Origin of the sequence: Buttiauxella warmboldiae (assembly GCF_003818135.1) — a bacterium.
Lineage (GTDB): Bacteria > Pseudomonadota > Gammaproteobacteria > Enterobacterales > Enterobacteriaceae > Buttiauxella > Buttiauxella warmboldiae.
The window spans coordinates 1-115,027 of sequence record NZ_RPOH01000025.1 but is presented as its reverse complement, the minus strand read 5'-3'; the positions used below and the strand labels follow the sequence as shown (position 1 = coordinate 115,027).

At 53.4% G+C, this 115,027-nt stretch carries 102 protein-coding genes; 44 read left to right on the top strand and 58 right to left on the bottom strand.

From position 1 onward, the window contains the following. Positions 1 to 53: 53 nt before the first annotated feature. The 7 genes from EHN07_RS07795 to cmoM form a co-directional block, all read right to left on the bottom strand. Positions 54 to 701, bottom strand: coding sequence for an MBL fold metallo-hydrolase (locus EHN07_RS07795; protein ID WP_124023607.1), 648 nt, complete (start codon positions 699 to 701; stop codon positions 54 to 56). Positions 702 to 741: 40 nt separating this feature from the next. Continuing rightward, positions 742 to 1,290 carry a peptidoglycan L,D-endopeptidase MepK gene (gene mepK, locus EHN07_RS07790; protein ID WP_124023606.1) on the bottom strand — a complete coding sequence of 183 codons (549 nt, stop codon included), beginning with the start codon at positions 1,288 to 1,290 and terminating at the stop codon, positions 742 to 744. A gap of 180 nt (positions 1,291 to 1,470) precedes the next feature. After that, positions 1,471 to 3,351 carry a L,D-transpeptidase gene (ldtD, locus tag EHN07_RS07785; protein WP_124023605.1) on the bottom strand — a complete coding sequence of 627 codons (1,881 nt, stop codon included), beginning with the start codon at positions 3,349 to 3,351 and terminating at the stop codon, positions 1,471 to 1,473. 163 nt (positions 3,352 to 3,514) lie between these two features. After that, complete coding sequence (mukB, locus tag EHN07_RS07780; RefSeq protein ID WP_124023604.1) at positions 3,515 to 7,960, bottom strand: chromosome partition protein MukB; 4,446 nt, start codon at positions 7,958 to 7,960, stop codon at positions 3,515 to 3,517. Beyond that, the gene (gene mukE, locus EHN07_RS07775) at positions 7,957 to 8,673 is read right to left on the bottom strand and encodes a chromosome partition protein MukE (RefSeq protein ID WP_124023603.1); all 717 of its coding nucleotides are present in this window, start codon (positions 8,671 to 8,673) and stop codon (positions 7,957 to 7,959) included. The genes mukB and mukE overlap by 4 nt, the downstream gene beginning before the upstream one ends. Continuing rightward, a complete protein-coding gene (mukF, locus tag EHN07_RS07770) occupies positions 8,654 to 9,976 on the bottom strand; it encodes a chromosome partition protein MukF (RefSeq protein ID WP_124023602.1) in 1,323 nt (440 codons plus the stop codon). Before mukF ends, mukE begins: the two co-directional genes overlap by 20 nt. Continuing rightward, complete coding sequence (gene cmoM / locus EHN07_RS07765; RefSeq protein ID WP_124023601.1) at positions 9,969 to 10,757, bottom strand: tRNA uridine 5-oxyacetic acid(34) methyltransferase CmoM; 789 nt, start codon at positions 10,755 to 10,757, stop codon at positions 9,969 to 9,971. The genes mukF and cmoM overlap by 8 nt, the downstream gene beginning before the upstream one ends. A 133-nt stretch (positions 10,758 to 10,890) precedes the next feature. Here cmoM and elyC point away from each other — a divergent pair, with 133 nt between their 5' ends. After that, complete coding sequence (gene elyC, locus EHN07_RS07760; protein ID WP_124023600.1) at positions 10,891 to 11,667, top strand: envelope biogenesis factor ElyC; 777 nt, start codon at positions 10,891 to 10,893, stop codon at positions 11,665 to 11,667. Here the strand turns inward: elyC and EHN07_RS07755 are convergent. The 12 genes from EHN07_RS07755 to EHN07_RS07700 all read right to left on the bottom strand — a co-directional run bounded on the left by EHN07_RS07755 (position 11,647) and on the right by EHN07_RS07700 (position 25,555). Continuing rightward, positions 11,647 to 12,540 carry a YcbJ family phosphotransferase gene (locus EHN07_RS07755; protein WP_124023599.1) on the bottom strand — a complete coding sequence of 298 codons (894 nt, stop codon included), beginning with the start codon at positions 12,538 to 12,540 and terminating at the stop codon, positions 11,647 to 11,649. The two genes, elyC and EHN07_RS07755, sit on opposite strands and share 21 nt — an antisense overlap. 112 nt (positions 12,541 to 12,652) lie before the next feature. After that, a complete protein-coding gene (gene kdsB, locus EHN07_RS07750) occupies positions 12,653 to 13,399 on the bottom strand; it encodes a 3-deoxy-manno-octulosonate cytidylyltransferase (RefSeq protein WP_124023598.1) in 747 nt (248 codons plus the stop codon). Then, positions 13,396 to 13,578: a protein YcaR gene (gene ycaR, locus EHN07_RS07745; RefSeq protein WP_124023597.1), complete on the bottom strand. Its 183-nt coding sequence runs from the start codon at positions 13,576 to 13,578 to the stop codon at positions 13,396 to 13,398. Before ycaR ends, kdsB begins: the two co-directional genes overlap by 4 nt. A 254-nt stretch (positions 13,579 to 13,832) precedes the next feature. Beyond that, a complete protein-coding gene (gene lpxK / locus EHN07_RS07740; protein ID WP_124023596.1) occupies positions 13,833 to 14,816 on the bottom strand; it encodes a tetraacyldisaccharide 4'-kinase in 984 nt (327 codons plus the stop codon). Then, entirely contained in the window at positions 14,813 to 16,561 is a 1,749-nt protein-coding gene (gene msbA, locus EHN07_RS07735) for a lipid A ABC transporter ATP-binding protein/permease MsbA (protein WP_124023595.1), read from the bottom strand. The genes lpxK and msbA overlap by 4 nt, the downstream gene beginning before the upstream one ends. A gap of 37 nt (positions 16,562 to 16,598) precedes the next feature. Next, positions 16,599 to 18,866 (bottom strand): ComEC family protein, encoded by a 2,268-nt coding sequence (locus EHN07_RS07730; protein WP_279630489.1) that lies wholly within the window; start codon positions 18,864 to 18,866, stop codon positions 16,599 to 16,601. 203 nt (positions 18,867 to 19,069) lie between these two features. Then, complete coding sequence (gene ihfB / locus EHN07_RS07725) at positions 19,070 to 19,357, bottom strand: integration host factor subunit beta (RefSeq protein WP_034494322.1); 288 nt, start codon at positions 19,355 to 19,357, stop codon at positions 19,070 to 19,072. An 88-nt stretch (positions 19,358 to 19,445) separates the two neighbouring features. Further along, positions 19,446 to 21,122 carry a 30S ribosomal protein S1 gene (rpsA, locus tag EHN07_RS07720; protein ID WP_124023594.1) on the bottom strand — a complete coding sequence of 559 codons (1,677 nt, stop codon included), beginning with the start codon at positions 21,120 to 21,122 and terminating at the stop codon, positions 19,446 to 19,448. A 195-nt stretch (positions 21,123 to 21,317) separates the two neighbouring features. Continuing rightward, on the bottom strand, positions 21,318 to 22,004 hold the full coding sequence (gene cmk / locus EHN07_RS07715; RefSeq protein ID WP_124023593.1) for a (d)CMP kinase: 687 nt from the start codon (positions 22,002 to 22,004) through the stop codon (positions 21,318 to 21,320). A gap of 249 nt (positions 22,005 to 22,253) precedes the next feature. Then, positions 22,254 to 23,537, bottom strand: coding sequence for a 3-phosphoshikimate 1-carboxyvinyltransferase (gene aroA / locus EHN07_RS07710; protein ID WP_124023612.1), 1,284 nt, complete (start codon positions 23,535 to 23,537; stop codon positions 22,254 to 22,256). A 79-nt stretch (positions 23,538 to 23,616) separates the two neighbouring features. Further along, a complete protein-coding gene (serC, locus tag EHN07_RS07705) occupies positions 23,617 to 24,702 on the bottom strand; it encodes a 3-phosphoserine/phosphohydroxythreonine transaminase (protein WP_124023592.1) in 1,086 nt (361 codons plus the stop codon). Positions 24,703 to 24,862: 160 nt separating this feature from the next. Next, a complete protein-coding gene (locus EHN07_RS07700; protein ID WP_124023591.1) occupies positions 24,863 to 25,555 on the bottom strand; it encodes a DUF421 domain-containing protein in 693 nt (230 codons plus the stop codon). 138 nt (positions 25,556 to 25,693) lie between these two features. On the opposite strand from EHN07_RS07700, the gene ycaO reads away from it, so the two are divergent. The 4 genes from ycaO to pflA all read left to right on the top strand — a co-directional run bounded on the left by ycaO (position 25,694) and on the right by pflA (position 31,991). Continuing rightward, a complete protein-coding gene (ycaO, locus tag EHN07_RS07695) occupies positions 25,694 to 27,451 on the top strand; it encodes a 30S ribosomal protein S12 methylthiotransferase accessory factor YcaO (protein ID WP_124023590.1) in 1,758 nt (585 codons plus the stop codon). Positions 27,452 to 27,857: 406 nt separating this feature from the next. Then, a complete protein-coding gene (gene focA / locus EHN07_RS07690) occupies positions 27,858 to 28,715 on the top strand; it encodes a formate transporter FocA (protein ID WP_124023589.1) in 858 nt (285 codons plus the stop codon). A 53-nt stretch (positions 28,716 to 28,768) separates the two neighbouring features. After that, the gene (gene pflB / locus EHN07_RS07685) at positions 28,769 to 31,051 is read left to right on the top strand and encodes a formate C-acetyltransferase (protein ID WP_124023588.1); all 2,283 of its coding nucleotides are present in this window, start codon (positions 28,769 to 28,771) and stop codon (positions 31,049 to 31,051) included. Positions 31,052 to 31,250: 199 nt separating this feature from the next. After that, entirely contained in the window at positions 31,251 to 31,991 is a 741-nt protein-coding gene (pflA, locus tag EHN07_RS07680; protein WP_124023587.1) for a pyruvate formate lyase 1-activating protein, read from the top strand. A gap of 50 nt (positions 31,992 to 32,041) precedes the next feature. On the opposite strand, the gene EHN07_RS07675 is transcribed toward pflA, so the two are convergent. The 9 genes from EHN07_RS07675 to lrp all read right to left on the bottom strand — a co-directional run bounded on the left by EHN07_RS07675 (position 32,042) and on the right by lrp (position 45,694). Further along, positions 32,042 to 33,190 carry an MFS transporter gene (locus EHN07_RS07675; RefSeq protein ID WP_124023586.1) on the bottom strand — a complete coding sequence of 383 codons (1,149 nt, stop codon included), beginning with the start codon at positions 33,188 to 33,190 and terminating at the stop codon, positions 32,042 to 32,044. Positions 33,191 to 33,481: 291 nt separating this feature from the next. Further along, positions 33,482 to 34,342, bottom strand: coding sequence for a DmsC/YnfH family molybdoenzyme membrane anchor subunit (locus EHN07_RS07670; RefSeq protein ID WP_124023585.1), 861 nt, complete (start codon positions 34,340 to 34,342; stop codon positions 33,482 to 33,484). 1 nt (position 34,343) lies between these two features. Further along, entirely contained in the window at positions 34,344 to 34,961 is a 618-nt protein-coding gene (locus EHN07_RS07665; protein ID WP_124023584.1) for a DMSO/selenate family reductase complex B subunit, read from the bottom strand. A 10-nt stretch (positions 34,962 to 34,971) separates the two neighbouring features. Then, on the bottom strand, positions 34,972 to 37,416 hold the full coding sequence (gene dmsA, locus EHN07_RS07660; RefSeq protein ID WP_124023583.1) for a dimethylsulfoxide reductase subunit A: 2,445 nt from the start codon (positions 37,414 to 37,416) through the stop codon (positions 34,972 to 34,974). 364 nt (positions 37,417 to 37,780) lie between these two features. Continuing rightward, positions 37,781 to 39,073, bottom strand: coding sequence for a serine--tRNA ligase (serS, locus tag EHN07_RS07655; RefSeq protein ID WP_124023582.1), 1,293 nt, complete (start codon positions 39,071 to 39,073; stop codon positions 37,781 to 37,783). Positions 39,074 to 39,167: 94 nt separating this feature from the next. Continuing rightward, on the bottom strand, positions 39,168 to 40,511 hold the full coding sequence (locus tag EHN07_RS07650) for a replication-associated recombination protein A (protein ID WP_124023581.1): 1,344 nt from the start codon (positions 40,509 to 40,511) through the stop codon (positions 39,168 to 39,170). Between the two features lie 8 nt (positions 40,512 to 40,519). Then, positions 40,520 to 41,131 (bottom strand): outer membrane lipoprotein periplasmic chaperone LolA, encoded by a 612-nt coding sequence (lolA, locus tag EHN07_RS07645; protein WP_124023580.1) that lies wholly within the window; start codon positions 41,129 to 41,131, stop codon positions 40,520 to 40,522. Between the two features lie 163 nt (positions 41,132 to 41,294). Continuing rightward, positions 41,295 to 45,077, bottom strand: coding sequence for a DNA translocase FtsK 4TM domain-containing protein (locus EHN07_RS07640; protein WP_124023579.1), 3,783 nt, complete (start codon positions 45,075 to 45,077; stop codon positions 41,295 to 41,297). Between the two features lie 122 nt (positions 45,078 to 45,199). After that, positions 45,200 to 45,694 (bottom strand): leucine-responsive transcriptional regulator Lrp, encoded by a 495-nt coding sequence (lrp, locus tag EHN07_RS07635; RefSeq protein WP_124023578.1) that lies wholly within the window; start codon positions 45,692 to 45,694, stop codon positions 45,200 to 45,202. 265 nt (positions 45,695 to 45,959) lie between these two features. Between lrp and EHN07_RS20470 the strand changes: the two genes are divergently transcribed. From EHN07_RS20470 to infA, 6 genes are all read left to right on the top strand, one after another. Beyond that, entirely contained in the window at positions 45,960 to 46,100 is a 141-nt protein-coding gene (locus tag EHN07_RS20470) for a hypothetical protein (RefSeq protein WP_167467295.1), read from the top strand. An 84-nt stretch (positions 46,101 to 46,184) separates the two neighbouring features. Then, positions 46,185 to 47,153, top strand: coding sequence for a thioredoxin-disulfide reductase (gene trxB / locus EHN07_RS07630; protein ID WP_124023577.1), 969 nt, complete (start codon positions 46,185 to 46,187; stop codon positions 47,151 to 47,153). Positions 47,154 to 47,283: 130 nt separating this feature from the next. Beyond that, positions 47,284 to 49,050 (top strand): heme ABC transporter permease/ATP-binding protein CydD, encoded by a 1,767-nt coding sequence (gene cydD, locus EHN07_RS07625; protein WP_124023576.1) that lies wholly within the window; start codon positions 47,284 to 47,286, stop codon positions 49,048 to 49,050. Then, positions 49,050 to 50,771, top strand: coding sequence for a heme ABC transporter ATP-binding protein/permease CydC (gene cydC, locus EHN07_RS07620; RefSeq protein WP_124023575.1), 1,722 nt, complete (start codon positions 49,050 to 49,052; stop codon positions 50,769 to 50,771). Before cydD ends, cydC begins: the two co-directional genes overlap by 1 nt. 54 nt (positions 50,772 to 50,825) lie before the next feature. Beyond that, positions 50,826 to 51,518 (top strand): leucyl/phenylalanyl-tRNA--protein transferase, encoded by a 693-nt coding sequence (gene aat, locus EHN07_RS07615; RefSeq protein ID WP_124023574.1) that lies wholly within the window; start codon positions 50,826 to 50,828, stop codon positions 51,516 to 51,518. Between the two features lie 291 nt (positions 51,519 to 51,809). Continuing rightward, entirely contained in the window at positions 51,810 to 52,028 is a 219-nt protein-coding gene (gene infA / locus EHN07_RS07605; protein ID WP_002211347.1) for a translation initiation factor IF-1, read from the top strand. A gap of 106 nt (positions 52,029 to 52,134) precedes the next feature. On the opposite strand, the gene clpA is transcribed toward infA, so the two are convergent. Continuing rightward, complete coding sequence (clpA, locus tag EHN07_RS07600) at positions 52,135 to 54,408, bottom strand: ATP-dependent Clp protease ATP-binding subunit ClpA (RefSeq protein ID WP_124023573.1); 2,274 nt, start codon at positions 54,406 to 54,408, stop codon at positions 52,135 to 52,137. 27 nt (positions 54,409 to 54,435) lie between these two features. Next, positions 54,436 to 54,756: an ATP-dependent Clp protease adapter ClpS gene (gene clpS, locus EHN07_RS07595; RefSeq protein ID WP_124023572.1), complete on the bottom strand. Its 321-nt coding sequence runs from the start codon at positions 54,754 to 54,756 to the stop codon at positions 54,436 to 54,438. 322 nt (positions 54,757 to 55,078) lie between these two features. Between clpS and cspD the strand changes: the two genes are divergently transcribed. Continuing rightward, positions 55,079 to 55,303 (top strand): cold shock-like protein CspD, encoded by a 225-nt coding sequence (gene cspD, locus EHN07_RS07590; RefSeq protein WP_034456407.1) that lies wholly within the window; start codon positions 55,079 to 55,081, stop codon positions 55,301 to 55,303. Between the two features lie 88 nt (positions 55,304 to 55,391). Here the strand turns inward: cspD and macB are convergent, their stop codons facing one another. Then, the gene (gene macB, locus EHN07_RS07585; protein WP_124023571.1) at positions 55,392 to 57,338 is read right to left on the bottom strand and encodes a macrolide ABC transporter ATP-binding protein/permease MacB; all 1,947 of its coding nucleotides are present in this window, start codon (positions 57,336 to 57,338) and stop codon (positions 55,392 to 55,394) included. Further along, positions 57,335 to 58,450: a macrolide transporter subunit MacA gene (macA, locus tag EHN07_RS07580; protein WP_124023570.1), complete on the bottom strand. Its 1,116-nt coding sequence runs from the start codon at positions 58,448 to 58,450 to the stop codon at positions 57,335 to 57,337. The genes macB and macA overlap by 4 nt, the downstream gene beginning before the upstream one ends. 140 nt (positions 58,451 to 58,590) lie before the next feature. Here macA and EHN07_RS07575 point away from each other — a divergent pair, with 140 nt between their 5' ends. Beyond that, positions 58,591 to 59,538 (top strand): VirK/YbjX family protein, encoded by a 948-nt coding sequence (locus tag EHN07_RS07575; protein WP_124023569.1) that lies wholly within the window; start codon positions 58,591 to 58,593, stop codon positions 59,536 to 59,538. 13 nt (positions 59,539 to 59,551) lie between these two features. Here the strand turns inward: EHN07_RS07575 and EHN07_RS07570 are convergent, their stop codons facing one another. Then, on the bottom strand, positions 59,552 to 61,207 hold the full coding sequence (locus tag EHN07_RS07570; protein ID WP_124023568.1) for an ATP-dependent endonuclease: 1,656 nt from the start codon (positions 61,205 to 61,207) through the stop codon (positions 59,552 to 59,554). Positions 61,208 to 61,669: 462 nt separating this feature from the next. On the opposite strand from EHN07_RS07570, the gene aqpZ reads away from it, so the two are divergent. From aqpZ to EHN07_RS07535, 7 genes are all read left to right on the top strand, one after another. Next, a complete protein-coding gene (gene aqpZ / locus EHN07_RS07565; protein WP_124023567.1) occupies positions 61,670 to 62,365 on the top strand; it encodes an aquaporin Z in 696 nt (231 codons plus the stop codon). Positions 62,366 to 62,538: 173 nt separating this feature from the next. Continuing rightward, positions 62,539 to 63,438 carry a LysO family transporter gene (locus EHN07_RS07560; RefSeq protein ID WP_124023566.1) on the top strand — a complete coding sequence of 300 codons (900 nt, stop codon included), beginning with the start codon at positions 62,539 to 62,541 and terminating at the stop codon, positions 63,436 to 63,438. 143 nt (positions 63,439 to 63,581) lie between these two features. Beyond that, positions 63,582 to 65,234 carry a hydroxylamine reductase gene (gene hcp, locus EHN07_RS07555; RefSeq protein WP_124023565.1) on the top strand — a complete coding sequence of 551 codons (1,653 nt, stop codon included), beginning with the start codon at positions 63,582 to 63,584 and terminating at the stop codon, positions 65,232 to 65,234. A gap of 9 nt (positions 65,235 to 65,243) precedes the next feature. Next, entirely contained in the window at positions 65,244 to 66,212 is a 969-nt protein-coding gene (hcr, locus tag EHN07_RS07550; protein WP_124023564.1) for an NADH oxidoreductase, read from the top strand. A gap of 199 nt (positions 66,213 to 66,411) precedes the next feature. Continuing rightward, positions 66,412 to 67,413 (top strand): low-specificity L-threonine aldolase, encoded by a 1,002-nt coding sequence (gene ltaE, locus EHN07_RS07545; protein ID WP_124023563.1) that lies wholly within the window; start codon positions 66,412 to 66,414, stop codon positions 67,411 to 67,413. A gap of 17 nt (positions 67,414 to 67,430) precedes the next feature. Then, positions 67,431 to 68,879, top strand: a complete 1,449-nt coding sequence (locus EHN07_RS07540) for an SDR family oxidoreductase (RefSeq protein ID WP_124023562.1) — start codon at positions 67,431 to 67,433, stop codon at positions 68,877 to 68,879. A 92-nt stretch (positions 68,880 to 68,971) separates the two neighbouring features. Continuing rightward, positions 68,972 to 69,979 carry an NAD-dependent epimerase/dehydratase family protein gene (locus EHN07_RS07535; protein ID WP_124023611.1) on the top strand — a complete coding sequence of 336 codons (1,008 nt, stop codon included), beginning with the start codon at positions 68,972 to 68,974 and terminating at the stop codon, positions 69,977 to 69,979. On the opposite strand, the gene EHN07_RS07530 is transcribed toward EHN07_RS07535, so the two are convergent. Then, complete coding sequence (locus EHN07_RS07530; RefSeq protein WP_124023561.1) at positions 69,980 to 70,810, bottom strand: N-acetylmuramoyl-L-alanine amidase; 831 nt, start codon at positions 70,808 to 70,810, stop codon at positions 69,980 to 69,982. Then, on the bottom strand, positions 70,807 to 71,130 hold the full coding sequence (locus EHN07_RS07525; RefSeq protein WP_124023560.1) for a heavy metal-binding domain-containing protein: 324 nt from the start codon (positions 71,128 to 71,130) through the stop codon (positions 70,807 to 70,809). The genes EHN07_RS07530 and EHN07_RS07525 overlap by 4 nt, the downstream gene beginning before the upstream one ends. Positions 71,131 to 71,237: 107 nt before the next feature. On the opposite strand from EHN07_RS07525, the gene EHN07_RS07520 reads away from it, so the two are divergent. The 6 genes from EHN07_RS07520 to artJ all read left to right on the top strand — a co-directional run bounded on the left by EHN07_RS07520 (position 71,238) and on the right by artJ (position 75,739). After that, positions 71,238 to 71,765: a lipoprotein gene (locus EHN07_RS07520; RefSeq protein ID WP_124023559.1), complete on the top strand. Its 528-nt coding sequence runs from the start codon at positions 71,238 to 71,240 to the stop codon at positions 71,763 to 71,765. Between the two features lie 210 nt (positions 71,766 to 71,975). Next, on the top strand, positions 71,976 to 72,704 hold the full coding sequence (gene artP, locus EHN07_RS07515; RefSeq protein ID WP_124023558.1) for an arginine ABC transporter ATP-binding protein ArtP: 729 nt from the start codon (positions 71,976 to 71,978) through the stop codon (positions 72,702 to 72,704). A gap of 20 nt (positions 72,705 to 72,724) precedes the next feature. Next, the gene (artI, locus tag EHN07_RS07510; protein ID WP_124023557.1) at positions 72,725 to 73,456 is read left to right on the top strand and encodes an arginine ABC transporter substrate-binding protein ArtI; all 732 of its coding nucleotides are present in this window, start codon (positions 72,725 to 72,727) and stop codon (positions 73,454 to 73,456) included. Positions 73,457 to 73,461: 5 nt separating this feature from the next. Then, on the top strand, positions 73,462 to 74,178 hold the full coding sequence (gene artQ / locus EHN07_RS07505) for an arginine ABC transporter permease ArtQ (protein WP_124023556.1): 717 nt from the start codon (positions 73,462 to 73,464) through the stop codon (positions 74,176 to 74,178). After that, positions 74,178 to 74,846, top strand: coding sequence for an arginine ABC transporter permease ArtM (gene artM, locus EHN07_RS07500; protein ID WP_124023555.1), 669 nt, complete (start codon positions 74,178 to 74,180; stop codon positions 74,844 to 74,846). Before artQ ends, artM begins: the two co-directional genes overlap by 1 nt. Before the next feature lie 161 nt (positions 74,847 to 75,007). Further along, positions 75,008 to 75,739, top strand: a complete 732-nt coding sequence (artJ, locus tag EHN07_RS07495; RefSeq protein WP_124023554.1) for an arginine ABC transporter substrate-binding protein ArtJ — start codon at positions 75,008 to 75,010, stop codon at positions 75,737 to 75,739. Positions 75,740 to 75,967: 228 nt separating this feature from the next. Here artJ and rlmC read toward each other — a convergent pair whose 3' ends face one another. The 10 genes from rlmC to EHN07_RS07445 all read right to left on the bottom strand — a co-directional run bounded on the left by rlmC (position 75,968) and on the right by EHN07_RS07445 (position 84,862). After that, entirely contained in the window at positions 75,968 to 77,095 is a 1,128-nt protein-coding gene (gene rlmC / locus EHN07_RS07490; RefSeq protein ID WP_124023553.1) for a 23S rRNA (uracil(747)-C(5))-methyltransferase RlmC, read from the bottom strand. Between the two features lie 44 nt (positions 77,096 to 77,139). Beyond that, positions 77,140 to 77,607 (bottom strand): YbjO family protein, encoded by a 468-nt coding sequence (locus tag EHN07_RS07485; RefSeq protein WP_124023610.1) that lies wholly within the window; start codon positions 77,605 to 77,607, stop codon positions 77,140 to 77,142. 78 nt (positions 77,608 to 77,685) lie between these two features. After that, positions 77,686 to 78,531, bottom strand: coding sequence for a putrescine ABC transporter permease PotI (potI, locus tag EHN07_RS07480; RefSeq protein WP_124023552.1), 846 nt, complete (start codon positions 78,529 to 78,531; stop codon positions 77,686 to 77,688). Beyond that, the gene (potH, locus tag EHN07_RS07475) at positions 78,528 to 79,481 is read right to left on the bottom strand and encodes a putrescine ABC transporter permease PotH (RefSeq protein ID WP_124023551.1); all 954 of its coding nucleotides are present in this window, start codon (positions 79,479 to 79,481) and stop codon (positions 78,528 to 78,530) included. Before potH ends, potI begins: the two co-directional genes overlap by 4 nt. Positions 79,482 to 79,490: 9 nt before the next feature. Further along, a complete protein-coding gene (gene potG / locus EHN07_RS07470; protein ID WP_124023550.1) occupies positions 79,491 to 80,624 on the bottom strand; it encodes a putrescine ABC transporter ATP-binding subunit PotG in 1,134 nt (377 codons plus the stop codon). A gap of 156 nt (positions 80,625 to 80,780) precedes the next feature. After that, complete coding sequence (potF, locus tag EHN07_RS07465; RefSeq protein WP_124023549.1) at positions 80,781 to 81,893, bottom strand: spermidine/putrescine ABC transporter substrate-binding protein PotF; 1,113 nt, start codon at positions 81,891 to 81,893, stop codon at positions 80,781 to 80,783. A gap of 379 nt (positions 81,894 to 82,272) precedes the next feature. After that, positions 82,273 to 82,752, bottom strand: coding sequence for a YbjN domain-containing protein (locus tag EHN07_RS07460; protein WP_124023548.1), 480 nt, complete (start codon positions 82,750 to 82,752; stop codon positions 82,273 to 82,275). 105 nt (positions 82,753 to 82,857) lie between these two features. Then, positions 82,858 to 83,760 (bottom strand): 30S ribosomal protein S6--L-glutamate ligase, encoded by a 903-nt coding sequence (gene rimK / locus EHN07_RS07455; RefSeq protein ID WP_124023547.1) that lies wholly within the window; start codon positions 83,758 to 83,760, stop codon positions 82,858 to 82,860. A 96-nt stretch (positions 83,761 to 83,856) separates the two neighbouring features. After that, positions 83,857 to 84,579 carry an oxygen-insensitive NADPH nitroreductase gene (gene nfsA / locus EHN07_RS07450; protein WP_124023546.1) on the bottom strand — a complete coding sequence of 241 codons (723 nt, stop codon included), beginning with the start codon at positions 84,577 to 84,579 and terminating at the stop codon, positions 83,857 to 83,859. Beyond that, complete coding sequence (locus EHN07_RS07445) at positions 84,563 to 84,862, bottom strand: YbjC family protein (RefSeq protein WP_124023545.1); 300 nt, start codon at positions 84,860 to 84,862, stop codon at positions 84,563 to 84,565. Before EHN07_RS07445 ends, nfsA begins: the two co-directional genes overlap by 17 nt. A 180-nt stretch (positions 84,863 to 85,042) precedes the next feature. On the opposite strand from EHN07_RS07445, the gene EHN07_RS07440 reads away from it, so the two are divergent. Next, the gene (locus tag EHN07_RS07440) at positions 85,043 to 85,315 is read left to right on the top strand and encodes a GrxA family glutaredoxin (protein ID WP_034456459.1); all 273 of its coding nucleotides are present in this window, start codon (positions 85,043 to 85,045) and stop codon (positions 85,313 to 85,315) included. 49 nt (positions 85,316 to 85,364) lie between these two features. Here EHN07_RS07440 and EHN07_RS07435 read toward each other — a convergent pair whose 3' ends face one another. Continuing rightward, a complete protein-coding gene (locus EHN07_RS07435; RefSeq protein ID WP_124023544.1) occupies positions 85,365 to 85,730 on the bottom strand; it encodes an inner membrane protein YbjM in 366 nt (121 codons plus the stop codon). Positions 85,731 to 86,032: 302 nt separating this feature from the next. Between EHN07_RS07435 and EHN07_RS07430 the strand changes: the two genes are divergently transcribed. Next, positions 86,033 to 87,715, top strand: a complete 1,683-nt coding sequence (locus EHN07_RS07430) for an aspartate:alanine antiporter (RefSeq protein ID WP_124023543.1) — start codon at positions 86,033 to 86,035, stop codon at positions 87,713 to 87,715. A 400-nt stretch (positions 87,716 to 88,115) separates the two neighbouring features. Here EHN07_RS07430 and EHN07_RS07415 read toward each other — a convergent pair whose 3' ends face one another. The 3 genes from EHN07_RS07415 to EHN07_RS07405 form a co-directional block, all read right to left on the bottom strand. Then, entirely contained in the window at positions 88,116 to 88,904 is a 789-nt protein-coding gene (locus EHN07_RS07415; protein ID WP_124023541.1) for a hypothetical protein, read from the bottom strand. Between the two features lie 9 nt (positions 88,905 to 88,913). After that, positions 88,914 to 89,108 (bottom strand): hypothetical protein, encoded by a 195-nt coding sequence (locus EHN07_RS07410; RefSeq protein WP_124023540.1) that lies wholly within the window; start codon positions 89,106 to 89,108, stop codon positions 88,914 to 88,916. 455 nt (positions 89,109 to 89,563) lie between these two features. Next, entirely contained in the window at positions 89,564 to 90,109 is a 546-nt protein-coding gene (locus EHN07_RS07405; RefSeq protein WP_124023539.1) for a TetR/AcrR family transcriptional regulator, read from the bottom strand. A gap of 106 nt (positions 90,110 to 90,215) precedes the next feature. Between EHN07_RS07405 and EHN07_RS07400 the strand changes: the two genes are divergently transcribed. After that, the gene (locus EHN07_RS07400; RefSeq protein WP_124023538.1) at positions 90,216 to 91,439 is read left to right on the top strand and encodes an MFS transporter; all 1,224 of its coding nucleotides are present in this window, start codon (positions 90,216 to 90,218) and stop codon (positions 91,437 to 91,439) included. Beyond that, a complete protein-coding gene (locus EHN07_RS07395; RefSeq protein ID WP_124023537.1) occupies positions 91,436 to 92,251 on the top strand; it encodes a Cof-type HAD-IIB family hydrolase in 816 nt (271 codons plus the stop codon). Before EHN07_RS07400 ends, EHN07_RS07395 begins: the two co-directional genes overlap by 4 nt. Positions 92,252 to 92,352: 101 nt before the next feature. On the opposite strand, the gene mntR is transcribed toward EHN07_RS07395, so the two are convergent. Continuing rightward, positions 92,353 to 92,823: a manganese-binding transcriptional regulator MntR gene (gene mntR / locus EHN07_RS07390; RefSeq protein ID WP_124023536.1), complete on the bottom strand. Its 471-nt coding sequence runs from the start codon at positions 92,821 to 92,823 to the stop codon at positions 92,353 to 92,355. Between the two features lie 189 nt (positions 92,824 to 93,012). Between mntR and mntS the strand changes: the two genes are divergently transcribed. Next, on the top strand, positions 93,013 to 93,141 hold the full coding sequence (mntS, locus tag EHN07_RS07385; RefSeq protein ID WP_124023535.1) for a manganase accumulation protein MntS: 129 nt from the start codon (positions 93,013 to 93,015) through the stop codon (positions 93,139 to 93,141). A 315-nt stretch (positions 93,142 to 93,456) separates the two neighbouring features. Next, the gene (locus tag EHN07_RS07380; protein ID WP_124023534.1) at positions 93,457 to 95,043 is read left to right on the top strand and encodes a phosphoethanolamine transferase family protein; all 1,587 of its coding nucleotides are present in this window, start codon (positions 93,457 to 93,459) and stop codon (positions 95,041 to 95,043) included. Between the two features lie 108 nt (positions 95,044 to 95,151). Here EHN07_RS07380 and ompX read toward each other — a convergent pair whose 3' ends face one another. Continuing rightward, a complete protein-coding gene (gene ompX / locus EHN07_RS07375; RefSeq protein WP_124023533.1) occupies positions 95,152 to 95,652 on the bottom strand; it encodes an outer membrane protein OmpX in 501 nt (166 codons plus the stop codon). Positions 95,653 to 96,019: 367 nt separating this feature from the next. Between ompX and rhtA the strand changes: the two genes are divergently transcribed. The 6 genes from rhtA to ybiO all read left to right on the top strand — a co-directional run bounded on the left by rhtA (position 96,020) and on the right by ybiO (position 102,677). Beyond that, entirely contained in the window at positions 96,020 to 96,907 is an 888-nt protein-coding gene (rhtA, locus tag EHN07_RS07370; RefSeq protein WP_124023532.1) for a threonine/homoserine exporter RhtA, read from the top strand. Positions 96,908 to 97,210: 303 nt separating this feature from the next. Next, positions 97,211 to 97,714 carry a DNA starvation/stationary phase protection protein Dps gene (dps, locus tag EHN07_RS07365; RefSeq protein WP_124023531.1) on the top strand — a complete coding sequence of 168 codons (504 nt, stop codon included), beginning with the start codon at positions 97,211 to 97,213 and terminating at the stop codon, positions 97,712 to 97,714. A 362-nt stretch (positions 97,715 to 98,076) separates the two neighbouring features. Beyond that, positions 98,077 to 98,823: a glutamine ABC transporter substrate-binding protein GlnH gene (gene glnH, locus EHN07_RS07360; protein WP_124023530.1), complete on the top strand. Its 747-nt coding sequence runs from the start codon at positions 98,077 to 98,079 to the stop codon at positions 98,821 to 98,823. A gap of 91 nt (positions 98,824 to 98,914) precedes the next feature. Then, positions 98,915 to 99,574, top strand: a complete 660-nt coding sequence (gene glnP, locus EHN07_RS07355; RefSeq protein ID WP_034456474.1) for a glutamine ABC transporter permease GlnP — start codon at positions 98,915 to 98,917, stop codon at positions 99,572 to 99,574. Then, positions 99,571 to 100,293: a glutamine ABC transporter ATP-binding protein GlnQ gene (glnQ, locus tag EHN07_RS07350; protein WP_124023529.1), complete on the top strand. Its 723-nt coding sequence runs from the start codon at positions 99,571 to 99,573 to the stop codon at positions 100,291 to 100,293. Before glnP ends, glnQ begins: the two co-directional genes overlap by 4 nt. A gap of 134 nt (positions 100,294 to 100,427) precedes the next feature. Continuing rightward, the gene (gene ybiO / locus EHN07_RS07345) at positions 100,428 to 102,677 is read left to right on the top strand and encodes a mechanosensitive channel protein (RefSeq protein WP_124023528.1); all 2,250 of its coding nucleotides are present in this window, start codon (positions 100,428 to 100,430) and stop codon (positions 102,675 to 102,677) included. Here ybiO and rlmF read toward each other — a convergent pair whose 3' ends face one another. Beyond that, a complete protein-coding gene (rlmF, locus tag EHN07_RS07340) occupies positions 102,678 to 103,619 on the bottom strand; it encodes a 23S rRNA (adenine(1618)-N(6))-methyltransferase RlmF (RefSeq protein WP_124023527.1) in 942 nt (313 codons plus the stop codon). A 154-nt stretch (positions 103,620 to 103,773) separates the two neighbouring features. Here rlmF and EHN07_RS07335 point away from each other — a divergent pair, with 154 nt between their 5' ends. From EHN07_RS07335 to ybiJ, 3 genes are all read left to right on the top strand, one after another. Next, positions 103,774 to 104,397 (top strand): flavin reductase family protein, encoded by a 624-nt coding sequence (locus EHN07_RS07335; protein WP_124023526.1) that lies wholly within the window; start codon positions 103,774 to 103,776, stop codon positions 104,395 to 104,397. Positions 104,398 to 104,576: 179 nt separating this feature from the next. Next, positions 104,577 to 104,837, top strand: a complete 261-nt coding sequence (mcbA, locus tag EHN07_RS07330; protein WP_124023609.1) for a DUF1471 family periplasmic protein McbA — start codon at positions 104,577 to 104,579, stop codon at positions 104,835 to 104,837. Positions 104,838 to 105,213: 376 nt separating this feature from the next. Further along, entirely contained in the window at positions 105,214 to 105,474 is a 261-nt protein-coding gene (ybiJ, locus tag EHN07_RS07325; RefSeq protein WP_124023525.1) for a DUF1471 family protein YbiJ, read from the top strand. 112 nt (positions 105,475 to 105,586) lie between these two features. Here ybiJ and ybiB read toward each other — a convergent pair whose 3' ends face one another. Further along, positions 105,587 to 106,555, bottom strand: coding sequence for a DNA-binding protein YbiB (gene ybiB, locus EHN07_RS07320; protein ID WP_124023524.1), 969 nt, complete (start codon positions 106,553 to 106,555; stop codon positions 105,587 to 105,589). 14 nt (positions 106,556 to 106,569) lie between these two features. Further along, positions 106,570 to 108,729, bottom strand: coding sequence for an ATP-dependent DNA helicase DinG (gene dinG / locus EHN07_RS07315; RefSeq protein ID WP_124023608.1), 2,160 nt, complete (start codon positions 108,727 to 108,729; stop codon positions 106,570 to 106,572). Between the two features lie 165 nt (positions 108,730 to 108,894). On the opposite strand from dinG, the gene EHN07_RS07310 reads away from it, so the two are divergent. The 3 genes from EHN07_RS07310 to EHN07_RS20645 all read left to right on the top strand — a co-directional run bounded on the left by EHN07_RS07310 (position 108,895) and on the right by EHN07_RS20645 (position 111,083). Further along, complete coding sequence (locus EHN07_RS07310) at positions 108,895 to 110,016, top strand: ribosomal protein uL16 3-hydroxylase (protein WP_124023523.1); 1,122 nt, start codon at positions 108,895 to 108,897, stop codon at positions 110,014 to 110,016. Positions 110,017 to 110,086: 70 nt separating this feature from the next. Continuing rightward, the gene (locus tag EHN07_RS07305; protein ID WP_124023522.1) at positions 110,087 to 110,842 is read left to right on the top strand and encodes a MerR family transcriptional regulator; all 756 of its coding nucleotides are present in this window, start codon (positions 110,087 to 110,089) and stop codon (positions 110,840 to 110,842) included. A gap of 133 nt (positions 110,843 to 110,975) precedes the next feature. Further along, entirely contained in the window at positions 110,976 to 111,083 is a 108-nt protein-coding gene (locus EHN07_RS20645; protein ID WP_244202376.1) for a hypothetical protein, read from the top strand. Here EHN07_RS20645 and EHN07_RS07300 read toward each other — a convergent pair. Genes EHN07_RS07300 through osmF form a run of 4 tightly spaced genes read right to left on the bottom strand, consistent with a single transcriptional unit; the run spans position 111,064 to position 114,833 of the window. Then, positions 111,064 to 111,795 (bottom strand): ABC transporter permease, encoded by a 732-nt coding sequence (locus EHN07_RS07300; protein ID WP_124023521.1) that lies wholly within the window; start codon positions 111,793 to 111,795, stop codon positions 111,064 to 111,066. The genes EHN07_RS20645 and EHN07_RS07300 overlap by 20 nt on opposite strands. Then, positions 111,779 to 112,738 carry an ABC transporter ATP-binding protein gene (locus EHN07_RS07295; RefSeq protein WP_124023520.1) on the bottom strand — a complete coding sequence of 320 codons (960 nt, stop codon included), beginning with the start codon at positions 112,736 to 112,738 and terminating at the stop codon, positions 111,779 to 111,781. The genes EHN07_RS07300 and EHN07_RS07295 overlap by 17 nt, the downstream gene beginning before the upstream one ends. Continuing rightward, positions 112,735 to 113,892 carry an ABC transporter permease gene (locus EHN07_RS07290; protein ID WP_124023519.1) on the bottom strand — a complete coding sequence of 386 codons (1,158 nt, stop codon included), beginning with the start codon at positions 113,890 to 113,892 and terminating at the stop codon, positions 112,735 to 112,737. Before EHN07_RS07290 ends, EHN07_RS07295 begins: the two co-directional genes overlap by 4 nt. Before the next feature lie 29 nt (positions 113,893 to 113,921). Next, positions 113,922 to 114,833, bottom strand: a complete 912-nt coding sequence (gene osmF / locus EHN07_RS07285) for a glycine betaine ABC transporter substrate-binding protein OsmF (RefSeq protein ID WP_124023518.1) — start codon at positions 114,831 to 114,833, stop codon at positions 113,922 to 113,924. Between the last annotated feature and the right edge of the window lie 194 nt (positions 114,834 to 115,027).

Sequence of the window (115,027 nt, the reverse complement as noted above, 5' to 3'; positions counted from 1 at the left end):
TTTCCTTCTTTGTCAGCAAGAATAAAGCCGCTTATCTAAGCGGCTTTATTCTTTTACCAGACCGGTAATTCGTCTTGCAGGAAGGGATTATGCAGGCGTTCGTAACCGAGGGTGGATAATGGCCCGTGACCGGGAATAAACGTCACATCATCGCCCAGCGGCAGCAGCTTACGCTTAATGGAGTCGATTAGCACCGCGTGATCGCCACGCGGGAAATCGCTACGCCCTACTCCGCCTTTGAAAATCACATCACCGGAAATCAGAAGCTGGGAGCGAGCGTCAAAGAAAACCACGTGGCCAGGCGTGTGGCCCGGGCAGTGCAGCACCTGTAAAGTCACATTGCCAACCGCTACCGTCTCGCCATCATTAAGCCAGCGAGCGGGCGTCAGCGGCAAACACTCTTCCATACCAAACATCTGGCTTTGGGCCGGTAAACCCTGCAGCCAGAATTCATCTTCTTTTTCCGGCCCAACTACAGGAACACCATAGTGTTCAGCCAGTTCAGCTGCCGCCCCAACGTGATCCAGATGACCATGCGTAAGCAGGATTTGCGTGAGTTTCACGCCTTTCGCCGCAACCTGCTGTTTGATCTTTTCGGCTTCACCGCCGGGATCGACCAATGCTGCCTGTTGCGTGACTTCGCACCAAATCAGCGAACAGTTTTGGCCGAATGCGGTAACCGGGATAATGTGATAGTTCATGAGGCTCCAATACCGGCAACGCTCGCCGGATTCCGTTGTTTTACCAGTGCCTTAGCGGCCCGGTATCAATATGCACAAAGTTGCTGCGTGGGTAATATCCTACACCACCTGCGCGCATAGATAATGCTGCTTTGCGTACATTGCTTAACGAAATCCCTTCAATATGGAAATCCATGGCCTGGCCTTTGGTGTGGTAGCTCTTTTTTGCCACTCCCTTGCCGTGAGCGCGTAGCCCATTGTTGGTGACCAGCGAGCGGTAGCCTGACACCAGCTGCACGGGTTTGTTGGTGCCTAACAAACTCTGCAGGCGGTACAGCTGGTCAAAGAGTTTAGGGTCGATGGATTTGATTTTATTCGCGCGATAATCACGGAAGAAATGGTTAAGCCTTGCTAATTCATCCTGAATATAGCCTTTACCATCAAAAAATTCAGCTTTCAGTGACTCCCCCGTATGCAGGTTATTAAGAGTCAGAATGCGCGGGCGTGGTGTTGAAAGCGTGGCCAACGCTTGCGATGGAAGCAGAGCGGCACCTAAAGCCACGCCACCCAACGCCAGCAGCCTGCGGCGGTTTGCGTCAAATTTGTCCATGATGTCCAGGTCTACAGATAAACGGTCGAATAATATGCACTTCGGGCGCACTGCTGCGCACCTTAACTGCCTAAGCTTAGTGAGTCAAGACGCGCTGAACCCCGGTAAATCCGGGCCCTGTAGCGGGCCCGGATGGCTTACGCAATGATTACGACCGCTAATTCATTAGAATTACTGCATTTAGCGCATCAATAATTCCGCTTTTGCCAGGATTTGTGCGCCAGATCGCGCGGTGAGATCGTAATTGTAAATATCTGTACGATATTGTGTGCGCCCGTCCGCACCGACAAACGCAGTCAAATAGTACAGATTGACCGGGATACTCTGGCGGATGTTGACGTATTTGGTGCTGCCGTCTTTAAGCTGGCTCGAAATCCGTGCGTCGTTCCAGCCCGCATCCTGTAACAGCATATTTGCCAGCTCAGAGGCTTTATTGACGCGTACGCAGCCTGAACTCAGCGCTCGCGCCTCTTTCTGAAACAGATTATGGTTTGGAGTGTCATGCAAATAGATGGCGTCAGAACTTGGCATATTAAATTTGTAACGCCCTAACGAGTTCTGCGAACCGGGTTTTTGCTGGAAGCGGAAGGGTAAATTGCTGGCGGTGATGGTGCCCCAATCGACACGCCACGGGTCAATGGCTTCCGCATTATTGATCCAGCCGCGCAATACGCTATAGCCGTGTCTGTCGAGATAGCCCGGGTCCTGACGAACTTTTGGCAGAATATCCTGCCGCGCCAGCGTCGAGGGCACATTCCACGGCGGGTTAACCACCACATTATTCAGCGCGCTACTCATCATCGGCGTTTTGCGATCCGGGCGGCCGACAATCACCCGCGACGCCAACACTTCACTACCGTTAAGGTAATAGCTCAGTGAATAGTCAGGGATGTTAACCATAATGCCGGTATCCAGTTTTTTTGGCAGTAGCCGCAAACGTTGAATGTTCAGCGCCACCAGCGAGGCTCGCTGCTGCGGCGTCACGTTTAGCCAGTCTCGCGTGAGCTTCCCAACCGCTCCGTCAACCCCCAGCCCCTGCCATTTCTGAAAACGCTTCACCCCTGCTACCAGCTCTTTGCTGTAGGTGCTGCGAACCGCAGGAGCCGCTTCCTGTTTGTTATCGGCGACGGCATCTGGAAGCCGGTGCGCACTCTGCTCGCCGTCTAACTGGATCGCAGACGGGCTGACAACCGCCGCGATGTCGGAAACACCTGAGCGTTCAGTTAGAGGGATCGCCGGTTCAGCTTGCAACATACCGTTACGCGCCAGTATTTCACGCAGCGCGGGAACATCGTTGCTCCACTGGCCTGGACGCAGGGTTTCACTATCGGTGAGCTGCGGCCACGGGCGCGAGTCACTCAGTAGATGCACCAGCGACTGATGCAGCTTAGCGTATTGCGGGTGCTGAGGGGCGAGGGTGGCAACAAAGCTGGCCAGGGTTCCCCGATCGACCGCCACCTGCCACTGGTTAATCACCGAAATGGGCGGAGTTTGCAGCCTGTAAGGCTTAGTGCTGTACAGCCAGCGGTTGCCTTGCGTAGGTATGCCATAAACAAATTGCAGATAGCCCATCATCGCGTCGGACAACACGACGTCCCGCGCAAGGCCGGTGACTGACGGATCGGTAAGCAGTTCAACCCAGGTGGTGAATTGTGGCTGGATGCCTGAAATAGCCAGTTCGGCGAGCTGCTGCTGGAAAGCTTTCACCGCATCGCGGTTTTCCCACAGCGGTTTCATTTCGCGTGCCGCATAAAATGCCGCCAGCGCATTGAGGTATATCGGCGTGTAACCGGCAGGCAGATGCGCAACCAGCTGTGAGCGACTTTGTGCGGCAGACATGCCTGTTAAATCAAGGGGTAAAACCCCCACCATCGCGGCCGTTGCGGCTGACTGTGGCAGCGGCTGGCCTGCTGAGCTGGCAGGTTCAATGCTCACCGCAGAGCTATCAGAAGGGACCAGCGCAGGCTCATCGGCCTGCGCCATAAACAGTGGCGCGAAACTGAGTACCAGCCCGCAGGCCAGCGCTGACAGTCGAAAACCGTGCAATTTTGTTAGCAACATCCCTTGCCCCTCTGTTTATCACTTATTACTTCACCCAGCTTTATCATTGGGTTCAACAATCAGTATATAAACAGCGAATAGTATTTGCCTGTATAAATGTAAATAAAATTAACGATTAAGGTGTGGCAGAAAAGAAAACGCGGGCCGTAGCCCGCGAGTTTTATTACGCATCTATGGCGCCAGCCACAGGTTCGGGCAGCGGGGGGGCAAAGCCCCTGAGCCCCACGACGTGGACGTGTTCGTGGTTGTGCACCACCTTACGTACCAGCTTATAAGTGGTGCCTTTTTCCGGGCTGATGTTCTCAGGTGCGGCAATGATCAGCTGCATTTCAAGTCGTTCGCACAGCTCAAACAGCGTGGCAATTGACTTCGCATCCAGTCGCGCGGCCTCATCAAGGAACAGCAGACGACATGGGGAGATATCTTTACCGCGCAGGCGGCGTGACTCTTCTTCCCAGCTTTGTACCACCATCACCAGAATCGACATCCCGGTACCGATAGCCTCACCGGTGGACAACGCGCCGCTTTCCGCGCGTAGCCAGCCGTCTGAACCACGGTTAACTTCCACTTCCATTTCCAGGTAGTTACGGTAATCGAGCAGCTCTTCACCGATGGTTTGCGGCGTACGCTGGCCCATATCAATTTGCGGATTCAGGCGTTGATACAGCTTCGCTAATGCCTCTGAGAAACTCAGGCGGCTGCTGTTAAACAGATCCTGATGTTGCTCATGCTGCTCTGACAGCACGTTGAGCAAGGTGGCGTGGGTTTCACGCACGTTCACATTCAGGCGCACGCTGTTCACCTGGCCGAAGGAGACGCTTTGCAGCCCCTGGTTTAGCATCCGAATGCGGTTCTGCTCACGCTGAATGGTCTTGCGGATAATATTCGCCGCGCTGCGTGAACTGATCGCCAGTTTTTGCTCGCGCGAGGTCAGCTCTTCGGTCAGGCGGCTCAGTTCAATCTCCATCTGTTCGATGGCTTCAACTGGGTCGTCAGTACGGATGATATCCTGGCGGATACGCTCGCGAAGATGCTGGTAGACAGCCACAAAGAACTGAATTTTACGTTCAGGGCGCTTTGGATCTTCCGACATGCGCAGCACATCGCGCAGGTGTTCGTTATCCGCCACCGCCAGACGCAGCGCCCCCAACGCTTTATCCGAAATAGAACGCAGCTCGTCGCCGGTGACATAGGCCAGCTCGCGCCGATGCAGACGGCGCTCAACGCCATTGTCTTTCACCATGCGCATCACGGCACACCAGCCCGCTTTGGCTACCACAACCTGCTCACGCATTTCAAAATAGCTGCGTTCCAGCTGTTTGAGCTTACGCGTCAGGTTGCTCATTTCCGCTTCACACAGGGTCAGCGCTTTTTCGAGCTGATTGCGGCGCGAACGGTTGTTGCTCAGCGCAGTATGCAGTTCGTCACGCCGCGCACGCGCCCGCTCTTCCGCGCCGGTATCCGCACGAACGCCGATATCCTGTAGCTCTTTATGCAGATCGGTTAACAGCTCTTTTTTGGTATCGAAGGAGCTTTTCAGCGATGCCATTAGCTGGCTGAACTGGCTTAGCTGCTGGGCATGGCTACGCAGCGCTTCACGTGAACGCGTACGTTCGGCTTCAGCCTGTTCAAGACGACGGCGTAATTTCTCGTTTAAATCGCTGTTGCCATCCAACATGGCAGCTGAATCTGAGTAGCCGAAGTGCGCCCGGCGCTGCACCACTTCGGTCAGGGCAAACGCCTGCTGACGCGCATCGCGCTGCACCTGCTGTGCGTACTGATAATCTTCTTTTAGCTGCTCGAACTGCTCAGGGTCGCTTTGCAGCACCGACGCCACAGCTTCGAGTTTCGCCAGCGGGTTACCAAACTGCTGCAGGAAACGCGCCGCTTCTTGCGCTTCATCCAGACGCTCACGGATTTCATCACAGCGGTCAGCCAGTGTTTCATCATTTAACAAACTAATGCGCGGCAACAGGCGGTTAAGTTGATCAACGCCTTCTTTTGCCCGATCGTATTGCTGGCGCTGCTGCTGATTGTCGTTTTCATGGCTGTTGATAGCACGTTCAACTTCACCACGGCGGGTGTTTAGCTGACGAATTTCCGCTTCCGGATCGTCGTCAAATGCCACGCCCAAATGCTGGCCGATGAAGCGGCTGAATGACTGGTGCAAACGCTGAGATTTCTGAACATCAAATGACAACGTTGCGAAACGTTCCGCCAGTGTTTCACGCTCTGCATGCAGCTTTTCGAGACGATTTTCACGGGCCGCGCGACCAAACAATGGCAGCTGAGGCAAACGCGAATAGCGCCACTGGCGTTCTGCCGTTTTCACCAGCACCGCGGCATTCAGCTCTTCAACGGTGAAAACGCTGTCATCGAAGGAAGCCGGGTCCCCTTCAATTAAGTACAAGTCTTCCGGGCAATCTTCGAGGTTATCGAGTTGATCGCGCACTAACGATAAATCTGGCACCACAATGGCGTGACGCGATGGGCCATACAACGCAGAGAAGTACGGTGCGTCGTCGAGGCTGATATCGTCATAAATTTCTGACAGCAGTACGCCGCCAAAGCGTTCAGCCAGGGCATTTAAACGTGGGTCTTCAGCGCCACCGGGTTGGCTCAGACGTTCGATTTCTTCATCGATGGCACGCTTACGGGCGCCGACTTCATCACGTTCAACGGTGACTTCACGCTCGCGCTCAAGCAGCTGCTGCATATATTCAGTAACTTGCTGACTGCTCTCAAACTGCTCATGGCTTTGCTCGCAAAGCTGAGTCAAGCTGGTTTGCGCTGCCAGCCAAATCGGTGCGCGCTGTTGCAGGCGTTTAATACGCGCCTGAATTTGCTCTTGTTCCTGACGCAAGTTGGCACGCTGGTCGCTGGCATCAGAAACGCGTTGCTGCAAGGTTTCGATACGCTCAGAAAGTTCGTCGTGCAGCACTTCCAGATCTTCGGGATCGAAGTGTTTGCCCTGACGTTTGCAGAACTCAGCCAGCAGACGCTCGGCTTCCTGCTGCTCGCGCAGACGCTGCTCAAGTTCGTTAAGACGCGCACGCAGCGGCTGAACCTGTTCCATCAGATGCCGCTGATTATTGCTGTCACGCAGTAATTCACGCGCAACGTTCCAGGCATCGCTACGACTCACCGGACCATTGATTGCCGTCACCAGTTGATAAGCATGCTCAAACTGGCTGTGCGCCGTTTGCGCCACGCTCATTTTCTGCTCAAGATTAAGCAGGTTTTCAGTACTTTCCTGCTCTTTAGCCTGGAAGGTTTCCAGCCACTCTTCCGCACTTTCAGCGGTTAAATCTGGCAGATGGCACAGTGAACGTGCACGCTCGAGCGCCTGCAACGCTTGCTGGTATTGAATCGCGCGAGTTTGCTGCACGTCGAGTGCTTGCTGGTAATCGGCAAGCTGGCTTTTCAGCTCATCCACTTCCAGCTCAGCGGCTTCGGCGCGAACTTCATTCTCTTCTTGCTGCTCAGCGGCTTCGGCAACAATTTCATTCTGCTCTTCGAGGCGCATTTGCAGTTCGTCGAGGTCGGCTTCATAGCGCTCGATTTTTTCCTGCTGGCGAATCGCCGTTTGCACCAGGTTCAGGTGGTCACTGGCCGCCTGGTAATCCGTTTCCAGATCCCCTTCTGCGCCGCTGTGTTCCGCCAGCTCACGCGCCATCTCAACGTGCTTGTATTGCTCCGCAGCCAGCTGTTTACGGCTGGTCAATAGTTCACGACGCAGTTCGAGCGCTTTATCCAGATGGATGCGACGCTCGTTGGCATGGCGCATGTAATCCGCCGCCACATAGTTAGTGGCTTCAGAAATCAGGTGCTTAAACAGGTCACGGTCGGACTGCGTGACGCGAATCGCTTCCAGCGTCATGCGGTTTTCGCGCAGCGCCGCTTCCATATCCTGGAAAGCTTTACGCACGCCGCCGTTTTCTGGCAGCAGATAGTCGCGCAGTGAACGCGTAATGGCGCTGGAGATCCCGCCGTACAGCGAGGCTTCGATCAGGCGATAGTACTTGCTACGATCCGAGGCGCTACGCAGGCGACGCGCAATAATGCCCAGATCGAACATCAGCGAATGGTAATCCGTAATCGAGTTGAACTGCTTAAACTGCACCCCTTCGATGGTTTCAACTTTATCTTTCAGCTCCTGCAGGCTCAGTACCCGAGCCTGGCGCTCGTTAAGCGTTTCAGTCAGCAGCTGAGTTGGCTGAATCGACGTTGGCAACCCCTGAATGGCAAAGGGTTTGATATCGACTTTACGATCGCGGCCGGCAACCTGTTGCAGGCGCACCCCCACCACCACACGCTGATGGCGTGAGTTCATCACATCCAGCAAAGAGTAGCAGACGCCCGCTTTTAATTTACCGTGCAGACCTTTGTCGCGGGAGCCCGATGTCGCCCCCGCTTCGGTGGTGTTACGGAAGTGCAGCAGCGTCAAATCCGGGATTAGCGCGGTGACAAATGCCGCCATGGTGGTCGATTTACCGGCCCCGTTACCGCCGGAAAGCGTGGTAACCAGTTCGTCTAAGTCAAAAGTACGCGCGAAGAAACCGTTCCAGTTAATCAGCGTTAGCGAGCGAAACTTACCGCGTTCAATCATTCCTGTTCATCCTCCGCGTTATCCTGAGCAGTTTGCGCCTCTTCTGTTTCATCATTGAGCTGCAAACGAGTTTCCACCGGCATCGCTTCACCATCGCGGATCATGCGCAGCTGCGCTTCGCGCGCGTCGTCACCGGCACGCACGTCGGCACCAAAGCGGAATACGGATTCGGTAATGCGGAATTTGCTGCTGTCGTGGCCCATAAACCAGATCATCCCCAGACGGCGCAGGCGCGTCAGGGAGGCACGAACTTTTTCCTGCAGCTTTTGGCGGTCCAGGTCGGAACCGGTAGAACGGTTGTTCACCAGCTTCAGCAGCTTGCTTTCATCGGCCAGCGTCAACAGCTCATCGTAGAGTTCTGCCTGGGTGAAAATACCTTCATTCGCCAGGCGTTCCGGGCTGAGGTAAAGGTAACAGAGAATTTTACCCACCATCATATCCAGTTCAGATAACACAGAACGCGGAATGAGCGTGGTGGAGCGCGGACGCAAATAGAAGAACCCTTCCGGCGCGCGAATCAGCTCCACGTTATAGCGGGTGTAAAACTCTTCCAGCTCATCCTGGAAATCCATCAGATAAGCATGGTTATCCAGCTCATCAAGCCCGACGTGCCTTCCGGCGCGTAGCTGGCTATCGAGCGCCGGGAATAACGGATTGACCAACGCCTGTGCCAGTTTGACCGGCATCACTTTTTCAATATTTGTTGATGACATGCGCCTGTACCTTGGCTCCGTAATCGTTAATTGCCTGCCACTGCGGCGGCAAGCCAGTAAAATCTGCTTCAGCCACACCCAGACGTACCGCCTGGTCGACTACAATTCTCGCCACATCGAAATGGCGCGCGCGCGGGTATTGCGCCAGATAGTCACGCATCACGACCCCCAAATCCAACGGCACCTGCCTGGTTTTATAAACCTGCAGTGCCGCCTCAATCATGGCGGCGAGCTGTTCGCGGATTTCATTAAACTCCTCGAACTCCAGATCGGTTGGCAGCTCGCCCATCACCTCTTCATCACGCAGCGTTAATTCTTCGTCGCGCATATCGAGCAGACGATCGGCGTTAGCGTAGCTCAGCGCCCACGGCGCATCGAAATAGTTCTGTACCGAGACGCGCAAACGCTGGGCAAAGACGCGATTTTTATCCATATCAATGGCGGTACGAATGAATTTATGGACGTGGCGATCGTAGCCAATCCACAGGTCAATCGCCTGCTGGCCCCAGCTGACGATACGGTCGAGTTTGCTTTGCAGATCGAATACCAGGCGGTCGACAAAGTGCAAATCGTCACGCCCGAGAATCGCATCCTGAATGCGCAGCAGGTTAGCCTGAAGTTTGTCGCCCGCCGCTTCCAGGGTGTCCTGCAGTTCACGCAGCGTGCCGGAAGTTTCGGACAGCAGCATTTCACAGCTGGAAATAGCCGCGCGCCAGTCTTTGTTTAATAGCTGGGCGATATCGTCTTTAACCTGCAGCTGTTGCTCATCCATAATGCGCTGGGTGAGATCGATGCTGTCAAAAATCTCCGCCACCGAGTATTTCAGCGGTGCAAAGACGTTGCGATGCCAGTGAAACTCATCGCCGCCTTCATCTGCCGAATCGGCGGCGCGCTTCAGTTCCCCTGCCACAATCGACAGCTGCATGGACAAACGCAGCGTGGAAAACTCCCGCTGGCGGATGTAGTAATCGGTAATGCCAATGCCGAGCGGCGTGAGGCGATAAATCGCATTGCCTTCGTTGATTTCGCTGACAAAACGGTTAATCAGACGCTGGCGCACCATATCATTGATGGCGTTATTGGCACGAACGTTAATGGTTTCGCTGGTTTGCTCGAAACCGTCACTGACGTGACGGAAAGCATCAATCAGCTCGCCTTCACTCATTTCACCGTCTAATCGCTCACCGTTTAAGGTGGCGATCGCCAGCAGGAACGTCAGGCGCTCTGTCGGCAGTGACAGTGAATAATCATTTTTCCTGGCCCAGGCAACCAGTTCCGGCACTGTCTGGGAAACATCACTCATAATTTTTCCTTGGCTCAAGCGGCTTGATAGCTGTCACGTGGATGTAGCGGCCAAGGCTCACAAAAGGTTCCTGGCGGCAATAGCGCGTTTCCAGCTCAAGCAAATCGTCAAAACCATCGCGCTGTTTGTGCTTATCGCGCAAGTAATCGTGGAACACTCGCACCCCGGTTTTCCCGGTTATCTGCCAGCCAATTTGCTCCAGCCAGTGATAAACCTGTTCTGGCTGCAGCGGATTGTCGGGCGAAAGCGTTTTACGTTTATTCTTTTTCATGCCCTGAAGCACATATTCGAAGTTACCGACAAACATGTTTCTCATCAGCAAGCCGTTAGCATTGTAGAACATCAGGGATAAAGCTCCGCCGGGGGCAAGGTTTTCCCACAGCGTTTTAAGCACCGCTTGCGGGTCAACGACCCATTCCAGCACCGCGTGGAACAATATCAGATCAACCGGCTTTTCCAAATGTTGGCCAATATCCTGGGCGCAGGAATGTACAAAATGCATGTTGTCGCTCACACCTTTCTCGCAGGCCAAAGCCTGCGCGCGGGCAATCATCTCAGCTGAGACATCACAAAGCAGGACTTCATGCCCCCGCTCAGCAACACCGCACGCAGTTTGCCCTTCGCCGCCGCCGGCATCCAGTACGCGGATTTTTTCAGGCAGGGTAGCCAGCAGTGCGTCAAGATCTTGCCACAGGATAGCCTGGCGGAGCTGGCCTTTGGTTGTACCGTAGATATTGCGTGAAAACTTCTCAGCAATGTCGTCAAAATTGCGGTCACGCACGGGTACGGCTCCATGGGGAAAAGGATCTTCTCAGAAAGGGGGTATTTTGGCACAGCCGCGCCAGGAATGAACCCGTCTGGTGTAATATCATCCGCGTTTACCTGCTGTATGGCTAAAAAAGGAGCCAACATAGATGCTTTTTATCCTGAAAAAATTTATCGGTGGGCTGCTACTGCCCTTACCTTTTTTATTATTGATGATGGGCGTGGCGCTTGGCTTACTGTGGTTCACCCGCTGGCAAAAAAGTGCCAAAGCGCTATTAAGCTTGAGCTGGTTAGTTTTGCTGCTGCTTAGCCTACAGCCGGTCGCCGATAAAATGCTTAAACCTGTTGAAAATAGTTACCCGACCTGGCACGGCCGCGAGAAAGTGGACTACATCGTGGTTTTAGGCGGCGGCTATACGTGGAACCCAAAATGGGCGCCGAGTTCCAATCTTATCAATAATAGTTTGCCCCGCCTGACCGAAGGCGTGCGTTTATGGCAGGCAAATCCTGGTTCGACGCTAATTTTCACGGGGGCACGAGCGATGACCAATCCGGTGAGTACCGCAGAAGCCGGGGCGCGTGTTGCGGAGAGCTTAGGCGTGCCTCGCTCCCAAATCGTCACGCTGGATGAACCAAAAGATACCGAAGAAGAAGCGGCGGCAGTGGCGAAAGCCATCGGGCAACAGCCATTCTTATTAGTGACTTCCGCTTCCCATCTACCACGGGCGATGATTTTCTTCCGCAATGCCGGTTTGCACCCTATTCCTGCACCAGCTAACCAACTGGCCATTGAATCACCGCTGAATCCCTGGGAGCGCATCATTCCATCACCGGTCTGGTTGATGCACAGCGAGCGCGTCAGTTACGAAATGCTTGGCCGCTTCTGGCAGTGGCTGAAAGGGCCGTCAGGCGATCCAGGGAAGTAAGTTTTTCGCCGCCATATCAAAGGCGGGTCGATTCAACCGGCCCGTCTGTAACAGCTGCGCTACCCCATCCCAAAGCACATACAGCCAGCGCCGCCACAGGAAGGACTCCGCAACCGGCGCGCGTTGCAGGTAATGCCACAACAGGCTTTCCGACTGCCCCGCTTCATACAAGCGAAAAATGTCATATTCACGCGGGGCCCAAAGCGTCATGCCAGGATTGAGCATCGCCAGCAGCTGATCGCTGCGCGCATCTTTCAACATGCTGCTGAGGGTAAAGTTGCCGTGCACCAGCACACAGTTGTCGTTAAAGTCTTCGAACAGGCGCGGCAAACATTCCCGGCTGCGAAACAGAATGCGCCTGTCCTGCATGGTCAGGCCACTGTTGGGATATTGATTGACGGTGGCCCACAGCGTTTCGACGCGCTGCCGATACCATGACGGCCAGATATTTTCCTGGGTACTGTCGACATTCCCGACGCAGCCCCGACTGTCAACGCGATGCCAGCCGAGGAGCCCTTCAACAATTTGATCTTTAAGATGCTCCCAACGATCGGGAGTTCGGGTTGGGGCCTCCACCGGAACGCCGCGCAGGCGCTCCATTAACAGCACATCCGGCCCTGGCGTATCATCATGAGTGACCACCCCATAGACCACCGGCATACGCACCGTACCGTAGCGTGCCAGCATCGAGATTTTCCACGCGAGCTGTGCGGCGATCCCCGGCGTGCTGAAACTTTTCGCCAGCAACGACATCGCCTTTCCGTCGCTGTCATACAGCGACCATAAAGCGCTGTTTGGCTGTTCATTGATGCACTCAATCCGGCTTAGTCTTTCACCCAGCAGATGGCTCAACTCCTTACGTAGCAATTCCATGGCTCATTACCCCTTGTAACACTGGTGTTTTAATAATGAGCCTGCGGATGCGGGATGTCATCTCCTGAGATCAATATGCCGGTTTTTTACGCTAAACGTGGGCAGCTGACGCTTAAAGCATCGCCTGGCGCACGCGCTGCAAATCTTCTGGCGTATCCACGCCAATACTCGGGATCTCTTTCGCGACGGCGACATGGATTTTTTCACCGTTCCACAATACGCGCAGCTGTTCGAGCATTTCGATTTGCTCAAGCTGGCTTGGCTCCCAGGTCACGTAACGACGGATAAAACCGGCGCGATAGCCGTAGATGCCGATGTGGCGTAAAAGCGAATCGCCAATCTTTTCACGCGACTGTGCAAAGCGGTCCCTGTCCCATGGAATGGTCGCACGGGAGAAATAGAGCGCGTACCCCTGCGCATCCATCACCACTTTGACGGCATTTGGGTTAAATGCCTCTTCGGCAGAGTCGATGGGCACCGCCAGCGTCGCCATGCCCGCCTGGCTGTTTGCCAGATTGCGGGCGACCTGGCTGATGATAGCCGGTGGGATCATCGGCTCATCGCCCTGCACGTTGACGATCACGGTATCATCGCTAAAACCACATTTTTCGATAACTTCCGCAAGGCGCTCAGTACCGGACTGGTGATCGGCTCGGGTCATACAAACTTCACCGCCAGCCGCTTCCACCGCACGCGCCACGTCTTCATGGTCGGTTGCCACAATAATGCGTTCAGCGCCCGATTCACGCGCGCGTTCCATTACGTGCACCACCATCGGTTTACCATTGATATCTTTAAGCGGTTTGCCCGGTAAGCGCGTTGAGGCGTAGCGAGCAGGAATTATGGCCACAAAACTCATGGATTTTTCTCGTCAGATGTCAGGACTCGGGCTTCGCTCTCCAGCAGCACGGGGATCCCCTCGCGCAGAGGAAACGCCAGATGGTCAGGTTTGCAGATAAGCTCCTGCTTTTCCTGATTAAAATAGAGCTTGCCGTGACAAACCGGGCAAGCGATGATTTCAAGTAATCGATGATCCATGGTTACTCCAGAATGGCTGCCATCAAAGGCAGGAGGATAACATAACTCGCGCATTCGCCGGGCTAATTTCCCCGCCATCCTCTCATGATGAGGCTGGCTGGACGGAAATATTTCCGGGGCGAATCAAGGCTGCATCCTGCCACTTTTGCGGGTAGTGACCTAAGCGGCTAAACAGAACAAGATAGACGCGACGGGCAACAATATTAATAGTGTCGATTTGCAGCAGCGAGTTTTAAGCAGTAAACCCGATCCCTTTATCGCACCAGCGCCAATAGTGACTGCAATAATTCATCGGCCTGAGGCTGTGAAAGATGCGCATCAACCGGCAGATACCACCAGTTCTCATGACCTGCGGCAAACCCACGGCATTTCACGGCATCTTTTTCCGTCATCAGTAAGGTTTGCCCCGGCTGAACTAATTTTACGACATCATGCTCGGTTAATACCTGGTGGTCTGCCAGAGCGATAGTCTGAACCGGAGCCACGCCGCATTGTTGCAGGGTGGCGAAAAAACGCGGTGGATGGCCGATTCCCGCCATAGCAACGACGTTTTCAAGGGTCTGTACCGAACGGCGTTCTCCCGTTAGCAGATTAACCGCTTCACCGGGATGTAGCCTCATGGCTATCTCGCCAGGTTTCGCGTTACCCCCATTGGTAATAACCGCGTCAACGCAAGCAAGGCGCCCTGCTCGTTCGCGCATCGGGCCGGCGGGAAGCCACCAGCCGTTACCAAAGCGTCTGACGCCGTCAACCACCACAATTTCTTTATCCCGCGCCAGGGCATAATGCTGCAGGCCATCATCGGTGATAATCAACTGCGGCTGAACTTGCTCAACCAGCATTTGTACCGCATCGCTTCTGCGCGGTGCCACGGCTACGGCAACACCAGTGCGCTGGTAGATAAGAACCGGCTCATCTCCTGCCTGATGAGTCGCGGTATTTTGATCGAGCAATAGCGGATAGCGTTCGGATTTCCCGCCATAACCACGAGAGACCACGCCGACGCGAACGCCGCGCTGCTGGAGCTGTTCCACCAGCCAGATAACCACCGGTGTTTTTCCGTTACCGCCGGCGGTCAGGTTGCCCACCACCACCACCGGCACCGGCGCGCGCCAGGCTTTTTTAAGGCCTGAACGATAGGCCAGGCGAATAGCGCCGCTCACCAGGCCATACAGCCAGGAGAGCGGCAATAGCAGAAGATAGAGGGTCGATTTTCCCGACCAGATGCGTTCTATCATGAACCGAATTGCATCCGGTGCAGCTGGGCATAAACCCCACGATGCTCGATAAGCTCTGCATGAGGGCCACGCTCCACGATTCGCCCATCTTCCACCACCACGATTTCATCTGCCTGCTCAATAGTGGATAAGCGGTGGGCAATAACCAGTGAAGTCCGGTTTTTTTGCAGCTCATCAAGGGCTGCCTGAATAGCACGTTCAGATTCGGTATCCAGAGCGGAGGTCGCCTCATCAAGGATCAGAATTGGGCTATCGCGCAATAAGGCGCGGGCGATGGCGATACGCTGACGCTGGCCCCCCGAGAGCAGCACGCCATTTTCCCCAATAACGGTATCCAGGCCATTCTCCATTTTATTGATGAAGTCCATGGCATAAGCCATACGCGCGGCTTTTTCGATATCCTCGCGGCTGTACTGGTCGGCACGCGCATAGGCGATGTTGTTGGCAATGGTATCGTTAAACAGGTGAACGTTCTGGGAAACAAGGGCAACCTGGTTACGTAGCGAAGATAAGGTGTATTCGCGGATATCCACCCCATCAATGGTAATGTTACCTTCCTGGATATCGTAAAAACGCGTCATCAGGCTGGCGATGGTGGATTTACCCGAGCCAGAACGCCCAACCAGAGCCACGGTCTTACCGGCAGGAATGTTCAGGTTGATATTGCGTAAAGCGGGTATTTCGCGTCCTGGGTAGGTAAAGGTCACGTCACGGAATTCAACATCACCTTTCGCACGCTCAATCACCTGCTTGCCTTCGTCTTTCTCTTGCTCAGAATCGAGGATTGAGAACAGCGTCTGACAGGCCGCCATGCCGCGCTGGAACTGGGCGTTAACGTTAGTCAGCGATTTTAGCGGGCGCATCAGCGCGATCATGGAGGAAAACACCACGGTAATAGTACCGGCGGTCAATGTTTCCATCACGCTCGGGAAGCTTGCCGCGTAAATCACGAAAGCCAGCGCCAGCGAAGCAATCAGCTGAATAATGGGGTCAGAAATCGAAGATGCCGATACCAGTTTCATTCCCTGGCGACGCATACGGTTACTGACGTTGTTAAAGCGTTCAGTTTCCACCTGCTGGCCGCCAAAGATCAGCACTTCTTTATGGCCTTTGAGCATCTGCTCCGCGCTGGTCGTCACCTGCCCCATGGTGTTTTGCATGTTTTTGCTGATATTACGGAAGCGTTTGGAGACTAAGCGAATCGCAAAGGAGACGATCGGTGCCAGCACAATCAGAATTAACGACAGCTGCCAGCTGTACCAGAACATCAGTACAAACAGGCCGATAATCGAAGCCCCTTCACGCACCACGGTAATCAGCGCGCCGGAGGACGAGGAAGCCACCTGTTCTGAATCATAGGTAATACGAGACAGCAGCGTCCCGGTGGATTGTTGGTCGAAGAAGGCAACCGGCATCCCCATCATATGGCTGAACAAGCGGCGACGCATGTTCATGACCACCTGCCCGGAAACCCAGGAGATGCAGTAGCTTGAAACATAACTGGTGATACCGCGCATCACCATAAGCCCGATGACCACCAGCGGCATCCATAACAAAACGGATTTATCCGTTTTACCAAAACCATCATCCAGTAACGGTTTGAGCAGCGATAGCATAAAGGTATCGCTGGCTGCGTTGAGGATTAACGCAATCCCAGCCACGATCAGACCTGCTTTAAAAGGCGCAATCATCGGCCACAGGCGGCGGAAGGTCTGCAATGTGGAGAGATCTTTATCGTTCTGCATTAAGTCGAACCAGCATGTGATGAAATAGCCGCATATTCTACCCATTATCCCGGGATACACCAAACCACTGATGATACCAACGGGGTGAAATTTGCGCTCTGAAGCTGTTGATTTGCCATTTATCACTATTTATCTCAATAGTGAGCTGGCCCGATTGCGCAGTGTCGTACCACATGTACCCCTGCGACTGATAGCGTTTAACCACTTTAGCGGAGGGTAAGCGCCAGGCGTTATAACGCGATGTTGATGCCAGCGCGGCCCTTCCCGCCACCGCTCGTAGCAGCGGCGCGGTGGAAGAGGTCCGGCTACCGTGATGGGGCACCTGAATAATATCAGCAGCTAAGAGATCCCATCGCCTCTTGAGCATAGCCAATTCCGCTTCAGCTTCCAGATCGCCGGTCAGTAAAATGCGAAAATGCCCATCGCTGACCATGATTACGCACGAGCCGTTATTCCCCGTCATCACCCGCTCGCCCGGAGGCCAAAGCACGGTAAATTGCAATTTTTGCCATTCCCATTGCTGCCCCATAAAGCAGGGTTGATGCCCTTCCCAGCGCAATGCGCTACGAATAGTCACCGCTGGCCATTCACGTTGCAGCGCGGGTAAACCGCCGCGATGGTCAAGATGTTCATGGCTAATGACTATTTGCTCAAGCGTTAAGTGGTGCCAGCGCAGCCACGGAATAATAATTTGCTGCGCCACATCGCCACCCGGCCAGGCATTGCCGGTGTCATACAAAAACACTTTCCCCTCACGGATAAACGCCATCGCCAGCCCATGCCCAACGTCCAGCATGGTGATTTGCCATGCGCCCTCTTTTTTCTCAGGCCTGATGGAAACAAACAACGACAAAAGCAGCACCATAGCTGAAGCCCAGGAGCTGCGCCACAGCGATAAACGATAGATAATGACGATAAGCCAGCCGCTCAGGCTAAGAGCCTGAAAGCGTTGACCAACGGACAGCCAGCCATCGGGTAGCAACGATAATGCGGTAAAAAGAAGTGCCAGCAGACGGTCAACGCCCCACCACAGATACCCTCCTGCCCACGGAATGCTGGTAAAAACCAGCCCCGCTAATAACAGCGGGACAACCACCAATGAGATCAGCGGCACCGCGATTAAATTTGCCAGCAGGGCGCTAAGACTGATGCCGTGAAAGATAAATATTTGTAACGGCATTAATAAAATCATCATGCCAGTTTGCAGGTGCAGGAGCGCCAGCGGATAACGATAAAACTCGTTAGCTTGCGCAACACAGCGCGGGAGTGGCATCCATTGATACCAGAAGATCAGCGCCGCAACAGCCAGTGCCGATAGCCAAAAACTATCGGATAAAACCGTTAGCGGATCGTAAATCAGAATGCCAGTGATACAGCATAACCACATCTCCCAGCCTGACCAATTCCTGCCCTGTAACCGCAGCACTAGCCAGATAATCACACCAATCAATGCCCTCACGGCGGGAGGATTCCCCCCGGCAAGCCAGGTATAAATACCGGCGGCAAAAACGCTGGCCAGCAACGGCATGCGAAAGTGAATCAGGTGCGCAGGCAACAGCAGCTGCAGTGCGCGCGCGATTAGCCAGCCAACCATGGCGGCCAGTGAAATATGCATCCCGGAAATCGCCATCAGGTGCGCGGTACCGCTCTGGCGCAGTAAGTTTTTCTGCTCATCGCTAACCCCGGAGCGCTCACCGAAAGCCAGTGCCAGAATAACGCCCTGATAGGGCAATGATTGCGTCGCCGTTGCCACCGCAGCAAGCCATCGGGCACGCAAGCTACACTGCTGCGTGATACGCTGAGCTGAAATAATGCGCGCGGTTAATGGCCGGTGCTGTGCGAGAGCATAACGCTGGCTGTCAAAGCCGCCTTCATTAAGCAGCCCATGAACCGGCCGAAGATAAACTTTCATGCGCCAGCGTTGCCCGACGCAAAGGCTATCAGGAAAGTAGCCCTTCTGAACCCTGATGCCCACCGCGGGAAAAATGATTTTTCCCGCAGCCGCGACCATCCGCAGCTCATGTTGTTGTACGCCGTCGCTGCGCTCAATAATGGCTTCAATCACTATGGGTTTACCCGTCCATTCTTCAACGGGCATCAGGGATTGTCTGGCGCAAAAGAGGGCCCAGCAACAGCTCAGCAAGCCCAGCGCGACATAGCGGGTGAATGGATAATTAACGAGTGCAACGCACGGCGCGGCAACCAACAATGTTGCCATCGCTGCTAGCGGTGGCATGGTCGGCAGCCACAGCAGCGGTATGATGCCAATAATGGCGCTGAAACAGTATGCGATAAGGTTCCCCACGACCACCTCCTTGTTGCAGGAAGTCTGCGGGATCACGTCGTGGGGATCAGCCGGGGCTTGCGGCTACTGCGAGAAAGGTTCCTGAGATTTTAGGGGGCGTGGAAGTATGCGGCATAGCTTTGCGACTCGTCCCGGAACGACAAAATTTACCCATAAAAAAACGGCACCCGCGGGCACCGTTCTTAACCACTAAATCCGCAGACTTAGTTGCCGTAAATGTTGGCGCGGTCACGCAACTCTTTACCTGGTTTAAAGTGTGGAACGTATTTACCTTCCAGATCCACTTTATCGCCAGTTTTTGGGTTACGTCCGGTGCGAGGTGCGCGATAGTGTAAGGAAAAGCTGCCGAAACCCCGGATTTCAATACGCTCACCCTGGGCGAGAGTAGAGGCCATATGCTCCAGCATCTCTTTTACTGCATCTTCTACGGCTTTGGCCGGGATGTGAGATTGCGAAGTTGCCAGTCTTTCTATTAATTCTGACTTGGTCATGATTCCTCCGGTTTCCTTCAGGAAAATAGCTTACCGCTATCTATCGAACAAGGGCGGCCGTAGCCGCCCTGATTTAGTGCTCAGACGATTACTCGCCTTTAGCTGCTTTAAATGCTTCAGCCATTGCGTTAGAGAAGTTCGGTGCATCTTCCTGTTTGTTGTTAACAGTAGCGATTGCATCTTTCTCGTCAGCTTCGTCCTTAGCACGAACAGACAGGCTTACAACACGGTTTTTACGGTCAACGCCGGTGAATTTAGCTTCAACGTCGTCGCCTACGCTCAGAACCAGAGTTGCATCTTCAACGCGGTCACGGGAAGCTTCAGAAGCACGCAGGTAGCCTTCTACGCCATCTGCTAATTCAACTGTAGCACCTTTCGCGTCAACTGCTGTTACTTTACCAGTAACGATAGTACCTTTCTTGTTCAGTGCAACGTAGTTGTTGAACGGATCTTCTGCGAGTTGTTTAACACCCAGGGAGATACGCTCACGCTCTGCGTCAACCTGCAGAACCACAGCCGCGATTTCGTCGCCTTTCTTGTATTCACGAACTGCTTCTTCGCCTGTAACGTTCCAGGAGATATCAGACAGGTGAACCAGGCCGTCGATGCCACCGTCCAGGCCGATGAAGATACCGAAGTCAGTGATTGACTTGATTTTACCTTCAACGCGGTCGCCCTTGTTGTGGGTTTCAGCGAACAGCTGCCATGGGTTAGATTTGCACTGCTTCAGACCCAGGGAGATACGACGACGTTCTTCGTCGATATCCAGAACCATCACTTCCACGACATCACCAACGTTAACAACTTTGGATGGGTGGATGTTTTTGTTGGTCCAATCCATTTCGGAAACGTGAACCAGGCCTTCAACGCCTTCTTCGATTTCTACGAAGCAGCCGTAATCAGTCAGGTTAGTCACGCGACCAGTCAGTTTGGTACCTTCTGGATAACGCTTAGCGATAGCGACCCATGGATCTTCGCCCAGCTGTTTCAGACCCAGAGACACACGAGTACGCTCACGGTCGAACTTCAGTACTTTAACGGTAATTTCATCGCCAACATTCACGATTTCGCTTGGATGCTTAACGCGTTTCCATGCCATATCAGTGATGTGCAGCAGGCCGTCAACGCCGCCCAGATCAACGAATGCACCGTAGTCAGTAAGGTTCTTAACGATACCTTTAACTTCCATGCCTTCTTGCAGGTTTTCCAGCAGTTGATCGCGTTCTGCGCTGTTTTCGGATTCGATAACTGCACGACGAGAAACAACAACGTTGTTACGCTTCTGGTCCAGCTTGATGACTTTGAACTCAAGCTCTTTGCCTTCCAGGTGCAGAGTGTCACGTACCGGACGAACATCTACCAGTGAACCTGGCAGGAACGCACGAATACCGTTCAGCTCTACAGTGAAGCCACCCTTAACTTTGCCGTTGATGATACCGACCACAGTCTCAGCTTCTTCGTAAGCTTTTTCCAGCGTGATCCAGGCTTCGTGACGCTTAGCTTTTTCACGGGACAGCAGAGTTTCGCCAAAGCCATCTTCAACAGCGTCCAGAGCAACATCAACTTCGTCACCAACCTGGATTTCCAGTTCGCCAGCAGCATTTTTAAACTGCTCTACAGGAATTGCAGACTCAGATTTCAGACCGGCGTCAACCAGTACGATATCTTTGTCGATAGCAACGACTACGCCACGAACGATGGAACCCGGACGGGTTTCGATTGTTTTCAGGGATTCTTCAAAGAGTTGAGCGAAAGATTCAGTCATGTTGTTAATCTTCAAGGTTCTTTAGTTTAACGTCCATTTAGCATCCCGCCGAATGGGGTTGTTTCACATACCCCGCCATTGGCTCCATGCCGACAGGGTTTAGGTTACAGGGGTAAAAAACTACCCGATATGTCAGGATACCACTATGGCAATATCATGACAAATATGACAAAACAGACACCAGCGCGCTATTCGCTATTGCGCTGGCGTTAAAATTTTCTGCGCGTACGTCAGCGCTTGTTTGATGACTTCCTCAATGGACATGCTGGTGGAGTCCAGCACCAGCGCATCTGCGGCTGGCACTAACGGCGCTACTGCGCGGTTACGGTCACGGTCATCACGTTCTTTTATTTCTGCCAAAAGGCGCTCAAAGTTAACACTAAAGCCCTTCTCCTGCAACTGTAGCATACGCCGGTGAGCGCGCTCTTCAGATGAGGCGTCAAGGAAGATTTTTACCGGGGCGTCAGGGAAAACAACCGTCCCCATATCACGGCCATCAGCAATCAGACCGGGTGCTTCTCTGAAAGCGCGCTGGCGACGCAACAAGGCTTCGCGGACACGCGGGAAAGCAGCGACTTGAGAAGCAGCGTTGGCAACTTCCTGAGTCCGAATTTCCGCGCTCACGTCTTCGCCTTCCAGGATCACTTCCAGATTTCCATTGTTGGCAACAAAGCGCACATCAAGGTGAGCGGCCAGCGGAACCAGCGCATCTTCGGATGCCACATCCACCTGGTGATGCAGGGCCGCCAGTGCCAGAACCCGATAAATAGCACCGGAATCAAGCAGATGCCATTGCAGCGCTTCCGCCATAGCCTTACACAGCGTACCTTTGCCTGCGCCGCTTGGACCATCAATCGTTATTACCGGGGCGGGTGCCGTCATCGTACTCTCCTCTCGCTGGATTTGCGGACCTGAAATATCAACGCCGCATATTATACGCTGCCAGAATCCTGACCGTTACCTTTCCTGCCAATTATCGTCGTTAATAAAGCTGAGTGTAGAAGAATTGCGCAACTTGCGTAAAAGAGCGCAGAAAAGAGTCGTAATGGCGGAGGGAGTCAGGGCTATCAGCAGAGGACGGGCATGAAAGTTTGCCCCGGCACACAATGCAACCGGAGCAAATTCAGAGCGTTATGCGAGCGTGCTAATGCGCGCTAATTGTTCGAAATAGTCCGGGAAAGTTTTCGCGGTACATTTCGGATCGAGGATAGTGACCGGCGTGTCTGACAACGCCACCAGCGAGAAGCACATCGCCATACGGTGATCGTTATAGGTGCCAATTTCAGCCACCTGCAGCTGAGCAGGCGGCGTGACGGTAATATAATCTTCCCCCTCCTCCACCACAGCGCCCACTTTACGCAATTCTGTCGCCATTGCGCTCAGGCGGTCAGTCTCTTTTACACGCCAGTTATAAATATTGCGCAGCGTGGTGGTTCCCCGGGCAAATAGCGCGGCCGTTGCGATAGTCATTGCCGCATCAGGGATATGGTTCATATCCATATCAATGGCGTTGAGTTCGCCGCGTTCACAAGCAATGAAGTCCTCACCCCAGGTGACTTTCGCCCCCATTTTTTCCAGCACATCGGCAAAGCGAATATCGCCCTGTACGCTGTTGCGCCCGATACCGGTTACTTTGACCGTGCCGCCTTTGATCGCGCCGGCCGCGAGGAAGTAAGAGGCAGAAGAGGCATCGCCTTCTACCAGATAAGCCCCCGGTGAGGTGTATTGCTGCCCGCCGCGAATAACAAAACTGCGGTACTCACGGTTTTCCACTGCCACACCAAAGGTTTTCATCAGGTGCAAAGTGATATCAATATAGGGTTTTGATACCAGCTCACCTTTAATGGTGATTTCGGTGTCATTTGCAGCCAGCGGCGCCGTCATTAGCAGCGCCGTCAGGAACTGGCTGGAAACGCTGCCGTCAACGGTCACCTGGCCGCCGCTAAACCCACCCCGTAAACGCAAAGGCGGGTAGTTTTCCTGCTCCAGATAGTCAATCTGCGCGCCGCCCTGACGTAAAGCATCAACCAGATGGCCGATTGGGCGCTCTTTCATACGCGGCTCGCCGGTTAGCACAATATTGTTGCTCCCCAGACACAAAGCCGCCGCCAGCGGACGCATCGCCGTTCCCGCATTGCCGAGGAATAGCTCCAGCTCGCCCGCAGCCCGCAGCGGGCCGCCCATGCCGGTCACTTCGCAACGAGTGCGATCGGCGGAGAGCGTATAGCTGACTCCCAGCGCCTTCAGCGCATTAAGCATATGACGCACGTCGTCACTATCGAGCAAATTAGTCAGCTCAGTCGTGCCATGCGCCAGCGCTGCCAGTAGCAGGGCGCGGTTAGACACACTTTTTGAACCAGGAAGATTAATTGTGCCGTCGACAAGGGCGACAGGTTGTAACGTCAGGGATTCCAGCATGGGGAAAATACTCTCAACTCGAAACAGAATAAAAACCCCGCGAAGCATGTCGCGGGGATATCACAACTCACAGCAATTAACCGTGGCGACGTTCGAAATCGACCATAAAGTGGGTTAATGCTTTAACGCCTTCAAGCGGCATGGCGTTGTAAATCGACGCGCGCATTCCACCAACTACGCGGTGACCTTTCAGCGCATGCAGACCTGCAGCAAAGGACTCTTCAAGGAACACTTTATCCAGCGCGCTATCAGCCAGCTGGAACGGGACGTTCATGCGTGAACGGTTAGCCGGAGCAACATCGTTACGATAGAACTCGCTGTTATCGATGACTCCGTACAACAGTTCAGCTTTCGCCCGGTTAATTTTATCCATGGCTTCTACGCCGCCCTGCTCTTTCAGCCATTTAAACACCAGACCTGACAGATACCAGGCGAACGTGGGTGGGGTGTTAAACATGGAATCATTTTCATTAAGCACGCTGTAATCAAGAATTGACGGGCACGCTTTATGCGCCTTGCCGAGCAAATCTTCACGCACGATGACCAACGTCAGACCCGCCGGGCCGATATTCTTTTGCGCACCAGCGTAAATGACGCCAAAGCGGCTAACATCCATCGGATGCGACAAAATAGAAGATGAGTAGTCAGCGACAACAACCGCATCGCCAAAGTCTGGCGTTTCATGAATAGCGATGCCGTCAATGGTCTCATTTGGGCAGAAATGCAGATAAGCGCTATTTTCAGAAACTTGCCACTCGCTCATCGGCTTGATGGCGCGCAGGCCATCCACGGTTACTTTGGCATCAATAACGTTTGGCGTGCAGTATTTATGGGCTTCTTTTACCGCGCTGCTTGCCCAGTATCCCCCATCAACGTAGTCCGCCGTGGTTTTATCACCCAGCAGGTTTAATGGGACGCCAGCAAACTGGCCGCGGCCGCCGCCGTGGCAGAATAAAACTTTGTAGTTCGAGGGGATTTGCAGCAGATCGCGAAAATCTTGTTCTGCTTCAACAGCAACCTGAATAAACTCTTTACTGCGGTGGCTGATCTCCATTACGGAGGTGCCCAACCCCTGCCAGTCGCAGAGCTCATGTTGCGCACGACGAAGCACGTCAGCCGGCAGCATTGCCGGGCCAGAACTAAAATTGTATACCTGAGTCATTTCCCCTCACCACGCTTAGAGCATTAAGTTTTATCACGCTATCGGTTTTATCACTCAGATGCTGAGGCTGCAACGGTTAATCAGATGTCGCGAGGTAATGTGCGCAAAATCACGCAACACAATCAACCAGCCGCTGAATGAAATGCGCGATATATGCTCGTCAGGTCACGCGCTTAGCGGTACTGGCTTTAACCCACTGTTGACGTTTACAGCGCGGGCATACGGCTTTTGTTCCCGCATTAAACGCCAGCACTTCACTACAGCGGATGCAGGCGTAATCCCCCTTTTCAGGGATCACCTCAAAGCGTTCGTTGCAATATTGCGGCAGGATCGACAAACCGGGCCGGACCCGATCGTCCGGGTAGAAATAGACGCTGATCTGACCATTGGTTTCGAGTATCGCCAGACGCACCTGCCCCAGGTGCTCCACCCCGCGCAGGCGCAGCTCCATAAAGAACTCGAATTCGGTCATATTCTGGGCTTTCATTTTTTCCCAGGCAAACTCGCCGTCTTTAATAACGATCGCAGGTTTCCCTTCAAACAGATCTTCCAGCTTTTCGCTGTGGCTCATTAACCACATCACCAGACGATACAAAGCGGCCAGGGTAATAAACACCACCAGCACCGGCAGCATCGGAACATCGTGATAAAACGCCACATCACCGGCAGCCGAGCCAAGGGTCAGGATAATTAACACTTCAAACAGCGACATCTGACGTACGCCACGTCGCCCGGTAATTTTTAAGAACAGAAAGACAAGAATAAAGGTATAAACGCTGCGAATGGCGACTTCTAATAAGAAGTCAGGGGGCATTTCGTCAAACGCCATACGTTTTAAATCAAAGCTCTTCATTTACACCGCCATAACAGTAGGTTACTGACAGTAAGCATAGCCTGTTATGCTATTGCCGCCTGCTTGCTGCTGACAATGGCGTCAGTGTGCTAAAACCCGTATCATTGCGCGCTTTGCGTACGACAAAAGTGAAACCTCATGACTCAAACCTTTATTCCTGGCAAAGATGCCGCACTGGAAGACTCCATCGCTCGCTTCCAGACTAAGCTTGCCGACCTTGGCTTTAATATAGAAGAAGCTTCCTGGTTAAATCCGGTCCCTAACGTCTGGTCGGTGCATATCCGTGATAAAGACAGCGCGCTGTGCTTTACCAATGGTAAAGGGGCGACCAAAAAAGCGGCACTGGCCTCTGCTCTGGGTGAGTATTTCGAACGTCTGTCGACAAACTATTTCTTTGCTGATTTCTGGCTGGGCAAAACCCTCGCCAATGGCCCGTTTGTGCATTATCCAAACGAGAAATGGTTCCCCATTCCCGAAGACGAGCAGCTGCCGGAAGGCATTCTCGATGACCGCCTGCGTGCATTCTACGATCCTGAGAACGAAGTCACTGCGGGCATGCTTATCGACCTGCAGTCGGGCAATGAAGAGCGCGGTATCTGTGCGCTGCCATTTACCCGCCAGTCCGATCAAGAAACTGTTTATATCCCGATGAATATCATCGGCAACCTGTACGTTTCCAACGGGATGTCCGCGGGCAATACGGCAAACGAAGCGCGCGTGCAGGGGCTGTCAGAAGTTTTTGAACGCCACATTAAAAATCGTATTATTGCTGAAAGCATCAGCCTGCCGGAAATTCCGCAGGAAGTGCTGGCGCGATACCCAGGCGTGGTTGAGTCCATTGCCACGCTTGAAGCGGAAGGTTTCCCAATCTTTGCCTACGACGGCTCGTTAGGCGGCAAATATCCGGTTATCTGCGTGGTGTTGTTCAACCCGGCAAATGGCACCTGTTTCGCCTCGTTTGGCGCGCATCCTGATTTTGGTGTGGCGCTGGAACGCACGGTGACCGAGCTGTTACAAGGGCGTGGCCTGAAAGATCTGGATGTGTTCACGCCACCCACATTCGACGATGAAGAAGTCGCCGAGCATGCAAACCTTGAAACTCACTTTATCGACTCAAGCGGCCTTATCTCCTGGGATATGTTCAAGCAGGATGCTGACTATCCGTTTGTTGACTGGAACTTCTCCGGTACTACCGAAGAAGAGTTCGCCACTTTGATGGCCATCTTTGACGCAGAAGATCAAGAAGTGTATATCGCCGATTACCAGCATCTGGATGTCTACGCCTGCCGTATTATCGTGCCGGGCATGTCGGATATTTATCCTGCGGAAGATCTGCTGCTTGCCAATAACAACATGGGCTATCACCTGCGCGATACGATTCTGGCTTTGCCGGGAAGCGGGTGGGAAAAGCAAGATTATCTGGATCTCATCTCTCAGTTAGATGAAGAAGGCCATGATGACTTTACCCGCGTGCGCGAGCTGCTGGGCCTGGCAACCGGTAAAGACAACGGCTGGTACACGCTGCGTATTGGTGAGCTCAAGGCCATGCTGGCTCTGGCGGGGGGGGACACCGAACAGGCGCTGATCTGGACTGAATGGACGATGGAGTTCAACGCCTCTATTTTCAGCGCTGAACGCGCCAACTACTACCGCTGCCTGCAAACCTTGCTGCTGCTGGCGATGGAAGAAGACCGCCAGCCGCTGCAGTACCTGAATGCCTTCATGCGTATGTACGGTGCGCAAACGGTTGAAGCGGCAAGTGCTGCGCTGAGCGGTGAAGCGCCATTCTATGGCTTGCAAGCTGTCGATAGCGATCTGAAAGCCTTCCCTGCCCATCAGGCATTGTTAAGCGCCTATGAAAAGCTGCAGCGCGCAAAAGCAGCTTTCTGGAAATAACGAAATTAAAGCGTGAGTAAAGATGTGTAAACCATAAGGTTTACGCTATATTACGGGGCGATTTTTATTGCCCCGTGTATTTATTGGCGACGCAATCCTTTCATTTGTAGGTCAATGATTAAAGATTGATGAAATATTGTTATTTTAAATAATAAATGTTGTTGCCAAATTATTGAAATACTCCATTCTAATTAACCCGATACAGGAGCAGCGAGACTAAATATCAAATTACATTATAAAATTTAAAATTTATTTTTATCATTTAAATCAATAATTTAAACTGAAAATTAGCTAAATACCTGCTTTTTTCAGGCCTATAAGCTTGGCGAGATATGATCCATATCAAATTTTACTCTATAATGCTTTGTTAGTATCTCGTCGCCGAATTAAATAAGAGAGAGTTAGTGTGAAAGCTGACAACCCTTTTGATCTATTGCTCCCAGCTGCCATGGCGAAAGTCGCCGAAGACGCTGGCGTCTATAAAGCAACAAAACACCCGCTGACCACGTTTTATTTAGCGATCACCGCGGGGATGTTCATCTCGATTGCCTTTGTCTTTTACATCACCGCCACCACCGGTACTGCAACCATTCCGTTTGGTATCGCAAAGCTGATTGGCGGCACATGCTTCTCCTTAGGGCTTATCCTGTGTGTTATCTGCGGCGCCGACCTTTTCACCTCTACGGTGTTAATCGTGGTTGCAAAAGCCAGCGGGCGTATCACCTGGGGTCAGCTAGCCAGGAACTGGATTAACGTCTACTTCGGTAACCTGATTGGTGCCTTGCTATTCGTGGTGTTGATCTGGTTGTCAGGCATGTATATGACAGCAAACGGTGCCTGGGGTCTGAATGTGCTTCAAACCGCAGACCACAAAATGCATCACACCTTTATTGAAGCTGTGTGCCTCGGCATTCTGGCTAACCTGATGGTCTGTCTGGCCGTCTGGATGAGCTATTCCGGCCGCAGTTTGATGGACAAGATGTTTGCTATGATCCTCCCGGTCGCCATGTTTGTTGCCTGTGGTTTTGAGCACAGTATCGCAAACATGTTTATGATCCCTCTGGGTATCGTAGTACGCAACTTTGCAAGCCCGGAATTCTGGACCGCAGTTGGGTCGTCTCCGGACAATTTCACACACTTAACCGTGTTAAACTTCATCACTGATAACTTAATCCCCGTGACTATCGGGAATATCATCGGCGGTGGTTTACTGGTTGGGTTGACGTACTGGGTAATTTATCTGCGCGGTGGCGATAAGCACTAAGTGCTTGCCATTGCTCAGGGAATAAGAAATCCACATTAGAAGGTAGGTGTTAAATGTCCGAGCTTAATGAGAAGTTAGCCACAGCCTGGGAAGGTTTTGCCAAAGGCGACTGGCAGAATGAAGTCAACGTGCGTGACTTTATTCAGAAAAACTACACCCCTTACGAGGGTGACGAGTCCTTCCTGGCAGGTGCTACTGAAGCAACTACCACTCTGTGGGACAGCGTTATGGAAGGCGTTAAACAGGAAAACCGCACTCACGCGCCTGTTGACTTCGACACTGACCTCGCTTCCACCATCACCTCTCATGATGCTGGTTACATCAACAAGTCCCTCGAAACTATCGTGGGCTTGCAGACTGATGCTCCACTGAAACGTGCCATTATTCCGTTCGGTGGCATCAAAATGGTTGAAGGTTCTTGCAAAGTATACGGTCGCGAACTTGACCCAATGCTGAAAAAGATCTTCACCGAATACCGTAAAACCCACAACCAGGGTGTGTTTGACGTTTATACCAAAGACATCCTGAACTGCCGTAAATCAGGCGTAATCACTGGCCTGCCAGATGCTTACGGCCGTGGTCGTATCATCGGTGACTACCGTCGCGTTGCGCTGTACGGTATCGACTTCCTGATGAAAGACAAGTTTGCTCAGTTCAACTCTCTGCAGACCAAACTGGAAAACGGCGAAGACCTGGAAGCAACTATCCGTCTGCGCGAAGAGATCTCCGAGCAGCACCGCGCTCTGGGTCAGATCAAAGAGATGGCGGCTAAATACGGCTGCGATATCTCTGGTCCGGCTAAAAACGCTCAGGAAGCTATTCAGTGGACTTACTTCGGCTACCTGGCTGCGGTTAAATCTCAGAACGGCGCTGCAATGTCCTTCGGTCGCGTATCCACCTTCCTGGATGCTTACATCGAACGTGACCTGAAAGCGGGCAAAATCACCGAGCTTGAAGCACAGGAAATGATTGACCACCTGGTCATGAAACTGCGTATGGTTCGCTTCCTGCGTACCCCTGAGTATGATGAGCTGTTCTCTGGCGACCCAATCTGGGCGACAGAATCTATCGCCGGTATGGGCGTAGATGGCCGTACTCTGGTTACCAAATCCAGCTTCCGTTTCCTGAACACCCTGTACACCATGGGGCCGTCTCCGGAGCCGAACATTACTATTCTGTGGTCTGAAAAACTGCCACTGAACTTTAAGAAATACGCGGCTAAAGTTTCCATCGATACCTCTTCTCTGCAATACGAGAACGACGATCTGATGCGCCCTGACTTTAACAACGATGACTACGCAATCGCATGCTGCGTAAGCCCAATGGTTGTTGGTAAGCAAATGCAGTTCTTCGGTGCTCGTGCTAACCTCGCGAAAACCATGCTGTATGCAATCAACGGCGGCGTTGATGAAAAACTGAAACTGCAGATCGGCCCTAAAGAAGCGCCAATCATGGCTGATGTTCTGGACTATGATAACGTTCTGGATCGTCTGGACCACTTCATGGACTGGCTGGCTAAACAGTACGTCACCGCGCTGAACATCATTCACTACATGCATGATAAGTACAGCTACGAAGCGTCCCTGATGGCTCTGCATGACCGTGACGTAGTTCGCACCATGGCTTGTGGTATCGCGGGTCTGTCTGTTGCAGCTGACTCCCTGTCTGCAATCAAATACGCGAAAGTTAAACCTATCCGTGACGAAGACGGCCTGGCTGTAGACTTCGAAATCGAAGGCGAATACCCGCAGTTCGGTAACAACGATTCTCGCGTAGATGACATCGCTGTTGACCTGGTAGAACGTTTCATGAAGAAAATTCAGAAACTGACTACTTACCGTAACGCTATCCCGACTCAGTCCGTTCTGACCATCACCTCTAACGTGGTTTATGGTAAGAAAACCGGTAACACCCCGGACGGTCGTCGCGCTGGCGCGCCATTCGGTCCAGGTGCTAACCCAATGCACGGCCGTGACCAGAAAGGTGCTGTTGCCTCTCTGACTTCCGTTGCTAAACTACCGTTTGCTTACGCTAAAGATGGTATCTCTTATACCTTCTCTATCGTTCCTAACGCGCTGGGTAAAGACGACGAAGTGCGTAAAACTAACCTCGCGGGTCTGATGGATGGTTACTTCCACCACGAAGCGTCCATCGAAGGTGGCCAACACCTGAACGTGAACGTTATGAACCGTGAAATGCTGCTGGATGCGATGGAAAACCCTGAGAAATATCCTCAGCTGACCATTCGTGTATCTGGTTACGCGGTACGTTTTAACTCCCTGACTAAAGAACAGCAGCAGGACGTTATTACCCGTACCTTCACTCAAACCATGTAATTCACGGTTTGTCTGAAAAGGCGTAGAATAAAGGCTCCACTTCGGTGGGGCCTTTTCTTATCTCAGAACCGGTTTTGCACGATAACTGCTACGTTTAAGTTATCGCGCAAAACTGATTCGACGCGGCAATCTGTACACAGACCGCGCTCAACCGGGTTCCTGTTTTAAAGCACGAGCCCATACTGGAGAGAACACCGCAATGTCAGTAATTGGCCGAATTCATTCCTTTGAATCCTGCGGAACCGTGGATGGTCCCGGCATTCGTTTTATCACCTTCTTCCAGGGCTGCCTGATGCGCTGCCTGTATTGCCATAACCGTGATACCTGGGACACCCACAGCGGCAAAGAGATAACCGTTGAAGAGCTGATGAAAGAGGTGGTGACCTATCGCCACTTTATGAATGCGTCGGGTGGTGGCGTCACGGCCTCCGGCGGCGAAGCCATGCTGCAGGCCGAGTTCGTGCGCGACTGGTTCCGCGCCTGTCGCCAGGAAGGCATTCATACCTGCCTGGATACCAACGGTTTTGTACGTCGCTACGATCCGGTGGTTGATGAATTACTCGAAGTCACCGACCTGGTGATGCTGGATTTAAAACAGATGAATGATGAGATCCACCAGCATCTGGTTGGCGTCTCGAATCACCGCACGCTGGAATTTGCACGCTACCTTGCAGATAAAAACGTGAATGTCTGGATCCGCTACGTGGTCGTGCCGGGTTGGTCAGACGATGATGACTCGGCGCATCGCCTTGGCGAATTCACGCGTGATATGGGCAATGTCGAGAAGATTGAGCTTTTGCCATACCATGAACTGGGCAAACACAAATGGGTGGCGATGGGTGAAGAGTACAAGCTTGACGGCGTGCATCCACCGAAGAAAGAGACCATGGAACGCGTGAAAGGTATTCTGGAGCAGTATGGTCACAAGGTGATGTACTGACTTTGCCACATTAGCAATATGGCCCTCATGCTGAATGAGGGCCATTTTTATCAGGCATGGGCAATCGGTGTGGTATGCGCCCCTGCTTTGCGCAGTAACATCAGCAGGTATACAAACGCCACGCCGGCAATCATCACAAACAGTAAACTGTCTGAGTAGCTTTGCATCAGCATCGAGGTCAAGGTTGGGCCCAGCAAGCTGCCCACGGTATAGCTCAATAACAGAGCCTGATTCATGGCGACCAGCTGGTGGTGCTCCACTTTTTCACAAGCCCAGGCCATCGCTACCGGATACAGCGTAAACCCAGCCGCCCCCAGCACAAACAGTGTTGGCCCCATTGCGGCATGAGTTAGCATCGCCATGCAGCCCAGAATAACCACGAACACCTGAACTCGCAGCACCAGCAAACGGCCAAAACGATCGGCCAGGCGCCCTACCGGCCACTGCCCGACAATGCCCGCACTGACCATCACCGCCATCCAGAAACCAATGCCCGCATCGCTGACGCCCTGATGATTTAAATACAGCGGCATTAATCCGTACAGCGAACCCAGAACAATCCCGGAAATAATGCAGCCGTTCACGCCAAGGCGCGCGTGGCGCAGGCGCAGCATCGGCCAGACCGGTGTCGCCTCCTGATTTTCACTGCGATCGTTCACAATACGGGTGAACAGCAGCGGAAGAATAGCGCTCAGAATCAGCGCGGTTACCCCTGGCAGAACGCTGGCTAAATCCGTGGGCATTTTGCTTATCAACAGTTGACCCAGCACGGTGCCTACGTAATAAACCATCATGTATGCCGCCAGCAGGCGTCCGCGATTACGCGAAGTCCCGCTGCACATCAGCGCACTTTCCACCACTACCCAAATCATCGCGCAGCCAACCCCGGCAATGAAACGCCACGCCATCCAGCTCCAGAAACCGGTCATTAATCCCAGCCCTGCGCAACCAGCGGCAAAAATCAGCGAGGCCAGATAGTAGCTGCGGTTAAAACCCTGACGCTTAATCAGCCAGCCGGTCAGCAAAGTTCCGAGCAGGTTGCCGGTAAAATAGGACGACCCCACCATCCCGACTTGCCAGGTTGGCAGATGCTCATGGGCTAACCAGAGTGGAACCAGCGTATTTAATACCGCAATCGCCAGGGTCAAAAGCATCAGACCACAGAGCAAAAGCAGCACCGGTCGGGTATAGGTGGACATGTAAAAAAAACCGCGAGGAAGAGAAGAAATTGCGCGCATCATGCCAGCGGAAAAAAGATTGTCAATCCAGCGCTGGCAGGGCCTGGCGCGATTTGCAGGCTGTCGATTGATAAAACTTATCTAACCGGTCGGGGAAGCGCTAACGCCAGAAGCTATCTGACTGTTTTTGATGGGATCTTAGGATCGTGCCGCGCGGCTGACCGGATGAAAAATTTCATGGTCATTCGGATGATATTTTCTTATCTGAAAAGACGAAATGCGCCCGCAGGCGCATTTCGTTTTAAGCGTTGACTAGCTGGCGATCGCCATACCGACGGTCATATGTAAGCCGTAGAATACGCCGCGCCCGATAAGCTCTCCGGCAATCATCAGCACAAAAGCTAGCGCCAGCAGCGCGGGATTTGCCAGCCCACCTTTGAGCTGTGGAATAATCCAGCAGGCTAAAGCCGCAGCCAGAACCAGCAGTCGCCATGACATTAACGCGCCGTATTGCGGAACCAGCGTCGATGCCTGCGCAATGGAACTTTGAATAGTCGCTAGCTCCATTCCTTGCAGCATCACCACCGCAGTACTCGCAACAACGGCTAACAGTGATACAGCCGGAAGAATGCGCATCCCCCAGCCGGTGACGCCAGCCACTCGCAGTAGCAGATAGCCCAGCAGCGGCCCGCCAATCAGCATCGTCAGGAAGAAACTGAGCGGTGTATAAATGCTATACCACGTTGGTACGGTATCAATCAGGTAGACCTTGCACATCATCCAGACGAAAAACACGCCCAGCACCATGGTCAGCGCCATCCAGATTTTACCCAACGCCTGCGGCATTTTGCCCAGCACGGTTAGCAGCCACCAGAATCCGCCTGCGGCAAAGAACAGCGAACCGCTGGCAATTTCATTACTCAATGCTGACTCGCCCATTCGATTAAGCGAGTTGAAGGCGCGCAGCGGTGAACCAAGGTGAAGCACCGAGGCCATAAAGCCAATCCCCATCAGCACCCACAGCACGATCATCGCCCAGTGCACGCGTTTAAGCTGCGCAGGTTCCCTAACGCCGGTCAGCAACGCCAGCGCGATAACAATAAAGCCACCGGCGACGCACTGCCCTAAAACCGTAAAGACCATCAGCGGCCATTCATGCCATCCGTTACCCATCTCACACCTCCTTAGGGTTTGCCAGATAGCCGGTTTTGTCCCCACAAGGGCGGCTGTTGGCGTTAGGTTTAATGACGATATTTGGCCTGGTGAAATGGGCCGATGGCAGCGGAGCTATCGCTGCCTGCTCGCCATATTTCGCGCGCAGTTCAGCAATTGGTGCCATATCCAGCGCACGCAACGGACAGGATTCCACACAAACCGGTTTCTTCCCTTCCGCGATACGCGAGTAGCAGCCATCACATTTCGTCATATGGCCTTTTTCTGCGTTGTACTGTGGTGCGCCATACGGGCAAGCCATATGGCAATAACGGCAGCCAATGCATACGTCTTCGTTGACGACGACAAAGCCGTCCTCACGCTTGTGCATCGCACCGCTTGGGCAGACCTTGGTACATGCAGGATCTTCGCAGTGGTTACAGGCAATCGACAGATAATAGGCGAACACATTCTGCTGCCAGACGCCGTTATCTTCCTGCCAGTCGCCGCCCGCGTATTCATAGATACGGCGGAAGCTGACATCCGGGCCTAAATTTTTGTAGTCTTTGCATGCCAGTTCGCAGGTCTTGCAACCGGTGCAGCGGCTGGAATCTATATAAAATCCGTATTGAGTTGTCATCAGCTATTCCTTACGCCTTCTCGACCTGGACGAGGTTACTGTGGGAGGGGTTGCCTTTGGCCAGTGGCGATGGTCGCTGGGTGGTCAGCACGTTAATGCAGCCAGCATGGTCAATTTTATTGGCATCCGGGCTATACCACGCCCCTTCTCCCATCGCGACCACGCCAGGAATAATGCGCGGCGTGACTTTCGCGTTGATTTGCACTTCTCCTCGATCGTTGAAGATACGCACGATGTCGCCGTTTTTAATGCCGCGCGACTGTGCATCCAGTGGATTGATCCACATCTCCTGACGGCAAGCGGCCTTCAGCACATCCACGTTGCCGTAGGTTGAGTGGGTACGCGCTTTATAGTGGAAACCGGTCATCTGTAACGGCCATTTTTCCGCCAGCGGATCGCCGTAGTTTTCAAAGCCCGCGCTGTAAACCGGCAGCGGGTCGATAACGTCGCCTTCATTGAGCTGCCAGCTCGCAGCAATTTCTGCCAGTTGCGCAGAATAGATCTCAATTTTCCCGGATGGGGTGGTCAACGGATTCGCCACAGGATCTTCACGGAAGGCTTTATAGGCAACATGGTGTCCATCAGGATCGCGCTTCTTAAAGATGCCTTGCTTGCTGAACTCTTCGAAGCTCGGCAGCTCAGGAATCGCCTGCTGAGATTGCTGATACAGATGGCGCATCCACTGTTCCTGGCTGCGACCTTCGGTAAATTTCTGCTCCACCCCCATGCGCTTAGCAATCTCGCTGGTCATTTCATAAATCGTTTTGCACTCAAAGCGCGGTTTAATGGCCTGGCCGGCAAAGATCACGTACGCCATGTTGCCTGCGGAGGCATCGAGGCAGAAATCCATCTGTTCCGAAGCGGTGCAGTCTGGCAGCAGGATATCCGCGTATTTCGCGGAAGAAGTCATGTGGTTATCAATAACCACAATCATCTCGCATTTTTTATCATCCTGCAGGATCTCATGGGTGCGGTTGATCTCAGAATGCTGGTTGATCAGGCAGTTACCGGCATAGTTCCAGATCATCTTGATCGGTACATCTAGCTTATCTTTACCACGCACGCCATCGCGTGTGGCGGTCATTTCCGGGCCACGTTCGATAGCATCCGTCCACAAGAACATTGAAATACTGGTCTTGACGGGGTTTTCAAATGTCGGCATACGCACAAACGGCAGGCTATAAGAGCCTTCACGCGCGCCGCTGTTACCGCCATGAATACCGACGTTGCCGGTCAGAATCGACAGCATTGCGATGGCACGGGAAACCAGCTCGCCGTTTGAGTGGCGCTGCGGCCCCCAGCCCTGGCTGATAAATGCGGGCTTAGCGCTGGCAATTTCACGGGCCAGCTTCACAATGCGCTCAGCAGGGATCCCGGTGATTTTTGCCGCCCACTGCGGGGTTTTTGCCACGCCGTCAGCGCCGGAACCGAGAATATAAGCCTTGTAATGGCCATTCGCTGGGGCAGTATCCGGCAGCGTTTTTTCATCGTATCCCACGCAGTATTTATCAAGGAACGGCTGGTCAACGAGATTTTCAGAGATCATCACCCAGGCCAGAGCGGAGATAAGCGCGGTATCTGTACCTGGACGAATCGGGATCCACTCATCTTCGCGCCCGGCGCCGGTGTCGGTATAACGCGGGTCGATGATAATCATGCGCGCGTTAGATTTCTCGCGTGCCTGTTCGAGGTAGTAAGTCACCCCGCCGCCGCTCATCCGCGTTTCCCCTGGGTTATTGCCAAACAAGACGACAAGCTTGCTGTTTTCAATGTCAGACGGGCTATTGCCATCCGCCCAGCCGCCATAGGTGTAGTTCAGGCCCGCGGCGATTTGTGCGGTCGAATAGTCACCATAATGATTCAGATATCCGCCACAGCAGTTCATCAGACGCGCAATCAGCGTCGAGCCCGGTGGCCAGGAACGGGTCATTGTCCCCCCCAACGTCCCGGTGCCATAGTTCAGATAAATGGCTTCGTTACCATACTCTTTAATGATGCCTTTCATGCTGTTAGCGATGGTATCAAAAGCTTCGTCCCAGCTGATGCGCTCAAACTTGCCTTCGCCACGGGCACCTACGCGCTTCATTGGATATTTCAGGCGGTCGGCATTATAGACGCGGCGACGCATTGAACGGCCACGCAGGCAGGCACGAACCTGATGCAGCCCCTCATAATCATCATTACCGGTATTATCGGTCTCGACATATTTGATTTCACCGTCCACCACATGCATACGCAGCGGGCAGCGGCTGCCACAGTTCACCGTACAGGCGCTCCAGACCACATTCTCAGCGGCGTTCAGGGTGTCAGCGGGAGTTTGTGCAAAAGCCAGACGGCTAAAGGGGAGCGTTAATGCTCCGCTCGCAGCGGCAAGCCCACCGATAGCGGTGGTTTTCACCAGCTTACGGCGGCTGACCTGCGCGCCCAGAACCGCATCAGAAGTTTTCTCTTTCATAATGACCCACTTGTTTGGTGCTCACATTTAAACAAGCCGGCAGTGGTTACCCAGGAAAGTGCAGCCCGCGTTTCCGTTGCTCGGCTCAAAAGAGAAAGGAGTGTTTTAATTTATCTCAGTATCACGACTGGCTGCCGGTCACTTTATGTCACTTCAAACCGCCAATGATAAGCAAACTGAATGAGTTGTCTTCGTCACCTTCACTCTCTTTCTGAGGGCGATAATACTCATATAGGGGTATTTGTTATTGCCTGATGTCAATAAAGGGAGGTTAACTGTGGGAATGAGAATAATTACGCCATAAAAAAAGCGCCCGCAGGCGCTTTTCCAGAATGAAATAGAACGAATACATCAGCCGTAATAATTAGCCGATGTACTCCAGCCCTTTCATGTACGGGCGTAATACTTCCGGTACTGCAATACGGCCGTCCGCTTGCTGGTAGTTTTCCAGCACCGCGACCAGAGTACGGCCAACGGCCAAACCAGAACCGTTCAGCGTGTGCACCAGACGGGTTTTCTTGTCTGTTTTGCTGCGGCAGCGCGCCTGCATACGACGAGCCTGGAAATCTCCGCAGTTAGAGCAAGAGGATATTTCGCGATAGGTGTCCTGTGCCGGCAACCAAACTTCCAGATCGTAAGTTTTGACCGCGCCAAAGCCCATGTCACCCGAGCACAGCAGCACTTTACGGTACGGTAGATTCAGCAGCTGCAGCACTTTCTCTGCGTGGCCTGTCAGCTCTTCCAGCGCGTCCATTGACTCTTCCGGACGCACGACCTGAACCATTTCGACTTTATCGAACTGGTGCATACGAATCAGACCACGAGTGTCACGGCCATAAGAACCCGCTTCTGAACGGAAGCAAGGGGTATGAGCGGTCATCTTCAGCGGCAGGGATTCGTCGTCCAGAATTTCGTCACGCACCAGGTTGGTCAACGGCACTTCCGCGGTTGGGATCAGCGCGTAGTTGCTGGCGCCAGCTTCTTCTTCCAGTGGACGCGTATGGAACAGGTCCCCGGCAAATTTAGGCAGCTGGCCAGTACCGTACAGGGTGTCATGGTTTACCAGATACGGAACATAGTTTTCGATATAACCGTGCTGTTCGGTATGCAGATCGAGCATGAACTGGCTCAGGGCGCGGTGCATACGCGCAATCTGCCCCTGCATCACAACGAAGCGTGAACCCGTCAGCTTAACGGCAGAGGCAAAATCCAGCCCTTTCGCCATTTCACCCAAAGTCACGTGGTCACGCACTTCAAAATCGAATTTGCGCGGCTCACCCCAACGGCTGACTTCAACGTTTTCGCTGTCGTCTTTACCCATTGGTACACAATCGTCCGGGATGTTAGGCAGCGTCAACGCGATGTCGCGGATCTCTGCCAGCAGGGCATCCAGCTCGGTTTTAGCTGCATCCAACTCTTCGCCAAGCTGGTTAACTTCCAGACGCAACGGCTCGATATCTTCCCCACGCGCTTTCGCCTGGCCGATGGATTTCGATCGCGAGTTACGTTCAGCCTGCAGATTTTCAGTTTTAACCTGCAACACTTTACGACGCTCTTCTAAGGAGCGCAGCGTTTCTACATCCAGCTTGAAGCCTCGGCGTGCCAGTTTTTCAGCGACTGCGTCTGGCTCGGTACGCAGTAGATTGGGATCGAGCATGCTTATCCTGTGCTTATCGAATTAAATGAAGGGGATAGCGGTCACAGCCTGCAACCGCATAGAAAGTCTTGCTAACCTTACCGCAACGTCTGCATTAGCGGTAGCGTTTTGTCGGGCTATTTTGATCCTGTTCAGCAAGCCAGGCGAGCTTTTCACCAATCTTGCCCTCAAGACCTCTGTTTGTCGGGCGATAATAGCGTGTTTGTGCCATTTCCTGCGGAAAGTAAACTTCGCCGGAAGCATAGGCATTGGGTTCGTCATGAGCGTAGCGGTACTCCTGCCCATACCCCATTTCTTTCATCAATTTGGTTGGCGCATTGCGCAGATGAACAGGAACGTCGTAATCCGGGCGCTCACGGGCATCGGCCATTGCCGCTTTAAATGCCGTGTAAACCGCATTGCTTTTCGGCGCACAGGCCAGGTAAACAATGGCCTGGGCAATAGCGCGTTCCCCTTCGGCCGGGCCAACGCGCGTGAAGCAGTCCCAGGCCGCAATCGCGACTTGCATCCCACGCGGATCGGCATTGCCTACGTCTTCCGAGGCAATGGCTAACAGACGACGCGCCACATACAGAGGATCGCCACCCGCGGTGATAATGCGCGCATACCAGTACAGCGCTGCATCCGGAGAGGAGCCGCGCACCGATTTATGCAAAGCAGAAATCAGATCGTAAAAACGATCGCCTTTGTTATCAAAGCGCGCGCTGCATTCGCCTGCAATTTCGGTCAGAAGCGCCATTTGTAAAATGCGTTGTCCGCTGGCATCAACTTCCGCCATATCGGCCATCATTTCGAGCGTATTCAGCGCGCGGCGAGCATCGCCGTTCACCAGTTCAGCAATGGCCAAACGGGTTTCATCCGGCAGCACGATATTCTGCCCGCCGTAGCCGCGAGCCGTATCGCTCATCGCCTGATCGAGCACTTGTTCAATGTCTTCAGCGGTCAGCGATTTCAACAAATAAACGCGGGCGCGTGAAAGCAGCGCCGAGTTCAACTCGAATGACGGGTTTTCGGTGGTCGCGCCGATAAAGGTAATGGTGCCGTCTTCGATGTGCGGCAAAAACGCATCCTGCTGGCTTTTGTTAAAGCGATGAACTTCGTCCACAAACAGAATGGTACGCCGCCCGGCATTGCGGTTCTGGCGCGCGCGCTCTATCGCTTCGCGGATCTCTTTGACCCCGGAAGTGACGGCCGAAATGCGTTCCACATCCGCATCAGCATAGTGAGCAATCACTTCCGCAAGCGTGGTTTTACCGGTGCCTGGCGGCCCCCATAAAATCATCGAATGAAGATGCCCCGCAACGATGGCTTTCGGTAGCGGTTTGCCGGGGGCAAGCAGATGTTGTTGGCCGATGTACTGCGCGAGGTTCTCCGGCCGCATACGAGCGGCCAGAGGCTTGAAGGTATTTTCAGAAAAATCGAGCGACAGGTTGCTCACTGATACCCCTACTTACGTTGATCGTCCACCGTCACGCCTTCAGGCGGGGTAAATTTGAACTTGCTCATCTCCACCGCGCCGTTTTGCTGCGTTTTCAGCGCATAGCTACTGCGCTGATCGTCCTGCTCAATGGCGCTGAACTGATGGATAGTCCCGTCGCGGCCGACGTTAATCGTGAACTGCTTGAGGTTGCCGGCGCTGGTTTTTGGCGTCAGCACAAAATCATCACCGCTTTGCCTGATGTTGTATTGCTGCCAGTCGCTGCTTTGGTTGCGGGCAATCAACATAAACGGCGTATTCCCGGTGGCGTCTTTCAGCCAGGTCGCGCTAACTTGCTCAACAAACGGGTTGTAGAACCACAGAGTTTTGCCATCAGAAACCAGAATGCTCTCATCAGGCTGCGTCATATGCCAGTTGAACAGGTTCGGGCGCTTCACCCACAAATCCCCCTGACCTTCCTGAACCGCAGCACCGCTACCATCGGTCACCTGCTGCGTGAAGCTGGCGTGGAAGCTGCTGACTTTATCCAGACGGGCTTTCAGGTCGCCCGCGGCGTCAGCCCAGGCGGCGGTAGCGGTCAGAGCCGCCAACAAAGCACCAGTAATAGCGATTTTTTTCATTATGATCCCTTTAAATTCATGCGCCACAAAGCGAGTGCGCTGTAGCCTTTCTGCTGCCCACTCTAGTCGAGAGCCGTTGCTGAGCAACAGAAGAATAAGCTGATTTTCCGGCAATTTACCCATCTTTGCAAAAGAGCCGCAGCCGCGGCTCTGATGCAAAAAGTTACTCAAATGGCGGTGGCGCAAGCACTTCACGGTTACCGTTATGCCCCTGCGGACTGACGATGCCCTGCGCTTCCATCTGTTCAACAATGCGAGCGGCGCGGTTATAGCCAATGCGGAACTGACGCTGTACGCCGGAAATAGACGCTTTACGTTTTTCAACCACAAAAGCAACCGCCTGGTCGAATAACGGATCGAGCTCTTCATCGCCGTCCAGCCCGCCTCCTGCGCCGCCTTCACTTTCACTATCGGAAGTAATGCCGGTGATGTATTGAGGGCGACCACGCGCTTTCCAGTCCTGAACCACCGCATGAACTTCCTGGTCGCGTACAAACGCGCCGTGCACGCGCACCGGCAGCGTTGAGTTTGGCCCGGAATAAAGCATATCCCCCATTCCCAGCAGCGACTCAGCACCGGCCTGGTCGAGAATGGTACGGGAGTCGATTTTGCTCGACACGGTAAACGCCACGCGCGTTGGAATGTTGGCCTTAATCAAGCCGGTAATTACGTCAACCGATGGACGCTGTGTGGCCAGTACAAGGTGAATACCTGCGGCACGTGCTTTCTGCGCCAGGCGAGCAATCAGCTCTTCCACCTTCTTGCCAACCGTCATCATCAGGTCGGCAAATTCATCCACCAGCACCACGATATACGGCAGTTTTTCCAGCATCGGATGGGAGACTTCCATGCTGTCGCCTGGCTTCCAGAAGGGATCTGGAATTGGGCGGCCCATGCGTTCGGCTTCCAGCACGCGTTCGTTGTAACCCGCCAGGTTGCGCACGCCCAGGGCTGACATCAGCTTGTAGCGGCGTTCCATCTCGTTAACGCTCCAGCGCAGGGCATTAGCAGCGTCTTTCATATCTGTTACCACTTCCGTTAACAGATGCGGGATGCCTTCATACACCGACAGCTCAAGCATTTTCGGGTCGATCATAATAAAGCGCACTTCATCCGGCGTGGCTTTATACAGCATGCTGAGGATCATGGCGTTCACGCCGACGGACTTACCTGAGCCGGTGGTGCCCGCCACCAGCAAGTGCGGCATTTTCGCCAGATCGGCAATCACCGGTTCACCGCCGATGTCTTTACCCAGCACGACCGTCAACGGCGAGGCGCTTTCGCGGAATTTAGGACAATCCAGCACTTCACGCAGGTAAACGGTCTGGCGTTTCTTGTTCGGTAATTCAAGCCCAACATAAGGTTTGCCGGGGATCACTTCGACAACGCGCACGGCAACAGTTGATAACGAACGTGCAAGGTCCCGTGACAGGTTAGAAATACGCGCCGCTTTCACCCCCGGTGCTAAATCAAGCTCAAAACGAGTGATAACCGGGCCCGGAGAGTAATCCACCACGTCAGCTTTAATGCGGTAATCCGCCAGACGGGCTTCAACCAGCCGCGCCATTTGCTCCAGAGCAAAGGTATCTACCGGCTCAACTTCTGCCGGTGGAGAAGTCAGTAAGTCCAGCGAGGGCAACGGCGTGGTTGGGCGCTGTAGCGGACGGTCGTCCCCATTTCGCATCAGGAACGGGTGAATCAAACTTTCCTGTATCGATGGCGCCGCAGCGGGAGCAGGTGCTGGCGTTTGTTGCGGCATATGTGCCTGTGGTGCAGCCTGCCAGCTTTGCGGCTGCGGCACCGGAGCTGGCTCTTCAATATGACCCGGCGTAAATAATGGCTCGCTCGGCCCATCGTTAACCAAGGTTTTCATCGGTGAGAGACCAAAATCATCCAGTGAGAACGGCGCGTTATTGGGCTGTTGCTGAGTCGGTTGCTGCGGTGGTGCGGAATAGCGTTGCTGCTGTTGCGTAGCAAACTGACGCGCTAATTCCGCCTGCTCGGCTTCATCCTCACTTTGCTGAACGGCGTCATCTTCGTACTCTTCGCCGTAGCGCTGTTGCTGCTGAGCGGCAAACTGACGCGCCAGCTCATGCTGCTCTCTTTCTTCGGCATCGTCGGCATACCCCTCATCGATGTCCATGCCATTCTGCCGACGAGCTTCCTCTTCCGCCATGCGTTGAGAAGGCAGCTTAATACCGTAAGAGGCAAGTTCACGACGCGTTGGCACACGCACACGATTTGGACGTGGCAGCTGTGGGCCAATCCCTTCTTTGATCTGTGGGCGCGGCGCGTCTCCTGCAATGCTGAATACCGGGCTAAACGCCGCCGCAGCGCCCGCAACTTTCGCCGCCTCTTTCACTCCCTGCGCTACGGCTGGAGCCGGAACAACCGGAGCCTCAGGTGTAACGCTGGCAAAACCATGAGGCATCGCCGGTGCGTCAAAATGCGACGTAGCCGCTGGAGAGGCCGATGCAAAGGCCGGGGAGCTGTCGTAGCCGTAAGGGTCCGGCTTTGGTTCATTAACCGGCTGATACCAGGCCGCCAGCTGCTCACGCTCACGAGCGCGTTTCGCTTCAACCTCTTCAAAATGGTAGATAGGCGGACGCACCGCAGGTTTGATTTCTTCAACGGGTTCAGGCTGGACGGCTGGCTCTGCCGCAGCGGGCGCAAAATAAGCTGGCTCAACTGGAGGTTGCGTAACCGCCGGTTGCGCAAATTCAGGCTCTGACCAATAGCTGGTTACCTGCTGTGGCTCCTGCTGAGGAGGAGATTGCTGCGCAATGCCTGGGGTATTGTAGCTTTCCGGCGCCGGAGCAATCACTGGCTCTGGAGTCACCGGTGTGGGTGCCGGTTCCCAGGCAATCGCGGGGATTGGTTCCATTTCCGGTGCGGGAACGATAGCCGGTGATACGGTCGCCTCAGGCATAGCCGGAGCGGCGTAGGCAGTGTTCGCCATGGCGGCTGCGGCAGGCGCAGCTACAGGTTCAACGATAGAATAGCCGTGCAGCAGCGGATCGTACTCTTCGCTTTCAGGCATGGTCGCTTTATGCCCCGAAAACAGAACATCTTCTTCCGGCAGCGTGGCTTTGTGATCCGAGAACAAAACATCATCATCCGCATCGTCCATGCGTTTACCAGAAAACAGCGCCGAGTCTGTTTTGCGCCCGTTCGGATTAGAAAACTTCTCCGAGATTCGCTGCTTGCGCGCTAGTGCGCCGCGTAAAATTCGCGCACGACGAGACTCACGCCGTTCAACCTCTGGCGCGTATTCCTCATCATGATGCTCTTCATCGTCGTAATCATCGTCCTGCCAGGTGTTATCCCGGCGTGTGCGGTTGCTGGCAAACGTCAGCACGCTCAGGGTCGCGCTGCCGATTTTCTCAGCAATACCGATCCACGACCAGCCGGTGAACAGCGTTAAGCCCGCAGCCCACACGCACAGCAGTGCAATAGTGCCGCCGCTGCTGTTGAGCAACGGCATCATCGCGGTGCTTAATAAGCTTCCAATCACGCCGCCGGAGGCAAAATACCAGATGTCATCAGCGTTTATCGCCGCCAGGCCACAGGCCGTCAGCACCATGGCCAGTACGCCAATCAGACGCAGGGAAACGGCAAAATAGTCCACAAACTCTTCGCTGTCGCGATTGCGGAAAGTGAACCAGCAGGCACCGATGATGATCGCCGGGATGGTGTAGGCCATCACGCCAAAAATAAATAGCAGCGTATCGGCCAGCCACGCGCCGGGGATCCCCCCCAGGTTATGGATAGGTTCGTGCCATGCGGTTTGTGACCAGCTGGGATCGGAAGGATTAAAACTAAGCAACGCCACCATCAAATAGACGGCAAAAATGGCAACAAGGAGCAGTAAGGCCTCTAATGCCCGCCGCCCGCTGCTGAGTTTGCGTAATGTCACTTCTTTTTCTTCGGTGTATTCCTGGCTCAAGTAAGTCTCTCCAGGTCCTTAATAAATATGGAGAGCAACAGCGCCGAGCATTCCCGGCACTGTTGCTGTATGAATTACCAGGAGTGTAACCAAAATACGCAGATTTTGCACCTGGCCCGTGATTAACGGGTCTTAATGACCAGACGATTGCTCTGTTTGACCTCTTCCATCACCACATAGGTACGGGTATCGTTCACACCCGGCAGTCGTAACAGGGTCTCGCCTAATAATTTGCGGTACGCAGACATATCAGGTACGCGGGTTTTCAACAGGTAGTCGAAATCGCCGGATACCAAATGACACTCTTGAATTTCTTCCAGTTTTTGAACTGCAGCGTTAAATTGCTCAAACACATCCGGGGCGCCACGATTCAGAGTAATCTCAACAAAAACCAGCAGTGATGCATCCAGATAATGCGGGTTCAGCAGAGCCATATAGCCCTGAATAAACCCCTGTCGTTCCAGGCGACGCACGCGCTCAAGGCACGGAGTCGGTGAAAGACCCACACGCTTCGAAAGCTCGACGTTGGAAATACGCCCATCTTTCTGCAGCTCATTGAGAATATTGCGATCGATGCGGTCGAGATCTTTGCCAGGGCGCTTCTTACTATCTACCATTATTATTGTCTCTCTGTGTTCCTTCCTTCACCTGCCATAACCCGGTCAACGTCACTGTTCCAGGTGTACGTGAGAAGACCGGTGCCCAACGGGCGCTATCGACATCACTTATGGCGTCTGTCCACGCCATGAGTAGATTTCAATAACCCGGTAAATTGGCATCGGCTATGCGCGGTTATTTTACCGCTCTCATACCCAATGTTTTTCTTCCTCGAATGTTTTCGCAAATGCTTAGCGGATTGTCAAAGCAAAACATCGAAATTTAGTGGAACGTGCCATATATCCGGGCTACCTGACGATTATTCATCACTTTACCGGCGTGACTAATTACCCTGTTCAGATGGATTTTTATGCGCTACGGGATATTTTAGCGCTGGCTGAATGGGCGCGGCTATTGCACATATAGTTAACAAAATCGCTGCACCCTTTTTTTACCCCGCTAAATTCCCTACAATCCTTCGATTGACTGCCAACGAACAATGAGGATCTCATGGGCACCGCTAAACACAGTAAATTGCTAATTCTTGGCTCCGGCCCTGCGGGCTACACCGCAGCAGTCTACGCGGCGCGCGCCAACCTCAAGCCGGTGTTGATTACCGGGATGGAAAAAGGTGGCCAGCTAACCACCACAACCGAAGTTGAGAACTGGCCGGGCGATCCCGAAGGCCTGACGGGCCCCGCTCTGATGGAGCGTATGCATGAGCACGCCGCTAAGTTCGAAACTGAAATTCTGTTCGATCACATCTCTAAAGTTGATTTGCAAAACCGTCCGTTCCGTCTGACGGGCGACAGCGGTGAATACACCTGTGATGCGTTGATCATCGCAACCGGTGCTTCCGCCCGTTACCTGGGACTGCCTTCAGAAGAGGCATTTAAAGGGCGTGGCGTTTCAGCCTGTGCAACCTGTGACGGTTTCTTCTATCGCAATCAGAAAGTGGCGGTCATCGGTGGCGGTAATACCGCGGTTGAAGAAGCGCTTTATCTGGCCAATATTGCCTCTGAAGTGCATCTGATTCACCGCCGTGAGAGCTTCCGCGCGGAGAAAATCCTGATCAACCGCCTGATGGACAAGGTGAAAAACGGCAATATCGTGTTGCATACTAACCGCACGCTGGATGAAGTCACCGGCGACCAGATGGGCGTCAGCGGCCTGCGCCTGCGTGATGTCCATAACACCGATACCACCGAAGAGCTGGCAGTGGCTGGCCTGTTTGTCGCCATCGGCCATAGTCCGAATACGGGGATTTTTGACGGCCAGCTGGAACTGGAAAATGGCTACATCAAAGTGCAGTCCGGTATTCACGGCAACGCCACACAAACCAGCATCGCTGGGGTGTTTGCGGCAGGCGATGTGATGGATCATATTTATCGCCAGGCGATTACCTCTGCGGGCACCGGCTGTATGGCGGCGCTCGATGCCGAGCGCTACCTGGACGGCCTGGCCGAACAGAATAAGTAACTGCCCCTTCTTGATTAGCAGTTTGAAGATACGTAAAGGCGACTGAATAGGTCGCCTTTATTTTGCCTGCGTTGTAACATTGCCCGCAAATTTTGCCTGATAATGTATTACCAACCTGCGCTGGCAACTCATGAATAAAACCCGTCAACAACAACTTAGCCGCTGGCTAAAACAACAAAGCGTTATTTCGCGCCGCTGGCTGGGGCTGTCCCGTATTTTAGGCCTGGTCAGCGGGCTGTTAATTGTTGCTCAGGCATGGCTTTTAGCCCGAATTCTGCAGCATATGATTATGGAAAATATCCCGCGCGATGCCCTGCTGCTGCCTTTTATTATCCTGATCCTGATTTTTGTCTTACGCGCCTGGGTGGTCTGGCTGCGTGAAAAAGTGGGCTTCTACGCCGGGCTGCATATTCGCCAGCAAATTCGCCGCCAGGTGCTCGACCGCGTGCATCAGGCCGGTCCCGCCTGGATTCAGGGCAAGCCTGTCGGCAGTTGGGCAACGCTGGTGCTGGAACAAATTGAAGATATGCATGATTATTACGCCCGTTACCTGCCGCAAATGTCGCTTGCGGTGATGGTTCCGGCGCTCATTCTGGTTGCTATTTTCCCGTCTAACTGGGTCGCGGCCCTGATATTACTCTGCACGGCACCGCTTATTCCGCTGTTTATGGCGATGGTTGGCATGGGGGCTGCGGACGCTAACCGCCGCAACTTCCAGGCGTTAGCCCGGCTCAGCGGCCATTTCCTCGATCGCCTGCGCGGCATGGAAACGCTGCGTTTGTTTAATCGCGGGCACGCCGAAACAGAAAATATCCGCATCGCTTCCCGGGATTTCCGTCAGCGCACCATGGAGGTGTTACGCCTGGCGTTCCTCTCCTCCGGCGTGCTGGAGTTTTTCGCCTCGCTCTCCATCGCGCTGGTTGCGGTGTATTTTGGCTTCTCCTATCTGGGCGAGCTGAACTTTGGCCATTACAGCACCGGGGTGACGCTGTTTGCCGGTTTCCTCGCGCTGATTCTGGCGCCTGAATTTTTCCAGCCGCTGCGCGATCTGGGCACTTTTTATCATGCTAAAGCGCAAGCCGTGGGGGCTGCCGACAGCCTGATGACCTTCCTTGACGCTCCGTTACAGCAGCGCAAGCAGGGTACGATGCGCTTCAATGCCAATGACCCTATCAGCATTGAAGCGCGCGATCTGGTTATCTTGTCCGGCGAGGAGAAAATGCTCGCCGGGCCGCTGAACTTCACCCTGGCTGCCGGGCAACGCGTGGTGCTGGTGGGGCAAAGTGGCGCGGGGAAAAGCTCACTGCTCAATGTGTTGTCAGGTTTTTTACCCTACCAGGGGCAGTTACTGATCAACGGTGTTGAGCTGGCTGAGCTGGAGCCGGAATGGTGGCGTGAGCGGCTCAGCTGGGTTGGGCAAAACCCGCAGCTTCCGGCAGCAACCATCCGTGAAAACGTGCTGTTGAGCGCGCCGGATGCCAGCGCTGCGCAATTAGCCACGGCGCTGGATAAAGCCTCTGTCAGTGAGTTTCTGCCGTTGTTACCCCAGGGGATAGATACGCCTCTGGGTGAAGCTTCTGCACGTTTATCCGTGGGCCAGGCACAGCGTGTCGCGGTGGCGCGCGCTTTACTGATGCCGTGCGGATTGCTGCTGCTCGACGAACCTGCCGCAAGCCTTGATGCCCATAGCGAACAACGCGTAATGGAAGCATTGAGCAACGCCTCCCGTCAGCAAACCACCCTGATGGTGACCCACCAGCTGGATTACATCAGCGAGTGGGATGAGGTTTGGGTGATGCGTGACGGGCGTATCGTGCAGCAAGGAAGTTACGCAACGCTGTCCTCTGAGAACGGCCCGTTCGCTACGTTACTGGCTCATCGCCAGGAGGAGATCTAATGCGCGCTTTACTTCCCTATCTGGCGCTGTATTGCCGCCATAAATGGCTGCTGACGCTTGGCGTCGTGCTGGCGATTGTCACGCTGCTGGCAAGTATTGGGCTGCTAACGCTCTCCGGCTGGTTCCTGTCTGCCTCGGCGGTGGTTGGCGTGGCGGGTATTTACAGCTTTAACTACATGCTGCCAGCAGCAGGCGTGCGCGCTGGCGCAATTACCCGTACTGCGGGCCGCTACTTTGAGCGCCTGGTGAGCCACGATGCAACCTTCCGCGTGCTTCAGCACCTGCGCGTTTCCACCTTCAGCAAACTGCTGCCGCTCTCCCCTGCCGGGCTTGCCCGTTTTCGTCAGGGCGAGTTGCTAAACCGCCTGGTGGCGGATGTCGACACCTTAGACCACCTCTACCTGCGTGTCATTTCACCCATGGTCGGCGCGTTGGTGGTGATAATGGTGGTGACGTTTGGTTTGAGCTGGCTGGATGTGCAGCTGGCCCTCACGCTGGGCGGTATTTTACTGGCAACGTTAATTCTGCTGCCGCCGCTGTTTTATTTTGCCGGAAAGCCAACCGGCGAAGCGATCGCCATTCAGCGCGGACACTATCGCCAACAGCTCACCGCATGGCTGCAGGGCCACGCGGAATTAACCATTTTTGGTGCCGCGCCGCGCTACCGGCAGCAGCTTGACGAGACCGAGGAACGCTGGCAAGAGGCGCAGCACCGTCAGGCTGACCTCAGCGCGCTTTCCCTGGCCGTGATGATGCTGATAAGCGGGGCCGCGACCATCCTGATGCTGTGGATGGCGTCGGCGGGCGTGGGGGGAAATGCCACGCCGGGTGCGTTGATAGCGCTGTTTGTCTTCTGTACGCTTGCCGCTTTTGAAGCGCTGGCCCCGGTCACCGGCGCATTTCAGCACCTGGGACAGGTTATCGCTTCTGCGCTACGCGTCACTGAGATCACCGGCCAAAAACCAACGGTGGTTTTCACCGATCGCGCTCATACAATTCCTGAACGCGTGGCGCTGGAAATTAACAGCCTGAGCTTTGCCTATCCTGAGCAAGCGCAAATGGCGCTGCGTGATATTTCGCTGCGTGTCGAAGCAGGGCAACACATCGCTATTTTGGGACGTACTGGCTGCGGAAAATCAACATTGCTCCAGCTGCTAACCCGTGCGTGGGAACCGCAGCAGGGCGAAATTCGTTTGAACGGCGAAGCACTCGGCCAGTTTGATGAAACTGCTTTGCGCGCTTCTACCAGCGTGGTGTCACAGCGGGTGCACTTATTTAGCGCCACGCTGCGCGATAATCTTTTGCTGGCCGCGCCAGGCGCAAGCGATGCCGAACTGAGCGAGGCTTTGTCTCGTGTCGGTCTTGAGAAACTGCTGGAGGATGCCGGTCTTAACAGCTGGCTGGGCGAAGGTGGCCGCCAGCTCTCGGGTGGCGAGCTGCGCCGCCTGGCCATTGCGCGTGCATTATTACACGATGCCCCGCTGTTTTTACTCGATGAGCCAACCGAAGGTCTGGATGCGGAAACCGAACGTCAGATCCTTGATTTACTGGCTACGGTAACCAGAGATAAAACCGTGCTAATGGTCACACATCGCCTGCGTGGACTCGCTAATTTCGACAGCGTAATTGTGATGGACAACGGGCGAATTATTGAGCAAGGCCATCACGCAGATTTAATGGCCAGCGGTGGGCGCTATTATCATTTCCACCAGCGTTTATAGCCTGCGTAAGTAGGCTATCATCAATAATTATCACCACCCCGGAGCCCTGACACCATGCGCCTTATTCAGCTTTCCCGTGACTCAATTGCCTTCCCTTCGCCGGAAGCAGCGTTGCGTGAACCTAACGGGTTACTGGCGCTGGGGGGAGATTTAAGCCCCGCCCGTTTATTGATGGCTTATCAGCGCGGTATCTTTCCCTGGTTCTCTCCCGGCGACCCTATTTTATGGTGGTCGCCCGATCCGCGCGCGGTGCTGCTTCCTGAGCAATTCCACCTGAGCCGCAGCATGAAGCGTTTCCATCGCCGCTCCCCTTATCGCGTGACGCTGAATCATGCGTTCGAGCGAGTTATCAGCGCCTGTGCTGATGACCGTGAAGAAGGGACCTGGATTACCCCGGATATCATCGATGCCTATATGCGGCTACATGAGTTGGGACACGCCCATTCGGTTGAGGTCTGGGAAGGTGAGGAACCGATCGGCGGGATGTATGGTGTGGCGCAAGGGGCGCTGTTTTGCGGTGAATCGATGTTCAGCCGTCGGGAAAACGCGTCCAAAACGGCACTGCTGGTCTTCTGCCAGCACTTTATCAATTATGGCGGCAGGCTGATTGATTGCCAGGTGCTGAATGCGCATACCGCATCTTTGGGCGCAGTTGAAATTCCGCGTCGGGAATATCTGGCGCAGCTGGCTATATTTCGTCCGCTACAGCTACCCGCCTATTGTTGGGTGCCGCAAATCCTCTCGTAACGATAATGTTTACGGCACAATACGGTTAAGAGTGTTATAATTAGCTCCGCAGAGTGAACTCTGCTCATTACCCCACCGCCGTTTGGGATTAGCTTTAACAGGGACAGCCCATCGTTTATCTCTTCGCAGCCCTCATGACCAGCGCCAGGCGTGCAGCTTTTGAGTGGGTTTCGGGTAATGTGCAAATTGCACTTTCGCTGGTGATTTCACCAACAATTCTTTACATGATACGTGAACCTGGGCATTATCTTGCCGGTTCAAAACTATGGTAGTGATACCCTCGAGGATTAGATGGCCAAAGAAGACAATATTGAAATGCAGGGTACCGTTCTTGATACGTTACCTAACACCATGTTCCGCGTTGAGCTGGAAAACGGGCACGTGGTAACCGCTCATATCTCCGGTAAAATGCGTAAAAACTATATCCGCATCCTGACGGGTGACAAAGTCACTGTAGAGCTGACCCCGTACGACCTGAGCAAAGGCCGCATTGTCTTCCGTAGTCGCTGATAGTTTTATTTAGCGCGGCCCTGACAGGCGGCGCAAACAGTTTAGTAATAGAAAGGCCAGGTTATTTATTAACCTGGCCTTTTTTTATTAGGCTGCTGATGAATAATTAGTGAGCCGCTTCCGGTTTGTGCTTCTGCGCGCTATGGAAATTATAAACCAGTTTCTGATCCTCTTTATCCAGCGCCACCGTGACCTGGCCTCCGTCCACTAATGAACCAAACAGCAGTTCATTGGCGAGCGGTTTTTTCAGGTTGTCCTGAATTACACGCGTCATGGGACGCGCGCCCATCGCACGGTCATAGCCTTTCTCTGCCAGCCAGTCACGCGCTTCCTGGCTCACTTCCAGCGAAACCCCTTTCTGATCCAACTGCACCTGTAGCTCAACAATAAATTTGTCGACCACCTGGTGGATCACCTCGGTAGAGAGATGGTTGAACCAGATAATGTTGTCCAGACGGTTGCGGAATTCCGGGGTAAAGATCTTTTTGATCTCTTCCATTGCGTCGGTACTGTTGTCCTGACGAATCAGGCCAATCGACTTACGCTCGGTTTCACGCACCCCGGCGTTGGTGGTCATCACCAGAATCACATTACGGAAGTCCGCTTTGCGCCCGTTGTTATCGGTCAGCGTACCGTTATCCATCACCTGTAATAGCAGGTTAAAGACATCCGGGTGCGCTTTTTCGATCTCATCAAGCAGCAGCACAGAGTGAGGATGCTTAATCACCGCATCCGTCAGCAGGCCGCCCTGGTCAAAACCTACGTATCCCGGAGGCGCGCCAATCAAACGGCTCACCGTGTGGCGTTCCATATATTCCGACATATCAAAGCGCAGCAGCTCAATGCCCAGCGATTTCGCCAGCTGCACGGTCACTTCCGTTTTACCCACCCCGGTTGGGCCGGCAAACAGGAAGGAACCAACGGGCTTACGATCGTGTCCTAACCCGGCACGGCTCATTTTGATCGCTTCGGTTAACGCCTCAATGGCTTTATCCTGGCCAAACACCAGCATTTTCAGACGGTCGTCCAGGCTTCTGAGCGTATCACGATCGCTTGCCGACACGCTCTTCTCCGGGATGCGGGCAATACGTGCGACCACGGTTTCGATATCGGCGACATTGACCGTTTTCTTACGCTTGCTCACCGGCATCAGGCGGCTACGAGCCCCTGCTTCGTCGATAACGTCAATTGCCTTGTCCGGCAGGTGACGATCGTTGATATATTTCACCGCCAGTTCCACCGCGGCACGAATCGCTTTCGCGGTATAACGCACGTCATGGTGCGCTTCGTATTTCGGTTTCAGACCGTTAATAATCTGCACGGTCTCCTCAACGCTGGGCTCAGTAATATCAATTTTCTGGAAGCGACGTGCCAGAGCACGGTCTTTTTCAAAGATATTGCTGAATTCCTGATACGTTGTTGAGCCGATGACGCGGATCTTGCCGCTCGACAGCAGCGGCTTAATCAGGTTGGCCGCATCCACCTGGCCGCCGGACGCGGCGCCTGCACCGATAATGGTATGAATTTCATCGATAAACAGAATGCTGTTCTGATCCTGTTCAAGCTGCTTGAGCAACGCTTTAAAACGTTTCTCAAAGTCACCGCGGTATTTCGTGCCCGCCAGCAACGAACCGATATCCAACGCGTAAATAGTACAATCGGCAATCACTTCCGGCACGTCGCCCTGCACGATACGCCAGGCAAGCCCTTCGGCAATCGCCGTCTTCCCGACCCCGGACTCCCCCACCAACAGCGGGTTGTTTTTACGGCGGCGGCACAGAACCTGAATGGCGCGCTCAAGCTCTTTCTCGCGGCCAATCAGCGGATCGATCCCTCCCACGCGTGCAAGCTGGTTGAGATTGGTGGTGAAGTTTTCCATACGTTCCTCCCCGCCTGCCTGCTCTTCATTAACCGGATTTTCTGCGCCCGGCGCCTGGTTAGGTTCGTCTTTGCGTGTACCGTGAGAGATAAAGTTGACCACATCAAGCCGGCTGACTTCATGTTTACGCAGCAGGTACGCAGCCTGGGACTCCTGCTCGCTGAAGATAGCCACCAGTACATTTGCCCCGGTCACTTCACTGCGGCCAGAAGACTGGACGTGAAAGACCGCACGTTGCAGCACACGCTGGAAGCTAAGCGTAGGCTGAGTGTCACGCTCTTCTTCACTGGCGGGCAGAACCGGCGTGGTTTGTTCGATGAAGGCCTCGAGTTCCTGTCGCAGCGCCACCAGGTCCACGCTACACGCTTCCAGCGCTTCGCGAGCCGATGGGTTACTGAGCAAAGCCAGTAACAGATGCTCGACGGTCATAAACTCATGTCGGTGCTCGCGCGCTCTGGCGAAAGCCATGTTTAAACTGAGTTCCAGTTCTTGATTGAGCATAGGCACCTCCCCCAAATTTTGCCTTCTTCAGGCTTTTTCTAGCGTACACAGCAACGGATGCTCATGCTCTCGTGCGTACTGGTTCACTAACGCGACTTTGGTTTCCGCTACTTCTGCAGTAAAAATGCCGCAGGTAGCTTTACCCTGATAGTGCACGGTGAGCATCAGTTGCGTTGCACGCTCTACATCATAAGAAAAGAACTTTTGCAGCACGTCAATAACAAATTCCATCGGCGTGTAGTCATCGTTCATTAACATTACTTTATACATTGAAGGGGGTTTTAGCGCTTCGCGCAGTTTATCACCCACCAGCTGGTCGAAATCCAACCAATCGTTCGTCTTACCCATTGCAAATCGTCATCGTGTTAAATCGCCCGTTATGATGAAGGCGAAGCCCATAGGTTGAGTGTAATACGCTTTCAGTTAACGTGAAGCACCGAGTGTAAAGCGGTCACTATTTGCGAGCGCGAGCCCGATCACATTAATCAGCATAGCGTTAACTGCTTCAAATTTTTGATTCATTCTCAAGGGTTACCCCCCGCGCAACGCTTGACGACATGGTTAAATTATCTACATTGTACAAGCGTGAGCTGGCGAGGTTTTGAACAGCCCGCCCTCACCCACCGGTTGATTCCATCTCACTTATAAGATTTACGAAGGATGTCGAAGCATGGAAACGGGTACTGTTAAATGGTTCAATAACGCCAAAGGGTTCGGTTTTATCTGCCCTGAGGGCGGTGGCGAAGATATCTTCGCACACTACTCCACCATTCAGATGGATGGTTACAGAACGCTTAAAGCCGGACAAACTGTCAGGTTTGATGTACATCAGGGGCCAAAAGGCAATCACGCCAGTTTGATTGTGCCTCTGGAGCTTGAAGCAGCGGTCGCCTGACCTTTTGCCTCATTGTGTACATCCCAGGGATAAAATGCCAGCCGCCAGGCTGGCATTTTTATACCCAAACGTCATAGCTGAGATCGATTTAATCTCGCGCCAGCGCATCAATAGGGTTAAGCCGCGCGGCATTTCTTGCCGGTAGCCAACCAAAAATAATTCCCGTTGCGGTTGAACAGACAAACGCGGTTAATAAGGCCATCGGTGAAAAGCCTATCTCCCAGCCGGGCAATACCAGCTGCAGCGTGAAGGCGATTAACAGCGATAACGCAATGCCTAACGCTCCCCCCACCAGACACACCAGCACCGCCTCGATCAAAAACTGCTGTAGCACATCGCTGGCACGCGCCCCTACCGCCATGCGGATACCGATCTCTTTCGTACGTTCCGTCACCGACACCAGCATGATGTTCATCACGCCAATCCCGCCGACCAGCAATGAAATCACCGCCACCAGCGTCAGGAACATCTGAAGAGTACGTGTGGTCTTTTCCGCCGTTTTCAACAGCCCGTCCATATTGTAGGTGAAGAAATCTTTCTTACCGTGACGTAACTGCAACAACCGGTTGAGCTGCTGTTCAGCTTCCTGGCTGTGATAACCCTCGTTAACGCGCACCGTAATCGAGTTAAGCCAGCTCTGCCCCATCACCCGCCCGGCCATGGTGTTATACGGCAACCAGACGCGCAGAATTTTACTGCTGCCAAACATCGACTGCTTCTCCTGCGCCACGCCTATCACCGTCGCAGGCATGTTGCCCACCAGCACAATTTCCCCCACCACCCAGGCTTTATCCGGAAACAGCTGGCGTTTGGTATTGCTGTCCAGCACCACCACCTGCGCACGCCCTGCCAGCTGCTCGTCGTTAAAAGTATTCCCTTCGCTGAAGGTCATGCCGTAAACGTTAAAGTACTGGCTGCTGACGCCATTCACGCTTGCGGCAGCATCGACGTTACCATAGCGCACCCGTAAATTACTCGAAAGCGAAGGGGTTGCCGACCTGACCCAGGGCTGCTGGCTGATGGCCGCCAGGTCGTCATATTTTAATGCCTGCTGGTATTGCGGGTCATCGTCGCCAAAATCTTTCCCCGGATAGATATCGATGGTGTTGGTGCCAATCGAGCGAATATCCTGCAACACCAGCTGCTTGGCCGCATCGCCGACAATCACTATCGATACCACCGAGGCGATACCAATAATAATGCCGAGCATCGTCAATAGCGTGCGCATTTTATTCGCCGCCAGCGCCAGCCACGCCATAGTGAATGCCTCACGGAAGCTGCTGAGCGTTTGCTGAAACGGTGAGTGAGTCGGCTGCGGCTTTGCCTCTTTCTGTACGCCAGCCGATGACGCCAGCGCCGGAGGATTGCTGATAATCTCACCGTCACGAATTTCGATAACGCGCTGAGCCTGTGCGGCAATAGTCGGGTCGTGGGTGACGATAATCACCGTATGCCCCTGTTCCCGCAGCTGTTTGAGCGTCGCCATCACCTCTTCGCCAGAGTGGCTATCCAGCGCGCCGGTCGGCTCATCCGCCAGAATCACCTGGCCGCCATTCATCAGCGCGCGGGCGATACTGACGCGCTGCTGCTGGCCGCCGGACAGCTGTGCCGGAAGATAGTCAACGCGTTCAGCCAGCCCCAGGCGCATCAGTAAAGCTCGTGCCCGCTGCTGGCGATAAACCCGTGCCGTACCGGCATATACCGCCGGCACTTCCACGTTTTGCGTGGCGTTAAGATGCGAGAGCAAATGATAGCGCTGGAAGATAAAACCAAAGTGCTCGCGCCGTAAGGTGGCAAGCGCGTCGCTATCAAGCAGCGCGACATCCTGCCCGGCCACTTTGTAACTGCCGCTGGTGGGTTTATCCAGGCAGCCAAGGATATTCATCAGCGTGGATTTACCGGAGCCTGAGGCCCCGACAATCGCCACCATCTCACCCGCGGCAATGGTGATATTAATGCCTTTAAGCACCTCAACCTGTTCATCTCCCGACGGGTAGCTACGGCGAATATCCCGTAGCTCAAGCAGTGCCGTCATGGCGCACTCCCGGCGGCACTTTTACCCATCACCACTTCTTCCCCCTCGGTCAGGCCCGATACCACCTGTACCTGGGTATCGTTACGCATGCCAATGGTGATTTCACGGTCGCGGGTTTCGCCGTTGCGCAGCACCGAAACTTTGTAGCGGCTATTGCCCACCGGATCCCCCAGGGCGGCAAGCGGGATGGTTAACACATTTTTCGCCCCGCCGAGCTGGATATGAACCTGTGCCGTCATTTCCAGGCGCAGGACACCTTGCGGATTAGGAACTTCAAAGCGCGCGTTATAGAAAATCGCGTCGTTCACTTTTACCGGCGTGGGAAGAATATCGATCAGCAGCCCTTCGTAACGCGTCAACGGATCGCCAAGCACGGTAAACCAGGCTTTCTGGCCGGATTTAAGATGAATAACATCAGCTTCCGAGACCTGTGCTTTAACCAGCATGGTGCCGAGATCGGCAAGCGTCAGAATGTTCGGTGCCTGTTGCGCGGCAATCACCGTCTGGCCTTGTTTCGTGGTGATTTCCGTCACTTCCCCCGCCATCGGCGCCACAATCTGCGTGTAATCGAGGTTGGTTTTTGCGGTATCTAATGAGGCCTGATTGCGTTTAATTTGCGCATCGATCGTGCCGATCTGCGCCTGTCTGACCTCAAGATCGGTCGCCGCCGTATCCAGATCCTGTTGCGAGATCGCCTGGGTTTTGGCCAGCGCACGCTGGCGATTTAACGTCACCTGCGCAAGCTTCGCCTGAGCCACAGCCTGCCGCCGCTGTGCGCGTAACTCCATTAACGTCGCTTCAACCTCTTTAATCTGGTTTTGCGCCTGTTCGGGGTCGATAACCCCCAACAGCTGATCTTTTTTCACCTTATCGCCAATGTTAACCGACAGCGTTTTGAGCTGTCCGCTCACCTGAGCGCCCACATCGACTTTGCGTAACGCATCCAGTTTACCCGTTGCCAGCACGCTTTGTTGCAGCTCACCTTTGCGCACAATCATAGTCTGATAAACCGGCGCCGGCGCATTGATAAACTGCCAGAGCCAGATCGCCAACAGCAGCACCAGCAGGCCCAGAAGCCAATAACGTTTTTTTATTTTTCCCTTAAATCTCATAGGTATCCTGCAAAAAGACGGGCTAATTAAATAAAGTCTCAACAAAAGTCAGCTGCGGGTAACGGCCAGGCGTTGATTGAACATTGGTTGAGCTAACAGGTGTTGAAATTACCCCACTCTTTCTCAACCAGGTTGCAACCATGTCACCGATTGCCGCAGACGAATTTATACCAATAAGCCAACTCAGCGGTTGGCAGCTGTTTCTTTGTTTAGCAAAAGGGCAATGGAGGCCGGGGCACGCATGGCACAATCCGGCGTACCGTCGCAAATTTGTCCTGCGATCGCTGGCAAGCCCGCTGACCACAGCACAATTACTGACTACTCTGGCACATCAGCCGTTATTAGAAAAACTGCTGGCAGCGCAGCCGGGCCTGCCCTGTCGGGCTCATCGCCCCTATTTAACGGCGAAGTTTAACCCCAGGGCGGTGGCGCATGCCTTGTCTTTCCACTATCAGACCCTCAGCGGCGTGTTACCGGAACAGCTGTTACAACAGCAATATTCCGCCAACGGCGCGCGCCTGGCAACAATAACGGGTAAAGATGAACACCGCTACCATCTTGATTTATGCGCCAATGCCAATCTCGATAAGGAAGGGGAAGCCACCATAACATTCACCCGTCCGGATGGCGTAGCGCTTGCGGGGTTAACCTTTACCCTGTGCCGATACCAGGAAATATCAACGCTGTTTATTGGCGGGCTACAGGGTGCCAGAAGCGATATTCCTCATGAGAGCATTCAGCTTGCCACCAAAGCGTGCCATGGATTATTCCCCAAGCGCCTGGTGCTGGAGGCGGCCTGCCTGCTGGCGCAATATTCAGGTATGAGTCAGATTCTGGCCGTCAGCAATAGCGCACATATCTACTGCTCATGGCGGTATGCGCGAAAAAAGAAAGATAAAATCCATGCCGATTACGATTGCTTTTGGGCGTCAATGCGCGGTGAATTAACCGCTGAAGGGCTCTATAAACTGCCGCTTGAAGCGGCACGCAAACCTCTTGAAGAGATCGCCAGTAAAAAGCGGGCGGAATACCGCCGCCGCTACGGCTTGTTAGACGCCATGGAAGAACAAATCCAGCGGCAGCTGTAAGCGGACGGGCGGGTTAATCAGCCCGGCCACGCGCCAGCCAGAGCACGCGTGAAAACATTTTCCGCAGCAAGGACGGCACGGCATCAATCCCCCGCCTTCCCGCTTCCATCGCCACTTCAATAGCCAAATCAGGTTTTGAAGAGCGATGAATGGCTTTGACGATAACGCGGCGCATATTCATCGGTACGTTTTCCGGGAGCTGCGCCACGCGGTGGTAGACATCAGAAAAGCCCTGACGATACATAAAATGCTCCATATCCATCGCCGGTAGCACGGTCAAGTGCTCGCGTTCCTGGTCACGGTCATTTTCCAGAATGCCACGCACCGTAGCGGCATATTTCTTTCCGGCTTCGTCGCCATCAACCAGCACGTGCCATTCAATACCCATGCGCCGCGCAAATTTAATTAAAGGACGCAGGCCAGACTGCGCAAACTCAATGACCTTAACCCCTTCAGCATCAAAATGATGCCCGCACTGGCGCGCCAGCTCGTTCATCACCCACACTTCGGTTTCCCCTTCAACCAACAGCCAGCAGCGCGCAAACAGCGAAGAAGCCCGGTTAAAGCGGATGTGAAACGCAATGCGGCGGCTATCTTCGGCATTCATCCCGCCGGGGCCAAGCCGCCAGGCGGCGACTTTTGCAGATTCACGCACCAGGCGGCAGACATGCTCCACCGGGGTGAGCGATAGCAGCTCGCCAGAATTGGTGGTAGTGATTTTTTGCAGCGGCAGCAGGTTTAACAGGTGCCAGGCCACCGATAGCATAATCGGGTGCAGGCGCGTTTCCGGGTCTTCCACCAGCAGCAGCGGGCGCGCATCTTTATCCAGCGCCACGCTGCCCTTTGCCTGCAAAAGCGTGGAAAACATGCCCAGTAAGATCATGCGATGGGTGCGACTGTTGGGCTTGTCTATCATGCGGTTGATGGTATCCAGATAGCGCCAGCTTCTCTGCTCATCGTGCGAGCGGCGTCGCAATAAACGCTTGTGCGCCGCCGCCCCCTGTTCAGAAAAATAGTGTTCAAGCAGCTGCACCATCGCCGACAGCCCCTGACGTAACTGCGCATCGGTGAGATTTTGTGGTCGCGACACCAGTTCACGCGCCAGGAAATCTAACTGGCGAGCCGTCATTTCGGTTTCAGGCATGGCGGGAATACTGTCGTTGCGCAGCCGGCGCATAAAACGCGCATCGCGCAGGCGTAATACGGGGTTGAGGCGGCTGATTTGCCGCGCCAGGGCATCGATATTATCCAGCCTGACGGCGTGACCTTTAGCATCCAGGAAACTGCGCAGCGTCAGGATGGCACCATCTTCGGCAAGCTCGCCGACCAGGCGATACATAATGCGCTGAAAGCCATCGCTTCCTTCTACCCACACTGGCGCAAGCGAACGATATCGCCGCCCGAGATGGTGACCCGGCGCGGATTCCCGGAAGGTCAGCACAATATGCAGATGGTGCTCCCGGCCTGGTAGATCGCCTGGGGGAAAATAGAAGTCGTCACGGCTGAAGTGATAGAGCGTTTCATCGGGCGACAGCAGCAGGGTTAGCGCATCAAGCAGGCTGGATTTACCCCATGCGTTTTCGCCAATCAGCACGTTGTTTTGCTCAAGCATTAACGACAGACGGTTAATACCCCTGAATCCGACAATCTCTACTCGCTCGAGAAACATACTCCCTCCAGATGAGTTAGTGCTTTCCTTTACCTGCCATTGACTCTCAGGCTCGAGTATATACTCTTCATCCGCAAGTCGGCAGGGCGCACCGCGCGTTATTTATTGCTTAGCAGGAGGCTATTAAAATAGCCATTTTTATTTTAACCGAAAATAAACCGCCGATTTTCTGGTGAATACCTGTGGCCCCCAAATCCCGATAAAATGTGTTTAACACCAGAACATTCTTACTTTATTAAAACTCTTCTATACTTGTAAGGTGTTTATTCTGCGGGGATTGCCATCTCATTGCCCTAAATCAATTTTTTAGGTTTTTATCGTGTAGCTCTGCCTCACTGAACTCATTAACATTACTGCTCTTTAATTATTTACGTTACGTCTTAAATAGTTGTGACCAAAATAATCGGGTAGGTACTTTTATTTACCTCACCCGCCGTCATTTTTTGAAATGCAGAGGTGGTTATGTTTAGAAAATTAGCAGCAGAATGCTTTGGGACCTTCTGGTTAGTATTTGGTGGCTGTGGTAGTGCGGTTCTGGCGGCGGCTTATCCTGAATTAGGGATTGGCTTTGCCGGTGTGGCATTAGCATTTGGCTTAACCGTATTAACCATGGCCTACGCCGTAGGACATATTTCCGGTGGCCACTTTAACCCGGCGGTGACGCTGGGCTTATGGGCTGGCGGCCGCTTCCCGGCCAAAGAGGTGATTGGCTATGTTATCGCCCAGGTCATTGGCGGGATTGTTGCAGCGGGTATCCTCTATTTAATTGCCAGCGGCAAGAGCGGTTTTGATGCGGCAGCCAGCGGTTTTGCTTCTAATGGCTACGGTGAACATTCACCAGACCATTATTCCATGCTGTCGGCCATCATTATTGAAATCGTATTAACCTGTGGCTTCCTGATTGTGATTCATGGCGCGACGGATAAATTTGCCCCGGCCGGTTTTGCGCCGATTGCCATCGGCCTTGCGCTGACGCTGATTCACCTGATCAGCATCCCGGTAACCAATACCTCGGTCAACCCGGCACGCAGTACTGCGGTTGCTCTCTTCCAGGGCGGTTGGGCGCTGGAGCAACTGTGGCTGTTCTGGCTGATGCCGATCATCGGCGGTATTCTGGGCGGCGTGATTTACCGCACATTGTTAGAAAAACGTAGCTAATCTGATTTAATTGCCACGCCACCCGCAGAAGATAAACGGGTGGCGCGGCGCTGAGGTCTCTTTTCCTGGCGGCAATCTGCATAAATACTCTTCTTTTTCGTAGCTTTACTCATTCCCTCTCTTTGGGTAGTGTGAGATACGCCGTTACTTCTCCTGCAAGGATTGTCTGCACCATGTTTTCGGGATTGTTAATTATCTTAGCGCCGCTGATTGTCGGTTATCTGATTGCTCTGCAACGAACCAGCCTGTTAAAGCTCATTAATCGCCTGCTGAGCTGGATGGTGTATGTCATTTTATTCTTCATGGGAATCAGCCTCGCTTTTCTCGATAACCTGGCAACTAACCTGCTGGCTATTTTTCACTATGCGGCGGTCACCGTGGTGGTGTTACTGCTTTGCAATGTGGCGGCCCTGCTTTGGCTGGAGCGTTCCATGCCATGGCGGCACAGCCACCAGCAAGAAAAACTCCCCTCGCGCGTGGCGATGGCTCTGGAATCGCTAAAGCTGTGCGGCGTGGTGGTCGCGGGTTTTCTGCTGGGGCTGAGCGGATGGCCGGTGCTGCATCACGCAGCCGAAGCCAGTGAATACACGCTTATTTTCCTGCTATTGCTGGTAGGTATCCAACTGCGTAACAGCGGCATGACGTTAAAGCAGATTGTGCTGAACCGACGCGGCATGATAGTCGCGGTTGTGGTAGCGCTCAGCTCGCTGGCGGGTGGTGCGATCAATGCCCTGCTTCTCGATTTACCGCTTAAAGCGGGCTTAGCTATGGCATCGGGCTTTGGCTGGTATTCGCTGTCCGGGATTTTGATAACGGAATCCTACGGCCCGGTGATTGGCAGCGCGGCATTCTTTAACGATCTGGCGCGCGAATTAATTGCCATTATGCTGATTCCCGGCCTGCTACGCCGCAGCCGCTCAACGGCGCTTGGCCTGTGTGGCGCAACCTCGATGGACTTCACCCTTCCGGTACTGCAGCGCAGCGGCAGCGTCGAAATTGTGCCGGCGGCAATCGTGCATGGCTTTATTCTGAGCCTGCTAACGCCGGTGTTAATGGCATTTTTCGCCTCCTGATACCTCATTGGCGGTAGGTTTCTGCCGCCAAATTTGCGCTAAATCAATCTCTCTCTATATTGCATAAAAAATCCCTTTTACCGCCGTGACACTAAGCATAACCTTAAACATGTATATTAAATATAACTTTAAAAGGTACGATCATGTTTTGTGTGCAATGTGAACAAACAATCCGCACCCCAGCGGGCAACGGCTGCTCTTACGCGCAGGGGATGTGTGGCAAGACTGCCGAAACTTCGGATCTGCAGGACCTGCTGATTGCCACGCTGCAGGGGCTGTCTGCATGGGCTATTGCGGCGCGTGAAGTCGGCATCATCGACCATGAAATCGACAACTTTGCGCCACGCGCTTTCTTCTCTACTCTGACCAACGTTAACTTCGACTCTCCGCGCATTGTGGGCTACGCGCAGGAAGCGATCGCTTTGCGTGAAAGCCTGAAAGCTCGCGCTCTGGCGGTTAAAGCTGACATTACCGTGACTAACCCAATGGCTGAACTGCAGTTAGTCAGCAACGATCTGGGCGACCTGCAACGTCAGGCGGGCGAATTTGCGCCTAACCGCGATAAAGCAGAAATCGGTGACGATATTCTTGGCCTGCGTCTGCTGTGCCTGTACGGCCTGAAAGGCGCCGCAGCCTATATGGAACACGCCCACGTATTGGGCCAGTACGATAACGACATCTACGCCCAGTACCACAAAATTATGGCATGGCTCGGCACCTGGCCTGCGGACATGGGCGCGCTGCTTGAGTGCTCCATGGAAATCGGCCAGATGAACTTCAAAGTGATGAGCATTCTGGACCACGGCGAAACCGAGAAATACGGCCACCCAACGCCAACCCAGGTTAACGTACGCCCGGTAGCGGGTAAATGCATCCTGATCTCCGGCCACGATCTGAAAGATCTCTATAACCTGCTGGAGCAAACCGAAGGGACAGGCGTTAACGTCTATACCCACGGCGAAATGCTGCCGGCACACGGCTACCCGGAACTGCGTAAATTCAAGCACCTGGTCGGTAACTACGGCAGCGGCTGGCAGAACCAGCAGAGCGAATTTGCCCGCTTCCCGGGGCCGGTTGTCATGACCTCTAACTGCATCATCAACCCGGAAGTGGGTTCTTATGCAGATCGTATCTGGACGCGCAGCATCGTCGGCTGGCCGGGCGTTAGCCACCTGGAAGGCGATGATTTCGCACCGGTTATCACTCAGGCACAGCAGATGGCGGGCTTCCCGTACAGCGAAATCGAGCACCTGATCACCGTAGGTTTCGGTCGCCAGACTCTGCTGGGCGCGGCTGACACCCTGATCGATCTGGTTAGCCGTGAAAAACTGCGCCACATCTTCCTGGTCGGCGGCTGTGACGGCGAGCGTGGCGAACGTAGCTACTTCACCGATTTCGCCACCAGCGTGCCAAAAGACTGCCTGATCCTGACGCTGGCCTGCGGTAAATATCGTTTCAACAAGCTCGACTTCGGCGATATCGAAGGTCTGCCGCGCCTGGTGGATGCAGGCCAGTGTAACGATGCCTATTCCGCCATCATTCTGGCCGTTACGCTTGCTGAAAAACTCGGCTGCGGCGTGAATGATTTACCGCTGAGCCTGGTGCTTTCCTGGTTCGAGCAAAAAGCCATTGTTATCCTGCTGACCCTGCTGTCACTGGGCGTGACCAATATCGTCACCGGCCCAACGGCGCCAGGCTTCCTGACGCCAAATCTGCTGGCTATCCTCAACGAGAAATTTGGCCTGCGCGCCATCACCACCGTTGAAGAAGACATTAAACAGCTGATGGGAGCATAAGGAGAAGCCATGACTATGCCAACGCCACTGTGCCCGTATCGTATGCAGGTACATCATATTCACCAGGAAACGCCGGATGTCTGGACGCTGTCGCTAATTAATCACGACTTCTATCCCTATAAAGCCGGGCAGTATGCATTGGTGAGTATTCATAACAGTGATGAAACGCTGCGCGCCTACACAATCTCTTCCACACCGGGGATCAGCCCGTTCGTTACGCTGACTATCCGTCGTATCGAGAATGGCGTTGGCTCTGGCTGGCTGACCAATGAAGTGAAGGTCGGCGATTACCTCTGGCTGTCAGAAGGCCAGGGGGAATTTACCTGCGAAAATCTGACGACCGACCGCTATCTGTTAATGGCGGCAGGCTGTGGCGTGACGCCGATTATGGCGATGCGCCGCTGGCTGGCAAAACATCGCCCGCAGGCCGATGTGCAGGTGATCTATAACGTTCGTTCGCCGGAAGATGTCATTTTTGCCGACGAATGGCGTAATTATCCGGTGGCAATGATTGCCGAGAATCACGCAACGCACGGTTTTATCGCCGGGCGCCTGACTCGCGAAATTCTTGCTACCGTGCCGGATCTCGCCGCACGAACCGTAATGACCTGCGGCCCTGCACCGTATATGGAACTGGTTGAGAAAGAGGTCAAAGCGCTGGGCGTCACCGAGTTTTACTCGGAGAAGTTCTTCACTCCCGTTGCCGCACCTGTTGAGAGCGGTTTGAAGTTCACCACGCTAAAACCTCTGCGCGAATTCTACGCGCCGGTCGGCAGTACCTTACTGGCCGCGATGGAAAGCAATAGCGTGCCGGTGAATGCGGCATGTCGCGCCGGTGTTTGCGGCAGCTGTAAAACCAAAATCGAATCTGGTGACTACAAAGTTAGCAGCACCATGACGCTGACCGAGGCAGAGATCGCGAACGGCTACGTACTGGCCTGCTCCTGCCACCCGCAAGGTGATTTAGTCCTCGCTTGATAACCCTCATGCCACTCCATTCGGGGTGGCATTTTCCACCTCGCCTCATCCCTTCTTTGACTAAGCTTGCTAACGTTAACCCAATCGTGACAAGTCAAGTAGAGTCAATCCAATGGCACAAGCCCCACCGCTTATCTGGTAAAAACCAACTGCTTCCGGTAAAACAGAGGTTTATTGTGGATAATTTCAAGGACCCACCGTGATTGATTTGCGCAGCGATACCGTAACCCGCCCGAGCGAAGAAATGCTTAAACGTATGATGTCAGCGCCGACCGGCGACGACGTTTACGGCGATGACCCAACGGTCAATGAACTGCAGAACTACGCCGCCAGAATCAGCGGTAAAGAGGCCGCGCTATTTCTGCCAACCGGCACCCAGGCAAACCTGGTGGCGCTGCTGAGCCATTGCGAGCGCGGCGAAGAGTATATTGTCGGGCAACTGGCGCATAACTATCTCTATGAAGCGGGTGGCGCGGCGGTGCTGGGCAGCATTCAACCGCAGCCGATTGACGCAAATCCTGACGGTTCATTGCCGCTAGATAAAGTCGCCGGAAAAATCAAACCGGACGACATCCACTTTGCACGCACAAAATTATTGAGCCTTGAAAATACCCATAATGGCAAAGTGCTGCCGCGCGAGTACCTGAAACAAGCGTGGGAATTTAGCCGCAACCACAATCTGGCTTTGCACGTTGACGGCGCACGTATTTTTAACGCCGTAGTCGCGTATGGCTGCACGCTGGAAGAAGTCGTGCGTTATTGCGATACCTTCACGATTTGTCTGTCAAAAGGGCTGGGAACGCCAGTCGGTTCACTGCTGGTCGGCAGCCACGAGTACATTAAACGCGCCACCCGCTGGCGCAAAATGGTGGGCGGAGGCATGCGTCAGGCAGGCATTCTGGCAGCGGCGGGTTTATATGCACTTGAAAATAATGTGCAGCGCTTACAAGACGATCATGATAACGCGCATTGGCTGGCGGGAGCATTGCGTGAAATCGGTGTTGATGTGAGCCGCCAGGATACCAACATGGTGTTTGTGCGCGTACCGGTTGAACAAGCAGAAAACCTGGGCAACTACATGAAAGAGCGCGGCGTATTGATGAGCGCCGGGCCCATCACTCGTCTGGTGATTCACCTTGATGTGAATCGCGAGCAGCTGGCCGCAGTGGTTGCCCACTGGCAGGCCTTTTTACAGCGCTAGGCTCGGAGCCAGGGACGATGAAACAGCCACAAAATATTCTGGTGCTCGGAGCAAGCGGCTATATCGGGCAGCATCTGGTGCCGCAACTTGCGGCAGCCGGACATCAGGTGACGGCTGCCGCAAGGCGGGTGGAGTGGCTGGAGAAACAACCCTGGCCGGACGTGGCCTGCCGCCATGTCGATTTGCAGTGGCCGGAAACCCTTCCTCAGCTGCTGGAAAACGTCGATACGCTGTATTACCTGGTGCACAGCATGGGTGACGGTGCGGATTTCGTGGCCCATGAACGCCAGACCGCACTCAACTTACGCGATGCCCTGCGCGAGCATCCGGTAAAGCAGCTGATATTCCTGAGTTCCCTGCAAGCCGCCGATGGCGATGGCGATTCTGAACATCTGCGCGCTCGCCAGCTAACAGCAGATATCCTGCGCGACTCAGGCGTTCCCGTCACCGAAGTGCGGGCCGGTATTATCGTCGGTGCCGGTTCCGCCGCCTTCGAAGTGATGCGCGATATGGTCTATAACCTGCCGGTTCTGACGCCGCCGCGCTGGGTGCGCTCGCGCACCACGCCGATTGCGCTGGAAAATTTGCTGCATTATTTAGTCGAACTGCTCAATCATCCTTCGCAGGAAAATCGCTTATTTGAAGCCGCAGGGCCGGAAGTGCTGAGCTATCAGCAGCAGTTCGAGCGCTTTATGGCGGTAAGCGGTAAAAAACGCCCGCTGATTCCCATCCCGTTCCCGACGAGCTGGATCTCAGTGTGGTTTCTCAACATGATTACCTCAGTGCCGCCAACCATAGCGAAGGCTCTAATCCAGGGGTTAAAGCACGATCTGCTGGCTGACGATCGTGAGTTACGCAGGCTTATCCCACAACGACTGCTCACCTTTGACGAGGCTGTTCGTGCCACGCTTGAGGATGAACACAAATTGGCAAACTCCCAGGACTGGGGTTACGACGCCCAGGCGTATGCCCGCTGGCGGCCAGAATATGGTTTCTTCCCCAAACAGGCGGGTTGTACATTAAAAACTTCGGCTGAGCTGGCAGATTTGTGGCAAGTCGTGAATCAGATTGGCGGCAAAGAGGGCTATTTCTTCGGTAATATTCTGTGGCAAACCCGCGGCTATATGGATTTGCTGGTGGGGCATAAACTGGCGAAAGGCCGCCCGGAACGGGCTATGCTTGAAGTCGGAGATTTAGTCGACAGCTGGAAGGTGATTATCGTTGAGCCACAAAAAGAGCTGACGCTGCTGTTTGGCATGAAGGCACCGGGTCTGGGACGTCTTTCTTTCACCCTGCGCGACCACGGCAAACATCGCACCCTGGATGTTCGCGCCTGGTGGCATCCGCATGGCAGCGCCGGTTTATTCTACTGGCTGGTGATGATCCCCGCGCATCTGTTCATTTTTCGCGGTATGGCCCGCCGAATTTGCCAGCTTTCGCAAAAATTGTCACATAAAGTCCGTTAACTCCTCCTAATCTTTAGCTTTCCCCATTGCAAGCGCTGCCATTTCACGGAAAAATGCGCAGCGTAAATCTCAATTATGATGAGTTGGTCGACATGAAGGTTCTGGTAACGGGCGCCACCAGCGGTTTAGGCCGAAACGCGGTCGAATTTCTTCGCGCCAAAGGTATCAGCGTCCGGGCAACCGGTCGCAATGAGGCGATGGGTAAACTGCTGGAAAAAATGGGCGCAGAGTTTGTTCATGCCGACCTGACCGAGCTGGTGTCTTCACAGGCTAAAGTGATGCTGGCCGATGTCGACACGCTCTGGCACTGCTCAAGCTTTACCTCACCGTGGGGCACCCAGGAAGCATTCGATCTCGCCAATGTCCGCGCCACTCGCCGCTTAGGTGAATGGGCCGTGGCCTGGGGCGTGCGCAACTTTGTGCATATTTCATCCCCGTCGCTCTACTTTGATTACCACCATCATCGCAATATCAGCGAAGACTTTCGCCCGCTGCGCTTTGCCAACGAATTTGCCCGCAGCAAAGCCGCCAGCGAAGAGGTAATTCAGCTGTTAGCGCAGTCCAACCCGCATACCCGCTTTACCATTCTGCGTCCGCAAAGCCTGTTCGGCCCGCATGATAAAGTCTTTTTCCCGCGTCTGGTGCAGATGATGCGCCACTACGGCAGCGTTTTACTGCCGCGCGGCGGCGAAGCGCTGGTGGATATGACCTATATCGAAAATGCGGTACATGCGATGTGGCTCGCCACTCAGAGTGAAACGCAACCTTCCGGGCGAGCCTATAACATCACTAATATGGAAGCTCGCCCGCTGCGGGTCATTGTACAAAAGCTGATTGATGAGTTAGAGATTACCTGCCGGATCCGTTCCGTCCCCTACCCGATGCTGGATATGATTGCCCGCAGCATGGAGCGTCTGGGCAGCAAGTCAGCGAAAGAGCCGGTGCTGACTCACTACGGGGTGTCGAAGCTGAATTTTGATTTAACGCTGGATACTACGCGGGCGCAAACCGAGCTGGGTTACCAGCCGATTGTCACCCTTGATGAAGGTATTCGCCGTACCGCCCACTGGCTACGCGACCACGGTACGCTGCATCGTTAATCAACCCTGGCCGTATTTTTCAAGCAAAGCCTGCGCAATAGCCTGCGTTTGCGCATCCGCCACGCCCGAGTATTGGATCGGGCGGAAGTGCATCTGAAAGGCGCGAATCACCCGCTGTTGCTGCTCCGTATTCATATCCGGCGTGACCTGATACCCATAGCGCGATAGCAGGTCGAGCATATTTTGCGTCTCTACCGGCTCAAAAGGAGCGCGGCCGTTCAGATAAAACGCCACTCTTTCCGGGTCGGGCCAGGCACCGATGCCCCGTTTCGCCAGCTGCTGCCACGGAAATAACGGGCCGGGGTCGACTTTACGCTGCGGGGCGATATCCCCATGGGCAACCACGTTTTGCGGCTCAATGTGATAGCGAGTGACGATCTCCTGCGCCAGCTTCTCCAGTACTGATATTTGCGCAGCATTGAACGGGTAGAATTGTTTTACCCCGCCCCGCCGCGTGTAGCCCTTATTTTCCAGCTCAATACCAACCGAAGTGTCATTAATCCGCGTGGCGCCACGCCAGAAACTCACCCCGGCATGCCATGCCAGCTCTTCTTCAGGCACCAGTTGCCAGATAAGCGGTTTGCCGCCGGAAACGGGGGGCGTATCAGGAATGAGATAATGAGAACTGACGTTGCGGTCAGTCAGAGTGGCTAACGAACCGCTAAAATCATCGGCGGTGTAGTGAATAACTAACACTTTCACGCGCGGCCAGGCCGCCTGCGCCCGATGGCGCGTATCGACCTTATAATCACCTTTATCGACAATGCCGGTTTCGCTGGCGCAGCCTGCCAGCAAAGCTGCAAACAGAAGCGCAGCAAAACGTCTTTTCATCGACGGGTCTTCACCGCGGTTCCGGTGACGCTCACCATCAGCATACTGCCTTCTTTGCCCACGGTTTCGTAATCAATATCAATCCCCACGATAGCATTGGCCCCGAGGCTTTCAGCCTGCTCCTGCAGCTCCCTGAAGGCAATTTCACGCGCTTTACGCAGCTCTTTTTCATAAGCGCCGGAACGGCCGCCAACGATATCGCGCACGCCGGCAAAAAAATCACGGAAAATATTGGCCCCCAGAATCGCTTCCCCGGTGACCACGCCACAATATTCGGTAATGCTCTGCCCTTCGAGCGTTGGGGTTGTGGTAAATTGCATTAGCTTCTCCTCTTCTGGTATCAACATCTTAGCGCATAACCCGCCACGCATTTTGCCAGCAATACGCTATGCTAAGTTAGTCCTCCTGAGAAGATAAGGAAATAAAAATGCGCAGCCCAGTTCTGCTTCTTGTTCCGTGCGCGCTGCTACTCACGGCCTGTACCACCAGCGTGACGCCCGCTGTTAAAGACATCGGCACCCGCAGCGGCCCCTGTATCGCTGGCGGCCCGGATAGCGTTGCGCAACAGTTTTACGACTATCAAATAAGCCATAAAACGCAGGGCAGCAGCGCAAGTACCGCTTTACGACCATACCTCAGCGACTCGCTCGCACTGCAAATGCAAAAAACCAGCGCGTCGCCAAATGCGCAAAATGCTTTTATGCGCAGCAATATGTTCACCAGCAACGCCGGAGGCGCTGACGGTGCCAAAGTAGCCTCTGCGTCAACCATACCTGATACCGACGCGCGCAATATTCCGCTGCGGGTGAAACTCACCAGCGGCAGCCAAAGCTGGAACGATGAAGTATTGATGATTCGTGAAGGCCAATGCTGGGCCGTTGACGACGTGCGCTACCTCGGCGAAAACAGCCATGCTCCAGCGGGCAGCCTGCGTCAGGCAATAGTAACCAATTAACTCTGTTTCAGGCGGGAGAAGTAACCCTTGTAAATAGTCTGGAATTTTTAAATAACTCCGACATTTATTCTTACCTCCTTCCCGCCTCGCTATATTGTGCTACCTTTAAGCCATGAGCGCAGTTATTTTTAGGTTTTAACGCACAAAGATTGCATAACTATTCTGTTAAAGGTACCCTTTGCGGCTTCAATTGCTATTCAACTTATGCGCATGAGTATTCAACTAAACGGCATTAATTGTTTTTACGGCGCTCATCAGGCGCTGTTCGATATCACCCTTAGTTGCCCACAGGGCGAAACGCTGGTGCTGCTTGGTCCAAGTGGCGCAGGTAAAAGCTCGCTGCTGCGCGTACTCAATCTCCTTGAGATGCCGCGCTCCGGGCAGCTCACCATTGCAGATAACCGCTTCGACTTTGCTAAGGCACCTGGCGATAAAGCCATTCGTGAGCTGCGCCGCAACGTGGGCATGGTGTTCCAGCAATACAATCTCTGGCCTCATCTCACCGTGCTGCAAAACCTGATGGAAGCGCCTTGTCGCGTGCTGGGTATCAGCAAAGATGAAGCGCGCCTGCGGGCCAATAAACTGCTTGAGCGTTTACGCCTGAATCCTTATATGGACCGCTATCCGCTGCACCTGTCCGGTGGCCAGCAGCAGCGCGTCGCGATTGCTCGTGCCCTGATGATGGAGCCGCAGATCCTGCTGTTTGATGAGCCCACCGCAGCACTGGACCCGGAAATCACCGCGCAGATCGTCAGCATTATTCGTGAGCTGGCCGAAACCAACATCACTCAGGTTATTGTGACCCACGAAGTGGAAGTGGCGCGTAAAACCGCAAGCCGCGTGGTGTATATGGAAAATGGCCATATCGTTGAACAAGGCGATGCGAGTTGCTTCGCACAACCACAGACCGAAGCGTTTAAATTCTATCTGTCACATTGATGTATCCGGGGAAAATAACCATGAAAAAAGTTCTGCTTGCCACCTTATTAGCCAGCCTGAGCCTTTCCGCGACGGCTGCACAAACTATTCGTTTCGCAACGGAAGCCTCTTACCCTCCGTTCGAATCTATGGATGCCAGCAACCAAATCGTGGGCTTTGATGTCGATTTGGCTAACGCGCTGTGTAAAGAGATAGAGGCTACCTGCACCTTCTCCAACCAGTCTTTCGACAGCCTGATCCCGAGCCTGAAATTCCGTCGTATCGACGCGGTTATGGCGGGTATGGACATCACGCCTGAGCGTGAAAAACAGGTGCTGTTCAGCAACCCTTACTACGATAACTCGGCTCTGTTTATCGGTCAGAAAGGTAAAGTTGCGGATATCGCAGCCCTGAAAGGCAAGAAAGTTGGCGTGCAGAACGGCACCACGCACCAGAAATTTATTATGGATAAGCATCCAGAAATCATCGTAGTTCCTTACGACAGCTACCAGAATGCGAAACTGGATCTGCAAAATGGCCGTATCGACGCGGTATTTGGCGACACCGCGGTAGTGACCGAGTGGCTGAAAGCAGAAGCTAAACTGGCGGCTATTGGTGACAAAGTGACGGACAAAGGCTACTTCGGTACCGGTCTGGGCATCGCTGTGCGCCAGGGCAACACTGATTTGCAGGCGAAGTTCAACACCGCGCTGGAAAAAGTGAAGAAGGATGGGACTTACCAGACCATCTACGAAAAATGGTTCCAGAAGTAATCTGAATGAACGAAATGTTTCCTTTAGCGAGCGCCGCCGGGATGACCGTCGGCCTTGCCGTTTGTGCGTTAATCATCGGTCTGGCTCTGGCGATGATTTTCGCCGTATGGGAGTCCGCGAAATGGCGTCCGATTGCCTGGCTGGGTTCAGCTCTGGTAACGGTGCTGCGCGGCCTGCCTGAAATTCTGGTGGTGCTGTTTATCTATTTCGGCGCCTCACAGCTATTGCTGATCCTCTCGGATGGTTTTGTCGTAAACCTCGGTTTTGCCCAGATCCCTGTCCAGCTGCAGATTGAGAATTTCGATGTCAGCCCATTCCTGTGCGGCGTGATTGCCCTCTCCCTGCTCTATTCGGCTTATGCGTCGCAAACTTTGCGTGGCGCACTCAAAGCCGTGCCGGTTGGGCAGTGGGAGTCCGGCCAGGCGTTAGGGCTGTCGAAAGCGGCGATTTTCTTCCGTCTGGTGATGCCGCAAATGTGGCGTCATGCGCTGCCGGGTTTAGGCAATCAGTGGCTGGTATTGCTGAAAGATACCGCGCTGGTGTCGCTGATTAGCGTCAACGATCTGATGTTACAAACCAGGAGTATCGCCACCCGTACCCAGGAGCCCTTTACCTGGTATGTGGTTGCCGCCGCGATCTACCTCGTGATCACCCTCATCAGCCAGTACGTTCTGAAGCGTATTGACCAGCGAGCGACACGTTTTGAACGGAGACCCGGCTGATGCTTGAATATTTACCGGAACTGTTGAAGGGCCTGCACACCAGCCTGACGCTCACGGTGGCATCGATTATCGTGGCGCTGATTTTATCGCTGCTTTTCACCATCGTTCTGACGCTGAAAACACCGGTATTAGTGCATATCGTCCGTGCCTATATTACGTTGTTTACCGGTACGCCTTTGCTGGTGCAAATCTTCCTGATTTACTACGGCCCGGGTCAGTTTCCTGCCATTCAGAACTACCCGGTGCTGTGGCACCTGCTTTCTGAACCCTGGCTGTGCGCCTTGATTGCGCTGTCGTTGAACAGCGCAGCCTATACCACGCAGCTATTTTATGGTGCGATCCGCGCCATTCCGGATGGCCAGTGGCAGTCATGCGGCGCATTAGGAATGAGTAAGAAAGACACGCTCGCTATTTTGCTTCCTTATGCATTTAAACGCGCGCTCTCCTCTTACTCCAACGAAGTGGTTCTGGTGTTTAAAAGCACCTCTCTTGCCTACACCATTACGCTGATGGAGGTGATGGGTCATGGGCAGTTACTGTATGGGCGCACTTACGATGTCATGGTATTCGGCGCAGCAGGGCTGGTTTATCTGGTGGTAAACGGAATTTTGACGCTGTTAATGCGCATTATTGAGCGCCATGCGCTGGCGTTTGAAAGACGTAATTAAGCGGCAGTCACTCATCCTGAAAAGGCGGATCCTCCGCCTTTTTTTTCGCCCCTGATAATATATTTATACATTTTTATTGCATATTAATTCATGTGCTGGCATGATTTTTTGACGCCGGGAAACGGTGAATACATAAAATATGACAGACGGGAGCAACACACATGAAGAAGTTTATTCTGGCCGCTATGTTCGCTACAGCCGCATTTAACGCGGCCGCCGCCGAGAAAATCAACTTTGGCTCTTCGGCCACTTATCCGCCATTTGAATCCCTTGACGCCAACAACCAGATCGTCGGTTTCGATATCGATCTGGCTAAAGCTTTATGCAAACAGATGCAGGCTGAATGCACATTCACTAACCATGCTTTTGACAGCCTGATCCCGTCGCTGAAATTCCGCAAATACGATGCGGTGATCTCCGGCATGGATATTACGCCTGAACGTAGCAAACAAGTCTCTTTCACCACCCCATACTACGCCAACTCAGCGGTAGTGATTGCTAAAAAAGGGGCATTTAACTCTTTTGACGAGCTGAAGGGCAAACGTATCGGTATGGAGAACGGCACCACGCACCAGAAATACCTCCAGGATAAGCACCCGGAAGTTAAAACCGTCTCTTACGACAGCTACCAGAATGCGATTATCGACCTGAAAAATGGCCGTATTGACGGCGTATTTGGTGACACTGCGGTAGTCAACGAGTGGCTGAAAACCAACCCGCAGTTAGCTACCGTGGGTGAACATGTTACTGATGCGGAATATTTCGGAACGGGCCTTGGGATCGCGGTACGTCCTGACAATCAGGCGCTGTTAAGCAAACTCAATAGCGCGCTGGCGGCGATTAAAGCTGACGGGACCTATAAGAAGATTAGTGACCAGTGGTTCCCGCAGTAAAAGAAACCTATCCCCCACTAGCACTATCTCTTATACATAACTCACGCTGGCAATCTGTCAGGGTGAGTTATGTAAGCTTCGCAGGTTTTCCGTTCACTTGAACGCAGAGCGATCTTTGTGATTTTTGTATGCGGTGAACATCGCGATAAGCCAGAGAAACGAGTTAGCCGTTGATGCTGCTGGCATTCACAAGAATATGCTTGAAAAAACCGCTACTGAGGGAGAAAACTATACTCTCACCAGCAAAGCCAAAACCTCGTAATGCGCCGTATGCGGGAACATATCGAATAGCTGCACGCGCTCAACCCGGTACTCCGCCAGCGCCGCAATATCCCGCGCCATGGTCTGCGCATTGCAGCTTGAATAGATAATATATTGCGGGGCCATGTTATTGAGGAAATAACAGAGCGCTTGGCCAATGCCGCGCCTTGGCGGATTGACTAATACCAGGTCAGGCGTCTGCTGTTGCTCAGTAGCAAACCTGGTGGAATCCAGCGCCTGGAAGTGAATATTTGTTAACCCGAGCAGCTGCGCTGACTGGCGCGCACAGGCTATCGCTTCAGGGGCAATTTCAATCCCTGTCAGTTTCATCTCGGGCGTGGCGCAGTGCAGGCCAAAGCCTCCGACGCCACAGAATAGATCCCACATATGTTTGACGGGCAGTTCGCGCACCCACTCACGGGCGCTGGCATACAAAGAAGCGGCAACCGTTGGGTTGGTCTGGAAGAAACTTTGTGGCCGGATATAGAGCGGCACGCCGTTAAATTCCTCGGCCAGCGTCTGCTGTTCGGTTAGCGGGATTTCCTGCTCGCCTTCCATAATCGCCATATGCACCGGCTGGATATTAGCGGAAATCACTTTTAGCTGTGGAAGCTGCTGCTGTAACCACGGCAGCGCCGCGCGCAGCTGTTCAAGCTTAGCCTCGCTGCGCAGGACAAAACGCAGCATCATGCCGCCATCTAACTGACTTTCTGTCAGCAAAAGATATTTCAGCTCGCCCCGCTTGCGCGCCACGTTATAAGGCGTTAAGCCTGCTCGGGCAATAAAGATTTTCAGAACGGCAAATACGGCCTGAAATGAGGCAGGATAAAGCGGGCATAAGGTTAAGTCTTCAGGCGTTCCATCACGATGCAGCATTCCCAGCAGCGGCTTTTCTACGCTACCGTTAACCACCATTTTGGCTTTGTTGCGAAATGCCTGCTCAGGGCCACTGACGGGTAAGCGCCACTCCTGCACCGCGCACCCCGTCAGCAGGTGCTGAAGCTCACGCATTTTGGCGGTGAGCTGTTCGGAAATCGGCTGTTCAATCCACTGACAAGAGCGGCAGCGATTTGCCTGATAGAGCGCGCAATGCATAATTAAGTCCTGAAAACCGGGGCGTAGATTGTAACACTACGCGATTATTGAAGTTTGAAAAAAAGCCGACTCCGCGCTGGGATAAACAGCAGGAAAAGCACTAATAGATCGGGGAGCTTCTGAGTGAACAACGAACGGAAAATCTCACGTTTTGACTCCCCGGGGATACTGAAAAGCTCTGGATAGCCCCAGCCCAGCGACGCGGCCCACAAATATCCCACGGCAATGACTTGCGTCGCCAGAAATAGCCAGCGCCCCCAATTGCGCCCCTTGATGATGACAAACGCGCAGCGTATTTCGATACACAGCATCACCAGGCTTGCGAGGAAAATCAGCGTCAGGTTCCAGGTTTGCACACTGCGATGAACAAAATCAAGTATTCCACGCACCCCGAGCAGGTTAAAAAGCAACACCAGATCGAGCATACGCGTCGTCACAATAGCGATTGCCGCCACCAGCACTAAGGTAGGAGCGTTTAATTTGGCCTGTATTTGACTTCGTTTCCTGAAAATTTCCGCAAACCTCGTGTTCCATACGTCACAGTGCCGCGTCTGGCGCGGCACTGAGGGTTTTATCAGATTTTAAACCTTTCAGCTATGCCTTGCACGCTGGATATCGCGCAGACGCTGTTTTTCTGCCCGCGCCATAAACCACCAGGCGATTAAACCAATAACGCCGACGACGCCCAAAATAATCGAAGCCAGCGCGTTAATTTCAGGGTTTACCCCCATTCTGACGCTTGAAAAAACCAGCATCGGCAAGGTTGTCGCACCGGGCCCCGAAACAAAGCTCGCAATCACCAGATCGTCAAGCGATAGGGTGAAGGCTAACAGCCAGCCGGAGATTATCGCCGGCGCAATCATCGGTACGGTTATCACAAAAAAAACCTTCAGCGGCGTTGCGCCTAAATCCATCGCCGCTTCTTCAATTGAGCGATCCAGCTCGCGCAGGCGAGAGCCGATCACCACTGAAACATACGCGGTGCAGAAGGTGACGTGCGCAAGCCAGATGGTCAACATGCCGCGCTCAGCGGGCCAGCCGATGGCGTGACCTAAGGCGACAAACAGCAGCAGTAACGAAAGGCCGGTGATGACATCGGGCATCACCAGCGGCGCGGTAAGCATAAACGCAAACCCCGTTGAGCCACGAAACTTACCAAAACGCACCATTACCACTGCCGCAATTGTTCCGAGAATAACCGCCGCCGTGGCCGCAGCCGCCGCAATGGTCAAACTAAGCCCAACGGCGCTCATCATTGCTGAGTCCTGGAACAACTCAACATACCAACGCGTTGACCATCCCGCCCATACCGTCACCAGTTTCGAGCTGTTAAACGAGTACACCACCAGCATCAGCATGGGCGCATACAGGAACGCGAAACCCAGCACCAGAATCAAAATACGCCACGGTGAACGCACTACCGGTAAGTTGTTCATGCACGCTCCCCCGTCGTTTTGTTCTGGTATTTGTGGAACCACATGATCGGCACAATCAACAAAATCAGCATGGTGATCGCCACCGCTGACGCCACCGGCCAGTCGCGGTTATTAAAGAACTCCTGCCACAGCACGCGACCAATCATGATGCTATCTGGCCCACCGAGCAGCTCCGGGATAACAAACTCCCCTACCGCCGGGATAAACACCAGCATCGAACCGGCAATAATGCCGCCTTTGGTGAGCGGCACAATCACGCTAAAGAAGGTTTTCAGCGGGCGCGCGCCCAGATCCAAAGCAGCCTCTACCAGCGAATAATCAAGCCGCGTCAGCGCGGTATAAATCGGCAGCACCATAAAGGGCAGATAGGCGTAAACGATGCCGATATAAACTGCGAGGTTGGTATGCAAAATCACCAGCGGTTGATCGATAACGCCCAGCCACATCAGCGCGTTATTAAGCACGCCATTATTTTTCAGGATCCCCATCCATGCATAAACGCGGATCAGGAACGAAGTCCACGAAGGTAAGATAACCAATAACAACAGGATATTACGTGTTGAGGATTTACTATGAGCCACCGCCCATGCCAGCGGATATCCCAGCAGCAAGCAGAAAAGAGTAGAAACGCCTGCGACCTGCAGCGACTGGAAATAGGCTTCCGCATACAAAGGGTCGTCAGCGAGCTGGAAATAGTTCGCCAGATTCAGCGCCAGTGAAAGCTGGTCGTCAGCCCAGCTGACCAGATCTGTATAAGGCGGAATAGAACGTGCCATTTCGGCAAAACTTATCTTGAAGACAATCAAGAACGGCAGCATAAACAGCAAAACCAGCCACAGATAAGGCAAAGCGGTCGCCAGCTTGCGGCCATGGCGCATCTGCATTTTTGCCAGCCACAGTTTAAAACCGCCTGCCGGAGGCTTGACCGGACGTTCCGTTATCATGCTCATCTCGCCCCCTTAAACCGTGAGAACCACACAACTTTCGGCATCCCAACACAGGCGTACTTCATCATCCCAGGTTGGCATCCCCTTGCGGCTGCGATGCTCATTTTGCAGCTGCGCGCTGATCATCTGGCCGCTTTTCAGGCGAACGTGATAAATCGACAGGTCGCCCAGATAGGCGATGTGCACCACTTCACCGACCGCAAAATTGTAGCCGTCTGCCGGCGGCTCTTCGCAGAGCATCACTTTTTCCGGGCGTAGCGCAACATAGACCGGCACGCCGTCCACCACCGAAATATCCGGGTCGACTTTCAGTGGATGTACCAGCCCCGGGCTATCAATGACTAAGCCATCTTCCTGACGCTCCTTCAGCAGCCCCTCAAAGACGTTCACCGAACCGATAAATTCAGCGCTATAGCGGGTTGCCGGATATTCATAAACCTCTTCCGGCTCGCCAATTTGCTCGAATTTCCCGCGATTCATAATCGCAATCCGCCCCGCCATGGTCATCGCCTCTTCCTGATCATGCGTCACCATCACGCAGGTTGCGCCCACGCGCTCAAGAATATCCACTACTTCGAGCTGCATACGGTCGCGCAGTTTTTTATCCAGCGCCCCCATCGGCTCGTCGAGCAGCAGTAATTTGGGGCGTTTTGCCAGGCTGCGCGCCAGGGCGACACGTTGCCGCTGCCCGCCGGAAAGCTGGTGTGGCTTACGTTTGGCGTACTCCTGCATATGCACCAGCGCCAGCATCTCCTGCACGCGCTGGGCAATTTCTGCTTTTGGCAATTTATCTTGCCGCAGGCCAAAGGCAATGTTCTGTTCCACCGTCATATGGGGGAAAAGCGCATAGGACTGGAACATCATATTGATCGGGCGCTGATAGGGTGGGACATGCGATAAGTCCACGCCATCGAGCATAATTTGCCCGGCGCTGGGCTGTTCGAACCCCGCCAACATGCGTAACAAGGTGGATTTACCACAGCCGGACGGCCCGAGCAGCGCAAAAATTTCGCCTTTATAAATGGTGAGATTCACATCATCAACGGCATGTTGCCCATCGAAGGATTTGGTGAGGTTGCGAACTTCAAGCAGCGGGGTCAGCGCTTTGCGCGTTTTCCCATGCGGACGAGGAGTGACATCGTTCAATTATGTTGCTCTCCGGCAAAAATAATCGCGGTGTACGGCCCGGTTGCCGTACCCATGACGAGACAGAGGCTGAAAACCTCCGCTCGCGTTGGGGAGGTTGCACCATTAGGGGGCAACGCTCCGTGGCAAACCTCATTAAGTGGCTAAGAGATTTGCTTATTTTCCTGTTTTAACTTTAGTCCATGCCCGCGTAATGACCCGGTCAAGTTTTGGCGACTGCACACCCTGGGTGAACAATTTGGCGCGCACCTCAGCCGGCGGGTAAATGCCCGGATTATCGCGGATCTCGGCGTTCAGCAGCGGCGTCGAGGCTTTGTTGGCGTTCGCGTAGTAAACGTGGTTACTGATATTCGTCACGACATCCGGGCGCATCAGGTAGTTCAGGAACTGATAGGCCTCATCTTTATTCTTCGCATCCGCGGTCATGGCGAACATATCGAAGTAGACCATCGCCCCTTCTTTAGGAATGGTATAAGCAATATTCACGCCATTTTTGGCTTCTTTAGCGCGATTCGCCGCCTGGAGAATATCGCCGGACCAGCCGATGGTGACGCAAATGTCACCGTTAGCCAGGTCGTTAATATATTGGGATGAGTGGAAATAACGGATTGACGGGCGCAGTTGCAACAACAGATCGTTTGCCGCGCCGGTGTAATCTTTAGCCTCGGTGCTGTTAGGATCTTTGCCGAGGTAATGCAATACCGAGGCGTAAACTTCACTCGGCGCATCAAGGAATGAAACACCGCAGCTTTTCAGCTTCTCAAGATTTTCAGGCTTGAGGATCAGATCCCAGCTATCAACCGGTGCATCTTTACCCAGCGCCGCCTTAACTTTGTCGACGTTATAGCCAATGCCGGTGGTAACCATCATGTACGGAATGCCGTATTTGTTATCGTGGTCGTTATGAGCGACCAGCTTGAGCATTTCCGGATCGAGGTTCTGGTAGTTTGGCAGCCTGCTCTTATCAAGCGGCTGGAAAATCCCGGCCTGGGCCTGACGCTCAAGAAATTGTGAAGACGGCACCACCAGGTCATAGCCGGTGCTTCCCGCCATCAGCTTTCCTTCCAGCACTTCGTTGGAGTCGAACACGTCATAGACGACTTTAATGCCGGTCTCTTTGGTGAAGTTAGCCAGCGTATCCGGCGCAATATAATCAGACCAGTTATACACATGCAGCGTCTTTTGTTCAGCGGCAAACGCGGTAGCAGAAACCGTCATCAGCAAACCCGCCACCGTACCCGACAACAATTTTTTACGTTGGGCGAACATATCTCATTCCTTCTGAATAAAGGGTAAATCCCGCTTTCGCGAGCATCATTTACTCAATCAAACTCTACGCATTTATTTCTCGCCTTTGGAACATGCAAGAATCATGCATCTCTATTCAAACTGCTGTGAAGAAAGGCCGTCCCCTCCAGCAGACGTTGCACGCGTTAAGCGTCCCGCAAGAATAACTGTAGCCCGGGTGAGTGACTATAGCGCGGCTAAAAAAGCGCCCTTTATCAATTTTTTAAGTATAAAAACATCGATGCTATCGCCCCTTAACGGCAGGAATGGCGAGAATAATGCTGAATAGGGGCAATGAGGCAGAATAAAAAAATGTAGCGCGCAGCGGGCAGAGTTGCCGCTGCGGTCAGAAAAAGAACGATTAGTGCAGGAAGTGGGTTTGAATAAAGGTACCGTCCTGCTCTTCCTCATCGGAGATATAGAGCAGTTGGTTCGCGCAGGCTTCCAGAATAACCATCGAGATTTGCTCTTCGCTCTGTTTTACAAAGGCAGCAAACTGCTCACGGGTTATTCCCACCGCAGCCTGTAAGGACTGACAAACCACCAGTTTCGGTAAATTATCATCCTGAATATCGAGAAACGCTTTCACCGTCAGCGAGCTGGCGTTAATCGACGACAAATCAGCGGCCAGTGGCAGCAAAGCGGAAGGTTTGACTTCTGCCAGCGCCGAAAACAAGACGATATCGTCGACCAGATCGATTTTCGCATCATAAACACCATCGAAATTCTGCATATGCGGCAGATGAAGCGCCTGGCATGTATCGCACTCGAAAATGGTCACACCGATCTCGTCGAGCCAGCGGCGTAAGATGTCCAGAGTAGGGACAACGAGTGAATCCATAATGCCGTAGCCTCTTTTTAAGGGGTGATTGAGTCGCGCCATAGCTTACGCAAAAATGGCGCCTCATACTATTATTATGCGCCCATTAGGCCATGATGCCTGTGGCTAGCCGCCCGTTTTCAGGCAGTAGCCCGGCTGCGCCTGCAGCTCTATCCACTGGATCATTAAAGTAGCGATGTCCACGCCGCTGGTTTTTTCAATTCCTTCCAGACCCGGTGAGGCGTTAACCTCCATGACCAACGGGCCGCGCTCGGCGCGTAAAATATCCACCCCGGCAACATCTAACCCCAGCGTCGCGGCGGCATGTAAGGCGATTTCGCGTTCGCTTTCGGTAATAGCGACCTGGTTTGCCACGCCGCCGCGGTGCAGGTTAGAGCGAAAGTCTCCCGGTTTGGCCTGGCGTTCAATGGCGGCGACGACTTTATTCCCCACTACCAGGCAGCGGATATCACGCCCCTGCGCCTCTTTTATATACTCCTGCACCAGAATATGGGCATTCAGGCCGCGAAACGCATCAATCACGCTTTCTGCCGCCTGGCGAGTTTCAGCCAGCACCACGCCGATCCCCTGGGTACCCTCAACCAGCTTCACCACCAGCGGCGCGCCACCCACCATATCGATTAAATCGCTGGTGTCATCCGGCGAATGGGCAAAACCGGTGACCGGCAGATCGATTCCCTGGCGCGCCATCAGCTGCAGCGAACGCAGTTTGTCACGAGCACGGGTAATCGCCACCGACTCGTTAAGTGGATAACTACCCAACATCTCAAACTGGCGCAGCACGGCGGTGCCATAAAAGGTGATTGCCGAGCCGATACGCGGGATCACCGCATCATAATGCGGAAGCTGGCGGCCTTTATAATGCACCGACGGCGCGGCCGGGTTGATGTTCATATAGCAAGAAAGGGGATCGATGATGTCGACTGCATGACCACGGCGTGACGCCGCTTCACGTAGACGTTTACAAGAATAAAGCGTTCCATCCCGGGATAAAATGGCGATTTTCACCCAGCACCTCAGCGTTTGCGGTCCAATAATAACAGCGCGGCTATCATAGCACCGCCAGTACCTTTTTGTGTTGCCTGGCGGCCACCAGCCGGTGAGTTAGCGAGTTGCCCACCCCTGCTTATGCAAATAATCGAGAATGAAAGGACGGTTCTCTTTAACAATGGTGCGACGGATATGGTCACTCCAGGTATCGCGGCGCGCGTTGCTGCCACGCGAAAGATAATATTGCGCCATCTCTTCGTCGTACTGCTCCAGCACTTTTGCATCAACAGGCTGATAGCTGTTTTCGTGCATTATCATCGCCGCCGGAATTCGCGGCTTAATATCGTGATCTTCATCAGGCCAGCCAAGACACAGCCCAAACAGCGGTAGAACATGTTTTGGTAACGCCAGTAGCTTCGTCACCTCTTCGATATTGTTACGCAGCCCGCCGATGTATACGCCGCCCAACCCCAAGGATTCAGCAGCCGTAAAGGCATTTTGCGCAAGAATGGCTGTATCTACCACGCCAAGCAGCAGCTGTTCTGCAAGGCCGAGCTGCGCCTGCGGGCAGATTTGCAGATGGCGATTAAAATCGGCGCAAAACACCCAGAACTCCGCGGCTTGCGCCACATGTTTCTGCCCGCCGCTCAGTGGCACAAGCTGCTCACGCAGGGATTTGTCGGTGATACGAATAATCGAGCTGCACTGTAAAAAACTGGAGCTGGAGGCCGCCTGCGCACTGGCAACAATGGCTGCGCGCTGTTCGTCTGTTATCGGGGTGCTGGTGAAACGGCGAACAGAACGGTGTGAACGCAGCAGATCAATGGTCGGCGTCATGGTGTTTATCCTTTGGCTGGTCTGAAAGAGATTTATTAACGGGCGGTGACCCTTTGGTCAGCAGCGGTGCCACATTTTGAGCCATCGCCCACACCATAAATACCGCTGCCGGAATCATAAATGCAATCCCCAAAAATACCATGACGATAGCCGCCGTCGCATTCCCAAAGGGGGCGGGCAATGCCACGTAGCCATTCAGGGAAAGATAAGAAAGCAGTAAAAAAGCGATACCGACAACTTCGAGGATTAATACCGGCTTCGGTAAGGTACCGAGTGAGCGCATCCGCTTGTCTCCAGAGGCAATTTTTCGTTGATTATACCCTGGTTGCGCACGGTTCTCCGCGTGGAATATAGCTAATGAATATCAGACTAACAGGCAAGACCTTCTTTCCATTCGCCGCGGTTAGCGGCATTATGGTGCCATTCGCCGGTACGTTCGGCCACAAAAAATAAAGGAGATTTCATGTTTGCAGTAATCTTTGGCCGCCCAGGCTGCCCATATTGTGTTCGTGCTAAAGAATTGGCTGAGAAACTGACCGCTGAGCGTGACGACTTCAACTTCCGTTATGTTGATATTCATGCGGAAGGGATCAGCAAAGCCGATCTGGAAAAAACCGTAGGTAAACCGGTTGAAACCGTACCGCAGATTTTCCTCGACCAGAAACACATCGGCGGTTGCACCGATTTTGAGGCTTACGCAAAAGAACATCTGAGCTTGTTCCAGAACGCAGAATAAGCCACGGCAAGATAAAAAAACCGGTTCACATGAAATGAACCGGTTTTTTTTATCGCCGCTGACGGCGGAGCAGACTACGAACAAATAAGTAGCACAATGCTCCAAGAGCACACCAAAAAACAGCACTAAACATCCATGCTATCTCTTGCCAGAACGTCCGCGTTGGCGACAGCCAAAAATGAATGATTAACAAACAAAATGGTGAAGCCATCACTGCGCCTATCAGCGGTTTGATCACTCGGCCATGGCGTGAAAACACGCTAGCGACGACACCCGGCAGGATAAAAAATAACAGCCCCCACTCCGCATGTCTGTCACCCGGGTAGCTGCTGGCGACACTCAGTTTCTGCGACAGAAACACGCCAACAAACAACACGAAGCAGCAAATGACCCCAAACCAACGTTGTCCACGCATGAACAGATATTCTCCTGACGATCGCTTGTATCGAGCTTGAATTCGCAGCTCTGCTGCGCAGAACCCTGCCCCAGTCGGATAAAGCTTCAGCCATCCTTGCTAAAAATAGGTCGCGCAATTTGCACAATATTCTTACTAGCCGTAAAAGGTCATAAAGATTAAACTAACGGCTATTATCAGGTCTGCGCACTGGATATTTTAATGGCAAGAAAAAACATTAAATTGCGTCGTAATTAGTAGAAACCCTAACTCAAAAAACCATCTCTTTCAACAAGTTACTAGTAAACAAGAAGTTATCCTTCGTGAATATAAACGTCGCAGATTTGTTAAGCGGGAATTACATCCTGTTATTATTTGTTGTCCTGACCTTAGGTTTATGCCTGGGTAAATTACGCCTTGGTCCCGTTCAACTGGGTAATTCCATTGGTGTTTTAGTGGTCTCTTTATTACTTGGTCAACAGCATTTTTCCATTAACACAGACGCCTTAAATCTGGGCTTTATGCTGTTTATTTTTTGCGTCGGGGTGGAAGCCGGGCCCAACTTTTTTTCCATTTTCTTCCGCGATGGCAAAAATTATCTGATGCTGGCGCTGGTGATGGTGGGCAGCGCTATGTTGCTTGCCTTAGGGTTGGGGAAACTCTTCGGCTGGGATATTGGCCTCACCGCCGGGATGCTTGCAGGCTCGATGACCTCCACCCCCGTACTGGTGGGTGCCGGTGATACCTTACGTCACTCAGGGGTCGCGGGCAGTGAGTTAGCCACCTCGCTCGACCACCTGAGCCTGGGCTATGCGCTGACGTACCTTATTGGGCTGGTCAGCCTGATTGTCGGCGCGCGCTACCTGCCAAAACTACAGCACCAGGATCTGCAAACCAGCGCTCAACAAATTGCCCGCGAGCGTGGCCTCGACACTGATGCCGCACGTAAGGTTTACCTGCCTGTCATCCGTGCTTACCGTGTGGGATCTGAGCTGGTCGCCTGGGCCGACGGTAAAAATCTGCGCGAGCTGGGGATTTATCGCCAGACCGGTTGCTACATCGAGCGTATTCGCCGCAACGGTATTCTGGCCAACCCGGATGGGGATGCCGTGCTGCAAAAAGGCGATGAAATCGCGCTGGTGGGCTACCCGGACGCGCACTCACGCCTTGACCCAAGTTTCCGTAACGGCAAAGAAGTGTTCGACCGCGACCTGCTGGATATGCGCATCGTGACCGAAGAGATTGTGGTGAAGAACCACAATGCCGTTGGCCGCCGCCTGGGGCAGCTAAAGCTGACCGATCACGGCTGTTTCCTGAACCGCGTGATCCGCAGCCAGATTGAAATGCCCATCGACGACAATATCGTGTTGAACAAAGGGGACGTTTTACAGGTTAGCGGTGATGCGCGACGCGTGAAAACCGTTGCCGAGCGTATTGGGTTTATCTCGATTCACAGCCAGATTACCGACCTGCTCGCCTTCTGCGCCTTCTTTATCATTGGCCTGATGATCGGCATGATCACCTTCCAGTTCAGCTCGTTTAGCTTTGGTATCGGCAACGCAGCGGGCCTGCTGTTTGCAGGCATCATGCTTGGCTTCCTGCGTGCCAACCACCCGACTTTCGGCTATATCCCGCAAGGGGCGCTGAATATGGTGAAAGAGTTTGGCCTGATGGTGTTTATGGCGGGCGTGGGTTTGAGCGCAGGTAGCGGCATTGGCCATGGCCTGGGCGTGGTGGGTGGACAAATGTTGATAGCAGGCCTTATCGTCAGCCTGGTTCCGGTGGTGATTTGCTTCCTGTTTGGCGCCTATGTGTTACGGATGAACCGGGCGTTGCTGTTTGGCGCCATGATGGGCGCACGCACCTGCGCACCTGCGATGGAAATCATCAGCGACACGGCCCGCAGCAACATTCCAGCCCTGGGCTACGCCGGAACATACGCTATCGCTAACGTATTGTTAACGCTGGCCGGGACGCTTATCGTCATCATATGGCCTGGTTTGTGATCGTTGCCGTAGACAAAGAAAAAAGATTTTTTATCCCGCCGCGAACTTTTTGCCCGTGGCAAAGTCTTAATTAGTGCCACTGCTTTTCTTTGATGTCCCCAATTTGTGGAGCCCATCAACCCCGCCTCTTTGGTTCAAGGTTGATGGGTTTTTTATTGCCTGAAATCCAGACCCTTTACAATCAACTGCTTAGAAAAGACCTTTAACTCCTGTGGCGACAAAATGGCGACAGCCGATTAGTCATGGCGGCAACAGCTATTAAAAAACCCGCCAGCGGCGGGTCAGATTCAGTAAGCAAATTGTTCCTACATACCTTTGGGATGAGGTGGTGCGGCACTAATTTTTTGTGGACGGCACACTGAACGAACAAACGTTTCATGCGGCATGGTCATGCATACAACTAAGCGTTCAGATCCTTTGTCTCTTCTGGCTCAGAACAATCATCAAAGGACAAGTAGGTTCCAGTATCAAAGAGGGAAATTGCCTCTACCTGATCCATAGGGATGACGTGCCTGAAATGCTGCAAATTCAAACCCTCTGAATCCGCAGTAATACCTTTCGCCAAATACAGTTCGTAGTAACGATGCTGTTCATGGTAGCGGAGAGTATCTTTATCACGATAGCCACTGATGTACGGAATGATAGCCAAATGTTGGGTATGGCTGTGTTCAATACGCGGAGCCGCAACATAACCGATATAGACCTTTCGCGATTTAAGCGTAACGAAGATCAGCATATCTTCATCAATAGCCTGTACAAGAAGAGACTCAACACCATCCATTGAAGCCATTTCTCTATACGCAGCTTGTCTTACTTCTTCTTTTTCGAGTGATTTTCTCGCATTCTGGCCTGCGGCATAGGCTAGCAAGCATGACATCCCCATGGAGAATGCAAACAACAATGGATAATTCATGACTTCTTTAACTGTCAGCCATGAGTAAATATCTTTCATGCCGTATGTCGGCCAGATTAGGTGAGGCAACGAGATAATAAAGCTGATCAGCCAAAGAATTATGTAGAGAGAAAAAATGACGCCAAAACCTTGAACAACAAATTTACAACCATGCATTGCAACATAAAAGTAAGAAGTCCAACCGTTCGTTCTTGCATGACGTATGCGGGATTGATAGTGATTCTCTGTGTACCAAAACCCGCATACGAGAACAACCATTATGATCAGTGGTCCCATCGTCCATCCTTAACGTTTAGCTGCTAATTCCTTCATGCGAGCTTGCATGGAATCACGAACTTCTTTGTTGTTCATGTTTAGAACAGCATTCCCATTAGCATCAGTAGTGATTTTACTGTTGTTAGACTGTTCAATGTCTTGACGGATAACATTCTGCATCCAACGCCCTGGTGCTGTAGCAAATTTTCCAAACATCTTAGTCATACATCCTCCTCGCTGTGCCTACATTACATGTGGCATTGCCGTTAATTCTTCTTGTTATGACCTTATTGTAGAACAATGCCGGGTCGCAAACACCTTGTAGAATCGTTTATCTATCCCATTTTCACGATCAGGACAAGAAAAACCGCTCGTGATTCAACCGACATCGCCTAAAAAGGCACATGTAGTGTTTCTAATCTGAAAAAACTACTAACGCCTCGCCCTACTCGTTGTTCAAGCTTGCTGACGTGGCAATCAAGTTCTCACGCCAGCAATGTTCCTGCTGCTATCGATTAGTAACACTTAGTGGCGACAGCGGTTGGCATTGCCCCGTAATCGCCACTCCTTACCACTAACCTAACTTATTGATTATCTTGCAAGTCGTTGTTTTCACTAACCCGTTTACATAAATGGGTTTTTTATTGTCTGAAATTCATCAACCACTGAAAAATCAAAAGCTAACCGACAATTTTTGCCAGCATTCGGCTTAAATCTTCCCGGCTCAGCGGCTGCCTGTCCGTCACATAATGCAGCGTCATCCCTTCAATAAAAGCATCCAGAATGCGGGCGGTAATCGGGTCGAAGAAGGTTTCCAGCACCTGCTGGCTGCGGCGCATCCAGTCCTGCATGATGATTTTTAATTCAGGATTACGGTTGGCGTAGGCATAGAGCTGATACATCACCTGCAAATTATACGAAGTGGCAATTTTTTCCCCGCAGATCATATCGACTATCGCTTCACAGGCTTCATCACGGTTACCGGCTTGCTCTAAGCGGCTGCGATAGTCATCCGACATATGATGGGCAAACCGGGTAAACGCTTCGCTTAGCAGGGATTCTATGCCGTCAAAATAGTAAGTCATTGAACCTAACGAGACGCCCGCCGCTGCGGCAATTTTGCGGTGCGTGATATGGCTGATACCGTGCTCAACTAGCATATCCAGCGTGGCTTGCAGGATGCGCGCTCGTCGGTCTGGATCGTTGCGCCGTGGGGATTTGCTCATCTTCATCCTTCGCTAATAACAGCCTGAAAAGAGTTTACCAGGGAATATGTACAAATGTACACAAACTTGCTAGTGTGATTTGTATTCGTCGCCAACCGGTATTTCCATGTCTGCCGTCATTAGCAATCGCAAAGCCACACAACTTCGTACCTGGGCACTCTTCGCCTTCTTCTTTCTCCCCGGCCTCGTTATGGCTTCATGGGCCACACGCACTCCCGCCATTCGCGACACCCTCAGCGTTTCTACCGCCGGAATGGGGATTGTGCTCTTTGGTCTGTCGGTAGGCTCTATGAGCGGCATTCTGTGCTCCGGCTGGCTGGTTAAGCGATTTGGAACGCGCAATATTATCCGCAGCGGCATGGCGTTGATGGTAACCGGCATGTTAGTGATGGGAGCTGCGCTGTTTCTTTCCTCGCCCGCGCTATTCGCACTTGGCCTCGCATTTCTCGGAGCGGGGCTGGGCTCATCTGAAGTGGCGATGAACGTTGAAGGCGCCATTGTTGAAGGGCTGCTGAAAAAGACCGTATTACCGATGATGCACGGCTTTTATAGCCTGGGCACCCTCGCAGGCGCGGGAATTGGCATGAGCCTGACCGCCCTTAACGTCAGCGCCTATGGGCACCTGTTGGCGATCGGCCTTGTCGTCGTGGCTCCTATTGTTATCGCCATTACCGCCATTCCTCACGGCGTAGGCAAAAATAACGCCGATGCTAACGCCGAAAATCCGCATCAACCTCATCTACCTTTCTATAAAGATCTCCAGCTGCTGTTGATTGGCACCATTGTACTGGCGATGGCCTTTGCCGAAGGCTCTGCCAACGACTGGCTACCGCTTTTGATGGTGGACGGGCACGGTTTTAGCCCAACATCCGGCTCGATGATTTATGTCGGCTTCACTCTGGGCATGACGGTTGGGCGCTTTACCGGCGGCTGGTTTATCGACCGGTATAGCCGCGTCACGGTGGTACGCGCCTGTGCTGTGATGGGGATCCTGGGCATCAGCTTAATTATCTTTGTTGATAACGCTTTTGTGGCGGGAATTTCCGTTATTTTATGGGGGCTGGGAACGTCCCTCGGATTCCCCTTAACGATTTCAGCAGCGGGCGACACCGGGCCCGATCCCGCCACTCGCGTAAGCGTGGTTGCCGCTTCTGGCTATATCGCGTTTCTGGTGGGGCCACCGCTGTTAGGCTTCCTTGGCGAACATTACGGCCTGCGTCTGGCTATGTTAGTCGTACTGAGTTTAATGGTGGTCGCAGCCCTGGTGGCGAAAGCCGTCGCAAAACCTGAAGACCGGGTTTCCAACGCGCATGAAAGGAGAATTCGATGAGTGTGAAATTAATTGCCGTAGACATGGATGGCACCTTCCTTAACGATAACAAAGAGTACAACCGCGCACGTTTTGCCGAGCTGTATGCGCAGATGAAACAGCAAGGGATCCGCTTTGTGGTGGCCAGCGGCAACCAGTATTACCAGTTAATTTCATTTTTCCCGGACATTGCCCATGAAATCTCCTTTGTTGCGGAGAACGGCGGCTGGGTGGTAAGCGAAGGGGAAGATCTCTTTAACGGCGAACTAACGCAGCAACAGTTCAATACGGTGATCGGCCATCTGTTGACGCTGCCTCATGTGTATATCATCGCCTGTGGTAAACACCACGGCTATACCCTGCGCCACTATGATGATGCGTTTATCAGCATGGCTCGTGCGTACTACCATCGCCTGGAGCTGGTGGATAACTTCGCAAATCTGAAGGATGTGTTCTTTAAATTTGCGCTCAATCTGCCGGACAATTTGCTGGACGACACCATGAGTTCGCTCGCCGGGCTGTTCAAAGGCATTATGATTCCCGTCACCAGCGGCCATGGCTCAATAGACCTGATTATTCCTGGCGTTCACAAAGCCAATGGCTTGCGGATATTGCAGGAAAAATGGGGCATTGATAACAGCGAAGTGCTGGCCTTTGGCGATGGTGGCAACGATATTGAAATGTTACGCCAGGCGAAATATGGCTTTGCCATGGCCAACGCGCCCGAAAAAATAAAGCAGATTGCTTCTTATCAGACCGGCCATTGCAACGACCAGAGCGTGCTGGATGTGATTGAGAACGTGCTGAAAAAAGAGCCCCCTTTTAACGAATGATCTGCTGAAAGGGGCAGGACTGCCCCTTATTCAGAGCCGGTTGAGCAACAGCAGATGAAGAAAGCGATCGCCAACAAACGGGCGAGCCAGGGCCAGTAACATTAGTACGTGAATCCTCGCTGCTCGCTGAACAGGCGAAAGGCTTCAAGAGTCTCTTCACTGACGTGATGCTCAACCCCTTCGGCGTCAATCCTTGCGGTTTCCGCGCTAATGCCCAGCGCGAGGAAAAAGTTTTCTACGATTTGATGGCGCTCACGGCTCATTTGCGCCAGCTTTTCACCTTCCGCCGTCAGAAACACCCCGCGCCACGGAATTTGTTCAATAAGCCCCACTGACGCAAGTCGCTTTAACATTTTTGCAACCGTTGGCTGCGAAACGCCGAGGCGTGCCGCCATATCAACCTGACGCACCTCACCCACTTCGCGAATCAAATCTGAAATCAGCTCAACATAATCATCAATTAATTCGCGACGGTGCGCTTCCCGTACCTGCCGAAAGCCTTCCACATGCTCTTCAACGTTTACCAGCTGCGTGACTTTCTCTTTATTTTTTTGGCCCGGCGTACGGCTCATGATGCTTCCTCTTGCAGTGGCATTCATCGTCCAGTGACGACATCTGGCCCTATTGTAAACCAGCATCACCGAAGCACAAAAATTTAACGAATTAGCAATAGCTATATAATATAGCCTGTGCTATATCTGAACGTAATGCAGTCAGCCTTAAACGGAATTGAAGGCAGCAGAAGTTAAGAGGAGGGCAAAATGAACGAATTTAAGAGGTGTATAAGCGTGTTTACACATTCCCCATTTCAGGTGCGGCTAATGCTGCTCAATATGTTGTGCGACTGGGTTGCCGGGAAACCACAGCAGGGCGAAAAACCGAAGCCCTAACCCCGCCTGCCTTCTTAGGCGTGCTTTTTGCTGTTAAGCGGTAAGAGCCTGTGGGCCAGTTTTGATGGTAAAGCTTCAGTAACCCCCTCGTACGACAGCGCTATAACCCCAGCATTTGTCGGATTTGCTACTTGCTTCGCAAAACACATTTCGCTTATCAGTTGATCTTCTTACCGTGGCGCTCTATCTTCTTGCAGCCCTGCACATAAAGCGGCTCGCAGATGCGGTCCAGTTCCCCTTCTTTTCCGTTTGTCAGGCAGGTTTTTACCCTCGTCGCCAGGGTTTTCGCATGGCGTTTAGTCGATCTTGAGAAACATGAATTTAACGGTTAAAGATACCCTGACGACCCGCGCTATTGCGCTCAATCCGTGGACTGGTTTTTATTTTTTGCAGTCCCTGCTGATTAATTTCGCCCTCGGTTACGAATTTAGCATTCTTTATGCTGTGGCATTTAGCTGCGTATTATTGCTGCTATGGCGCAGCGTGCCTAAATTTCAGAAAGGTGTGCTGGCGATTTGCAGTTTGATCGCCGCCATGTATTTCCCATTTGGCCAGGCTTACGGCGCGCCAAACTTTAATACCCTGCTGGCCATGCACTCGACCAACTTCGAAGAGTCCAGGGAGATAATGACTATCTTCCCGTGGTACAGCTATCTGGTGTCAGTGTTTATTCTGGCTCTCGGCATTATCGCCGTGCGTCGTAAAATCGCGCCCGGGAAACGGACATGGTGCCATTTCGACAGCTTATGCCTGGTGGTGAGCGTGGTTTGCTTCTTTGTTGCCCCCGTGCAGAACCTGGCTTATGGCGGCGTATTTAAAATCAAAGATTCCGGTTACCCGGTTTTCCGCTTTGTTAAAGATGTCATCGTTAACAATCAGGAAGTGATTGACGAACAAAAGCGTATGCAGGCCTTCTCACAAATGAAGGACACCTGGAACGTGCTGGCGGTGAAACCTAAGTATCACACTTATGTGGTGGTGATTGGCGAAAGCGCGCGGCGTGACGCATTAGGCGCCTTCGGCGGCCACTGGGATAACACCCCGTTTGCAAGCCAGGTCAACGGCAACCTGTTTATGGATTATGTCGCGGCCAGTGGTTCAACGCAGAAATCATTGGGTATGACGCTCAACCGCGTCGTTGACGGAAAACCCCAGTACCAGGACAGCATTATTACCCTGGCGAACCGCGCGGGATTCCAGACCTGGTGGTTCTCTAATCAGGGGCAAATTGGTGAATACGATACGGCCATCGCCAGTATCGCAAAGCGCGCTGATGAAGTGCATTTTCTGAAAAGCGGGGATTTTGAAGCCGACAAGAATACCCGTGATGAAGCATTGTTAAAAATGACCGCCCAGGTATTTGCCACTGCGCACACCACTCCACAACTGATAGTGCTGCATTTAATGGGCTCTCATCCTCAGGCGTGCGACCGTACTCAGGGGAAATATAAAGATTTTGTGCAGTCGAAAGAGACCTCTTGTTATCTCTACAGCATGACGCAAACCGATGACTTACTAAAGCAGCTCTACCTGCAGTTGCAAAACAGCGGCACGAGCTTCTCGATGGTGTATTTCTCCGATCACGGGCTGGCCTTTAAAGAACGCGGCACCGACGTGCAATACCTGGCGCACGATGACGAATTCCAGCAGAACTTTCAGGTACCGTTTATGGTGTTATCCAGCGATGACACCAGGCATCGCCAGATCAAAGCGCGCCGTTCAGCGAATGATTTCCTGAATTTCTTCTCGGCGTGGACGGGGATTAAAACCAAAGAGTTAACGCCGAAGTATAAGTTTATTTCCGAGCAAGATGCAGGGCCTGTCTACATCACCAACTTTAAGCTAAAGAAGGTGGACTATACTCATTTGCAGACGGATGTGTTTGAAACCCAGACTCGCTGATATGTTCCCCTGATGAGCTAGCGCCATTGCGGCGTCAAAACGGGGAATTGCAGGTAGAAAAAATCCGCCTCGAGGGGCGGATTTTTATTTTCACGGGTTAACGTGAAATTAGAAGCGGTAACCCACGCCTGCGATCCAGGTGCCAACATCAACATTACGGATGCGGCTCTGCTCGTAAGAAACGTCCAGCGCAACGTTTTCCATTGGGTTGAACTGCATACCTGCACCGTAGGAAAAGCCGTAATCGCTGGTGTTGGTATCAGTCGCGCCGGTAGTCTGGAATTTACCGTAGCCGACACCGACTACACCGTAGATGCTTGCCCAGTCGTTGATGCGGTAAGCAGGACCCGCAGTGATGCCGTAGTATTGTGATTTATTATAAACGTCAGCTTCGGAGCGGTTTTTCTCGGTGTAGGTGAAAGAACCGATGTAACCCAGCGGGGTGTCGTTTTCATAACGGTATTTCAGGTTGAAACCGCCAGCTTTGTTAGCTTCGCCCTGCATATCGCTCTGTGCGTAGCCGCCAGATACGGTGCTGGTTGCAGATGCGGTACCAACGGAAACGGCCAGTACACAAGCCAGTGCTGAAAGACATGCAATTTTTTTCATAATCCACCTCAAATGTGCTTCAAGTAACTTCTAAGTTTTTAATATATCAAAATTGTGAAAGAAACTCTGCGACATTTATGTTGTCTAACGTTTTCTTTCATGTAACAGAACATTTCCGCTACATTATAGGCCATTCAATTTACAACGCTTTTAGCCAAAAACGCGCTAATTATTGGCATGAATCGTAACATCGTCATCCAGATGATTCTTAATTTAATCTGCACAAATATTGCGCGAACGGGATGGTTATCATTCGCCGCCAGGGGATTATTTTTTAATGAATGCCCAACCCGTTAAGCGTAATCATTTACACTGAGGTGACTTTTACTCTTTCGATTAAAACAGACACTGACTGACAGGAAGCAGGATGCCGCTATCGCCACGTAAAACCCCCGTTTGGTTACCTATCGTTGTTCTTTTAATTGCCATGACCTCCATTCAGGGTGGGGCATCGCTGGCGAAATCGTTATTCCCGCTGGTTGGGGCACCGGGCGTAACGGCACTTCGTCTCACGTTAGGCACCTTAATTCTGGTGCTAATTTTCAAGCCCTGGCGTTTACGCTTTAAAACCGAGCAGCGTTTCCCCCTGCTGATGTATGGCCTGGCGCTCGGCGGCATGAACTACCTGTTCTATTTATCTATTCAGACTGTCCCCCTGGGGATCGCTGTCGCCCTGGAGTTCACCGGCCCGCTTGCCGTAGCTTTGTTCGCTTCGCGCCGTGCGGTGGATTTTGTCTGGGTTACGCTGGCAGTTTTAGGCTTATGGTTTTTGCTGCCGCTGGGACAGTCGATTTCAGGCGTCGATTTAGCTGGTACCGCCTTTGCATTAGGCGCAGGGGGTTGCTGGGCTATTTATATTCTGTTTGGCCAGAAAGCCGGTGCCGATCACGGCCCTGCCACGGTCGCTTTCGGTTCGCTGATTGCCGCGGCGATCTTTGTTCCTGTTGGCGTCTGGCAGGCGGGTGAAGCGCTCTGGCACTGGTCACTCATCCCCCTCGGCCTGGGCGTGGCGGTTTTGTCGACGGCGCTGCCCTATTCGCTGGAAATGATCGCTCTGACGCGCTTACCCACGCGCACTTTTGGTACCTTAATGAGCATGGAGCCTGGGCTTGCCGCGCTGTCAGGCATGCTGTTTCTCGGCGAACATCTGACGCTGGTGCAGTGGCTGGCGCTGCTGTCAATTATTGCCGCATCCATCGGTTCCACGCTGACGATAAAACGTGAAGCGCAGATTACCAGCGTCGATGTAAATTAATTCACTTGGTTATTTACCGTGGCTGATGCCAGCTGCGGTAAATATTCACCGTCGCTCGGCAGTTTATATATTTAAATCTGCTTGCAGCAAACAGTAATTATTAGCATTAAATCATTACATTTTCTATTCTCCCCTTCTGTGGGGGATAGAAAACTGAAAGTAATTTAATAACAGTAAGTTACTAAAATCTATTCTGACTGTGCTATTTATCTGATAGGTATTACCTGCTCCTCCAGAGTTAAAATCCGGTGCTATACTTATTTCCGGTAATTCATTGGATAAACATCAAGAGGACGAAAAATTATGACTACCGCTAAACTGGTAAAAACCAAATCGACCAACCTGGTGCATACCCGTAATGATGTTGCAGACAGTGATAAAAAAGCCACTGTGGAACTGCTCAATCATCAGGTTATTCAGCTTATTGATTTGTCGCTAATGACCAAACAGGCGCACTGGAATATGCGCGGCGCTAACTTTATTGCCGTCCACGAAATGCTCGACGGTTTTCGCACAGCCCTGACCGACCATCTTGATACGATGGCTGAACGCGCCGTTCAACTCGGAGGCGTGGCGCTGGGAACGACGCAGGTGATTAACAGCAAAACGCCGCTGAAAAGCTACCCGCTGGACATTCACTCCGTGCAAGAACACCTGAAAGAGCTGGCCGATCGTTACGCTATTGTGGCGAACGATGTTCGTAAGGCCATTGGGGAAGCTAAAGATGAAGATACTGCGGATATCCTGACGGCTGCTTCTCGCGATCTGGACAAGTTCCTGTGGTTTATCGAGTCAAATATCGAATAATTGTCGGTAAATTGTCATCTCATCCTCCCGTCCGGGGAGGATGAATGCACCATTTTAGCGCAGAAAATTGTTTATCCCTGCTGCAAAAGTTGCTTGATTGTAATAATCACCTCACACAATCGTTAACAGATGGTTGTTTTACCCGCTTAATTTGCGGTAAAACTACCCACCGTGAACGCCTCTCATTTTTCGCACCAAATTTGGGCACCATAACGGTGCATCGCAACCGACTTGCAACCATTATTGTGCAATGTTACATATTCACCTCCTTGCAAAACAGTAAGTTGAAAACCTGGCATGATTTTTCCATGCTGCGACCTACTGATGCAGGGGATTGCCCCATGGATAAACAAGGAAATGCTATGAAGTCGATTTTAAAAGTTTCACTGGCTGCACTGACCCTGGCTTTTGCGGTTTCATCCCACGCCGCTGATAAGAAACTGGTCGTTGCGACCGATACCGCATTTGTTCCTTTCGAATTTAAACAAGGCGACAAATACGTCGGTTTTGATATCGATTTATGGGATGCCGTGGCGAAAGAATTAAAACTGGATTACACCCTGAAGCCGATGGATTTCAGCGGCATCATCCCTGCGCTGCAAACCAAAAACATCGACCTGGCATTGGCCGGTATTACCATCACCGAAGAGCGTAAAAAAGCCATCGAATTCTCCGACGGTTACTACAAGAGCGGCCTGCTGGTGATGGTTAAAGCCGATAACGACGCGGTAAAAAGCGTAAAAGATCTGGACGGTAAAGTGGTGGCGGTGAAGAGCGGCACCGGTTCTGTTGATTACGCAAAAGCGAACATCAAAACCAAAGATCTGCGTCAGTTCCCGAATATCGACAACGCCTATATGGAACTGGGCACCAACCGCGCGGATGCGGTTCTGCACGATACGCCAAACATTCTTTACTTCATCAAGACGGCCGGTCAGGGTAAATTCAAAGCTGTCGGTGAGTCTCTGGAAGCCCAGCAGTACGGTATCGCCTTCCCGAAAGGTAGCGATGAGCTGCGTACTAAAGTGAACGGCGCGCTGAAAACGCTCAAAGAGAATGGCCAGTACAACGAAATCTACAAAAAATGGTTCGGCACCGAGCCAAAATAATCAATCTGACATGATTTAGGTAACACCTCAGGGGCGGATTTCGCCCCTGCTATTTTTGAACCACGGTATACAAGTAAAACAGGAACACATCATGGAGTTTGACTGGAGTGCCATCTGGCCTGCAATCCCGCTGTTGATTGAAGGCGCCAAAATGACGCTGTTGATCTCGGTCATCGGCCTGTTTGGCGGCCTGATAATTGGTCTGGTCGCGGGTTTTGCCCGCACTTACGGCGGCTGGATTGCTAACCACATCGCATTAGTTTTTATTGAGGTCATTCGCGGCACGCCAATTGTGGTACAGGTGATGTTTATTTACTTCGCCCTGCCAATGGCTATCCCCGACCTGCGTATCGATCCCTTTAGCGCAGCGGTCGTCACCATTATGATCAACTCCGGCGCGTACATTGCGGAAATTACCCGCGGTGCGGTGCTGTCGATTCATAAAGGTTTTCAGGAAGCAGGCCTGGCGTTAGGCCTGTCGAAGCGTGAAACCATTCGCCACGTGATTATGCCGCTGGCGCTGCGTCGTATGCTGCCGCCGTTGGGCAACCAGTGGATTATCAGCATTAAAGATACTTCGCTGTTCATTGTTATCGGCGTGGCTGAGCTGACCCGTCAGGGGCAGGAAATTATTGCCGGGAACTTCCGTGCGCTGGAGATCTGGAGCGCCGTTGCGGTCTTCTATCTGATTATTACTTTGGTGCTGAGCTTCGTGCTGCGTCGCCTTGAAAGAAGGATGAAAATCCTGTGATTGAATTTAAAAACGTCTCTAAGCATTTTGGCAAAACCCAGGTGCTGCACAATATCGACCTCAACGTTAAACAGGGCGAAGTCGTGGTGATTATCGGGCCGTCAGGCTCCGGTAAATCTACGCTGCTGCGCTGCATCAACAAACTTGAAGATATCACCAGCGGCGACCTGTTTGTTGACGGTCTGAAAGTGAACGATCCGAAAGTCGATGAGCGCCTGATTCGTCAGGAAGCCGGCATGGTGTTCCAACAGTTTTACCTGTTTCCGCATCTGACGGCGTTGGAAAACGTCGCCTTTGGCCCGATTCGCGTACGCGGTTTGTCAAAAGACGAGGCGGATAAACTGGCGAAAGAGCTGCTGGCAAAAGTGGGCCTCGCGGAGCGCGCCCACCACTATCCATCTGAGCTTTCTGGCGGCCAGCAACAGCGTGTTGCTATTGCCCGCGCGCTGGCTGTTAAGCCGAAAATGATGCTGTTTGATGAGCCAACCTCAGCCCTTGATCCGGAGCTGCGTCATGAAGTGCTGAAAGTGATGCAGGACCTGGCTGAAGAAGGGATGACGATGGTTATCGTGACTCACGAAGTTGGGTTTGCCGCCAAGGTTGCCTCACGCCTGATCTTTATTGATAAGGGCCGCATTGCGGAGGATGGCAATCCACAGGAGCTGATTGATAACCCACCAAGCCCGCGTTTGCAGGAGTTCTTGCAGCACGTGTCATGATCTCCTTCCCCACCCCGACGCTTTCCACCAGCAAAGCGTCGGGGTGAGCTCCAGATAATTCCCGTTTTCCCGCAGCTTACCCCCTGCCTTCTATAATTATTCCTTTGTCTGACTTTTCAGTCCGGAGGAACGCCGTGCCGCTACTCTTGCTTATGCTGTGCATGTTTAGCTTTCACACACCGGCCGTCACCCTCCCGGCCGCCGCAGCTGCCGCGCAACAAAACGGTGCCGCCCCGCCCACAGAACCCAATCTCGAAGAGAAAAAGCAGGCCTACTCGGCGCTGGCAGACGTGCTGGAAAACGACAGGTCGCGTACTGAACTTATCGGGCAACTGCGCAAAGTGGCCGCCACCCCGCCGCCCGAACCGGTGCCGGCTATCGTCCCGCCAGAGCAGTTAAGCGCAGACGAAACGGTGCTCGAAAAGGTGACCGCTGTCAGCCGTCATTACGGCGGTGAACTGGCGCTGCGCTTTGCTCAGCTGCAGCGAAATATTAGCGGCGAGCCGCATAAGCCATTTAATCCTCAGCGTTTTTATAATGCACTGGGCCATTTCTCGATGCTCGTGGCCTCCGTTTTTGCTTTCTATCTGCTGGCTCGCACCTGCATGACGCCGGTCTGGGCGCGCATGGGAACATGGGGGCGGAAGAAAAACCGCGATCGCTCAAGCTGGCTCCATCTGCCGCTGACCATCCTCGGCGCGTTTATTATTGATTTACTGCTGCTGGCGTTAACCCTTTTCGTCGGGCAAATCTTTAGCGACATGATGAACGCAGGCAACCGTACTATCGCCCGCCAGCAAGGCTTGTTCCTGAATGCCTTTGCGCTGATTGAATTCTTCAAAGCCGTTCTGCGCTTAATTTTCTGCCCGCGTTTCCCGGATCTGCGCCCCTTCCCGCTGCCCGACAGGCGCGCCCGCTACTGGAACATTCGCCTGGCGGGGTTAAGCAGCCTGATTGGTTACGGCATTCTGGTCGCCGTGCCGATCGTCTCTAATCAGGTGAGCGTGCAGGCAGGCGCCATTGCCAACGTGCTGATTATGCTGTGTATCACGCTTTGGGCGCTGTACCTGATTGCCACCAACCGCCGCCATATTCAACATGGCCTGATTCAGTTGGCCGACCGTTCACTGGCGTTTTTCAGCCTGTTTATTCGCGCCTTTGCGCTGGTCTGGCACTGGCTGGCAAGCGCCTATTTCGTGGCGCTGTTTTTCTTGTCGCTCTTTGACCCGGGCAACAGCCTGAAATGGATGATGGCGGCCTCGGTGCATAGCCTTGCCATTATAGGTATCGCGGCGTTTATTTCGGGGATGCTGTCGCGCTGGCTGGCAAAAACCATCACCCTTTCCCCCCAGCTACAGCGCAGCTATCCCGAACTGCAAAAACGCCTTAACGGCTGGATCTCCGCCGCGCTGAAACTGGCGCGAATCATCACGGTCTGCGTGGCGATGATGCTGCTGTTAAACGCCTGGGGGCTGTTTGATATGTGGGCGTGGATTAGCAACGATGCCGGTGAGAAAACCATCGACATTATTATCCGCATCGTGCTGATCCTGCTGTTCTCCGCCCTCGGCTGGACGCTGCTGGCAAGCCTGATTGAAAACCGCCTGGCCTCTGATATTCATGGTCGCCCCATGCCGAGCGCCCGTACCCGCACGCTGCTGACGCTATTTCGCAATGCGCTGGCGGTGGTGATAAGCACCATTACCATTATGATTTTACTCGCAGAAATTGGGGTGAATATCGCCCCCTTGCTGGCAGGCGCAGGCGCACTGGGCCTCGCTATCAGTTTCGGGGCGCAAACCCTGGTGAAGGATATTATTACCGGCGTGTTTATCCAGTTTGAAAATGGAATGAATACCGGCGACTTAGTCACCATCGGGCCGATTACCGGCTCTGTAGAAAGGATGTCGATTCGTTCCGTCGGCGTGCGCCAGGATACCGGGGCCTATCATATTATTCCGTGGTCTTCGATAACCACCTTCGCCAACTTCGTGCGCGGCATTGGCTCATTTGTCGCCAATTATGATGTCGACCGCCAGCAGGATGTTGATAAGGCCAACCGCATTCTGAAGGAAGCGGTAGAGGAGTTAATGCAGCAGGAGGTGATGCGCAAGCTGGTGATTGGCGAGCCGTCCTTTGCCGGTATTGTCGGGCTAACCAACCAGGCCTTTACCGTGCGCGTATCCTTCACCACCCAGCCGCTAAAACAGTGGTCAGTGCGCTTCGCATTAGATGGGATGGTGAAAAAACACTTTGATGCGGCAGGGATTCGCCCGCCGGTGCAAACGGTGCAGGTCATGCCGCCCGGCGCGGATGCCGCTCAGGCGCTTCAGGAGTCACAGGCAGCAGCGGGAGTGCTGCCACCGGCCAATCCCACGGTATGACTATTTATAACGCGTAGCCGCCCAGCGAGCGCGCTGTGCGTCATTCATAAAGGTCCAGGCGATGAAGCGGCTCTGCTTCTGTCCCTGGGCCATCTCTTTTTTCACCACTTTCTCTACTCCCGCTTCCTGCAGCGCGCGGTAAATCAGCGGCAGATTCTCACTCCGGGAAACCAGCGAGGTGAACCACTGCACCTGGCGGCCAAACTCTTTACTCTCGTTAACCATCTGGTTAACGAAGGCCACTTCGCCACCTTCACACCACAATTCTTGTTCGCGGCCGCCAAAGTTCAAAGCCCCATTTTTATCCTGGCCAAGATTCACGCGTTTACGCTCGCTGCCGCTACGGGCAGCCTCCGCTGAATCATGGAACGGCGGGTTGCACAGCGTGGCATCAAACATTTCATTCTTATGAATCACCCCCGGCAAAATGGCGGCGGGTGTTTTCTGACGGCGCAGACGGATCAGGCGTGACAGGCCCGGATTGGCGTCAATAATCGCCGTGGCGCTGCGCATTGCCTCCGGATCGACATCAGTACCGGTAAAGCGCCAGCCATACTCATGCTGGCCAATCAGCGGATAAATACAGTTCGCCCCCACGCCTACGTCCAGTACCGAAGCCTGGGAAGGCACTACGCCGCCATTGCCTTCCGCCAGTAAATCCGCCAGATGGTGAATATAATCAGCGCGGCCGGGTACCGGCGGGCACAGAAAACCGTCTGGAATATCCCATGCTTTCACCCCGTAAAAATGAGCCAGCAGCGCCTGGTTCAGCGCCTTCACCGCCAGCGGGTCGGCAAAATCAACGGTCGTATCGCCATGCGGACCCGGGCGTAAAAACGCGCTCAGCGCCGGGCTACTTTGCGTCAGCGCCGGGAAATCATAACGGTTACGATGGCGGTTGCGTGGGTGCAGACCCGGTTTGGTGGTGGCAGGGGTTTTCATTGCGGCTTCTCCTTGTGTGGGCGCGTAAGATACTCTGTGAACCTCGCGGGGTAAATACGCCGCGTGATTTTCGCCGGTGATAAATCAACATAAGGTGAGATTGCTGACAAAGAAGGAAAACTTCTTTGTGGCTATCAGCCTGATAAGGTGCGCTATGTCTAAACGTTATTACTACGAACCTGCTGCGGGTCATGGTTTACCGCACGATCCGCTGAACGCCATTATTGGCCCCCGCCCTATCGGCTGGATTGCATCCCGTAGCCAGCAGGGAGCCCGTAATCTGGCACCGTACAGTTTCTTTAATTGTTTTAATTATCGCCCACCGATTATTGGTTTTGCCAGCAGCGGCTGGAAAGACAGCGTGCAAAACATCCTTGAGACCAAAGAGTTTGTCTGGAACCTCACCACCCGCGAGCTGGCGGAACGAATGAATGAAACTTCGGCCTCACTGCCCCATGGTGAAGATGAATTTCTTCATGCCGGGCTCACCGCCGTTGCCGGGCGCAAAGTCAAAGCAAGCCTCGTGGCTGAAAGCCCGGTCAACTTTGAATGCCGGTTATCCCAGTGTATTCAGCTAACCGCCGCAGATGGATCGGCAATCAATTCGTGGCTGGTGCTGGGTGAAGTCGTGGCGGTACACATTGATGAGTCGTTGCTTAAAGAAGGCGTTTACCAGACGGCGCTGGCAAAACCGGTGCTTCGGGCGGGCGGCCCGTCAGCTTATTACACTATTGACGAAGAGCAGCGCTTCGATTTAATCCGCCCTGACGCACGTTAAAACCAACAAAATCATGCACCTGTATGTCACTGATTGGTAAGCATTTCGTCAAGATTTATCGTTCAAAAAATAAGCACAAGAGCATCAGTTTTTTGCGTCTTTCTCTTGCCGCATAGCACCTACACTTTGAGTGCCGATGTTTTTTTAATCGGCCCCCCAAAAGCGATGAGGAAGTGATGATGAAAAAATTGCTGTATTTTTCTGCGGTTGTCACCCTTGCGGCATTACCGTTTTCTACCATGGCAGCCCAGGAAATAACCGATTCAAACATGGGCCAGCTACGCCCGGCAGGCACCGTTTCTGCCACCGGCGCGTCGAGCCTTGACGATCTGCAAACCAGGCTTGGAGAGAAAGCGAAACAGGAAGGGGCAAAAGGCTTTGTGGTTAACTCGGCTAGCGGCGAAAACAAAATGTTCGGCACCGCGACTATTTATAAATAGTCGCCAAACATTATCCCCGCAGTACGCGTCGTAACGGTTTCCTCATCTGGAAGCCGTTTTTTTTTGTTACCGCCAGCAGCGGAAAAAGGCTGAAGAGAATAAAAAATAGTGCGCAAGCGATTGCAGGCCTGACCAGTACGATAATCGGCAAAAGAGTAGCAAAAGATGCGGAAAACCAGGCGTGAGCTGGATCACACAACGCGCCCCAATACTTCGCCTGCTAATCATCACCGATTTCAATGATTTAACTCAAATTCAAAAAATTTGAACAAAGCCGTCAATTCTATTCGATTTTATCTTCTGCACAAAAGTGTGACCATAATCACATCGACGGAATATCGTCACCTTAAACAGAATAACCTGCGAGAAATTAACTATGAAAACCATCAAATATGCTGTAGCCGCTATCGCCCTGACCACCCTTTCTTTCGGTGCTATGGCAGCACAATCCATCAGCGCAGCTGATGCTCAGAACATGAACAAAATCGGTGTGGTTTCTGCTGATAACGCCACCACGCTGGACGGTCTGGAAGCGCAACTGGCTGCTAAAGCAGAACAGGCAGGCGCAAAAGCGTACTCCATTACTTCTGCTAACACCCACGGCAAAATGAGCGGTACTGCGGTTATCTATAACTAATCCTGCGGTATTGCCCTGATACACCCTCATTTTTGAAGCTCTGCTTCCCCTGTTATACCCTTGTTGCCCGCGGCCATTTACCGCGGGCTTTTTTTGCTTTGCGCTCAGCCCATCAAAATGTCTGACTAACGCGCAGCAAACCCTCTTCAAACGTCGCAACTTCCCCCGTCGCCACCAGACAGCAGGCCATTTGCGTTATCAGTGACCGTGGGATGGGTTCAATACCCGCCACGCAACGCTCAATCCAGCGGGCGGTCACGTCGGGATCTTTTCCAGCCGGTAGCGCGACTTCATCATTATTGATTTCTGTCTGGCGTTCACTCACCACTCGCGCCCCCAAACTGTCGATAAGCGTTATTTGCGGGCAGCGCTGCGGGTTGGCATACACCTCCCCTTCCGTGCCGTGCATCAGCAGGCCACGCCCGCCAATATCAGCAAAAAACTTCGCTACTTTCGGCACATATTCAGGATGAGACACGCTGGCAAGACGAAGCGCGGCATCTTCTGCAAACGGCGTCGCCAGTTTGGCAAGAGTATGGGCGCTGTTACGCACGCCCATACGCCAGCGCATCGCCAGCTGCTCTTCCATCGGCGGGCAGAGCGCGCTGACTGGAATATACACCGGATGGTGCGCATCCAGTTTGGCCTGCGCCTGGCCCGCATGCAGCGTCGGTTCAATGCCCATCAGGGTAAAAATGGTTTCGCTTAATACGCGAGTCGGATCGTGGCTAACTCCGTGCACCACCACCGGGAAACCGAGGCGGTTAAGCAGGATCGCCAGCAGCGGCGTGAGGTTCGCTTGTTTACGTGCGCCATTGTAAGAAGGGATCACAATCGGCATCGGCTTGTTAACCGGCGGCGCCAGAGAAATCAGATGGTGCTTCATGGCGTCATAGAAGCCGAGCATTTCTGCCTCGCCCTCCCCTTTGATACGCAATGCAATCAGTATCCCACCCAGCTCCAGTTCCGGCACTTCGCCTCTGAGCATATGGGCATACAGGCCACGAGCGGTATCAAAATCCAGATCGCGAGCATGGTTCTTACCGCGCCCGACTTCTTTAATGATCTTACGGTAATCCACTCAGACTCTCCTTTCTATTTCCTGCCAGCACGTTTGCGGCGCGCCGTCTTTTTCGGTGTGGTATCAATCAGCTTAGCCGCTGGCGCTTCAGGCTGGCTGATTGGAAACACCGGCAAAGCATTCAGTAAACGCTGCCCATAATTTTTGGTCAACAGACGGCGGTCATAAATCACCACCTCACCATAACAGCCGTGGCTGCGAATTAAACGTCCAACCTGTTGAATAAGGTTAAATGAGGCGCTCGGTAAACTCTGTACTTCAAAAGGATAGCGTTTCAGGGTTTTTAACCACTCCCCTTCGGTGAGCACCACCGGGCTGTCGATGGGCGGGAAAGCGATTTTATGGATATGCACCTGGCTGAGTAAATCACCTTTTAAATCCAGGCCTTCGGCAAAAGATTGCAGCCCCACCAGCACGCTGGTTTCGCCTTGCTCAACACGTTTACGATGCAGTTCCACCAGCCGGTAGCGCGGCATATCCCCCTGCACCAGCAACGTTAACCGCAGATCGGTAACATGCGTCAGAAACGTCTGCAGCGCGCGGTTACTGGCAAACAGCACCAACATCCCTTTATGTTCGCCTTTTGCCAGTTCAGCCCGGAAAAATGCAGCCATTTCAGCCAGATGCTGGGCTTCATTTTCCATCGTCGGCTCAACCGTCAGCTGCGGAATAACCAGCTTGCCCTGCTCGACATGATTAAACGGCGAATCCAGCGCGATAAAGCGGTCGCCCGCGTCTTCATCCAGCCCGCTCATCTCTTTCAGACGGTCGAATTTATTCAGCGAGCGCAACGTAGCGGAAGTCACAATCACATGCGGCACATTGCGCCACAGCAGCTTTTCGAGCTGGTCGCAAACGCGGATACCAACGCAATGGAAAAACAGGTGCGGCTGGCCTTCGCGCACGTCGCGCGTGACCCATTTTGACACCGGGGCACCCGACGCCTGTTCCATCGCCGCAAGGCGCCACAGTTTACTCTGCGTTTCGAAATAGCCCAGCGCACGGTTCATGTGTAACAGCGCGCGATGCAAACGCACGATGTCGTGGCTGCCGGTTTTTTCGCTCAGATCGTTAAGCAACGCTTCCGCAAGGCTACGCAGCCCTTCCATCAGTTTCGCCAGACGCTTGCAGATCGCCATGATTTCATCAGGCAGCACCCCCATCTCAAAGCGATGTTCGGCTTCCTGTTCGCCCGGCAGCCATAGCGACACAATGTTGTTAAATGAACTCAGCAGCTCGTAGATTTCATCGCAGTGGTTGGTCAGGCGCTCGGGCGATGTCAGCGGCGGCGGGTTTTTCGGGCGGAACTGCGCCATGCAGGTTTCCACCAGCTTAGCGAATAGATCGAACTGCAAGCGGCTGTAGCCCGCCGTCACCTCGGCGCTCATTTCCAGGGCATCGCGGGCAACGTCGGGCAGATGATGGCCTTCATCTAAGATCAGCAGCAGGTTTTTTGCTTCCGGCAATACCGCATCGCTTTCCATGGCCGCCATCACCAGCGCATGGTTGGCCACCACCACTTCAGCATCGTCGATTTCACGCCGCGCCACAAAAAACGGGCATTCGCGATACCAGTGGCAGTTGCGCCCGAGGCAGCTGGCTTTGTCGGTGCTCAGGCGCCGCCATAAATCATCGTCGATATTGTGTGAAGTATGGTCACGTAGCCCATCCCATTGATAGGCATCAAGATCGGCTTTCAGCTTCGCGCAGCGCTGCTGTTCATCTTTACTGGTGGGAGCCAGCTCGTCTTCAAGAAACGCCAGCAAATCGCCCTGCGCCATACTGTCGGTCGCTAACGCGGCAAGATTTCGCGGACAGACATAGCGCCCGCGCCCAAAGGCGGCGGTGAATTTCAGGTCGGGGATAATTTTGCGCAGCAGCGGTAAATCTTTACTGAAGATTTGATCCTGCAACGCAACGTTTGCCGTGCTGACCACCAGGGTTTTTTGCTCATCACGCGCAATAGCAATGCCTGGAATCAGGTAAGAAAGGGTTTTCCCCACGCCGGTCGGAGCCTCAATCGCCAGATGGCGCCCCTCAACGCCAGCCAGCGTTTTCGCCACTTCGGCAATCATCTGCCGCTGCGGTGGGCGCGGAATAAAATCCGGGATCTGCTGCTGTAGCGCCTTATACCAGGCGGCGATTTGCGCTTTTTGCGCGGAGGACAAGGCCATGGGAACCACTTCTACTGTATAAACAGCCACTATTGTCCCACTTTTTATCCCAGGGGCGGTATTGTTTTTTCGCCGCCGCGGTGAGCAAGCCTTGATACACAACAAGGCGGCCCGTGGGGGAGACTCTCTATAATCGAGCCCGTTTATCCCCCACTGGTATTAAAAATGGATTATCAACTCAATTTAGACTGGCCTGAGTTTATGGCGAAATACTGGCAGAAAAAGCCGGTTGTTTTAAAAAATGCACTGCCTGATTTTGTCGATCCGATTACCCCGGACGAATTAGCCGGTCTTGCTATGGAAGCAGAAGTGGACAGCCGCCTGGTCAGCCATACCAATGGCCAGTGGCAGGCCGCTAACGGGCCATTTGAGCATTTTGACAATTTAGGTGATAGCGGTTGGTCGCTGCTGGCTCAAGCCGTAAACCACTGGCATGCGCCGTCTGCGGAACTGGTGCGTCCATTCCGTGTTTTGCCTGACTGGCGTTTAGACGACCTGATGATCTCCTTCTCGGTGCCGGGTGGCGGCGTGGGTCCGCATATCGACCAATACGATGTGTTTATTATTCAGGGAATGGGCAGCCGCCGCTGGCGTGTGGGCGACAAACTGCCAATGCGCCAGTTCTGCCCGCATCCGGCGTTGCTGCACGTTGACCCGTTCGAGCCGATTATTGATGAAGATCTGGAGCCGGGCGATATTCTGTATATTCCACCAGGTTTCCCACACGATGGTTTCACCCATCAAACGGCGCTCAACTACTCCGTCGGTTTTCGTGGGCCAAACGGCCGCGATTTGATCAGCAGCTTTGCCGATTACGCGCTGGAAAACGACCTGGGCGGCGAGCACTACAGCGATCCTGACTTAACGCTGCGTGAACATCCGGGCAAAGTTGAAGGCTACGAGCTTAATCGCCTGCGCGACATGATGATGGAAGTCATCAGCCAGCCTGAAGATTTCAAACGGTGGTTTGGCCGTTTTGTCACCACCCCACGCCATGAACTGGACGTGGCGCCAGCCGAACCGCCTTATCAGCAGGATGAAATTCTGGATGCGTTGCTGGGCGGCGAGCGCCTGACGCGCCTGAGCGGCCTGCGCGTTCTGAATGTGGACGGCGAGTTCTTCGTCAATAGCGAACCTATGGCAGCACCTGTTGCGGCCGCCGCTGACGCACTGTGCCGTTACACCACTTTAGGCCAGGACGAACTGGGTGATGCGTTGCAAAATCCCGAGTTTGTTAACCTGCTGACTGAGCTGGTTAATCAGGGTTACTGGTACTTCGACGACTAAATAATTCACCAAAACTATCTTCACTGGCTACAGTTATACGGGGGCTTCCCGGGCAAACGGTGGGGATAACATGGCACTTTTTACCATCGGTGAAGTGGCTGTGCTTTGTGATATCAACCCCGTAACGCTGCGTGCCTGGCAACGGCGTTACGGGTTACTGAAACCGCAGCGAACGGATGGCGGCCACCGTTTGTTTGATGATGCCGACATCGAACGCATTCGCGAAATCAAACACTGGATTGAAAATGGCGTTCCGGTCAGCAAGGTCAAAGCCCTGTTGAGCGGCGAGCTTCAGGATCTGGAAAACGGCTGGCGTGAACGCCAGGAGCTGTTACTTCACCATCTGCAATGCGCCAACCCCTCTCGCCTACGGGCCTGGATCGCAGACGTTGGCCGTGACTATCCGGCTCAAACCCTCGTCCAGCAGCTTTACCTTCCGCTACGTCGCCGCCTGCAATGCCAGCAGGTCACCCTGCATACCCTGCTGAGCCTGCTGGACGGCGCGCTGATTAATTACATTGCGCTGTGCCTCGCATCGGCACGTAAACGCAGCGGTAGAGATGCGTTGCTGATAGGCTGGGACACGCCGGACACCACCCGTTTATGGATGGCCGCGTGGATGGCCATTCAACAAGGCTGGCGCGTTGACGTGCTGGCTCATCCCCTGCATCAGCTGCGCCCGGAACTTTTCGCCCAGCAAACCCTATTAGTGTGGTGTGGCGATGCGCCAACCAGCAGCCAGCTCGATCAGCTGGAGCTGTGGCGCAGCGCGGGAATGCAAATTTTCCCCCTGCTGAGCAACGGAGAATCAAGCGAGCGTGCGTAAGTCAGAGTCAGAGTCAGAGTCAGAGTCAGAAGGAAAAAGCACGCTTTTTCCTTCTTTGCCAGCAATCTGAGTTAATAGTTCATTAACAACCCCGCTTCGTCTTATAATCACCCCGCTAACATAGGGAGCGAAGATGAAACTGAGTAAAATTGCCCTGGTCGGCGGCATGCTGTTTATGGCTATCGGCGGGATTGGCGGCGTCATGCTGATGGGCTATATCGTTATTGTGCATGGCGCGTGATATAACGTAAAACGCGCTCAAACAGGCGGTCAATAACAATGGCCGCCAGCGCGACCAGCAGAGCGCCCTGGATAACATAAGCGGTATTAAAGCCGCTCAGCCCAATAATTATCGGCGAGCCTAAGGTGCTGGCCCCGACGGTCGAAGCAATTGCCGCGGTACCGATATTAATCATCACCGAGGTGCGGATACCGGCCAGAATCAACGGTGCCGCCAGCGGCAGCTCCACTTTTCGCAGCATTTGCCAGCGGCTCATTCCCGCCCCCATCGCAATCTCTTTTGTCGCTTCCGGCACCGATCCCATTCCGGCCAACGTTCCCTGCAAAATGGGCAGCAAACCATACAGTACCAGCGCGATAATCGCAGGCTGCTGACCAAACCCCATCACCGGCACCGCAATCGCCAGCACCGCCACAGGCGGGAACGTTTGCCCGGCGGCGGTTATGGTTTCGACTAGCGAGCGGAATTCAAGCCCCGCCGGACGCGTGACGGCAACCCCCAGCCCGACGCCAATCACTATCGCCACCACGCTTGAAACGCCCACCAGCATCAGATGTTTCAAGGCCAGCGCCATAAAGCTATCCTGCAGATAAACCGGCCTTTCCAGTTCGGGAAACAGCCAGCTGAACAATGCGCTGCTGTACGGCATCACCGCCAGCAAGGCGATAAATAACGCAATCAGCCAAAGCAATGGATCACGAAGCAGACGCATCTTCACCCCACAACTTTTCACCCTGCACCAAATCGCTAAAATGCAGCACGCCACAGGGTTCACCGTGCTGATTAACAACCGGCAGCCGCTGGCACTGGCGGTGGACAAACAGCGATAACGCTTCACGCAACGTCACCGTTTCGTTTATCGGCTCGCCGTCTAACCGTTCATGAGTTCGCACCCGTTCGGCAACGTGGCGCAAAGACAGTAACCGCAGGCCCCACTCGCTGCGCCCAAAGAAATCACGCACAAAATCCGTTGCCGGATGGGTTAAAAGCGCAAGCGGCGTGCCCTGCTGAATCACCTGCCCGTTGTCCATCAGCACAATGCGGTCGGCAAGGGTCAGCGCTTCGTCAATATCGTGCGTAACCAGCACAATAGTGCGCCCGAGTAGCTGATGAATCCGGATAATTTCCTGTTGCAGGGCTCCACGCGTAACGGGGTCGAGCGCGCCGAAGGGTTCATCCATCAACAGCACTTCCGGGTCAGCCGCCAGCGCCCGCGCTACGCCGACGCGCTGCTGTTGCCCGCCAGAAAGCTGATGCGGGTAACGGTCACGAAACTGCGCCGCCTCAAGGCCGAGCAAATCCAGCAATTCATCGATACGCGCGTTGACTCGCGCTTGCGGCCACTTCAGCAGCTGCGGCACGGTGGCAATGTTCTGCGCCACGTTCCAGTGCGGGAACAGGCCAATAGACTGAATCGCATACCCCATGCGGCGGCGCAGGGTTTTCACATCAAAATTACGGATCTCTTCCCCGGCAAAACGAATGCGCCCGGTATCGTGTTCCACCAGGCGGTTAATCATTTTCAGCGTCGTGGACTTACCTGAGCCGGAGGTGCCAATCAGCACCGTAAACTGCCCTTCTTTAATATTCAGCGACAGGTCACGAACCGCCGCTTTGCCCTGGAAAAACTTGCTGACATTTTCAAATTCAATCATGGCTGTTTTTCCTCAAGCAAAGAGATAAACAGTTTAAAAAGCGCGTCAACAATCACCGCCAACGCGATAACCGGAATCACGCCCAGCAGCACCAGATCCAGCGCGCTGCTGAGCAGGCCCTGGAAGATTATCGCCCCAAAACCTCCGGCGCCAATCAGCGCGGCAATTACCGTCATACCGATGGTTTGCACACACACCACGCGCAGGCTTCGCAGCAAAACCGGCAGCGCCAGCGGCACCTCTGCCTGCCAGAAAATTTGCCAGCGCGACATGCCCATGCCCTCAGCGCTTTCAAAAATATTGCGCGGCACCTGCGCAAGCCCCGCCACCACGCCACGCACCAGCGGCAGTAGCGCATATAACACCAGCGCAATTAACGCCGGGGCGATACCAATTCCGCTAACGCCGACGGACGCAAGCCAGGGCAGCAGTTTGACTAGCCCCGCCAGCGGCGCAATAAGCAAACCAAACAGGGCCACTGACGGCACGGTCTGGATAACGTTGAGCACCGAAAACACCGAGGATTGCCAGCCCGGGCGGGTATAACAAAACACGCCTAACGGCACGCCAATCAGTAATGCGGGCAGCAAAGTGCCGAACAGCAAAGCCAGGTGGCGCAACAGCGCATCATCAAACACATCCTGACGGTTGGCGTACTCTTTGAGCAAAGAAAGATCGGCAAAGTAGCCGGTCAGCAACAGGACGAGGGGCGCGATCCAGATCTGCAAATTGAGCAGCAATCGCCAGAGTGCTTTAGCCGTCAGGCGGTTGATGGTGTCCGCACACAGCAGCAAGCACAGCGTTAACGACAGCCACAACCCGCTGCCGGGCGAGGTGCGCGCAAGCGTACTGCCCTGTTCAGCAAAGAGGGTGGCCGTCTGCCCAAGTCCCAGCAGCATGGCGATCAGCAGCAGCTCCCCCACCACCAGGGTCAGCAGCAAAGCAAGCTGCCGACAAGGTATCAGCGTTAAGCATGCGAGGATCAGAACCGGAAGAGAAAACAGCAGCCAGGCGCGCGCCGGAAGTTGGCCGAGCGCGAAAGACTCCCCGGACGCCAGGCGATTAGGGGCAAAGTTGATAAACGGTAACGCAGCGCCCGCCGCAACCAGCAAGATCACCAGCAGCAGCAGGACGCGATTATGAATTTTGAGCAAACCAACGTCCTTGATTTATTTCACAAAAGCTATTTCACAAAGCCTTTTTGTTTCAGGTAATCAGCCGCCACTTTTTTGGCATCTAATCCTTCCACCGCAATGCTGGCGTTAAGCTGTTGTAACGTTTTTTCATCAAGGGATGCAAATACCGGTTTTAGCCACTCGTCGAGTTCCGGGTAGGCTTTGAGCACGCTTTCACGCACCACTGGCGCTGGCGCATAGATTGGCTGCACGCCTTTCGGGTCGCTCAGGGTTTGTAAACCGAGTGCCGCAACCGGGCCATCCGTTCCATAGGCCATCGCCGCGTTGACGCCTGAGGTTTGCTGCGCCGCCGCTTTAATGGTAACCGCCGTATCGCCACCCGCCAGCGACAATAGCTGTGGCTGTTCGAGTTTAAATCCGTAGGCTTTTTCAAAGGCAGGAAGCGCGTCAGAGCGTTCAATAAACTCAGCGGAAGCCGCCAGCTTAAATTCACCGCCTTTTTTCAGATACGCGCTGAGATCGTCAAGGGAGTTGAGCTGGTTTTTTTCCGCCAGATCTTTGCGTACCGCAATGGTCCAGGTGTTGTTCGCGGGCGCGGGCGTTAGCCACACCAGCTGATTTTTTTCGGCGTCGAGTTTTTTGACTTTCTCATAGCCCTGGCGCGCATTTTTCCACGCCGCTGCTTTTTCATCTTTAAAGAAGAACGCGCCGTTACCGGTGTATTCCGGGTAAATATCCAGCTCGCCTGCGGTAATTGCCCCACGCACTACCGGTGTGGTGCCTAACTGCACTTTATTAACGGTTTTAACGCCGTGGCTGTCCAGTACCTGCAAAATGATATTGCCGAGCAGCGACCCTTCGGTATCAATCTTAGAACCGACTCTGACCGGCTCTGCGGCCTGTGCCCCTGCGGCTAATAATGCTAACCCTGCCATGCTCCAACGCGCTGCTAAGTTCATCGTGCTTCCTCGCTGTTGTTCTTTGCTTAAAAATCATGGAGTCGCAAAAGTTTAGCTGAAAATGTGAAGGTTGGCTGGACGAAACGGGTAAGAATAAGAAAAGAGCCGGAAAACCGGCTCTCAGACTGATGACAAACCCCATGAGTTTCGCAAAACGAACATAGACCATTAATAAAAAACAAGGAAAATCAATT

What these genes read in the sequence shown, in the direction of transcription:
- EHN07_RS07795 (WP_124023607.1), bottom strand. Translation starts at nt 701, where the DNA reads ATGAACTATCACATTATCCCGGTTACCGCATTCGGCCAAAACTGTTCG.
- mepK (WP_124023606.1), bottom strand. Translation starts at nt 1,290, where the DNA reads ATGGACAAATTTGACGCAAACCGCCGCAGGCTGCTGGCGTTGGGTGGC.
- ldtD (WP_124023605.1), bottom strand. Translation starts at nt 3,351, where the DNA reads ATGTTGCTAACAAAATTGCACGGTTTTCGACTGTCAGCGCTGGCCTGC.
- mukB (WP_124023604.1), bottom strand. Translation starts at nt 7,960, where the DNA reads ATGATTGAACGCGGTAAGTTTCGCTCGCTAACGCTGATTAACTGGAAC.
- mukE (WP_124023603.1), bottom strand. Translation starts at nt 8,673, where the DNA reads ATGTCATCAACAAATATTGAAAAAGTGATGCCGGTCAAACTGGCACAG.
- mukF (WP_124023602.1), bottom strand. Translation starts at nt 9,976, where the DNA reads ATGAGTGATGTTTCCCAGACAGTGCCGGAACTGGTTGCCTGGGCCAGG.
- elyC (WP_124023600.1), top strand. Translation starts at nt 10,891, where the DNA reads ATGCTTTTTATCCTGAAAAAATTTATCGGTGGGCTGCTACTGCCCTTA.
- EHN07_RS07755 (WP_124023599.1), bottom strand. Translation starts at nt 12,540, where the DNA reads ATGGAATTGCTACGTAAGGAGTTGAGCCATCTGCTGGGTGAAAGACTA.
- kdsB (WP_124023598.1), bottom strand. Translation starts at nt 13,399, where the DNA reads ATGAGTTTTGTGGCCATAATTCCTGCTCGCTACGCCTCAACGCGCTTA.
- ycaR (WP_124023597.1), bottom strand. Translation starts at nt 13,578, where the DNA reads ATGGATCATCGATTACTTGAAATCATCGCTTGCCCGGTTTGTCACGGC.
- lpxK (WP_124023596.1), bottom strand. Translation starts at nt 14,816, where the DNA reads ATGATAGAACGCATCTGGTCGGGAAAATCGACCCTCTATCTTCTGCTA.
- msbA (WP_124023595.1), bottom strand. Translation starts at nt 16,561, where the DNA reads ATGCAGAACGATAAAGATCTCTCCACATTGCAGACCTTCCGCCGCCTG.
- ihfB (WP_034494322.1), bottom strand. Translation starts at nt 19,357, where the DNA reads ATGACCAAGTCAGAATTAATAGAAAGACTGGCAACTTCGCAATCTCAC.
- rpsA (WP_124023594.1), bottom strand. Translation starts at nt 21,122, where the DNA reads ATGACTGAATCTTTCGCTCAACTCTTTGAAGAATCCCTGAAAACAATC.
- cmk (WP_124023593.1), bottom strand. Translation starts at nt 22,004, where the DNA reads ATGACGGCACCCGCCCCGGTAATAACGATTGATGGTCCAAGCGGCGCA.
- serC (WP_124023592.1), bottom strand. Translation starts at nt 24,702, where the DNA reads ATGACTCAGGTATACAATTTTAGTTCTGGCCCGGCAATGCTGCCGGCT.
- EHN07_RS07700 (WP_124023591.1), bottom strand. Translation starts at nt 25,555, where the DNA reads ATGAAGAGCTTTGATTTAAAACGTATGGCGTTTGACGAAATGCCCCCT.
- ycaO (WP_124023590.1), top strand. Translation starts at nt 25,694, where the DNA reads ATGACTCAAACCTTTATTCCTGGCAAAGATGCCGCACTGGAAGACTCC.
- pflB (WP_124023588.1), top strand. Translation starts at nt 28,769, where the DNA reads ATGTCCGAGCTTAATGAGAAGTTAGCCACAGCCTGGGAAGGTTTTGCC.
- pflA (WP_124023587.1), top strand. Translation starts at nt 31,251, where the DNA reads ATGTCAGTAATTGGCCGAATTCATTCCTTTGAATCCTGCGGAACCGTG.
- EHN07_RS07675 (WP_124023586.1), bottom strand. Translation starts at nt 33,190, where the DNA reads ATGTCCACCTATACCCGACCGGTGCTGCTTTTGCTCTGTGGTCTGATG.
- EHN07_RS07670 (WP_124023585.1), bottom strand. Translation starts at nt 34,342, where the DNA reads ATGGGTAACGGATGGCATGAATGGCCGCTGATGGTCTTTACGGTTTTA.
- EHN07_RS07665 (WP_124023584.1), bottom strand. Translation starts at nt 34,961, where the DNA reads ATGACAACTCAATACGGATTTTATATAGATTCCAGCCGCTGCACCGGT.
- dmsA (WP_124023583.1), bottom strand. Translation starts at nt 37,416, where the DNA reads ATGAAAGAGAAAACTTCTGATGCGGTTCTGGGCGCGCAGGTCAGCCGC.
- serS (WP_124023582.1), bottom strand. Translation starts at nt 39,073, where the DNA reads ATGCTCGATCCCAATCTACTGCGTACCGAGCCAGACGCAGTCGCTGAA.
- lolA (WP_124023580.1), bottom strand. Translation starts at nt 41,131, where the DNA reads ATGAAAAAAATCGCTATTACTGGTGCTTTGTTGGCGGCTCTGACCGCT.
- lrp (WP_124023578.1), bottom strand. Translation starts at nt 45,694, where the DNA reads ATGGTAGATAGTAAGAAGCGCCCTGGCAAAGATCTCGACCGCATCGAT.
- trxB (WP_124023577.1), top strand. Translation starts at nt 46,185, where the DNA reads ATGGGCACCGCTAAACACAGTAAATTGCTAATTCTTGGCTCCGGCCCT.
- cydD (WP_124023576.1), top strand. Translation starts at nt 47,284, where the DNA reads ATGAATAAAACCCGTCAACAACAACTTAGCCGCTGGCTAAAACAACAA.
- cydC (WP_124023575.1), top strand. Translation starts at nt 49,050, where the DNA reads ATGCGCGCTTTACTTCCCTATCTGGCGCTGTATTGCCGCCATAAATGG.
- aat (WP_124023574.1), top strand. Translation starts at nt 50,826, where the DNA reads ATGCGCCTTATTCAGCTTTCCCGTGACTCAATTGCCTTCCCTTCGCCG.
- infA (WP_002211347.1), top strand. Translation starts at nt 51,810, where the DNA reads ATGGCCAAAGAAGACAATATTGAAATGCAGGGTACCGTTCTTGATACG.
- clpA (WP_124023573.1), bottom strand. Translation starts at nt 54,408, where the DNA reads ATGCTCAATCAAGAACTGGAACTCAGTTTAAACATGGCTTTCGCCAGA.
- clpS (WP_124023572.1), bottom strand. Translation starts at nt 54,756, where the DNA reads ATGGGTAAGACGAACGATTGGTTGGATTTCGACCAGCTGGTGGGTGAT.
- cspD (WP_034456407.1), top strand. Translation starts at nt 55,079, where the DNA reads ATGGAAACGGGTACTGTTAAATGGTTCAATAACGCCAAAGGGTTCGGT.
- macB (WP_124023571.1), bottom strand. Translation starts at nt 57,338, where the DNA reads ATGACGGCACTGCTTGAGCTACGGGATATTCGCCGTAGCTACCCGTCG.
- macA (WP_124023570.1), bottom strand. Translation starts at nt 58,450, where the DNA reads ATGAGATTTAAGGGAAAAATAAAAAAACGTTATTGGCTTCTGGGCCTG.
- EHN07_RS07575 (WP_124023569.1), top strand. Translation starts at nt 58,591, where the DNA reads ATGTCACCGATTGCCGCAGACGAATTTATACCAATAAGCCAACTCAGC.
- EHN07_RS07570 (WP_124023568.1), bottom strand. Translation starts at nt 61,207, where the DNA reads ATGTTTCTCGAGCGAGTAGAGATTGTCGGATTCAGGGGTATTAACCGT.
- aqpZ (WP_124023567.1), top strand. Translation starts at nt 61,670, where the DNA reads ATGTTTAGAAAATTAGCAGCAGAATGCTTTGGGACCTTCTGGTTAGTA.
- EHN07_RS07560 (WP_124023566.1), top strand. Translation starts at nt 62,539, where the DNA reads ATGTTTTCGGGATTGTTAATTATCTTAGCGCCGCTGATTGTCGGTTAT.
- hcp (WP_124023565.1), top strand. Translation starts at nt 63,582, where the DNA reads ATGTTTTGTGTGCAATGTGAACAAACAATCCGCACCCCAGCGGGCAAC.
- hcr (WP_124023564.1), top strand. Translation starts at nt 65,244, where the DNA reads ATGACTATGCCAACGCCACTGTGCCCGTATCGTATGCAGGTACATCAT.
- EHN07_RS07540 (WP_124023562.1), top strand. Translation starts at nt 67,431, where the DNA reads ATGAAACAGCCACAAAATATTCTGGTGCTCGGAGCAAGCGGCTATATC.
- EHN07_RS07535 (WP_124023611.1), top strand. Translation starts at nt 68,972, where the DNA reads ATGAAGGTTCTGGTAACGGGCGCCACCAGCGGTTTAGGCCGAAACGCG.
- EHN07_RS07530 (WP_124023561.1), bottom strand. Translation starts at nt 70,810, where the DNA reads ATGAAAAGACGTTTTGCTGCGCTTCTGTTTGCAGCTTTGCTGGCAGGC.
- EHN07_RS07525 (WP_124023560.1), bottom strand. Translation starts at nt 71,130, where the DNA reads ATGCAATTTACCACAACCCCAACGCTCGAAGGGCAGAGCATTACCGAA.
- EHN07_RS07520 (WP_124023559.1), top strand. Translation starts at nt 71,238, where the DNA reads ATGCGCAGCCCAGTTCTGCTTCTTGTTCCGTGCGCGCTGCTACTCACG.
- artP (WP_124023558.1), top strand. Translation starts at nt 71,976, where the DNA reads ATGAGTATTCAACTAAACGGCATTAATTGTTTTTACGGCGCTCATCAG.
- artI (WP_124023557.1), top strand. Translation starts at nt 72,725, where the DNA reads ATGAAAAAAGTTCTGCTTGCCACCTTATTAGCCAGCCTGAGCCTTTCC.
- artQ (WP_124023556.1), top strand. Translation starts at nt 73,462, where the DNA reads ATGAACGAAATGTTTCCTTTAGCGAGCGCCGCCGGGATGACCGTCGGC.
- artM (WP_124023555.1), top strand. Translation starts at nt 74,178, where the DNA reads ATGCTTGAATATTTACCGGAACTGTTGAAGGGCCTGCACACCAGCCTG.
- artJ (WP_124023554.1), top strand. Translation starts at nt 75,008, where the DNA reads ATGAAGAAGTTTATTCTGGCCGCTATGTTCGCTACAGCCGCATTTAAC.
- rlmC (WP_124023553.1), bottom strand. Translation starts at nt 77,095, where the DNA reads ATGCATTGCGCGCTCTATCAGGCAAATCGCTGCCGCTCTTGTCAGTGG.
- potI (WP_124023552.1), bottom strand. Translation starts at nt 78,531, where the DNA reads ATGAACAACTTACCGGTAGTGCGTTCACCGTGGCGTATTTTGATTCTG.
- potH (WP_124023551.1), bottom strand. Translation starts at nt 79,481, where the DNA reads ATGAGCATGATAACGGAACGTCCGGTCAAGCCTCCGGCAGGCGGTTTT.
- potF (WP_124023549.1), bottom strand. Translation starts at nt 81,893, where the DNA reads ATGTTCGCCCAACGTAAAAAATTGTTGTCGGGTACGGTGGCGGGTTTG.
- EHN07_RS07460 (WP_124023548.1), bottom strand. Translation starts at nt 82,752, where the DNA reads ATGGATTCACTCGTTGTCCCTACTCTGGACATCTTACGCCGCTGGCTC.
- nfsA (WP_124023546.1), bottom strand. Translation starts at nt 84,579, where the DNA reads ATGACGCCGACCATTGATCTGCTGCGTTCACACCGTTCTGTTCGCCGT.
- EHN07_RS07445 (WP_124023545.1), bottom strand. Translation starts at nt 84,862, where the DNA reads ATGCGCTCACTCGGTACCTTACCGAAGCCGGTATTAATCCTCGAAGTT.
- EHN07_RS07440 (WP_034456459.1), top strand. Translation starts at nt 85,043, where the DNA reads ATGTTTGCAGTAATCTTTGGCCGCCCAGGCTGCCCATATTGTGTTCGT.
- EHN07_RS07435 (WP_124023544.1), bottom strand. Translation starts at nt 85,730, where the DNA reads ATGCGTGGACAACGTTGGTTTGGGGTCATTTGCTGCTTCGTGTTGTTT.
- EHN07_RS07415 (WP_124023541.1), bottom strand. Translation starts at nt 88,904, where the DNA reads ATGGGACCACTGATCATAATGGTTGTTCTCGTATGCGGGTTTTGGTAC.
- EHN07_RS07410 (WP_124023540.1), bottom strand. Translation starts at nt 89,108, where the DNA reads ATGACTAAGATGTTTGGAAAATTTGCTACAGCACCAGGGCGTTGGATG.
- EHN07_RS07405 (WP_124023539.1), bottom strand. Translation starts at nt 90,109, where the DNA reads ATGAGCAAATCCCCACGGCGCAACGATCCAGACCGACGAGCGCGCATC.
- EHN07_RS07400 (WP_124023538.1), top strand. Translation starts at nt 90,216, where the DNA reads ATGTCTGCCGTCATTAGCAATCGCAAAGCCACACAACTTCGTACCTGG.
- EHN07_RS07395 (WP_124023537.1), top strand. Translation starts at nt 91,436, where the DNA reads ATGAGTGTGAAATTAATTGCCGTAGACATGGATGGCACCTTCCTTAAC.
- mntR (WP_124023536.1), bottom strand. Translation starts at nt 92,823, where the DNA reads ATGAGCCGTACGCCGGGCCAAAAAAATAAAGAGAAAGTCACGCAGCTG.
- mntS (WP_124023535.1), top strand. Translation starts at nt 93,013, where the DNA reads ATGAACGAATTTAAGAGGTGTATAAGCGTGTTTACACATTCCCCATTT.
- EHN07_RS07380 (WP_124023534.1), top strand. Translation starts at nt 93,457, where the DNA reads ATGAATTTAACGGTTAAAGATACCCTGACGACCCGCGCTATTGCGCTC.
- ompX (WP_124023533.1), bottom strand. Translation starts at nt 95,652, where the DNA reads ATGAAAAAAATTGCATGTCTTTCAGCACTGGCTTGTGTACTGGCCGTT.
- rhtA (WP_124023532.1), top strand. Translation starts at nt 96,020, where the DNA reads ATGCCGCTATCGCCACGTAAAACCCCCGTTTGGTTACCTATCGTTGTT.
- dps (WP_124023531.1), top strand. Translation starts at nt 97,211, where the DNA reads ATGACTACCGCTAAACTGGTAAAAACCAAATCGACCAACCTGGTGCAT.
- glnH (WP_124023530.1), top strand. Translation starts at nt 98,077, where the DNA reads ATGAAGTCGATTTTAAAAGTTTCACTGGCTGCACTGACCCTGGCTTTT.
- glnP (WP_034456474.1), top strand. Translation starts at nt 98,915, where the DNA reads ATGGAGTTTGACTGGAGTGCCATCTGGCCTGCAATCCCGCTGTTGATT.
- rlmF (WP_124023527.1), bottom strand. Translation starts at nt 103,619, where the DNA reads ATGAAAACCCCTGCCACCACCAAACCGGGTCTGCACCCACGCAACCGC.
- EHN07_RS07335 (WP_124023526.1), top strand. Translation starts at nt 103,774, where the DNA reads ATGTCTAAACGTTATTACTACGAACCTGCTGCGGGTCATGGTTTACCG.
- mcbA (WP_124023609.1), top strand. Translation starts at nt 104,577, where the DNA reads ATGAAAAAATTGCTGTATTTTTCTGCGGTTGTCACCCTTGCGGCATTA.
- ybiJ (WP_124023525.1), top strand. Translation starts at nt 105,214, where the DNA reads ATGAAAACCATCAAATATGCTGTAGCCGCTATCGCCCTGACCACCCTT.
- dinG (WP_124023608.1), bottom strand. Translation starts at nt 108,729, where the DNA reads ATGGCCTTGTCCTCCGCGCAAAAAGCGCAAATCGCCGCCTGGTATAAG.
- EHN07_RS07310 (WP_124023523.1), top strand. Translation starts at nt 108,895, where the DNA reads ATGGATTATCAACTCAATTTAGACTGGCCTGAGTTTATGGCGAAATAC.
- EHN07_RS07305 (WP_124023522.1), top strand. Translation starts at nt 110,087, where the DNA reads ATGGCACTTTTTACCATCGGTGAAGTGGCTGTGCTTTGTGATATCAAC.
- EHN07_RS20645 (WP_244202376.1), top strand. Translation starts at nt 110,976, where the DNA reads ATGAAACTGAGTAAAATTGCCCTGGTCGGCGGCATGCTGTTTATGGCT.
- EHN07_RS07300 (WP_124023521.1), bottom strand. Translation starts at nt 111,795, where the DNA reads ATGCGTCTGCTTCGTGATCCATTGCTTTGGCTGATTGCGTTATTTATC.
- EHN07_RS07295 (WP_124023520.1), bottom strand. Translation starts at nt 112,738, where the DNA reads ATGATTGAATTTGAAAATGTCAGCAAGTTTTTCCAGGGCAAAGCGGCG.
- osmF (WP_124023518.1), bottom strand. Translation starts at nt 114,833, where the DNA reads ATGAACTTAGCAGCGCGTTGGAGCATGGCAGGGTTAGCATTATTAGCC.